This window comes from Paenibacillus sp. FSL L8-0638 (genome assembly GCF_038593075.1).
Lineage (GTDB): Bacteria > Bacillota > Bacilli > Paenibacillales > Paenibacillaceae > Paenibacillus > Paenibacillus polymyxa_D.
The window spans coordinates 4,038,364-4,153,706 of record NZ_CP151960.1; the positions used below are offsets into that span (position 1 = coordinate 4,038,364).

General features: G+C 44.2%; 103 protein-coding genes and 3 pseudogenes (2 of these 106 only partly in view). 17 read left to right on the forward strand and 89 right to left on the reverse strand.

The window, feature by feature from the left end:
* The 15 genes and pseudogenes from MKY35_RS18025 to MKY35_RS18095 all read right to left on the reverse strand — a co-directional run.
* Nucleotides 1–693: the 5' portion of a DUF262 domain-containing protein gene (locus MKY35_RS18025; protein ID WP_342444417.1), read on the reverse strand. The gene continues 600 nt to the left of window position 1, outside the view; the window shows 693 of its 1,293 coding nt (coding positions 1–693); the start codon lies at nt 691–693; the stop codon falls past the left edge of the window.
* Nucleotides 694–888: 195 nt separating this feature from the next.
* Entirely contained in the window at nt 889–1,599 is a 711-nt protein-coding gene (locus MKY35_RS18030) for a hypothetical protein (RefSeq protein WP_230493883.1), read from the reverse strand.
* Nucleotides 1,600–1,781: 182 nt separating this feature from the next.
* Nucleotides 1,782–2,981: a hypothetical protein gene (locus tag MKY35_RS18035; RefSeq protein ID WP_025679186.1), complete on the reverse strand. Its 1,200-nt coding sequence runs from the start codon at nt 2,979–2,981 to the stop codon at nt 1,782–1,784.
* A gap of 167 nt (nt 2,982–3,148) precedes the next feature.
* Complete coding sequence (locus tag MKY35_RS18040; protein ID WP_013372327.1) at nt 3,149–3,661, reverse strand: hypothetical protein; 513 nt, start codon at nt 3,659–3,661, stop codon at nt 3,149–3,151.
* 184 nt (nt 3,662–3,845) lie between these two features.
* The gene (locus MKY35_RS18045; RefSeq protein ID WP_013372328.1) at nt 3,846–4,601 is read right to left on the reverse strand and encodes a hypothetical protein; all 756 of its coding nucleotides are present in this window, start codon (nt 4,599–4,601) and stop codon (nt 3,846–3,848) included.
* Nucleotides 4,602–5,113: 512 nt separating this feature from the next.
* Nucleotides 5,114–6,070, reverse strand: coding sequence for a DUF2971 domain-containing protein (locus tag MKY35_RS18050; protein ID WP_013372329.1), 957 nt, complete (start codon nt 6,068–6,070; stop codon nt 5,114–5,116).
* A gap of 167 nt (nt 6,071–6,237) precedes the next feature.
* The gene (locus tag MKY35_RS18055) at nt 6,238–6,741 is read right to left on the reverse strand and encodes a hypothetical protein (RefSeq protein WP_342444418.1); all 504 of its coding nucleotides are present in this window, start codon (nt 6,739–6,741) and stop codon (nt 6,238–6,240) included.
* 137 nt (nt 6,742–6,878) lie between these two features.
* The gene (locus MKY35_RS18060; RefSeq protein ID WP_013372331.1) at nt 6,879–7,316 is read right to left on the reverse strand and encodes a tyrosine-type recombinase/integrase; all 438 of its coding nucleotides are present in this window, start codon (nt 7,314–7,316) and stop codon (nt 6,879–6,881) included.
* Between the two features lie 283 nt (nt 7,317–7,599).
* Nucleotides 7,600–9,663 (reverse strand): methyl-accepting chemotaxis protein, encoded by a 2,064-nt coding sequence (locus MKY35_RS18065; protein WP_342444419.1) that lies wholly within the window; start codon nt 9,661–9,663, stop codon nt 7,600–7,602.
* A 509-nt stretch (nt 9,664–10,172) separates the two neighbouring features.
* Nucleotides 10,173–10,413, reverse strand: a pseudogene (locus MKY35_RS18070) (iron-siderophore ABC transporter substrate-binding protein); the annotation flags it as partial.
* 170 nt (nt 10,414–10,583) lie between these two features.
* Nucleotides 10,584–11,597, reverse strand: coding sequence for a S8 family peptidase (locus MKY35_RS18075; protein ID WP_342444420.1), 1,014 nt, complete (start codon nt 11,595–11,597; stop codon nt 10,584–10,586).
* Between the two features lie 77 nt (nt 11,598–11,674).
* Nucleotides 11,675–12,928 (reverse strand): histidine phosphatase family protein, encoded by a 1,254-nt coding sequence (locus MKY35_RS18080; protein ID WP_342444421.1) that lies wholly within the window; start codon nt 12,926–12,928, stop codon nt 11,675–11,677.
* 59 nt (nt 12,929–12,987) lie between these two features.
* A complete protein-coding gene (locus MKY35_RS18085; protein WP_342444422.1) occupies nt 12,988–13,893 on the reverse strand; it encodes a hypothetical protein in 906 nt (301 codons plus the stop codon).
* 417 nt (nt 13,894–14,310) lie between these two features.
* Entirely contained in the window at nt 14,311–14,850 is a 540-nt protein-coding gene (locus MKY35_RS18090; protein ID WP_342444423.1) for a CueP family metal-binding protein, read from the reverse strand.
* 229 nt (nt 14,851–15,079) lie between these two features.
* Nucleotides 15,080–17,467, reverse strand: a complete 2,388-nt coding sequence (locus tag MKY35_RS18095) for a polyprenyl synthetase family protein (protein WP_342444424.1) — start codon at nt 17,465–17,467, stop codon at nt 15,080–15,082.
* A gap of 177 nt (nt 17,468–17,644) precedes the next feature.
* On the opposite strand from MKY35_RS18095, the gene MKY35_RS18100 reads away from it, so the two are divergent.
* Nucleotides 17,645–18,214: a TerD family protein gene (locus tag MKY35_RS18100; protein ID WP_342444425.1), complete on the forward strand. Its 570-nt coding sequence runs from the start codon at nt 17,645–17,647 to the stop codon at nt 18,212–18,214.
* Between the two features lie 43 nt (nt 18,215–18,257).
* Here the strand turns inward: MKY35_RS18100 and MKY35_RS18105 are convergent, their stop codons facing one another.
* From MKY35_RS18105 to MKY35_RS18120, 4 genes are all read right to left on the reverse strand, one after another.
* Nucleotides 18,258–19,178: a hypothetical protein gene (locus MKY35_RS18105; protein ID WP_342444426.1), complete on the reverse strand. Its 921-nt coding sequence runs from the start codon at nt 19,176–19,178 to the stop codon at nt 18,258–18,260.
* Nucleotides 19,179–19,391: 213 nt separating this feature from the next.
* Complete coding sequence (locus MKY35_RS18110; protein WP_342444427.1) at nt 19,392–20,333, reverse strand: ADP-ribosylglycohydrolase family protein; 942 nt, start codon at nt 20,331–20,333, stop codon at nt 19,392–19,394.
* A gap of 84 nt (nt 20,334–20,417) precedes the next feature.
* On the reverse strand, nt 20,418–21,506 hold the full coding sequence (locus tag MKY35_RS18115; RefSeq protein WP_342444428.1) for a hypothetical protein: 1,089 nt from the start codon (nt 21,504–21,506) through the stop codon (nt 20,418–20,420).
* Nucleotides 21,503–22,498, reverse strand: coding sequence for a hypothetical protein (locus tag MKY35_RS18120; protein WP_342444429.1), 996 nt, complete (start codon nt 22,496–22,498; stop codon nt 21,503–21,505). Before MKY35_RS18120 ends, MKY35_RS18115 begins: the two co-directional genes overlap by 4 nt.
* A gap of 182 nt (nt 22,499–22,680) precedes the next feature.
* On the opposite strand from MKY35_RS18120, the gene MKY35_RS18125 reads away from it, so the two are divergent.
* The 3 genes from MKY35_RS18125 to MKY35_RS18135 all read left to right on the forward strand — a co-directional run bounded on the left by MKY35_RS18125 (nt 22,681) and on the right by MKY35_RS18135 (nt 24,830).
* On the forward strand, nt 22,681–23,331 hold the full coding sequence (locus tag MKY35_RS18125; RefSeq protein WP_342444430.1) for a hypothetical protein: 651 nt from the start codon (nt 22,681–22,683) through the stop codon (nt 23,329–23,331).
* Nucleotides 23,332–23,365: 34 nt separating this feature from the next.
* Complete coding sequence (locus MKY35_RS18130; RefSeq protein WP_342444431.1) at nt 23,366–23,935, forward strand: DUF1697 domain-containing protein; 570 nt, start codon at nt 23,366–23,368, stop codon at nt 23,933–23,935.
* A gap of 304 nt (nt 23,936–24,239) precedes the next feature.
* Nucleotides 24,240–24,830 (forward strand): alpha/beta hydrolase, encoded by a 591-nt coding sequence (locus MKY35_RS18135; protein WP_342444432.1) that lies wholly within the window; start codon nt 24,240–24,242, stop codon nt 24,828–24,830.
* Nucleotides 24,831–24,885: 55 nt separating this feature from the next.
* On the opposite strand, the gene MKY35_RS18140 is transcribed toward MKY35_RS18135, so the two are convergent.
* The 10 genes from MKY35_RS18140 to MKY35_RS18185 form a co-directional block, all read right to left on the reverse strand.
* Nucleotides 24,886–27,678: an alpha-mannosidase gene (locus MKY35_RS18140; protein ID WP_342444433.1), complete on the reverse strand. Its 2,793-nt coding sequence runs from the start codon at nt 27,676–27,678 to the stop codon at nt 24,886–24,888.
* Nucleotides 27,679–27,716: 38 nt separating this feature from the next.
* Nucleotides 27,717–30,872 carry a beta-galactosidase gene (locus tag MKY35_RS18145; RefSeq protein WP_342444434.1) on the reverse strand — a complete coding sequence of 1,052 codons (3,156 nt, stop codon included), beginning with the start codon at nt 30,870–30,872 and terminating at the stop codon, nt 27,717–27,719.
* Nucleotides 30,869–32,188, reverse strand: coding sequence for a glycoside hydrolase family 125 protein (locus MKY35_RS18150; protein WP_342444435.1), 1,320 nt, complete (start codon nt 32,186–32,188; stop codon nt 30,869–30,871). Before MKY35_RS18150 ends, MKY35_RS18145 begins: the two co-directional genes overlap by 4 nt.
* Nucleotides 32,189–32,214: 26 nt before the next feature.
* Nucleotides 32,215–35,328: an alpha-mannosidase gene (locus tag MKY35_RS18155; RefSeq protein WP_342444436.1), complete on the reverse strand. Its 3,114-nt coding sequence runs from the start codon at nt 35,326–35,328 to the stop codon at nt 32,215–32,217.
* The gene (locus tag MKY35_RS18160) at nt 35,328–37,631 is read right to left on the reverse strand and encodes a glycoside hydrolase family 3 N-terminal domain-containing protein (protein ID WP_342446667.1); all 2,304 of its coding nucleotides are present in this window, start codon (nt 37,629–37,631) and stop codon (nt 35,328–35,330) included. The genes MKY35_RS18155 and MKY35_RS18160 overlap by 1 nt, the downstream gene beginning before the upstream one ends.
* Nucleotides 37,632–37,652: 21 nt before the next feature.
* The gene (locus tag MKY35_RS18165; protein ID WP_342444437.1) at nt 37,653–38,573 is read right to left on the reverse strand and encodes a carbohydrate ABC transporter permease; all 921 of its coding nucleotides are present in this window, start codon (nt 38,571–38,573) and stop codon (nt 37,653–37,655) included.
* Between the two features lie 23 nt (nt 38,574–38,596).
* Nucleotides 38,597–39,526, reverse strand: a complete 930-nt coding sequence (locus tag MKY35_RS18170; RefSeq protein WP_039274452.1) for an ABC transporter permease subunit — start codon at nt 39,524–39,526, stop codon at nt 38,597–38,599.
* Between the two features lie 111 nt (nt 39,527–39,637).
* Entirely contained in the window at nt 39,638–41,116 is a 1,479-nt protein-coding gene (locus MKY35_RS18175; RefSeq protein WP_342444438.1) for an ABC transporter substrate-binding protein, read from the reverse strand.
* Between the two features lie 153 nt (nt 41,117–41,269).
* Nucleotides 41,270–42,793: a response regulator transcription factor gene (locus MKY35_RS18180; RefSeq protein WP_342444439.1), complete on the reverse strand. Its 1,524-nt coding sequence runs from the start codon at nt 42,791–42,793 to the stop codon at nt 41,270–41,272.
* Nucleotides 42,786–44,630 (reverse strand): sensor histidine kinase, encoded by a 1,845-nt coding sequence (locus tag MKY35_RS18185; RefSeq protein WP_342444440.1) that lies wholly within the window; start codon nt 44,628–44,630, stop codon nt 42,786–42,788. Before MKY35_RS18185 ends, MKY35_RS18180 begins: the two co-directional genes overlap by 8 nt.
* A gap of 190 nt (nt 44,631–44,820) precedes the next feature.
* Between MKY35_RS18185 and MKY35_RS18190 the strand changes: the two genes are divergently transcribed.
* Nucleotides 44,821–47,568, forward strand: coding sequence for an endo-beta-N-acetylglucosaminidase (locus MKY35_RS18190; RefSeq protein ID WP_342444441.1), 2,748 nt, complete (start codon nt 44,821–44,823; stop codon nt 47,566–47,568).
* Between the two features lie 153 nt (nt 47,569–47,721).
* Here MKY35_RS18190 and MKY35_RS18195 read toward each other — a convergent pair whose 3' ends face one another.
* From MKY35_RS18195 to MKY35_RS18235, 9 genes are all read right to left on the reverse strand, one after another.
* On the reverse strand, nt 47,722–48,258 hold the full coding sequence (locus MKY35_RS18195) for an SMI1/KNR4 family protein (protein ID WP_039274445.1): 537 nt from the start codon (nt 48,256–48,258) through the stop codon (nt 47,722–47,724).
* A 52-nt stretch (nt 48,259–48,310) separates the two neighbouring features.
* Nucleotides 48,311–48,745 carry a hypothetical protein gene (locus MKY35_RS18200; RefSeq protein ID WP_039274443.1) on the reverse strand — a complete coding sequence of 145 codons (435 nt, stop codon included), beginning with the start codon at nt 48,743–48,745 and terminating at the stop codon, nt 48,311–48,313.
* A gap of 28 nt (nt 48,746–48,773) precedes the next feature.
* Nucleotides 48,774–49,433 carry a DUF2625 domain-containing protein gene (locus tag MKY35_RS18205; protein WP_342444442.1) on the reverse strand — a complete coding sequence of 220 codons (660 nt, stop codon included), beginning with the start codon at nt 49,431–49,433 and terminating at the stop codon, nt 48,774–48,776.
* 34 nt (nt 49,434–49,467) lie between these two features.
* Nucleotides 49,468–49,986: a hypothetical protein gene (locus MKY35_RS18210; RefSeq protein ID WP_342444443.1), complete on the reverse strand. Its 519-nt coding sequence runs from the start codon at nt 49,984–49,986 to the stop codon at nt 49,468–49,470.
* A gap of 30 nt (nt 49,987–50,016) precedes the next feature.
* The gene (locus MKY35_RS18215) at nt 50,017–51,177 is read right to left on the reverse strand and encodes an immunity 26/phosphotriesterase HocA family protein (RefSeq protein WP_342444444.1); all 1,161 of its coding nucleotides are present in this window, start codon (nt 51,175–51,177) and stop codon (nt 50,017–50,019) included.
* Nucleotides 51,178–51,261: 84 nt separating this feature from the next.
* Nucleotides 51,262–52,269, reverse strand: a complete 1,008-nt coding sequence (locus MKY35_RS18220) for a phosphotransferase (protein ID WP_342444445.1) — start codon at nt 52,267–52,269, stop codon at nt 51,262–51,264.
* Between the two features lie 93 nt (nt 52,270–52,362).
* Nucleotides 52,363–53,361: a helix-turn-helix domain-containing protein gene (locus MKY35_RS18225; RefSeq protein ID WP_342444446.1), complete on the reverse strand. Its 999-nt coding sequence runs from the start codon at nt 53,359–53,361 to the stop codon at nt 52,363–52,365.
* 28 nt (nt 53,362–53,389) lie between these two features.
* Nucleotides 53,390–54,583, reverse strand: a complete 1,194-nt coding sequence (locus MKY35_RS18230; RefSeq protein WP_013372350.1) for an MFS transporter — start codon at nt 54,581–54,583, stop codon at nt 53,390–53,392.
* Nucleotides 54,584–54,597: 14 nt separating this feature from the next.
* Nucleotides 54,598–57,360 (reverse strand): family 78 glycoside hydrolase catalytic domain, encoded by a 2,763-nt coding sequence (locus MKY35_RS18235; RefSeq protein WP_342444447.1) that lies wholly within the window; start codon nt 57,358–57,360, stop codon nt 54,598–54,600.
* A gap of 259 nt (nt 57,361–57,619) precedes the next feature.
* On the opposite strand from MKY35_RS18235, the gene MKY35_RS18240 reads away from it, so the two are divergent.
* Nucleotides 57,620–58,624: a hypothetical protein gene (locus MKY35_RS18240; RefSeq protein ID WP_342444448.1), complete on the forward strand. Its 1,005-nt coding sequence runs from the start codon at nt 57,620–57,622 to the stop codon at nt 58,622–58,624.
* Nucleotides 58,625–58,752: 128 nt separating this feature from the next.
* On the opposite strand, the gene MKY35_RS18245 is transcribed toward MKY35_RS18240, so the two are convergent.
* The 4 genes and pseudogenes from MKY35_RS18245 to MKY35_RS18260 all read right to left on the reverse strand — a co-directional run.
* Nucleotides 58,753–59,154 (reverse strand): hypothetical protein, encoded by a 402-nt coding sequence (locus tag MKY35_RS18245; RefSeq protein ID WP_342444449.1) that lies wholly within the window; start codon nt 59,152–59,154, stop codon nt 58,753–58,755.
* A gap of 22 nt (nt 59,155–59,176) precedes the next feature.
* Nucleotides 59,177–59,503, reverse strand: a complete 327-nt coding sequence (locus MKY35_RS18250; protein ID WP_342444450.1) for a hypothetical protein — start codon at nt 59,501–59,503, stop codon at nt 59,177–59,179.
* 94 nt (nt 59,504–59,597) lie between these two features.
* Nucleotides 59,598–59,795 carry a CbrC family protein gene (locus MKY35_RS18255; RefSeq protein ID WP_342444451.1) on the reverse strand — a complete coding sequence of 66 codons (198 nt, stop codon included), beginning with the start codon at nt 59,793–59,795 and terminating at the stop codon, nt 59,598–59,600.
* A gap of 26 nt (nt 59,796–59,821) precedes the next feature.
* Nucleotides 59,822–59,955: pseudogene (locus MKY35_RS18260) on the reverse strand (MFS transporter); the annotation flags it as partial.
* A 369-nt stretch (nt 59,956–60,324) separates the two neighbouring features.
* On the opposite strand from MKY35_RS18260, the gene MKY35_RS18265 reads away from it, so the two are divergent.
* Nucleotides 60,325–62,061 carry a methyl-accepting chemotaxis protein gene (locus MKY35_RS18265; protein ID WP_342444452.1) on the forward strand — a complete coding sequence of 579 codons (1,737 nt, stop codon included), beginning with the start codon at nt 60,325–60,327 and terminating at the stop codon, nt 62,059–62,061.
* Between the two features lie 301 nt (nt 62,062–62,362).
* Nucleotides 62,363–63,958 (forward strand): S-layer homology domain-containing protein, encoded by a 1,596-nt coding sequence (locus tag MKY35_RS18270; RefSeq protein WP_342444453.1) that lies wholly within the window; start codon nt 62,363–62,365, stop codon nt 63,956–63,958.
* Nucleotides 63,959–64,142: 184 nt separating this feature from the next.
* Here MKY35_RS18270 and MKY35_RS18275 read toward each other — a convergent pair whose 3' ends face one another.
* The 27 genes and pseudogenes from MKY35_RS18275 to MKY35_RS18405 all read right to left on the reverse strand — a co-directional run bounded on the left by MKY35_RS18275 (nt 64,143) and on the right by MKY35_RS18405 (nt 91,391).
* Nucleotides 64,143–64,538: a hypothetical protein gene (locus MKY35_RS18275; protein ID WP_029515498.1), complete on the reverse strand. Its 396-nt coding sequence runs from the start codon at nt 64,536–64,538 to the stop codon at nt 64,143–64,145.
* A gap of 42 nt (nt 64,539–64,580) precedes the next feature.
* Nucleotides 64,581–65,564, reverse strand: a complete 984-nt coding sequence (locus MKY35_RS18280) for a sensor domain-containing diguanylate cyclase (protein ID WP_342444454.1) — start codon at nt 65,562–65,564, stop codon at nt 64,581–64,583.
* 24 nt (nt 65,565–65,588) lie between these two features.
* Nucleotides 65,589–66,395, reverse strand: coding sequence for an alpha/beta hydrolase (locus tag MKY35_RS18285; protein WP_029515500.1), 807 nt, complete (start codon nt 66,393–66,395; stop codon nt 65,589–65,591).
* Nucleotides 66,396–66,481: 86 nt separating this feature from the next.
* Nucleotides 66,482–66,832, reverse strand: coding sequence for a hypothetical protein (locus MKY35_RS18290; RefSeq protein WP_029515501.1), 351 nt, complete (start codon nt 66,830–66,832; stop codon nt 66,482–66,484).
* A 13-nt stretch (nt 66,833–66,845) separates the two neighbouring features.
* A pseudogene (locus MKY35_RS18295) lies at nt 66,846–66,989 on the reverse strand (methyl-accepting chemotaxis protein); the annotation flags it as partial.
* Nucleotides 66,990–67,155: 166 nt separating this feature from the next.
* Nucleotides 67,156–68,613, reverse strand: a complete 1,458-nt coding sequence (locus MKY35_RS18300; RefSeq protein WP_342444455.1) for a 6-phospho-beta-glucosidase — start codon at nt 68,611–68,613, stop codon at nt 67,156–67,158.
* Between the two features lie 30 nt (nt 68,614–68,643).
* Nucleotides 68,644–70,557 (reverse strand): beta-glucoside-specific PTS transporter subunit IIABC, encoded by a 1,914-nt coding sequence (locus tag MKY35_RS18305; RefSeq protein ID WP_342444456.1) that lies wholly within the window; start codon nt 70,555–70,557, stop codon nt 68,644–68,646.
* A 107-nt stretch (nt 70,558–70,664) separates the two neighbouring features.
* The gene (locus tag MKY35_RS18310) at nt 70,665–71,498 is read right to left on the reverse strand and encodes a PRD domain-containing protein (protein ID WP_322252167.1); all 834 of its coding nucleotides are present in this window, start codon (nt 71,496–71,498) and stop codon (nt 70,665–70,667) included.
* 585 nt (nt 71,499–72,083) lie between these two features.
* Entirely contained in the window at nt 72,084–73,100 is a 1,017-nt protein-coding gene (gene moaA, locus MKY35_RS18315; RefSeq protein ID WP_342444457.1) for a GTP 3',8-cyclase MoaA, read from the reverse strand.
* A gap of 37 nt (nt 73,101–73,137) precedes the next feature.
* Nucleotides 73,138–73,371: a MoaD/ThiS family protein gene (locus tag MKY35_RS18320; protein ID WP_029515506.1), complete on the reverse strand. Its 234-nt coding sequence runs from the start codon at nt 73,369–73,371 to the stop codon at nt 73,138–73,140.
* Nucleotides 73,368–73,808 (reverse strand): molybdenum cofactor biosynthesis protein MoaE, encoded by a 441-nt coding sequence (locus MKY35_RS18325; protein WP_342444458.1) that lies wholly within the window; start codon nt 73,806–73,808, stop codon nt 73,368–73,370. Before MKY35_RS18325 ends, MKY35_RS18320 begins: the two co-directional genes overlap by 4 nt.
* Before the next feature lie 85 nt (nt 73,809–73,893).
* A complete protein-coding gene (locus tag MKY35_RS18330; RefSeq protein WP_029515508.1) occupies nt 73,894–74,913 on the reverse strand; it encodes a ThiF family adenylyltransferase in 1,020 nt (339 codons plus the stop codon).
* Nucleotides 74,906–76,060, reverse strand: coding sequence for a nitrate/nitrite transporter (locus tag MKY35_RS18335; RefSeq protein ID WP_342444459.1), 1,155 nt, complete (start codon nt 76,058–76,060; stop codon nt 74,906–74,908). The genes MKY35_RS18330 and MKY35_RS18335 overlap by 8 nt, the downstream gene beginning before the upstream one ends.
* A gap of 167 nt (nt 76,061–76,227) precedes the next feature.
* Nucleotides 76,228–76,773 carry a hemerythrin domain-containing protein gene (locus tag MKY35_RS18340; RefSeq protein ID WP_342444460.1) on the reverse strand — a complete coding sequence of 182 codons (546 nt, stop codon included), beginning with the start codon at nt 76,771–76,773 and terminating at the stop codon, nt 76,228–76,230.
* Between the two features lie 7 nt (nt 76,774–76,780).
* Nucleotides 76,781–77,428 (reverse strand): response regulator transcription factor, encoded by a 648-nt coding sequence (locus MKY35_RS18345; RefSeq protein ID WP_307347946.1) that lies wholly within the window; start codon nt 77,426–77,428, stop codon nt 76,781–76,783.
* Between the two features lie 7 nt (nt 77,429–77,435).
* Complete coding sequence (locus MKY35_RS18350; protein WP_342426760.1) at nt 77,436–78,500, reverse strand: sensor histidine kinase; 1,065 nt, start codon at nt 78,498–78,500, stop codon at nt 77,436–77,438.
* Complete coding sequence (locus MKY35_RS18355; protein WP_307347446.1) at nt 78,501–78,953, reverse strand: GAF domain-containing protein; 453 nt, start codon at nt 78,951–78,953, stop codon at nt 78,501–78,503.
* Between the two features lie 45 nt (nt 78,954–78,998).
* On the reverse strand, nt 78,999–79,682 hold the full coding sequence (gene narI / locus MKY35_RS18360) for a respiratory nitrate reductase subunit gamma (RefSeq protein ID WP_322252266.1): 684 nt from the start codon (nt 79,680–79,682) through the stop codon (nt 78,999–79,001).
* A complete protein-coding gene (gene narJ / locus MKY35_RS18365) occupies nt 79,682–80,248 on the reverse strand; it encodes a nitrate reductase molybdenum cofactor assembly chaperone (RefSeq protein WP_342446668.1) in 567 nt (188 codons plus the stop codon). Before narJ ends, narI begins: the two co-directional genes overlap by 1 nt.
* Complete coding sequence (gene narH, locus MKY35_RS18370) at nt 80,241–81,818, reverse strand: nitrate reductase subunit beta (RefSeq protein WP_028542275.1); 1,578 nt, start codon at nt 81,816–81,818, stop codon at nt 80,241–80,243. The genes narJ and narH overlap by 8 nt, the downstream gene beginning before the upstream one ends.
* A complete protein-coding gene (locus MKY35_RS18375) occupies nt 81,808–85,482 on the reverse strand; it encodes a nitrate reductase subunit alpha (RefSeq protein ID WP_342444461.1) in 3,675 nt (1,224 codons plus the stop codon). Before MKY35_RS18375 ends, narH begins: the two co-directional genes overlap by 11 nt.
* Nucleotides 85,483–85,680: 198 nt before the next feature.
* Nucleotides 85,681–86,358 (reverse strand): molybdate ABC transporter permease subunit, encoded by a 678-nt coding sequence (gene modB / locus MKY35_RS18380; protein ID WP_069010500.1) that lies wholly within the window; start codon nt 86,356–86,358, stop codon nt 85,681–85,683.
* Nucleotides 86,355–87,209, reverse strand: coding sequence for a molybdate ABC transporter substrate-binding protein (modA, locus tag MKY35_RS18385; protein WP_342444462.1), 855 nt, complete (start codon nt 87,207–87,209; stop codon nt 86,355–86,357). The genes modB and modA overlap by 4 nt, the downstream gene beginning before the upstream one ends.
* 29 nt (nt 87,210–87,238) lie before the next feature.
* Complete coding sequence (gene ric / locus MKY35_RS18390) at nt 87,239–87,958, reverse strand: iron-sulfur cluster repair di-iron protein (RefSeq protein WP_342444463.1); 720 nt, start codon at nt 87,956–87,958, stop codon at nt 87,239–87,241.
* 109 nt (nt 87,959–88,067) lie between these two features.
* Complete coding sequence (gene hemG, locus MKY35_RS18395) at nt 88,068–89,489, reverse strand: protoporphyrinogen oxidase (protein WP_208332668.1); 1,422 nt, start codon at nt 89,487–89,489, stop codon at nt 88,068–88,070.
* Entirely contained in the window at nt 89,473–90,588 is a 1,116-nt protein-coding gene (locus MKY35_RS18400; protein WP_069010498.1) for a TIGR04053 family radical SAM/SPASM domain-containing protein, read from the reverse strand. Before MKY35_RS18400 ends, hemG begins: the two co-directional genes overlap by 17 nt.
* A 14-nt stretch (nt 90,589–90,602) precedes the next feature.
* Nucleotides 90,603–91,391 (reverse strand): YwiC-like family protein, encoded by a 789-nt coding sequence (locus MKY35_RS18405; protein ID WP_342444464.1) that lies wholly within the window; start codon nt 91,389–91,391, stop codon nt 90,603–90,605.
* A 169-nt stretch (nt 91,392–91,560) separates the two neighbouring features.
* Between MKY35_RS18405 and MKY35_RS18410 the strand changes: the two genes are divergently transcribed.
* Nucleotides 91,561–91,983, forward strand: coding sequence for a hemerythrin domain-containing protein (locus MKY35_RS18410; RefSeq protein WP_029515522.1), 423 nt, complete (start codon nt 91,561–91,563; stop codon nt 91,981–91,983).
* Nucleotides 91,984–92,012: 29 nt separating this feature from the next.
* Here MKY35_RS18410 and MKY35_RS18415 read toward each other — a convergent pair whose 3' ends face one another.
* The 5 genes from MKY35_RS18415 to MKY35_RS18435 form a co-directional block, all read right to left on the reverse strand.
* Complete coding sequence (locus MKY35_RS18415; protein ID WP_342444465.1) at nt 92,013–92,810, reverse strand: hypothetical protein; 798 nt, start codon at nt 92,808–92,810, stop codon at nt 92,013–92,015.
* 78 nt (nt 92,811–92,888) lie between these two features.
* On the reverse strand, nt 92,889–93,356 hold the full coding sequence (locus MKY35_RS18420) for a hypothetical protein (RefSeq protein WP_340932829.1): 468 nt from the start codon (nt 93,354–93,356) through the stop codon (nt 92,889–92,891).
* Between the two features lie 52 nt (nt 93,357–93,408).
* On the reverse strand, nt 93,409–93,879 hold the full coding sequence (locus MKY35_RS18425) for a DUF6097 family protein (RefSeq protein WP_039274393.1): 471 nt from the start codon (nt 93,877–93,879) through the stop codon (nt 93,409–93,411).
* 100 nt (nt 93,880–93,979) lie between these two features.
* A complete protein-coding gene (locus MKY35_RS18430; RefSeq protein WP_342444466.1) occupies nt 93,980–94,681 on the reverse strand; it encodes a DUF1963 domain-containing protein in 702 nt (233 codons plus the stop codon).
* Nucleotides 94,682–94,701: 20 nt separating this feature from the next.
* The gene (locus MKY35_RS18435; RefSeq protein WP_341039753.1) at nt 94,702–95,628 is read right to left on the reverse strand and encodes a cell division protein ZipA C-terminal FtsZ-binding domain-containing protein; all 927 of its coding nucleotides are present in this window, start codon (nt 95,626–95,628) and stop codon (nt 94,702–94,704) included.
* Nucleotides 95,629–95,787: 159 nt separating this feature from the next.
* On the opposite strand from MKY35_RS18435, the gene MKY35_RS18440 reads away from it, so the two are divergent.
* From MKY35_RS18440 to MKY35_RS18455, 4 genes are all read left to right on the forward strand, one after another.
* Nucleotides 95,788–96,534, forward strand: a complete 747-nt coding sequence (locus MKY35_RS18440) for a hypothetical protein (RefSeq protein ID WP_342446669.1) — start codon at nt 95,788–95,790, stop codon at nt 96,532–96,534.
* Between the two features lie 269 nt (nt 96,535–96,803).
* A complete protein-coding gene (locus MKY35_RS18445; protein ID WP_342444467.1) occupies nt 96,804–97,889 on the forward strand; it encodes a WXG100 family type VII secretion target in 1,086 nt (361 codons plus the stop codon).
* 35 nt (nt 97,890–97,924) lie between these two features.
* On the forward strand, nt 97,925–98,761 hold the full coding sequence (locus MKY35_RS18450; protein ID WP_342444468.1) for a hypothetical protein: 837 nt from the start codon (nt 97,925–97,927) through the stop codon (nt 98,759–98,761).
* The gene (locus tag MKY35_RS18455) at nt 98,754–99,239 is read left to right on the forward strand and encodes a DUF5381 family protein (protein ID WP_029515531.1); all 486 of its coding nucleotides are present in this window, start codon (nt 98,754–98,756) and stop codon (nt 99,237–99,239) included. Before MKY35_RS18450 ends, MKY35_RS18455 begins: the two co-directional genes overlap by 8 nt.
* A gap of 18 nt (nt 99,240–99,257) precedes the next feature.
* Here the strand turns inward: MKY35_RS18455 and MKY35_RS18460 are convergent, their stop codons facing one another.
* The 3 genes from MKY35_RS18460 to MKY35_RS18470 all read right to left on the reverse strand — a co-directional run bounded on the left by MKY35_RS18460 (nt 99,258) and on the right by MKY35_RS18470 (nt 101,691).
* Nucleotides 99,258–99,623, reverse strand: a complete 366-nt coding sequence (locus tag MKY35_RS18460; protein WP_342444469.1) for a hypothetical protein — start codon at nt 99,621–99,623, stop codon at nt 99,258–99,260.
* On the reverse strand, nt 99,607–100,782 hold the full coding sequence (locus MKY35_RS18465) for an aminotransferase class I/II-fold pyridoxal phosphate-dependent enzyme (protein WP_342444470.1): 1,176 nt from the start codon (nt 100,780–100,782) through the stop codon (nt 99,607–99,609). The genes MKY35_RS18460 and MKY35_RS18465 overlap by 17 nt, the downstream gene beginning before the upstream one ends.
* A 69-nt stretch (nt 100,783–100,851) precedes the next feature.
* A complete protein-coding gene (locus MKY35_RS18470; RefSeq protein WP_342444471.1) occupies nt 100,852–101,691 on the reverse strand; it encodes a MetQ/NlpA family ABC transporter substrate-binding protein in 840 nt (279 codons plus the stop codon).
* 290 nt (nt 101,692–101,981) lie between these two features.
* Here MKY35_RS18470 and MKY35_RS18475 point away from each other — a divergent pair, with 290 nt between their 5' ends.
* Nucleotides 101,982–102,539, forward strand: a complete 558-nt coding sequence (locus tag MKY35_RS18475) for a YdhK family protein (protein WP_342425086.1) — start codon at nt 101,982–101,984, stop codon at nt 102,537–102,539.
* Nucleotides 102,540–102,622: 83 nt separating this feature from the next.
* On the opposite strand, the gene MKY35_RS18480 is transcribed toward MKY35_RS18475, so the two are convergent.
* The 5 genes from MKY35_RS18480 to MKY35_RS18500 form a co-directional block, all read right to left on the reverse strand.
* Nucleotides 102,623–104,506 (reverse strand): stalk domain-containing protein, encoded by a 1,884-nt coding sequence (locus tag MKY35_RS18480; RefSeq protein WP_342444472.1) that lies wholly within the window; start codon nt 104,504–104,506, stop codon nt 102,623–102,625.
* Nucleotides 104,507–104,665: 159 nt separating this feature from the next.
* Nucleotides 104,666–104,953 carry an antitoxin Xre/MbcA/ParS toxin-binding domain-containing protein gene (locus tag MKY35_RS18485; RefSeq protein ID WP_342444473.1) on the reverse strand — a complete coding sequence of 96 codons (288 nt, stop codon included), beginning with the start codon at nt 104,951–104,953 and terminating at the stop codon, nt 104,666–104,668.
* Nucleotides 104,954–104,966: 13 nt separating this feature from the next.
* On the reverse strand, nt 104,967–105,452 hold the full coding sequence (locus tag MKY35_RS18490; RefSeq protein WP_342444474.1) for a methylated-DNA--[protein]-cysteine S-methyltransferase: 486 nt from the start codon (nt 105,450–105,452) through the stop codon (nt 104,967–104,969).
* Nucleotides 105,453–105,477: 25 nt separating this feature from the next.
* Nucleotides 105,478–106,038, reverse strand: coding sequence for an Ada metal-binding domain-containing protein (locus MKY35_RS18495; RefSeq protein WP_039274368.1), 561 nt, complete (start codon nt 106,036–106,038; stop codon nt 105,478–105,480).
* A gap of 37 nt (nt 106,039–106,075) precedes the next feature.
* Nucleotides 106,076–106,864, reverse strand: a complete 789-nt coding sequence (locus MKY35_RS18500; protein WP_342444475.1) for an isocitrate lyase/phosphoenolpyruvate mutase family protein — start codon at nt 106,862–106,864, stop codon at nt 106,076–106,078.
* A 265-nt stretch (nt 106,865–107,129) separates the two neighbouring features.
* Between MKY35_RS18500 and MKY35_RS18505 the strand changes: the two genes are divergently transcribed.
* Entirely contained in the window at nt 107,130–108,134 is a 1,005-nt protein-coding gene (locus MKY35_RS18505) for a chitosanase (protein WP_029515540.1), read from the forward strand.
* Between the two features lie 227 nt (nt 108,135–108,361).
* Here the strand turns inward: MKY35_RS18505 and MKY35_RS18510 are convergent, their stop codons facing one another.
* A complete protein-coding gene (locus MKY35_RS18510) occupies nt 108,362–108,733 on the reverse strand; it encodes a hypothetical protein (protein WP_029515541.1) in 372 nt (123 codons plus the stop codon).
* A gap of 439 nt (nt 108,734–109,172) precedes the next feature.
* On the opposite strand from MKY35_RS18510, the gene MKY35_RS18515 reads away from it, so the two are divergent.
* Complete coding sequence (locus MKY35_RS18515) at nt 109,173–109,985, forward strand: GNAT family N-acetyltransferase (RefSeq protein ID WP_342444476.1); 813 nt, start codon at nt 109,173–109,175, stop codon at nt 109,983–109,985.
* A gap of 101 nt (nt 109,986–110,086) precedes the next feature.
* On the opposite strand, the gene MKY35_RS18520 is transcribed toward MKY35_RS18515, so the two are convergent.
* The 4 genes from MKY35_RS18520 to MKY35_RS18535 all read right to left on the reverse strand — a co-directional run bounded on the left by MKY35_RS18520 (nt 110,087) and on the right by MKY35_RS18535 (nt 112,906).
* Nucleotides 110,087–111,259 (reverse strand): MFS transporter, encoded by a 1,173-nt coding sequence (locus MKY35_RS18520; RefSeq protein WP_342444477.1) that lies wholly within the window; start codon nt 111,257–111,259, stop codon nt 110,087–110,089.
* A gap of 78 nt (nt 111,260–111,337) precedes the next feature.
* Nucleotides 111,338–111,616 carry a metalloregulator ArsR/SmtB family transcription factor gene (locus tag MKY35_RS18525; protein ID WP_342444478.1) on the reverse strand — a complete coding sequence of 93 codons (279 nt, stop codon included), beginning with the start codon at nt 111,614–111,616 and terminating at the stop codon, nt 111,338–111,340.
* A gap of 221 nt (nt 111,617–111,837) precedes the next feature.
* A complete protein-coding gene (locus MKY35_RS18530) occupies nt 111,838–112,575 on the reverse strand; it encodes an SDR family oxidoreductase (RefSeq protein WP_069010479.1) in 738 nt (245 codons plus the stop codon).
* Between the two features lie 49 nt (nt 112,576–112,624).
* Nucleotides 112,625–112,906: an Atu4866 domain-containing protein gene (locus MKY35_RS18535; protein ID WP_069010478.1), complete on the reverse strand. Its 282-nt coding sequence runs from the start codon at nt 112,904–112,906 to the stop codon at nt 112,625–112,627.
* A 200-nt stretch (nt 112,907–113,106) separates the two neighbouring features.
* Here MKY35_RS18535 and MKY35_RS18540 point away from each other — a divergent pair, with 200 nt between their 5' ends.
* Nucleotides 113,107–114,036: an AraC family transcriptional regulator gene (locus MKY35_RS18540; RefSeq protein ID WP_342444479.1), complete on the forward strand. Its 930-nt coding sequence runs from the start codon at nt 113,107–113,109 to the stop codon at nt 114,034–114,036.
* Nucleotides 114,037–114,176: 140 nt separating this feature from the next.
* Here the strand turns inward: MKY35_RS18540 and MKY35_RS18545 are convergent, their stop codons facing one another.
* Complete coding sequence (locus MKY35_RS18545; RefSeq protein ID WP_342444480.1) at nt 114,177–114,827, reverse strand: hypothetical protein; 651 nt, start codon at nt 114,825–114,827, stop codon at nt 114,177–114,179.
* A 118-nt stretch (nt 114,828–114,945) separates the two neighbouring features.
* Nucleotides 114,946–115,343, reverse strand: partial view of a LacI family DNA-binding transcriptional regulator gene (locus MKY35_RS18550; protein WP_039274347.1) — the end only. Its footprint extends 640 nt past the window's final position; 398 of the gene's 1,038 nt are visible here — the last part of the coding sequence; the start codon falls outside the window, past its right edge; it ends in the stop codon at nt 114,946–114,948.

Sequence of the window (115,343 nt, forward strand, 5' to 3'; positions counted from 1 at the left end):
ATTATGACCTTTACCACTTCTTACAATCGCCCTAGCTGCAAGACCATTTGCAGATGACCTTGCCTTAATTAGTTTTATTTCAGTGTCACTAATTGGGGTCCCCTGTTGATTTATACGAAAGAAAGATTCCTCTGCTTTTTGAGAATTACCTTCTACCCATTGTAATTGCAGCGCTAGCGATCCCAAACTTTTTGCAAGTTTATTTTTGGTTTCATCATTGGATGATTGTCGTACCAAGCCCTTTAACTCTTTATAACTACCAATAGTATTGTTTATTAATTCTCTAGTTTGATTAGCCGATTTTTTTTGTTCGAGAGGTATTTCATTATCAAAAAACTCTCTGGAAATCGTTCCATCCCCATAATCATCATTGATCCACGCAGCTAGAGCGCTGATTCTATGTGACCCATCAATTACGAATATATAATTCGATAAACTCTTCCATAAAATAATACTTGGTATTAATTCACCTTCAATAAAACTAAGGACTAATTGATGAATCTTTTGGGGGGTCCATTCATTTGTTTCTCTTTGAAAATCAGGTTTTTTTATTGCAGAAAAAAGGAACGAATTATAATCTAAATCAGTGACAGACATAGTTAAGATGTTTCGATTAACCGCTATGCCACTTTCATCTTTAATATCAAAATCTTCCCTCGGAATTAATGCATCAAGAATTACTTTACTGCTCATCTTGACCCTCCTAAATAAAGTTTAATTTTTTTTGGTATTTTCATTGCGCTGATTTCCTATAACGTTCTTGTATTCACGACTCAGCATATGCTGAGTGTCCGGCGAATGCCGGACCAAGGACGAATGTCCGCAGCGTGAATACTATGTTATAGGATGTCAGCACTTCTTTGCAAAACCTATAAAACTACTTATTATTTAAATTGAAGATTCAGGGTATTTTGATAGAAGCAATCTTTCTATTTCTTCAATCAACTCGCAGACTAGCCCGAAACTCTCAAGGCAATAATCATGCGTTAAATACGACTTATATGTAGTTTCATTTTCACCTCTATTGTGTACTGCTAAATCGTCTTTCAGTGAATGAGTAAATTGATTTCTGATTTGCCTTAATTGTTTAATCTCTTTCCAAAAGTCTTTTGGTAGATTAACATTCATATTGCACTCTCTACGTATAAAATCTATATATTTATTGATCACTGGTTTATTTTGAGACGACATAACAAATTCTCCCCCTATTTTATGGGCAAGTAAATCAACTATATTTTTCAAGGTGCTCTCAAGAATGATATAAAGCAAGGAGATTATCGATATATACAAGTATTCAGTAAAGTAATTCTCAATATTATAGTATGATTCTTCTTGAGCATGTCCCATCTCGGCACTAATAGGTTTTGAAAGACTTCTTTCTAAATATTTTTTTCTTGTCTCAATGAATCCTTCAATGAAATCTTTATTTATATTTAAGTAAAACAATAAAGAATTTATTCGATCTTGAAATACTGAAAGTTCAATTTCTGACGAATAAGTTTGATAAAACAATTCTTGTTCTATTACCATTCCATCTACCAATTTATAATCATTCTCACAAATAGAATCCAAAAAATCTAATTGATCTTGCTCGCTCATATTTTCGAAGTCTAGTGTTTGTTTCGACACCTCATCTACATACCTCATCAGCTTACCTCTTTTCAAAAAATTATTAAATTCACGCTGATTTCCTATAACGTTCCTGTATTCACGACCCAGCGCATGCTGGGTGTCCGACGTATGTCGGACCCAGGGCGTATGCCCGCAGCGTGAATATTATGTTAAGCGAAGTTCGATTTTTCTTGTTCAGATCTTTGTTTAATTATTTGTTTTATAGCTTGCTTGGCTTGTATTACTCGAATTCCACATTTTTTTGCTATTAGTTGATCTATATCTGCTGGTAGCTCCCCTTGTGGAAGCAACTCATCGATTTTCTTTAGCATAGAATAAGAAAACTTATAGTTCTTGTACTTAATTCGCTTTATACCTTCTTTAGTATTACATTTTATGATTTCTATTTGATTTCGTTCTTCACATTTTGTGAATTCATCAATTAAGCACTTCATTTGACTAGGGCTGCCACTCATTTTAATAGTATGAATCTTTTCTGAATTATCATAATGATATCTATAAATCACATCTTTGAGATATAAGATTTCTTCGTTGCAAAGAAAAGAGAAGCTTCTATCTAAAACTGGCACGTATTCAGTAGTTAGAGTTCTTAAAACAATTTCTACTGAAAATCTCGGATCTTTACTACTTATATTTTTATCTGTCTTTAATAATTTTTCACATGCACCATATATATATTCTGCAAATAGATTTATGCTTTCAAAAGACTCGACTATATATTTCTTTTCAACTGTAAGCTTGTAGCCTTCAAATTTATATTTTTTTCTATAAATATCATCCGTTTTTCCAATTCGATGAACTAAAATATTTCGTCTATCATGCATTTCTACGATTTTTTTCAGTTTGACCTCAGATAAATTAAAATCGATTTTAAATTTCTTTTTAAAATATTCGCTGACCTTTTGTATTCCTTGATTTTGTATTCTTCTACACTCACTATTAATAATATTTGTATGTAAGCTTGATAGAGAGTCAAAAGAAAGGATCTCCCCTTGGGAGTATTCAATACGTTCATTCGTTTGAAATAAATCTTTACGAGTAGCAAATAATTCTTTTATCAAATCCATAAAAAAATTCTCTAAAATCGAGATTAAACGTATGAAAATTGTCTCTCTCAAAACTTGTGGTAACTCTATTTTCATAAGCTGGTCAAATTCTTGCTTGTTTGAGGAGATAGTTACTCGGAAGTTGTTTCCTTGCTCATAATAGATAGGGTCATTTTCTTTAATAAAACCTGCTTCAATCCTCTCCGAATTCCTTAATTTATTTTGCCAATATGAATTCACAGAGCCTGCGTATAGCAATTCGATTTTATGCATTTCTTCTTTGAAATTTTCGTAGGCTTTCATAGCATTACTCCTAGTAAATTGAATTTTGCTTAACGTTCTTGTATTCAGGACGCTCGGCGAATGCCGAGTGTGTCCAGTTGCTTCTACTTCCCCGAAATTCCCCTGCTGGACCGAGGGCATATGCCCGATGCGTGAATATTATGTTATACGACGGTGAATTGAAACTACTATCTATAAAGATCTTTATACATTTCTAAGTTTTGAATCTCTTGCTCATATCTCTTATAAAGCTGATTTTCTTCATAGTCATTGAGATAACCTAGCATCTCATTCAAACTTTCTATTCTTATCATAACCGACATATCTGCCAGGGCATTTGAGTTTATTATTGTTCTACGGTACTTCTCTAATTCAAGAAATCTTTCAATTAATTCTTTGAACCCGCTTAGCGAATGTTCCTTAAAATCAAATTCTCTATTAAAGTCAATATTTTGAAGTTCATTTTTATAATCATTAATACCTTTTTGACGTATTAATCTTGATGAATCCGCAGCGCGTTGCTGTGGACCAAATCGAAACTGATTTCTCCACTGGATTATGGTATTTTTAGGTACATTAAGTATGCTACTGATTTCAGCTGGGATAAGATCTTTCTCAACACAATACTCATACATTATTTCTTTTAACTCTTTCCCCAGTTCCTTCTCCACTTGTAATTTATAATCATTGTTTGTCATCATATGAAACACTCCTCAAGAGTTATTCTACTCACTGTCGTATAACGTTACTGTATTCACGACCTAGCGCATGCTGGGTGTCCGGCGAATGCCGGACCCAGGACGAATGTCCGTAGTGTGAATATTATGTTAAGTGATGTTGATCATTTTTTGAGTTATTGAATCTTTTTATCAATAATGAGATTTATTAAAATGCCGATAATACTTGCGAAACAATAATTTTTTTAGTTTCTGAATCCAAATCCAATATCTTTCCATCAAGCCACTTATCAGACTCTAATTTCTCGCTGTGATACGGGCTGCTCTCCCAGTTCTTTTTGGTGTGCAAACTATTAAACTCAACAGCAAAGAACCCTTCCCTTGGTTCATTTAAAATTAACTCATCATAGAACCAACCAGAAATCTTTATCGAATTTAAATCCTTATAGTCTAGTTCAAAGTTAAATCCATAGTGAGTTTCATATCCTTCTTCGTCATATAAGTCATAGGCATTTGAAGATTTAAGCACTTGTACAAGTGGATCAGTAGATTTTAAGAAATACCAGACTATATCAACAAATTCCTTACATCTTTCTTTTTCGGGTGGATCTGCATCATTATGCTCAATGTCATTTCGAATAGTAAGTAAGCTTTTCATCAAATATGGTCTTACTAATCCAAAATCTTCGAGAATCTCTAAGTATCCTTTGTTTCTCCATGAAGGATGAATACTTCTAAGATTATAAGAACGTTCTATCAACTGTAGTCTATGATTTAGTGCTCTTTTTAAATTAGCAATCCCATCTCCTAATTCAAATTCTGTTGTTGCGTTATCTACTAAAGCTCTTGAGTATTCCCACATTTCATAAGGTCGTTCCCATTTATCATCTGGTAAAATAGTAGCCCATTGTGAATAATAGTCCCAATCAAAAATTGTTTTCGAAAGATATATAATGTTTTCCATCAGATGCTCCTCTACTCAATACAATAATGTCTTCTTAAGCTATAGATTTCTCAGCTTATATCTTCCTGCCAATTTCACTTAACGTTCCCATATTTGCGACGCTTGGCGTATGCCAAGTGTGTCCGGCTGTCTCTGCTTCCCCGGAATCCCTCTGCCGGACCGAGGGCGTATGCCCGATGCCTGAATATATTGTTATATGTTGTTAAATTGGCGGACTTCGGAGCATCTACTCCCAAATTTCAATCCCACTCTGCTTCCGCTTAGGAAGCATTCCTCGTCCGCTCTTCGCTCGTAACTTTCAATCCTTGATCCGCATAGGATCTACCTTCCGTTCTTTCCTGCTCTTATCTATCCTTGTTCTTCCAAGCCGAATTTAATGATCTTATAACGTTCCTGTATTCACGACCCGACGCATGTTGGGTGTCCGGCGGATGCCGGACCCAGGGCGTACGCCCGCAGCGTGAATATTATGTTAACTGATGTCAACGACTTCATGGTTAACTTACAAATCACTACCTATATGTGCTCTTGGATTTAATGATATTTATATCTGTTGCCTCGTACCCATAGTAGCTCAATATCTGGTAAATATCTCCCTCTTGTATATCTGATTTAGGGCCTATTATTATTTCGTTAATGATATTCTTCGCATACGCTTTAAAAGATAAGTCAAAAAACGATACAATTCTATTCCTATAAGCTTTAAATTGCAGGCCATTAGGAAATAGCACTGCCATATCGCCACTTAACAATGATTTATCTTCTACTTCATCATACCAATCTTCCCAGTTTGTATATTTATCTAATTCGTCATCAAAAACTATTCGCCATTCTGCCTCTTCCTTGAAAGAGGGATTTTTATATTTTATTGACTCTTGTATAAAGATCCTTGAAGATATTTCATGAAATACATCAATTGCGTAAGTTTCTCTAGAGAAAATTTTTTTTGTATCCCCCTCTGTAATTGCATGCAATACACTTTGTAATATATCTTTTGAATGCTTTCTAATCTTCTCAGAGGAGCTATTATTATTTTTCTCTGGGTACTCAACTTGTAATAACTTTAGACTCTCCTCTTTATTGATTAATGTTTTTAAAGAGTCAATACTAAATCCAATAGATAAGCCATAACCATCGTCTGCGTAACCTCTCCATTGGCTAAGTTTATCGCCTTCTTCAGAGAAACAAGCTACATAAAATAGTTCTTCACTTCTTTCTAACATTTTTTCTTTAATAGATTTAACAATGAGTTCCAAGGATGTGACTTCGTCTAGTCCGTAAATCAATTGTCCTCTAAAAAATGAATGTTCTTTATATTGACGAACTATTTCTTCTCCAATGTACTCAAACAACCATTTTGTTTCTTTATAGTCGTTTGATTTAGAAATATCCGACAATCTTATTGTTTTATTTTTTATAATGTTCAAAAATGTATCATTACTACAGTAGTGATATAATGAATTGCTCATTTAAAACACCTCATTTCGTTGATTTCAGTTAACGTCCCTGTATTCACGACCCAGCGCATGCTGGGTGTCCGACGACTGTCGGACCAAGGGCGCATGCTCGCAGCGTGAATATTATGTTATCTGAAGTGCCGTTCTTTACAGTATTCTTTTCCCTTCTTTAAACCATATTAGTTCAGTTTTTTTGATTTTTTCCATTCCAGTTTCGAATCAATAAATAAGCCCCAATCATATTCCAAATTATTGTATCTTTCTTTATCCGTATAACATTCTAATTTTTTAAAATCAAACCTTCTATCAAGTCTATTTGTCGATTTTTTAATCTCTATTACTAAATAGTTGTCGGTATTCTTTCCTCTCCGGTGGATCACTATATCTGGAAAAGTTGATAACCCCATATATTCTGTGTCGTCATCAACAATGTCTTTAATAAAATCCTTTTTGAGTCTTTTACATTCTGACTCTAGAACATAGATTCTTTTCTGTTTGTTCGCTTCGTCAACATTTCTATTGTATTCACAATCCACATTGTACTCTTGGAATTCTTCTTGAAGATATACCGCTAACTTATGTGCAATTGTTCTTTCATTTAAATCGTGACTTAACAAATGATGATCTTTTTCAAACAGCTTTGAAATAGCTATGTTAATTCCCTTTGTTATTGTTGGATTCATTTTATTACTCCATTTTTATGTTTTAGGCATTACAGATAACGTTTTATTTACGAACTTCCGAAAGAATACTCTCTTTGTCATATTCACGAACTTCGTGAATCCTGCACTTTTCTCCTTATTCCCGCACTTTCTGCGTTTCAATCCTCCAGCTCGCTCATCCGATCCAACGGACTTTGAATCCGCCCAATGTCCCGTCTGCTCACATGTGTACACCGCTCCGTCGTTCGCACACTCTGATGCCCTAGCAGTTCCTGAATATAGCGAAGATCAATCCCATTTTCCAGCAAGTGGGTCGCAAAGGAATGCCTTAGCGAATGGATACTCACCTGTTTGCGAATGCCCGCTTCAGCCAGCGCTTTTTCAAACACTTTCTGCGCTGAACGTTCCGTCAGGTGGCGGCCTTCCCTCTGCCCTGGAAACAGCCAGTCTGCTGGCTGCTCCCACCCTATATACTGCTCGACCACCGCAAAAGCCGCTTCGGATAGCAGCGTTTGCCGATCCTTCCTGCCCTTTCCCTGACGAACTTTCAGTACTTTCCGTTCACGGTCGCAGTCTTCAAGACGCAACCTCACCACTTCGCTTACCCGTCCAACCGTACGCCAATCGTTTTTTCATCCCGATAAAGTAGGTTTATCTTCATCTCACTTGCCTCCTTAGTATATCAGCCGTTCAAAAAATTGGAAATCTAATTTTACACAAAAAAAGGGACTTAAGATGGATATTCATCTTAAGTCCCTGATTCTTTCAGAGTGAATTATTGATCCATTAAGTCCAATTTTCATCATCATAAAGTGTCTTGCCTTTACTTGTCCAGTTCCTCCGTCACATCATCCCATAGCATCGCCGCCACCTACCATGTTACTCAACCTTAAACTGCTTTAATTCGTCTTGCAGCTTAGTGGACAATTGGTTTAATTGTTTGGATAGTTCAGCAACCTGTTCGAAGCTCTCCAATTGTTCCTGCGTGCTGGCGCTGACCTCTTCGGTTGAAGCGGAATTCTCCTCCGTGGTGGAAGAGATGATCTCCAGCGCCTGCAAAATCTCATCTTTGTGCTTGTGGACTTTGGAGGTGTTGGTGCTGATCTGGATCATTCGCAATTTCAAATCTTCCAAATCCTTGTTAATGCTAAAGAACACTTGCTTCGTGTCCTCTACCGATCTCGCATTTTCTTCTGCGATTTTCAGACCATGAACGGTATGCTCAACCGATACGCTGGTTTTTTCTTCGATGACACGGACCTTCTTGTAGATTTCCTGGGTTGCTAGCGCTGTCTGCTCAGCCAGCTTGCGAACCTCTCCGGCAACCACAGCAAACCCTTTGCCCTGTTCTCCGGCACGTGCAGCTTCAATGGAAGCATTGAGCGCCAGCAGGTTGGTCTGTGTTGCAATTTGGTTGACCGTATCCACAATGCCTGAAATCTCGTGACGGCTCAGATCGATATCCTGAATAATAGCCGACATCGCCTGTGTGGAATTATGATTTTCTTCCGCCCATCTGGATAGCTGATCTACTACTGCAAGCCCTTGTCCGCTTTGCTCAGCAGAGATTTGCACCATCGATTCGATGGCTTTGGCATCATTGGCAATTTCGTCAATTTGGCCGGATAAGGCTCCGGTTTTTTGTAAAATGTTATCCGTTTCGATAGATTGGTAGTTCGTTGCATTGGCAATTTCATTAATTGCTGTCGCCGTATCGTTCATCGTGATTGCGGTTCTGGAAGAAATGGATTGCAAATCATTTGATGATTGATTCAAGACTTGAGCTGAGCCGCCCACCATTTGGAGCATGCCTTGAATTTTTTGAACCATATTGTAAATTCCTTGAGAGATTTGCCCAATTTCATTGTTGGAATGCGTATCAAACTGAACAGTCAAATCTCCATTTTCAATCAGCTTGATTTTGGCAAGCAATTTCGGGATTGATCTCAACAGATAGCGGAGCGTTATATAACAAATCACAACCAGCAGAATGGTGGCTGCGGCAAAACCGCCAATAGTAATCCAGGTAAAGGCTTTTAATTCTGCGAGCGCCTCTTGTTCAGAAATAGTTACACCTACGGACCATCCCGTATCTTTACTGGTTGCATACCCGATATAACGACGTTCCCCATTATCATTAATGAGCTGTACTCCGGACTCACCAGCAATCATTTTCTTTCCGATCTCCCCAAGATCACCTGTGCTTTCGTTAATCTTTTCTTTCAGCACTTTATTTTGATCGGGGTGGTACAAAATATCACCTGTTTTGGATGCAAGCATCGAATAACCTGTGCTTCCAAGCGAATAGCTTTGCATAACGGCCGGGATGTCTTTGAAAGCAATATCGACTGCAGCAAATCCGATTAATTGGTTACTGCTATCCTTGATCGGATAGAAAATGCCCATGACCACATTCCCCGTATTGACGTCCTTATAGGGTTCTGAGTAGTACAAACCGTCTGCTTCAACAGCCGGCTTGAAGTACGGACGCGAATGGATATCAAAATCCGGTTTGGAAGCAGCACCATCATTCTGAAGAAAGAAGCCCTTACCAGATATGCCTGCAATCCAGGCGTCGGCAAAAGATGGTTCTTCCTTGACAATCGCTGCCAGAGTCGCTTTGGTTGCCTCAGCATATGGAGAAGTTTTCGCCATCTCTGCTGATTCGGTGGTTTCTATATATTGTCTAAATAAGGTGTTGGTCGACATTTGTTTGACTAGCGAGCCCTTTTCCTTAAATAACGCATCAAATTGACTGACGGTAGCCTGCGTCTTGGTCTGGAGCATGGCCTCTTGCTGCTTGACAAGCATGCTTTGCGTGCTAGCATACATGAACGTCCCCAAGGTTGCAAAGACGACAACGATAATAACTAACAAGACCATGGCCAATGTGTTCGCGATGCTGGATGATCTGAATACGCGCTTCTTCATATTTTGTGACATGCTGCCATCTCCCCGAGGAATATTGAGCGAAAAGCTCTTAGATAATATGTCGGAAGTTCGCAGCTGTTTTAATAGGTTTTTAGTATACACAATTTAAAGTTTTGCACGGGATCTAGGTGTCCATAGGTATACAGGAGATGCGGCGTATTTTCCAGGCTTGATTGCGTCGACGAGCAACTAAACTAGATTAGCTATGAAAAGAACCCTTTAGCCACGGGCGATGAAGAAAAAACTGGAAAATGAACAAAATGGGAACCCAACGAATAGAATACAAGAAAAGTCGTTCAGCGAGAAAAACTCCTATGAACGATTTTTTTCCTTAAAACCAATGTATGTATTTATCAACAGCTGCGGATCAGCTTGAGGCCATTAGTGGAGGAAGGATAGAGATCCAACGAGATGTTAGCCCCTCTATAAGTCTATACCAAAGCGTCGATGAGAGCGGTTAAACCGCCCATTCATGCTTTCTATGCGCAAGTTATAAACCAGACAAAATACTCAGCCCTAGCTCACTTCGTAATCGCCGCAACAATGTTGTTAACCCACGCTTTTGACGAGACAGGATCGCCAAACGTCCATGTCTTGCTATCCAACGCATAGATACGTTTCAAGCTTATCCGGCTTCCAAGCGTTAATCAGTCCGATCTTCGCCAGCATTCCAACGACAACCGAGTTATTCGAAAACATGCGCAGACTTGCCGCATTTTGATAAGTGAACGCCTGTGTCAAACTATAATGAAACTCCACTTGAACGCTCAATAGGAACGTATTCACTTTTCCTTTATCCTTCTAGCACAATGGCAGAGCCAGGTACTCTCCACAGGTAAGAAGCCTGGACAGGGTAAACCGCCGCGCATTGTGCTGACTAATCGCACAAGCGCGGCGATCTCAAAGTCTAGATGAACCGATCAACATTTCTATCAGCGAGTAGATACTGGTTCTCTTTTTATAGATTCACTTGACACCGATTCAGAGATTAAACATAAATTATCTAAGTTCAACATTCCATTTCCCACAAGCTTTGGATCTTCATCTCTAGAGTCTGTCCGCTTGATTAACTGGGCATATATTTCAGGCTCTGTAAAGACTCTGTCGAATTTTTTCTCACATAGATTAATCAAAATTGCAGCAGCACCCGCAACATGTGGACTAGCCATTGACGTTCCATCAAGCGTCGCATAACCACCTCCAGGCCAAGTAGATTGTATGGAAACACCTGGCGCAACCAGGTCTAATTCAAGGTTTGTGTTTGTGAAACAAGGAAACTTGCCATCCAATCCAACTGCGCCTACTTCCATAACTTCGGGATAAGCACCTGGATAACTCAACTCATCATGTCTTACACCACAGTCCCCTCCTAGACCACCTTCATTTCCCGCTGCACAAACAATAAGGATGTCATTCTCAACGGCTTCTTTTATTGCCTGATGCAGCGCAGGATTATCATCTGGTCCCCCAAGCGACATATTAATAACTCTGATTCTTTTACCATTTTTATTCCAGTTTATACAATATCGAATAGCATCTATAATATTCTGATTTGAAGCGCCAAACTCTTCAATCCCTTGTTCCATAAAACGTTGCATTACCTTTAACACAACAAGTTCCGCTTCAGGGGCAACTCCTATAACTCCAGAACCATTCTCAGATGCAGCAATCGTTCCCGCTACATGAGTTCCGTGGCCGCTATAATCTGTAACGTTATCAGTTCTGCCTTCCGATATTACAAAATTGTGCGTATCAATTATACGATTCTTTAAATCGGGATGGTTTACATCACAACCACTGTCAATAACAGCTATTACGACATTCTCTCCTTTGTGACCTTTCTTCCATAATTCAGGGGCCTTGATCATTTTAATCCCTTGTGGGATTTTGTCGGCTTGGTCGGCAGTGGATTCCACAGTAAAAGGTATTAATCGAAAGTCTGACATTGAAATTGGCTCCTTTTTGTGAAGTATAATTTTAAAATAAAGCTATGTTCTAACCTAACAATGTATTTATCAATCTTCTATTTTATAGCCACTTCGGAAACAGTACTGCTATACTTTATCAAGGCTTCCTGGAGCAAGTTTAGCACTTGTACTACTTTGTATCCTTTTCCCCTTCCTAAAGGTTTAAGCAATACCAGGTCTAGATAACCAAATTTCTCACTTGGGTTCAGCTGGTTATTAAAATGGTGATGGTGTGCTACAAATATTTGATTCAACCCTGCCTCAGGAGGTGTCTCTAACAACTGATCCAGATCTCTCTGTACCAGACGTGGCTCAATTTTTATATTTTGCTGGCTAAAAGCAATTTCTGCCGTTTGTCTCGCTCGGTTAATCGGACTCGTGCTGACCGGAAGCTGTATAGGGATTTTTTTTGACGTAAGCAGTTCACCCAGCCTCCAAGCCTGTTCCCGGCCTAGTGTACTTAACATGACATCATTATCATGTGTATTTTCAGGCTGTGCATGTCGAAAATAGAGATTGTATCCTCCCCGGCGAAGTAGTAGAAAAGGATCGGTCACAGAATCTTCAGCATGTAGCAATTTATTTAGCGCCCAGCCTGTTTTGGACATGCCTTGCTGTAGCGGCAATAAGTCTTGCTGTTGCAGCAACCTTTTCATTAAATCGTGACTGCTTTGCGCTGCTATGCTTCCTGTCGCCTCCGTTGTGATCTCCACAATGGAGCTACCAGCGACATTCCAAACCTCTGCGCTTTCCTGTATACCGCTCCATTCCCCTTTATATTTATGGGCTGTGATCGGGCCAAATACACTCGTTTGCGATAGCATTGTAGTGAAATTTAATTTGCCCCATTGTTCCCGTCGCAGCGGTTCCGGTGCATACTTCAGGAAAATATCCTTCCAATCATCGGGATGATTGAGTGCGGATATATTTACTTTCACCTCGTATGAAAGATTCAACGATTGATATTCTCCACTCCAATCGACTTCCTTGCTCAACAAAGGATCATTCAGATCAAAGCCTGATTCCTCTACTAACCGCACAGCTTGTTCTATATTATTGCTCTCGGAAAGTTCCATTCGCTTCTTGTAAGTGATTTCCCATTGATCTTTGCCATGCTTAAGACGTCCGCGCAAAATCCAGCCAGCATGGTACAAATCCAACTCAGGCGTATCCAAAAAGCGAATATCCAGCTGTTGATGTGCTGCCTGATCTAGATGCATAAGATCAACACGCAATTTATGCTCATCTGTCAGTAACTGATTACCATCTAAGAGAAATTTGATCTCATATTGCATTTCTGTTTGTTTCATAGCAGTTCTCCCTTTTCACATATCTCCAGAAGCTTGCAAAAAACTGAAAGTTTTAAGATTTATCCTACTGGAACTGCCTCTTTTATTACCGGAAAAAAAGTTCTTGCATCTTTCGCTCCATCTTGTGTTCGGAATACAGTGATATCAAGTTTCTCTCCATTAAGTTCAACCGGGATATGCTGCCTTCCGTCCAGAAATGCAACCGTACCAAGGGCGAGTAAACCTTCCGCACTTGTGCCAACAAAGAAACCTCCAATATCTTTAAAAAGCTTGGTTTTCTCACCTGATTCCTTCTTTTCTTCCAAAGTATATTTAATCGTTATAACTTCAGCCAGTTTGCTGGCTTCTATTTTATTTACTTCTACATGCTTGATGAATACAATGGAATCCTCTTTTCTCAATTGCACATAGGGACCATCGTTAATTAGATAATGATACCAGAAATGATGCCCTCCCAATTTTCTTCTTCTGCCGCCCTGTTCACCTAAGAACACATGTTCAAAATAAGAGGTGCTTTTTCCTAGGATTAATTTGAACCAAAGTGTTTTTAACATATCCATCCATTCTTCATCTGAACTGCCATCTGCAAGATGTCCGTTGGATTGGGCGTACTCCCTTGCAAGCTGCATGGGCTTAGTTCCAATTGCAAACTGTAGAAACTCATTGACTTCAGCCTGCTCCTCAGGGATGATATCTTCTTTCTTACCTTTTAGCCATTCATAGTTATCATGCAGTTTAATAAATAGATCGTAGGATTTTTGTTTATTTTGCGGAATGTGGGTTTCCTTAAATACGGAAATTTCATTTCTTTCACTTCCAGGGGTTGTAACTTGATCCGGGGTCGGGTCCATATCGACGATAACATAACCTTGTTCCGAATTCTTTTGATTGTCACTCAATCCTTTGATCAAAGGAAGTATACCGTTTTCCTTCATGTCTGCTTCCCAAATTTGTTGAAATATCATAATTTGTCCCTCCAAAATAGATTATTTTTGAACCTGTATCATCTTTTGTATGTATCGTTGTGTCTATGTATAAATATTAATGGTTAAAAAAACAAATTATGTTAATTCATTAATCAAATAGGAAATATTATTTTTGGAAGATGAAACATTGGTTTTACGTGCGGTCTATCAATATTTACGCAACATCATTTGGAGAGATAGATTTTTGGGGGATGAGCAAGAAAGGAGGAGTATAAGGCCGATCGTTGGTGATGCATTCAAAATGAGTGTTACATCAATTTTACTTTACTCAGGCCCACGCCAACATCTGCGCAGGCCTGATATCGTTATATTTTCCAAAAGTTAAGGACTTTTAGATCATTCTCAATCCCTTTCCTATACACAGGACTCCGATAACTGGAATTTGATTCACCTGCGTTAGCCTAGCTGCATCGTTGTGATACACGTATCGTTTTTCTCATATGTAGAGAATTCAGTTTCAGCCGTTTTACCTTCATGATTCACGCTAATGCGGTAGGTTTTATCCCTCGGTAGCCATAGATCAATAAAACCATTGGGTTGTGATTTCATGGCAGCATTCTCCATGATGACATTACCTTCGGAGTCGTGAACGGTCACATTGAATTCTCCGTTTTTTATTTCGCCTTGGCAGCCGGTTAGACTATGAGTTGCACAAGGGTGGGTCTCTTCTACATATGGCGCAATCGAAACAAAAAACTCGTTGTCAGGCAAATTATAAGTTATGGGTTGGGTATTGTCTCCATTAACAATTAACTGACTGGAATTAATGGAAGCGGATTGACCTGTTCCCTTGCCTGCGCTGAAATCATGCACCAATTGCTTGATATCTGTTGTCCCGAGCTTGTCCGTTCCTTCTTTCTGCATATTTCCTGCAATCAGGTACGTGCCCAATGCCGCAACAACCAACCCTGAAGCGACCAAGATTCCTTTTTTCATCTGGAGTTCATCTCCTTGTCCGTTTTTAAACATTATAATGTAGAACGCGCCGTAACGGACAAAATACGGTACTGAAGTCACCAGATATTCACATCTTTGCTTGTTTATCCAGACGTATCTGCGTTACATTAGATGATCACCAAAGAGGGGCAAGGAAGTATGAGCAACTCTACTGTCTCAACGTACAAACACCCCACCACTCCTATGGAGCTATGGGGCACAATTCTTTTTAACGATCCCGGTTCACAATATAATTCATTAAGTGCTTCAGAAAAGCGATATTGCGTGGCACCTCTTTTAATGCTTCCATGGCAAGGCAGTAGTGCTCCCACATTTCTTTACTGGCACCTTCGTAACCAAGGATGGACACGAAATTCGAATTATTGTTATCCGAATCCTGACCCACAGGTTTTCCAAGTAAGAGCGTGTCTCCTTCCACATCAAGCAAATCATCTTTAATCTGAAAAGCAATCCCCATATGATAGGCAAATTTCTGCAAAGCAGCAATCTCCAGCTCCTCGGCCTGTGCGAGCATGGCTGGCATAACGAGACAAGCCTCGAACGCCACTCCTGTTTTGTAAAAGCACATCATATTCAGCTGTTCCAATGTCAAAGCCTTTCCTTTGGAATCCAGATCCATCGCCTGCCCCATACACATATCCTCTGCCTTACGAGCCGAATATTGTATCAAGGCAAGTACAGTCTCAGCATTGAATTGGTTCAGTGACGATTGTTCCCCGATGGCCTTCTGGATCAGATACAGACCAGTTAATTCCGCAGTAGCGCTATTGTGCACCTGATGTAATGTCTGACGTCCTCTACGGGTAGACGCGTTATCCTGGGAAGGCAAATCATCAAAAATCAGGGAGGCTGTATGCATATATTCCAATGATCTTAGAAGAGGCACGATTGCCGAAGCGTCTAAACCATATTCATTCACACCCATGACCCAGGTCAATATAGGACGTATCCTTTTCCCATCCCCCTCAAGACTATAATTGGCAGCATCAATAAGCTGTTCTTTCATGGCCTCGATCCCATGAGGTTTGGTAATCTTCAATTGGTTATTAATCTGGTCACGGACTGTTTTGACCGTATTCATAAAGTCTTCTTTTTCCCTCGAATCGTTCTTCAAATGGGTAATCATCTGGTCCCGAAGCAGCTTATCCAAAAAATCTACATCCTCTGCTTTGCCCACCATCTTCTGGATGAGACGATTAAATTCCGGATTTCCGGATGCAAAAATCCCCATTATTTCATTGTACTTTTCTACACCTACCCGTTCTTTATAACGTTTGAGTCCATTTATTGCACGGTCCAGTATCACCTCGCGAGCCATAGCATCCGAGTCATATACGTTATGGATCAAATTCGAAATGACCGCCCAGTATAGTTCGAAGGGATTGATCAAATCCGATCTTTGATGATGATATTTTAAATAATAGGTATAGGGTGTTACCGCACCGTCCCTCATATCGTCGGCCATATCTGCAAAATCATCAGCAAGCTGGTTATAGATACCATAATAGAATGTTCGTTGCTCAAACCCTCCATCCTCAGGAGCACTAATCACGGAACGGACAATCAAACGGGAAGAAGCAGATTTTAAAATAACGGGTATATAAAGCTCTTCATTGGTGTAATTAGCTCGTGTTAGATCCTTATCCCGGTCGATATCTTGAGAATGAAAGAAAACATAGGACTGCTCGAAAAAGGTTTGCTGTGTGTCTGGCCGCTGATGTGCCTTAATATACTCAAAAGCATCCGAGAGCTCCGAATGGATATAGCGAATGAACTTCATATGATCGCCGGTCCAGTCGCCCAGTTCTGGCACAGATCCGGTAAGAAGCGCGGTACGTATCATATGGGAATATTGTTCTTTCTCTTGAACGGTCAACAGCTGAGAATCGAGAAGATCGTCAATAAAAGGATAGGTCAGCCCATAGGAATACCCAAGCCTGATGGCTTCATCCAGCCTGCGCGAACGTTCAACAGGTAACACGGCTTCGTCCATTTCTTCCATTACATGCAGAATAACCCCAATGATGATTTTAATCAGTTTGCGCTGGGCGTGCTCTGCATCCATTTCCTCAGGAATATGAGAAGATACAGAGTTAAGCTTGTTGATTAGCCAGATTACAGTAGTTTCGATCCCTTCCTTTTGAGACCACCGATACACCCCGGCTAAATTCATAAACTCCGCTTGATCTCTCCTGTTAGCACGGGTGGGTTGAAGCAAATATCTTTTTACGTCAGCAATGACGCGCTGAATCCGGGTCTGTGTGTCGGCAGAATCTAGAGCCTTGCCTAGATCCCTCATGTAAATATAAGAGACACTCCGCTTCAGATAATCATCCAATTTTCCTGTGTAACTCAGCCATTGAATATATCTGTAGTCATCCCGGGTATCCGGCTTTCCCTTATTCCGCGAAAAGAAGGATAACCATGAAGAAGAATGGATATGATTCCTTTTCCATATATGAATATCTTCTGTAAGATAAGTCACATAAGTTTTATCCTTGACCTGATTATAGAGTGATGCAAAATACTGAAGCGCCTTCTGTTCAGCCAACTGATATCCTGTATCGGCTTGAAATTTTTCATTCATATGATGCATTACCTCAACTTCTCATTTTGTTAAACATGGTTGCATTTCTCCCTGAGGGAACGAATTTGGATCATGTTTTTATCTTTATACGGAATAAAGTCTGTGAAGTTACGAATAGATTATATCCTTCTATATATATGCTACAATTTCAGAGTAGAACGAAAATAATGATAAGGAGGCATAACGTTGAGTATTAGTCTAGTTAAAGGACAGAAGGTAGACCTAACCAAAAATAATCCACACTTATCCGTGCTAAAAGTAGGGCTTGGATGGGACCCTATGAGGGGCAGAAACATGGATATTGATGCGTCAGCACTGCTTCTTAATGAGAACGGCAAGCTGACTCAGACGAAAAATCTAGTATATTTCGGAAATAAAAATAGCCCTTGCGGGGCCGTCGTACATAGTGGTGACAACTTAACAGGACATGGTGACGGTGATGATGAAGTCATTACCGTATCCCTCCAACAACTACCACCTGAAGTGCATAGAGTCGTATTTATAGTGAATATATTCCGCTTTTTCAGCTTTGGTAGACGTAAGGATTTCAGTATGGTGGACAATGCTTATATTCGAGTATTGGATACGTCGCAAGATGAAGAGATTCTCCGATACAACTTGACAGAGGACTATAAAGGGATGTGCAGCATCCGTGTAGGTGAAGTATACCGCTATGGAGGAGAGTGGAAATTCGGTGCTATTGGAGAAGGAAGCACCATTACCTCCCTGAATGATCTTGTCAAAACGTATGAATAAGTATTTTTGATGTTAAGGAAAAACCCACGTCTGACGTGGGTTTTTATGCTAACTCTTCAACAGCCACCTGATACAGCAGAGAACCTTCACGGAGCAGCAGACGGTCTTTTCTGAAATCCTGTTCGTGCGGCTGAAGGAACTCTTGCTCGTCATTTAAAAAGCGAATGTGTTGTCCTTTGCTCAAGCTGCCTGGCTTCACATTTTTTTTAAAAACATATTGTCCGTTCTTTCCATACCCGCCGTCGAACAAAAAGTGATACCCATCTGTAGCCATCCCAGAGCAGCCAGAAATGCTCGGATTCATAAACGTAATATTCGTACGATCGCTACCGGAAATGCACCCTAATGAAAAGTCTGAATAGTAATAAAACCAGATTTCCTGTTCGCTAACCACGTTCAAAGCATAGCAATCATGAATGTCTGCCGCTTGGTTCTCATATATTTTGTGTCCCTCTTTATTCCAGGCAACAAGGCCGGAGGACCCCACAGGCTCATTCCAACCATAATTCCCGAATATACCTTCATCAAAATAACTGGTCCAGATCGTACCTTCTTCTGTAACCTGAACACTCTGGATACCGTCTCCAAGCAGTAGTTCATTTATGGTACGGCCTTCATAATCAATGATTTTACCATTTAAATCGTATTGGCCGGTTCCATAATAATGACAACGCGCTCCGACGAGCAGTAGATGATGATGTAGAGGCTGTACATAATGATAGTTAAACTGCTGTCCCTCCACATACACTTCTTCAATATGATCGTCTATAATGAGTATCTTGTAAGTACGTCTCTCTTTAAGAGAGGCAGGCGGGAACATCCCCCGCACTCGTTCCGGGACTTTATCAATTAGCAAAATATACACGCGCCCATCAGGGCCAAATTGGGTTGAAACAATCTCAAACCCTTTAGTATATTTGGAAATATCGACAAATGAATGAAGCTGTTTATTTAGATGTGACAATGTAGTTCCTCCTCTGAAAGATCAGTAAAGTGAAGTATGATTTGTACTGGACTTCATTTTGTCATAACAACATGCTACTGAGGAGGGCGGAAGTATGGCGATATGGATAGTGATCCCAAGAGATGAGGCATCGGCAAAAATATTGGGAACAAAAAAAGCTGGGTTCTGCTTCATAAGAAAAGCAACCCAGCTTGATCTTTATAGATGTCCCTCTTAAAGTGTCTGGCCCTTGTCGGCCTTCTGCCATAAAGCCTCCGTCAGCTCATCAATAGTCTCCTTCATCGCCAGCTTCTCGAGCCAGTGACTCGGGATACCGCTTTGCCCGTAATAAGCTCCTGCAATTTGCCCATACACCGCCCCGGTCGTATCGGCGTCATCCCCCAGATTTACGGCCAGCAGTGCCCCCTCTTCAAACGAAGTCGAATGGTGAAATGCCCACAGCGCAGCCTCAAGGGAACGAATGACATAGCCGGTCCCCTGTATTTCGGGCGGCTCCTTATCCTTGTAAGATCCCTGAATGATTTCTTCAATGGCTGCCGAATAAGCTGGCTGTTCCTGCCGCCGCCACTTATAGCAGATGTCGGCTGATAACATGGATTCTTTGTCCGCTCCCCGCAGACCTGCCACAAGGATTGAAGCAAGCACAGCACAGGCCTCCACACTTTCGACTGCTCCATGGGTGGTTCGCGAGCTCAGCTCGGCGTACATCACTGCCTCTTCCGGACGGTTCGCATAGGCCATGGCAACAGGTGCAAGCCTCATAATCGAGCCATTACCAGCAGTCATGGGGTCAACGGCCCCACTATACGGCTCTCCAGTGGCCTCGAAGCGATGCAGTGCTGCTCTCGTCGCACCACCAATATCAAAGCACGTTCCCGTGCTACTCATATATCCCAGGTGGTACCAATTCGTGTAACGGCGCATTTGGTCTGCTGGATCAAAGCTATCTTTTTGCACCATACTCTCGGCTAAACAGAGCGCCATAGACGTATCGTCCGTCCACTGCCCCGCCTTCAACCCAAATACACCGCCGCCTACGATATCCGTTACAGGTTCAAATGTGCCTGGACTGCTAAATTCTACTGTGGTTCCCAAAGCATCACCCACAGCCAGCCCAACCAGGCATCCCAAAAAACGATCCTTGATCAGTGCCATTTTGATGTACACTCCTTTAATAATTGTTATAGCTAATGCATATATTTCCATATCACTGGAAGGAAGAAAATCTGGTAACGCCATTTATTCGTAGCTTAAGGCTGTACAACCGCTATCTGGATTTAATTCAACGAAAATTCCTGCCTCATGATGGTAAATAAGTGGAAATCGCTCCGTATCTACATATTCGCGCACACCGCTTGAAAGCCACCATACCTGAAGCGGAACCCCTTTCCCCCACAAGAATAATCGGTCGCCAGAAACGGCCATATCCGCTTGGGGATATGGGTAAATCCCGTATTCATCAGGCTTACAATTTAGAGGCGGGATCGCAGGAAACACACGTCGGTACCCTGGCTGAGTCATATCGAATAGGACAACCGCCGGTTCCACTCCTTCCTCTCCCCAATCTTCCTCCTCCAGTAAATCGGCATCCATCTGTCCCCAAACCGCCAATCTATCGGGTCCTGTCCAGCATACTGGCCCATCCCAATCTATGATTTGCCAAAGATGGCGAACTGACGGACCATTCTCCGATTCCCATGAGTTCAGCAGCCAATCCGATAAGGACCAAGTTCGGACTACTCCTAATGGAGCCCATACCCATCCCGTATCCGCAATCCACTTTCCCTCTGGAGAAGCCAGGAGCCTCCCATGAAAATAATCTAGATAATGCTCATCTTTGTTTTCGCTGTTATAAACTGGGGTAGGTCTTGCTGTCAAAAGCCTCCCCGTTTCTACATCCGTCAGATCCAGCCGATTCCATTCCGTCCCATGAACAAGGATACATGCACCGTCTTGATGTACAAAGGCCAGGGGAAACATACTTTTATCGTAGTGGTATTCGTCCCGTGATAATTGCATTTTTTCTTGAGCATGGACTAAATCATACACTGCCGCATGTCGGCCAAATCGATTGGAGATCGCCACGTACTTGCCGTCAGGACTGGTCACCATTTGGACAGGTTGCAGGGGATTAAAATCAGGAATACAAATATGTGTGCATAATTCTGCGCTGCCAGAGCGAAGTTCTAGTCTCCACAGTTCTGCCTGTGTGTTTAGTGCTAGCAGGGTTATGCTTCCCTGAGAGCCACCCTTTAGTGGATGAATGGCCGTAAGACGTCCGATAGTCTGTGGTAAATCGGGTAAAGAAACGTGATGAAATGGCATCATTTAACCCCTTTTAATCTGGATAAATAATAATTTATACCCGTATTTGCGAAGCTGGATTTATCGATAAAAAATCTGATTTCAAGCAATGCAGACAATACTTTCATAAAAACTCCCGGTTTTTTCTTGCAGAATAATTTAAGATATGTAATTTCGCTAGGATTACTTTTGAGAATAAAATAGGAGTAATTCATCAAGATCAAATGGGAGATGAACTGCTCTGTTGGAGATTGATGCTCATTGATACAGTCGATCAGCACCTCTAATACCCTATTTTTATTAGAGTTATAGGCTTGTATAAACATCGTTGCTTCTGCAAACGGCTTGTTGAAATCGTCATACGGAAAATCATATACATCATGACTGCCCAGGATGAAGCTGACCAACTGACCCTGCAAAATTTTTATTTTTCCTAGCGCTGCCCGGGTATCCATATCCATCTCATTTTTGTTAATATGCTCATGCAACATGTCAATTAGAATATGCATATCATACTGTTGTGCGTCTTCCATCCTGTACATCATCTTATTATTTTCAATCGTTAGACGATCATAAATGTCATCCCCTAAACCCAGTTCAAATAAGAGATGGTGAAGAAAAAATAGCCTGTCCTGAGTAAGCGAGAATTCATTCCCTCTCTCTGCTAGATGTGAAACTTGATATTGATAATAAAAACAACATAAGTTTTTTCGGCTATAAACAGCATCTTTATGTATATCAAAAACGTTAAAAATGAGTGCAAGCAATCGAATCAGACGTTCAGCATCCGCTAAGCTTAGAATGGGATGATCCATTTTTGTAAATAGCGACCTGTCAAATAAATCATGCCATCGCACTAAAGAAATATGACTCTGCTCATTTATATTCAGAGTTAATATTCTTAAATTTTGCTCTTGATCAGGATACGAATAAAATAGATATTCATGACTTAAATCAGAAATACGCTCATTAAAGAAGGCTCTTAATTTGTAATCGTATATTTTAGAAAAAGACATTTCTCTCCTCCTTGCAACATTATTTTCGAACTCCTATATTGTAAAATTAATCTGGATCGACTGGCAAGGCGGTATAAATACAGAAACATATGTTCTTCATTTCTATATTATGATATCTTTATGCTAGGAATGAAACGTTATGACGAAGGTCATAGCCTACGATTAGAAAGGAATGAACACCTATGAAACAGCTAAGCGAAGCTCTGACCCGGTTTGTACAACAACAAAACCTGTATAATGCAACCTACGGGCTGTTCCAAGACCACGACATCCAGCCCCGGACGGAGAACCTGACAGATTGCTGGGACAACCGCATACCTATATCCCCTGAGCTTGAGTACCTATATAGCCATTATGAAATGATCGATGCTAAGGCAGCGGGAACACACAAATTAAAAAATGCAGCCGTTGAAATCGGGGATGCTGCTGTTCTCTTTTTTGTCGCACCAGAACATTTATATCGCCAACAGCTGGGCTATCGCTTCATTACATCTGGAGAGCTTGTTCATGAGTCATCTTCGTGGCCCTCCCACCATGTTGTAATTGCCACGTTTAATGATGATCCAGTCATTGTCGATACTAGCGCACCTGCTTCCCCTGTATATGCTGCAATTGAAGGTGGCGCAGCGCAGCAAGTTGCTGACTCTTTAGCTAACTTCTTTACGGCTTTTTCCATCCTGATTGAAGGTGCCTGTACCTTTAAGGGAGAATTGATAGATGAAGATACATACGAAATCAAAGTAGCATATATCGAGCACGTAAAACCATTGCTACATCATTTGTTGGGCGAAAACCAAACCACGTATTTGCTGAATTACCTATCCTTTTGTTAGAAATCCTATTGGTTAAAGAGAGGTGGGGCTTTTTATGATCTATATCGCATTACTGCGGGGCATTAATGTGGGCGGCAATAACAAAATCGAGATGAAGAAGCTCAAGCAAACGTTTGAACATGCAGGTATGGGGCATGTGACAACTTACATTAATTCTGGAAACATTATTTTTTCCAGTCAGGAGCGGCCCAACCAGGAGCTATCACTCATACTGGAACAGGCGATTCTGGAGGATTTTAGCTTACCCATCCGCGTCATCGTCCGTAATATGAAGGAGATTCAGAGCATTATGGAGGCACTGCCGAATGAATGGTCTAATGATACACAGATGAAAAGTGATGTAATGTTCCTGTGGGATGAAATTAACGATATTTCCGTTCTGGACAAGCTTCCTTTGAAACCGAGTATTGGACATGTCATCTATACGACCGGGGCCATTCTGTTTTCTGTCAGCAAAGAACAAGTCACAAAAAGCGGGTTAACAAAATTAGTCGGCACCAAGCTGTATCAGCAAATGACGGTGCGGAATGTGAACACAGCACGGCAGATTTATAAGCTGATGCAAATGGCTGAACAGGAAGAGTTGCAGGATTTGGACGCATAACTGGATTACGAAAGCAATCTAGTAGAGTCTGCTCACTGCCCTCCATACAACAAAAATGAAGCAGATTACAAAACGTGATGCTATATATATCAGTAGAAAGCGTTTAAATTTATAAGTCAAATTCCAGTACTGCAAAAATAATGAATATAATAATAGGCACATTCATCCATCGACTTGCTACGTAAATCAACAATTTTAGGTACTCATAAGCATTGGATGTTTGGTAAACTAGAGAGGGATTTTTACATGAAGTGGGACACATATGCAAACTAAGATCTAAACACTGGATGATGGGGGAGAACGTATGGTGACAAATCTACAAAATCAAAAACAAGTATATATAATCCACGGATACACAGCTTCGCCAACAGATCATTGGTTTCCTTGGTTACAAGACAAATTACAGGAAGACGGGGTTTCGGTAAATATACTAGAAATGCCCAACTCGCAAGCACCCAAGCTTAATGAGTGGATTGAGCATCTACTACAAAATATTAAAGTTCTACATAAAGACACCTATTTTATTGGACATAGCTTGGGTTGTGTATCCATTTTAAGGTACCTGCAGCAAGTAAATATCCCGGAACCACTGGGTGGTGGAATTTTCGTTTCCGGTTTTGCTGACCCAGTGCCAAGCCTACCATCATTAGATGAGTTTACAAATGACCATTTGAGTTATCAGCAAATCATGGATTCACTAGGGGCACGTGTAGTTATAGCTTCAAAGGACGACGCAATTGTCCCCTTTGCACTTAGTAAGAAACTAGCGGAAGATATGCAGGCTGATTTCCACGAACTAGATCATGGGGGGCACTTTTTACAGAGTGACGGTTTTACTACCTTACCGATGGTACATCAAGTGTTAATTGAAATGATGAATGAGAAGCCCCGATGATAAGTTATTTCATCGGGGTTTATTATCATTTGCTTTGGTCTTCTTCTCTTTATTGTTAAGTCTTCATTTTTAAACCCAGTGTGATAATTTCATGCGGCTTTACAGACTGAAGTAACTCATTAGAAGAATCCATTACGATGTCTTCTCCTTGTTCTTCGAGGATATTACTTTTATAAAAATCGTACTGCCGCCGCCCGGGCTTGATAATTAGTTCGGCTATATTATGACTCATATTGTACCAGCGCAACAGTACATCCCCCGACAGCTCATTCATTTTCATAGAGGAAAAGGCAAGCTCCGTGCTTTGCCAATCAAACGGCGCATAATCTGGAGCAACTACACCCGCATGAATCCCAGTTTGTTTTACAATCCAAGGAATTTGGTATTGATAGGCTTCTGTATACGCGCCGGACTGAATACCGTCGCCATCATGTGGAATGATTTCCAGACGGGCGGTGTGCTCACCTAGGCACTGCGCTTCAGGTGTCGGGAACCATCCCCAATCACCCAGCTCGCCAACTGAGCGAAGCAGCGTTACTGCAATCGTGTTACGTCCATCACGCATGATTTCATATTCATTCAACCCGAGATTGGATACGGTCAGACCCGCCTGCTCCCCGCTTACATCCACAAACGCCTGCTGATGCTGTGTATTGCTTGGGTTTTCCCATTCAGGTGCAGGTTCATTGTCCCGGATTGCAATTTCAAACATGGAGTCCACCCGATGCTCAGCAGAAGCTATATCTGTTGGAAACAGAGCACGCAGTCGGTGATCCTTGGCTTGGTTGTTGAAGGTGGTTTCCATGGAAACACCCTTGCTGTTGCGAGATAAAGAAATGACGGTCCGTATCGTCAGCGGAACGGTCTGTCGGGAGCGCTGAGACTTGCGGTACGGATAATAAACCAGCTCTCGCTGCTCTTGCTCCAGCATTTCATCCGCAGAGGCCGGTATTTCCCAATGATGGATAATCTCCATGGATGCCAGATAAGGTGTATCTTCAAGCACACGGATGTCCGCGATCAAATCTTCGGTGGTCAGCGCCTGCTCTCTCTCGGGCTGTCTGAACATATACTCGTTGCCGATATCACCCACATTTTCATATACGCCAAGGTCTTTGTAGCTGCGGCCTGTACGCTTATCCGTCAGGGTAAAAGAGCCGTTATCCGCTATTTTGACGTGAAGCAGAGCATTTTCCATCCTTCGACTGCCATGAAAAAGGGAAGAGGAATCCGTCTCGACATTGCTTCTCAGCCAAGCATAGGTTTTTAAGCCTAGCAGGGGCACACGTTCAACCTCAAAGGTAAGGCGTACCCGACGAGACATGTAAGGCTGGCGGAATCGATCATCCGGCAAATCATAACCGAACTGTAGCCCGAGGTCCTCCACCTTGCATGCCACCGGACACCCTTCACTGTCCACCAGTACGCGTCCGGAAAGATCCACTTTCTTCGCCCGATGAGCAGCCTCCTCAAGCGTGTGTCCTTCATGGAAGTACACACGAACCACTTCGAGTTCTGCCGACACTATACCACTGCGTTCCCAGCCTGACGTATTAAAAATCACGAGCGGCAACGCATCTTCTCCAAAGCGACTGAAGCCCGTCGTATCCACTGCTTGCGCAATGACCTCTATGCTTTCATCCACAATGCTCTCGGCTACATGACGGCTCTTATCGAACCGGGTCACCATCTCACGGTGCACCTCGTCCACACTACAGCCGCAAATACTGTCATGTGGATGGTTCTGCATCAGTGTTTTCCAGGCATAGGTGAACAAATGATGAGGGTAAGCCTGCCCCAACAGATGCGCAAAGGTCGCAAGCGGCTCAGCCACTTTTTCCAGCATCACTTGTCCCAACTGGTTCATCTGTTTCAAATACACCCGGGCAGAAGCCGTATTTACCAGCGTTCCCCAGCCGTCTGTGCGCTGACTGCGAAACTCTCCCTTTACTGACGAGAGTTGCCTTTGGGAAGCCTGTTTCAGAGAAGTCAGATAATCGTTGAAATTGGAATGAACAAACTCGATATCTGGATAAAGCTTCTGTGCCGTACGGATGGCTTCTGGTAAATCAAGCTGTAAAGGCTGATGATCGCAACCGTTCATGAATAGCAGCTCGCCAGTTGATGCATATTTTTGCGCATCATCCAGTTTACGCTTCCAATAAACCTTGGCTTCCACCTCATCTACCGGAACCTCATTGCCATTGGAATACCAGTTGGCAAATAAAATACCGAGTACCTCCGAGCCGTCTGGCCCCGTCCATAACAGTTCCGAAAAGGAGGACTCGTAGCCTTTATCCGATACCGTATTGTTAAACCCTGTCGGCTTTACGCCCCTTCCAAAGAAAACATTCGTTATCCCCGACTGTTGCATGAACTGCGGAGTCTGCCCAGCCAGACCAAACGTATCGGGGAAGTATCCGATCTTGGACGGATTGCCGTAACGTTCGGCATCGCGGTGCCCAATCTGCATATTGCGTACATTGGCTTCGCCGCTGGTCAGAAAAGCATCCTGCAAAATGTACCAGGGTCCGATAAAAATACGACCATTGCGAATATGCTGCTCCAGCCGTTCCTTTTGCTCGGGCCGAACCTGTAGATAATCCTCCACAATGATCGTCTGCCCGTCCAGATAAAAGCTTTTATAATCCGGGTCCTGCTCCAGCTTATCCAGCAGAGAATCCATCAGGCTAATCAGGCGCATATGGTGCTTCTCATAAGGTAAATACCACTCCCGATCCCAGTGGGTATGTGAAATAATATGTGCTGTCGTCTTGCTCCCCGTGTATGTGTCTACTTCCCTGCTTATCGCTTGATTGTTGAATGATGCATCCCTTTGCTCGCTCATTGTATATCCCCTCACCGTATGTCTTGACCTGCCATTGTTCACTGCAGCACTTCAATAGTCACGTCCTCGGGACGATATACCGCTAGCAACTGACCCTCTCGATCCACAGCAAACAAGACAGATCGGCTCCTTGGCAACAGAAAAGCGTAGGATAATCCAGTCTCCTTATCCCGAACACGCACTTGGGTATCCCGGGAAAACTCCGATACGAAAATATACAGGCCCCCTTTCTCGAAATTCAGCTTACGTCCATATAGTCCCGGCTGATCGCCACCGTCTATCCACTCCAGTTCTCGCTCTACCCCGGCGGCAGTGAGGGCGTAGCGATAAAGCTCAGCTATCGGCTCATCCCTGCCATTCAACTCCAGTGGAAGCGGACTCCAGATCAAGCGTCCCTTGCCAAGCGGCAGGTTCACGACTTCATCCCCCATCGTTCCATCCGCTTCCGGTGACAGTTGTTCCTCCTTAGCGACCTCAGCAATTCGCCGCTGTCCGAATGAGACAGGGAAGGTTTTCCCCTCCAGACTCAGTACTTCCTCCCGTTGGACATTCCCCAGTATACGCTGCCCAATAATATCATCAACCCGGTCGGTCACTTTCCAGTAAGGATCAAGCCCCAACGGTCCGGTAACTAGTAAAGTCACCCCGAAGGATTGCACCATTTCCAGAAGATGTTCAAGCGATGTACTGTCGAAATTGTGCGCGCTGGGGATCATAATTAGTTTCGGTAACTGCTGCTTGAGCGATTCCAGATGATACTCGGAGACGGCACGGAACGGCTGCTTGAGATCATAGGACATCACCCGAGTAAGCCGTGTCGTGGCATCAAAGGCAAGTGATCGGTTGGAGAAATCATTGGAATACGGGAATACAACAGCCGTTTCCTCCAGCTTCCGGTCTGTAAACAGATCGCGAATATCATTCATAAAACGCCCAAAATCGTAAGATACCCCTGCTTCCGGCTTCTCGGTCCCATCCGCGCGCAACGCACCGATGTGCGATTCATTGGCATTATCCATATAAAAGTTCGTATTCCAGATCCAATGAATCGCACCCGCTCCGCCAGTCGAAAAGGCATACGCATACTTGCGCTCCAGCATGTCGCGCAGCTCCGCCTCTGAACGCTTGGCTCGACCATCCGGCGTCTCCACATACATCATTCCGGTTTCCTGCACAAGATTCGGTTTGTCTGGTGTTTTGGCGAAAATACCGTCCCACACCAAATGATCATTCAGCCACCATGAATGCACCGTTGTATAATCCACCACAGCCTCATAAAAAAACGGAGACGGCCGCTGAGCACCCAGTGCCTCGTCCTGACCTACAGTTACCAAATGTCCGGGACAAAGCTCCCGAATCGTAGTCGCCAATTGCTCGGCCCACAGATTGTGCATATCCATCGAAAACAGACAGTAATCCAGCCACTTAGCTCCCTTTTTGGCCTGATGCATATCCTGAACGTCGAAGTTTATCTCCTCCGGCTCGGGAATTGTGGCAGATGCAAAACAGGAAAGCTGCTGTGGCGTCATATTCCATGCTTCCTGCAAAGCCTCAATGCTGCCGTGCCGTTGCTTCAGCCATGTGCTGAACGCCTTCTGTTCCCATGAGTCCCTCGCAGAGCGTGGACCATCCGCGAAAATGCGCGACGGATCAAACATGGAAGGCTCGTTAATCAGATCCCAATCCACATGGGTCGTAGCCGTGTGACGGCTGACAATACTACGAATGAACCGCTTTTGTGCTTCCACGCTTTGCGGGTCGAGATAAGGGTTAACCCCTTCCCATGTTTCCGGTGTAAAAGAAAAGAACGTAAACGTCACCTGTAAGCCATGGTTTTTAGCTGTCAGCAGAAAAGCATCAATCGCACGAAGCACCTCTTCCGAGGCGTGTCCGTCTATCTGCATCATATTGCGATAAGCCGTCCATACCCCTGTACGAATCCAGTTGATGCCCGCTTTGGCCATCTGGGCCATATCCCGATCCCAAAGGGCTGCATTGGGCAAAAACAGAAACTTCCGTGCCACATCTGAGGTCATATAGGTCATACCAACAACAGGCAACGGACGCCCGTCCTTTATAAAATAATCCCGACTGCGCATGATGACCTGTCCTTCAGCCAGCAGTTTGGCATCCTGCCCCCAAAAACCCTGTCGCAATATGCGCACTTCACCATCCGATGATTCAGCTCTGCAAATGATCCGATACAGACCACTCAGGATGGAAAAGGCAAGGGGAATACGCACAAAGTTCTGTTCTCTGCCAACCTCAATCTGCAAGCGCTCGCTCCATACCTGCTGACTGTGATCATCCCATATTTGCTCCACCGTCAGGTCAAAGCTCCATATCTCATGATATCTGGTCGTGGCTCCTCCTCGCTGCAATCTTTGGGTTTGAAGTGTCAGTACGGCTCGTTCCCCAGGCTCATAAGCAGCATAGTTTGGTTTGATAGATAGCTCCGTCATCCCCTTGGCGCAAAAACGTGCCCATTGGGCAAGCAACTGCTCACCATCCTGTTCCCAAAAGGAAGCTATCAACGGCACGTGGACAAACATCCAGCGTGCTCCGGCAAACAGACCTCGGGCATGCTCCCATAGCACCACCGGGGCAGCGATATCCCGTCCGTCTGCACTGACACCTTTTAGCAAAGAATAAATTTGCGTATTCATTGGCCCGGCAGAGCCCATCTGGTGTGGCAGATCGCTGCTTTTGGTCGTATGTGGAACGAGGTTCCACGTATCTGTCACCTCAAACAGCGACTCCTGACCACACAACACAGGAATATCCTCTGATGCGACCAGCGAAGCCACCTTCGAGGCATCCACTCGCAGCACCTCATGAATATGCAGCTCCTGATGATATGCAGTCTGTTCAGTCTCAATCCACCAATCTCCATGCTCATCAGCAGGATCGCGGACCGGATGCTTAAAGGGTGCTCCCCCGACGTTAAGCAGCCCTCCTCCCCTGTGGAGAAATGCCACGATTTCGGTCCAGGCGGACTTGGGGAAGTACGGTGCATGCAGATTGACAAAGCAGCCGTTGTCCATATGCTTTAGCGTTTCAGCCAGTTCATCGGCACGTACGACCACCACGTCTGCAACTCCCTGAAATGCCTCGTCTGGCAACAGACTCCCTATAGCAGGAAAACCTTGCTCACTGAAAACAACGATGGATGGGCATACTGTGGATTTATTCATAACAACCCATCCTTCATAGCCTTATACACAAGCTGGGCAAACAGACTATTGGACCAAGCGAACCATTTTCGCGTAAAAACCGTAGGATCATCGGCATGAAAGCCTTCATGCATGTAGCCGGTGTCCCCATCTGTCGCTTCCAGCATCCGAATCATTTCCAGCCTCTCTTCTGCGGTCCTGGCCGTTAACCCTTGCATGGACAGGGCCATATGCCAGATGTAACCGGGCAGCGTGTGCGGACTTCCGATGCCTTTAGCCGCCTTGCCCTCAAAGTAAAACGGGTTTTCCTGACTTAAAGCGAAGCGTCTCGTATTTTGATAAATAGGATCGTCCGCTGTCGTATAGCCCAAATATGGAATGGACATCAACCCCGGCGTACCCGCGTCATCCATCAGGCAGTAGTTGCCAAATCCGTCCGTTTCATAAGCATATATAGGCCCGAATACCGGGTGGCGGTAAATGCCGTACAAGCGAATACCGTGCTCCACCTCAGCCTCCAGCTCCTTCAGCTCGTTCAGAAAGTCCATATCACGAAATACCCACTCCGCAAACTCCTGCATCTGCCGCAAAGCAACCACTGCAAACATATTACCGGGTATATTGTAATGGAAATCGCAAGCATCATCACTGGAACGGAAGCCTGACCAAATCATCCCTGTATAATTTACAGGCATACCGAGTCCCTGATTACGTAAGGAATCGGTAGAAATGCCGTTATTACGTGTAAACCGATACGCAGATTGTTCTTGGTGACGCTGTTCCGTTTTGAACACATCCACTATTTTACGCAGAGCCTCCTTGAATTTTGAATCAAAAATATCGGTAAGCTCCGTTTCCTTCCAGTACATGTAAGCCAGCCGAATGACAAAGCACAGCGAGTCGATCTCAAATTTTCGTTCCCACACCCATGGCGACATTTCCGTCTCATCGGCCGCATTCCAATGCCAGTCATTCGCTGTCTCATTGAACGCATTTGCATACGGGTCTATGAGGACATAATGGATATGGCGCTTAATCAGACCAGCAATGATACGCTGTAAATCAGCATCCTCCCTGGCTAACGGCACATAATGGATGACCTGCTCTACAGAATCCCGCAACCAAAGAGCCGGAATATCACCTGTAATGAGGAACGTTGTCCCATCATCCATTAGTTTGGTCGTCGTCTCCAGTGAATTTGGAAAACAATTTTTAAACAGCTTCAGCAGCTTCGGCCTATGAGCCAGGGCTTGCTCTGCTTCCTTAAATACGTCCTGAACAGCCTGCGGCATGTCAAGATCGGGCATCGGTATTTTGGGAAGTCTGAATTGTTCCAATAGCTTTTTCGCTCCTTTATCAATATCTATTGCAAGCGTATCGTTTTAATTTCATAAGGTGTAAAAGACAATGTGAGACAGCTGCCTTCCAGCTCCAGCGGCTGCACAGGTTCCTCCAACGCATTTGACACGTAGGCTGCATTGAAGGTGTAAGGCCAGGTCAGCTGGATCGTTTCTCGTCCCCCAGAAGATTCGTACAAACGAAGAATCGTCCCCAGTCCATCTTCGGCTGGCTTGATCGCATCTAGCACAACGTGACGGCTATCCAAGTTAATGAACGATCCACTGCTCAGCAGCACTCCGGTGCTGTGCTTTTGCTGTTGTATAACAGGCATATCATGGTTCAGCTCAGCCGCATGACGCAAGGTATGGGCGCTGCGCCAGTCTCCCACATGCGGATAGAGCGAATACGTAAAATCGTGCTCGCCCAGATCGGCATCTTTATCCGGCCATTTGGGTGCACGCAGTAGAGACAGACGGATGGTGCTGTCTTGAATGTCGTAGCCATATTTGCAATCATTGAGCAGACTTACGCCATACCCATGTTCGGAAACATCCGCAAATCGGTGTCCACATACTTCATACTGCGCCTGCTCCCAGCTCGTATTCCGATGGGTCGGCCGCTCCAAAGCACCAAAAGGAATTTCATATGTCGCCTTATCCGTAACCACATCTACAGGAAAGCCAACTTTCAGCAGCTTGTGCGCTTCATTCCAGCTCACATGCGTCTTGAAATCAATTCGCCGCTCATGATGATAAAAGATCATATCCTGTGTCATTTCAGATTGATGGATTCGCCATCGGAAGCGCAGCACATCCTTTGTTTTCCCTTGGAGTACTACTTGTTTTTCCAGCAACTCGGCTACTCCTGCTACCTGTTCCTCATATCGGTCATCCAAATCCCATGCATCCCACAGCGTCGGACGGTCATGGAAAAAATAAAAACGGTTTGCCCGTTCCCCTTGCTTCAAAATTTCACGGTTTGCCGCTTTATCCAGCAGACGAATCATTTCGCCCCGTTCGTTAAATTGCACCTTATAAAATGCTGTCTCCCAGATATCCCCTAGCGATCCAGATATCACAGCTGTTTGCGGCTGCTCACCTGTTTGAGCCTGTTCTCGCTCCAGCCAAATCGTTTTGTAGCCCAGTGCAGGAATGTCTGGAATACGCACCGAAATGCCGCCTTCCTCCACATCGGTATCTAGCCGCTCGGCTTCATCATTAGCGTAGTGGTAGGCATACCATCCCTGTGCCGATTCCGTAGCGATATGGATCACGGCACTACGGCTCCAGCCCAGGCTGTTAAACACAAGATACGGCATTCCTGTCCTTGATCCTTCCGTGTTCACTTGAGCCGCCAGCGTCGTAATTCCCTGTTGAAGCCCGACATATCCCCATTCGAATATCTGCTGATACTCCTTATCCGAAGTGCCATAAACCTCAGTAATCGCAGAGCCAGGGATAATATCGTGGAACTGATTCAACAAAATCAGCTTCCAGCCCTCATGCAATGCCGAGTAGATTTCCTGCACCTGCTTCGGCTCCAGCTGTGGTAATGCCAGCGTGCTCCACAGTTCTGCCTCGCGGTAGACTCCCTCCGCTTTCCGGTTATTGCGTTTGTTGCGAGCGTGGGTCGTGTAGGTTCCCCGGTGCAACTCAAGGTACAAGTCACCATGCCATTGGGGAAGCTTCGGATGCGCCTCATCTATACCTGCAAAAAACTGTCCAGCCGTGCTGAACTGACTCCCAGGCAGTCCCACCATTAGCGGAGAACGCTCTATATATTCCAGCATTTCACGCGTAACTCCACCGCCGCCGTCTCCATGCCCATAGAGCAACATGTGCTCAGGATGAGCCGATTTTTCACGATAGGACTGCCAATGGTCATGAATGTCCTGTGGCCGTGTATTTTCATTTACGCCATGATTAAGGTAAGACAACATTGAAGTACCATCTATGCCCACCCAGTGGAACAAATCGTAAGGAAACACATTCGTATCATTCCAGCCGAGCTTGGTCGTCATAAAATAGTCTATCTTCCCATGCTTTAAAATCTGCGGCAGGGACGCACAGTAGCCGAACGTATCCGGCAGCCATTCAATATGAGAGGATTTGCCGAATTCCTGTTGGTAAAAACGCTGACCATACAGCATTTGGCGGATGAGTGATTCGCCACTGGGCAGGTTCAAATCAGGCTCTACCCACATCCCCCCAACCAGCTCCCACCGTCCTTCGGCGACTCTTGCTTTGACCCGTTCATACAGCTCTGGATCATTTTCCTTTACAAAAGAGAACAGCAAAGGCTGGCTCTGCGCATATTGATAGGCCGGGTATTCATTCATCAGCGCATCCACCGTTGAGAAGGTTCGGCTTGTTTTCCGTACGGTCTCGCGCATCGGCCACAGCCAGGCAATGTCAATGTGCGACTGTCCTACCATGTGCTCCAAACCTTGCGCATTTCCGCCGATCTCCTGAACCTGACGAATCAGCTCCTTTTCTGTGGCTAAGATCGCTCCCCCTGCTCGAATGGCGTCTTTCTCCAGATTCGCAAAGCAATCCATCACCCCATACAGAGCTTTCAGCAGGCGTATTCTGCGGATATCGCCCTCAGGCAGCAGTAGAGCGGCTTCGCTAATAACGGTAATGGTATACATCAGGCTCTGCACGGGCTTATTGGGCCGTACAAGATAGCTTGTAATAGAAGAAATCGGAGGTTGAATGACAGCCTGCCGATTGAGCGGATCAACGGGTTCGGGTACAGGATCAAACAGCTCAATCTCCAATTCAGGTGAAGACCCGATGAGCTCTGGATTAAGCGTGACATAGGTATGATTGCGATCAAGCCCGTGATAGGAAACACCATTGACCCGCAACAATCCTTCTCCCCCGGACTCAAACACCAATCCAAAAGGCTCTCTCAACCACGTTGTCGGTACATCCAGCCGTGTTCGAAAAAAATAAGTCGTCCCCTGACTGCTGGGGAATCGCTTGAGATCCAGTCCTTCTGATAAAGGTACGGCGTCTTCGTATTGACCAGGTGTTTGGTAAGTGGAGCGTGTAATGTTCCAGCTCTGCAAATCCAGCTTCTCCAGCCATTGGCATTCCGACAATTCCCGAATTAGGCGTTTGATACGTTCCATTATTCATCCTCCCGTACGCTCAACTCGGCACACAGGGTATCTTTGGAGTGCCTGCCTACTTGAATAGAAAATCGTCCTGCCTCAACGACTGGCTGTAGATCAATCCCTATATATTGCAGCTTGTCGGAGCCTACAACAAACTCCACTGTTCGTGTTTCTCCTGGCTTTAATACAAGCTTGCAAAAACCCTTGAGTTCCCTGATTGGACGGGTCACCGAGCTCACCGTGTCCGAGATATACAGCTGTACCACTTCAGCCCCTTCCCGTTCGCCCGTGTTGGTTACATCGACTGTAACCGTAACGGATTCGCCCGCTCGGATCGAATTGGCGCTTAATGTAAGCCTTTCATAGCTAAACGTCGTGTAGCTAAGGCCGTATCCAAACGGATAGCGCGGCTCGACATCGTCCTCCAGATACCGTTTGCCCCGGGAACGTTTGCCATTGTAATATACCGGCAACTGCCCGACATGCTTAGGGATGGATAGGGTCAAACGTCCCGAAGGATTTACGTCCCCAAATAAAATATCCGCGATTGCATGTCCCCCCTCCTGACCGGGATACCATGCTTCCACAATGGCGTGTGCGTGCTTCTCCACCCATGGCTCAGCAATCGGTCGCCCGTTCATATAAACGACGACCAGTTTCTTGCCAAGACTGTAGACTTCCTGCATGAGTTGGAGCTGTACGCCCGCAAGCTCCAATGTCATCCGGTCGATGCCTTCGCCGCATTCCATGTCGTTCCAATCGTGATCCGATACCTTCGATGCGCCGGTTTTCAGATCAATCGTTCCTTCCCCGAAATCGCGGGCGCTGGACCCTCCAACCACCATCACCACTGTATCGGCCTCAGCCGCACATGCCAGTGCGTTTTCGAATCCTTCCCGGGATTCTCCCTTGATCCGGCAGCCAGGTGCATACAGAACGCTGTCCTGATGCTTGCTTAATTTGCTACGGATGCCATCAAGTACAGTTACCACACGGGATCTCTGCTGCGGTGATGTATAATCGCCCAACTGATTGTAGATCTGATCCGCATTCGGGCCGATGACCGCAATACGCTTGGAGGTTTTCGGCAGGGGAAGCGTTCTATTGATGTTTTTAAGTAACACGATCCCTTCGGTCGCAAGCTGACGAGCCAATCGAATATGCTCCTCCCGACCAATTACCTGCTCCGCTCGTTCTGTATCCACATACGGTTTGTCAAACAGACCTAGCCTGAATTTTAACGTGAGCACCCTGCGAACCGCCCGATCCAGCACGCTCATCTCCAGCTTGCCAGCATGAACCGCCTTGACCAGATGACTTCCGAACATTTCCCCGGACATTTCCATATCAATCCCTGCGCGAATCGCCTGCACAGCGGCTTCCGATCCATCCTCGGCCACATCATGTCCGCTCGCCAACATTTCAATCGCGCCACAATCTGTAATGATCAGACCGTCGAATCCCCACGCCTGACGAAGAATATCGTCCAATAGCTCAGCGTTCACTGTACACGGTACACCGTCGATTTCGTTATAGGCTGGCATAACAGATTGCGCCCCTGCTTCCACCGCTTTTTGGAATGGATACAGATCGACCTCCAAAAGCTCACGCCAGCCCATATGCACAGGTCCGGCATTACGTCCGCCTTCCGAGCTGCCATAGCCTGCAAAATGCTTTAATGTGGCAGCTACGCTATGTTCGCTGAGTAAGCTTTCCCCCTGAAGTCCCTCCACTGCGGCAACAGCAAATTCGCCGATGAGATAAGGGTCTTCGCCAAAGCATTCCTCCGTGCGTCCCCAGCGCGGATCACGCACAACATCAAGCACGGGCGAGTACGTGACCGCCCCTCCTTGAGCGCGGGTTTCACTCGCAACCGCGCGGCACATATTGCGGTACAGATCGACATTCCATGTGCTACCGATGGACAGCGGAACCGGAAACACAGTGCCGTCAATCGCCATATGTCCATGAGAGCATTCCTCGCCGATCAGTATGGGGATACCCAGCCGGGAATGCTCTACCGCATAGCGTTGGATCAAGTTCACAGCCTCCGCCCCTTGCTTGGCAGATAAGCCATTCTCCAAGGTCACCCCGGTCCACGGATCAGCGCGAAGCACCCCGTATAAGGAACCGATTCCCCCATTTTGCACCTGCTGCTTGAAATCATGATGTAGGGACAATTCCCCGTCTGTGTGCTCATACACTTGCCAGCCAAAAGGCTGCACAAGCTGTCCCACCTTTTCCTCTATTGTCATCAAACCGATTAAGTGCTCTACCCGTTCTTCGATTGGTTTGCTTTTATCTTTATAAATCAACATGTTCATGTCTCTCCTCCCCTGTTATTCCTTCACAGCCCCAACCGTAAGTCCTTGCACAAAATAACGCTGAAAAAAAGGATAAGCGAATATAATAGGCAGCGTCGCCAGCACCACCATCGCCATCCGCGAAGTGTCCTGCGGAATGGATTGAAGCGCAGCCATACTCATAGAGCTGTTTTGCGAATTTTGCTGGATGAACTGAATGCTGGATTCAATCCGCATCAGCATGGACTGAAGCGGCACCAGATTGGGATTGTCAATATACAACAGGGCATTAAACCAGTCATTCCAGTAACCAAGCGTGCTGAATAAGCCAATAGTCGCAAGTCCCGGTAGAGAGAGTGGAAGCACGATTTTTAAAAAGGTGTAAAACTCGCCGGCCCCATCTATTTTGGCTGATTCGACGATGGCATCTGGCACGCTGGTGCTATAGAATGTGCGCAGGATCATAATATAAAAGGCATTCATAGCCAGCGGTAAAATCAAAGCCCAAATCGTATCCTTGAGCCCGAGCAATTGGGAAACGACCATATAGGTCGGGATCATTCCGCCATTAAAGAGCATGGTTAAAATCGCAAAAATGGAAAAGAATCTCCGGTAACGGAAGCTCTTTCGTGAAATGGCATATGCATATAATGAAATCAGAATGAGACTGATCACCGTACCGATGACCGTTACAGCAATCGTCACCCCATAGGAGCGCAGTAGCGTATCACTGGTACGAAATATGAAACGATAAGCCTCCAGACTCCATTGGGCCGGAAGTAACCGATATCCGTCCCGCGCCAGCGTTTTCTCATCAGTTAAGGAAATAATGACGACGAACAAAAAAGGAAATACACATAAGAACGCGAACACCCCTGCTACCCCATTCAGAACAACATTCCAGCCCCGTGAAATATGATGGAAATCTCGTTTTTTTCTTTCTTTTCCGGAAGCCATAGTCCACACCCCTTTCCCCTTTTTTAAAACAAAGCGCTATCTTTATCTATTTTTCGCACAACATAATTGGATAGGATGACGAGAACGAAGCCAACCACCGACTGATATAAACCTGCGGCTGTGCTCATCCCAATTTCCCCTGTCGTTTTCAACCCGCGATATACATAGGTGTCGATGACGTTCGTTACCGAATATAAGGTGCCAGAGTCTCTTGGAACCTGATAGAACAAACCAAAATCCGCATAAAAAATCCGACCAACCGCAAGCAGCGTCATTATGATAATGATCGGCGAGAGCAAAGGGAGCGTCACATTACGAATTTGCTGCCACTTGCTGGCTCCATCTATCATGGCTGCTTCGTACAAGGATTTATCGATCCCCAAAATCGAAGCCAGATAAACCACACTGTTATAGCCAATCGCCTTCCATAGACTGACCAGTATCAAGATATACGGCCAATAAGTGGCCTCCGAATACCACTGAATCGGCTCGATGCCAAACCCTGCGAGAATTTGATTCAGCATTCCCCGATCCATGCTCAGGAAGCTGAATGCAAAGTAACCCACGATGACCCATGATAGAAAATATGGGAGAAACATGCCTGTCTGGTACAGCTTCGCCAACCGTTTATTAATCAGCTCGGAGAGCAGAATAGCCATAGCTACTGAAAAAACAAGTCCAAGAATAATAAAGACCAGGTTATACAAAAGGGTATTGCGCGTGATGACATAGGCATCATTGTTATTGAACAGAAACTTGAAGTTATCCCACCCCACCCACCTGCTCGTATAAATACTGGCCCAGAATCCTTCCCTGTTAAAACGATATTGCTTGAAAGCAGCCACTGTCCCGACCAGCGGCAGATACGAAAAGAAGAAGAACCAGATAGCGCCGGGCAGCACCATGAACAGCATAACTTTGTTTCTAATCACATTTCTGAAAAATGCGGCCATAGGTATCCCCTCCCAATCTGTAATGAGAAAAGCAACAAAAATAGCTATTGGAAAAAGACCGGGCGTAACTTACACCCGCCCGATCTCGCTTATATTTCACGACCTAAAGTATTATTTGCTATTTTGTGCCTTCCAGGCATCAAGCTGGGATTGCGCTTCCGCCATCACCTTATCCAGCCCAGCCTGCTTGAATTTCTCAATCACTTTCGGGAGATTCGTTTCCGGGTCCAGCGTGCCTGTCATCAGCGAAGCCCAAAATTGCTCTTTGACGTTCTGAACCGCTGCCATCTCCGTAGATACTTTACTGCTGTCAAAGTTGAAGCTCAGGATTGGAGAGTTTTTGCCTTCCGAGTTGAACTTCTTGAATTGCTCCCATTTGTCAGCGGGATCATTCGGATTCAGATACAGCAGCATATTGTTGCCGAGTGAATACGAAGGCATGTCATAGTTTTTGGAATCAGCCAGATTTTCGATGTACTGGCCGTCTGTTTTCTTGTAATGCACTCCTTCAATACCAGAGTCAACCATATTACGTAATACCGGATCTGTATTCAGCAGGTTCAGGAACTGCATCGCCTTTTCAGGGTTTGCCGAGTTAGCCGAAATCGCCATAATGGAACCCTGAACTGACGTATTGGTCACAATGGGGTCACTGGCAGGTGTCGATATCACCGGATAGCCGTAACTTGCAGACCATAAATTATCGGCTAGCGGTTGAGTTTGCGCACGATCCAGAAACCAGTTTCCGGACGTTGTCAAATCATTGGTCGAGCCTGTAGTTGCAGCTTCCGGTGATACGTATCCGGCCTTGTAATATTTATGCATCGTCGTCAGCGCCTGCTTCATTTCAGGCGTTTCCAAGATGTTTACGATCTTATAATCCGTAGTATCCAGTTTGACAGCCATCGGCAGGTTTTGAATGATATAGTCATAGGGAACATAGGGAACATAGTTTTTGTCCATGCCGAATGCCGTTACGCCGGGCTCGTTTTCTTTAATCGTTTTGAGCATAGGCTCCAGGCTATCCAGCGAGCGGACCTTGGAAAGGTCCAGCTTGTATTGGGTCAGCAATTTTTTATTGAACCGCCATACCTCTTGCTGTGGAAGCTCCTTGTTGGCAGGAATACCATAATGATGTCCATCCACCTTGGAGCCTTCCAGAAACGCAGGATCAATCGTCTTTTTAAGATCCTGACCGTACTTGTCAAGCAAGTCGTCCAGTTCCATGAATGCGCCTTTTCTGGCATTTTGTACATAATCAAAGCCACCGGAAGCCGTAAATACAATATCCATTGGCTCTCCCGAAGCCACATTCACCTGCATTTTTTGCGGGTAGTCGCCCCAATCAACCATTTTCATTTTGATCGTGGCGTTTATTTTCTTTTGGGTATACTTGCTAACCTCTTCCATCACCCAATCTACATCTTTTTGAGGTGTACCAATGGTATACCAGATCAGTTCTACCGGCTTTTCCGCTCCCTCATTCGTCGTTTCTCCGCCACCGCTGCTTCCTCCACAAGCACTGAGAATGAGCGTCAACACCATACACATCACCACAACAAACGAGTAGCTTCTTTTGCTTTTACCCATGTATGATCCTCCCTTATGAAATGGAATCTGACCCTGTCGTTTCATTCATTTCTGTTTAACTACGTTAACCTTAACTAATGTAAGCACTTTCATAAAGAAGATAAACTTAATAAACCAAGGTACAAATTAAAGAAATCCATACACACCTGGTATTTATCCCAATCCTTTATAATCGGTTGGAGAAATGCCCACATATTTTCTGAACTGCTTATAAAAATATCCCGTCTCCCAATATCCCACATTCCGCGCAATTTCGTTTACCTTGAGATTGGTGTTTTTAAGCTGCTCCTTGGCTTTTTCAATTCGGTATTGATTGATATATTCAGCAAAGGTTTCGCCTGTTTCCTTATGAAACAATTGACCGAGATAAACGGGATGAAGGTGGTACTGGTATCCTAATATTTTTAATGATAGCTCCTTGGCATAATGAACATGGATATAGGACAGCACCTGACTTACGATAGGGTTTTTCATATCTTGCAGTAGTGAATTCACTGTCTCTGTCGCCACATGCTGAAGCGCGCTCACTAGCTCTGCCAATGTCGTACAACATTTTATCTGGTGAAGCCCCTGCTGAAACCGGTCCGACTCATTGGAATGCTTTATACTCTCCAGCTCCATCTTAAACCGGATCACCAGCTCCAGCGCCATATTCCGCAATTCATCCGGGGTAACCCTTTCAAGATGCTGGATTTGCTCAAAATCACTCTGAATCCGTGCGGTAAGTGCATCTAGGTCTCTTGCTATAATCAGCTTCGCATAATCCTTCCATTCGATGGAACAAGTCTCGCCAGCATTTCCCTCGCCCCCCTCTAGCATCGTATAGTCAATGATCCGGCGGTCATCATATATCACAAAATATTCCAGTGATTTTTTAGCTTCATTATAGCTGCGTGGAGCAGCAGCTAGCGAACCGGCGCTGCCTATCCCGATATAAACTGTTTCTTCCCCGTCCGTCGACCACTGAACAGAAAAATCCTCCAACAGCGTAATCAAATCCTGTCTGCCCTCATCATAATTCGGTAGTGCGGCAATGATTACACTATCCGCATCAACATCGTGAAACAATGTTAAATCGGGCTGGTGCTGAATGTACTGCCTTAACTGTTGATGCACTCCTACCGAATCTCCCTCCGTCCGTAACACGGCTACCGCCATGAAGGGAATATTTAACGAAAAACCTATCAATTCAGCACGTTCCTGGAATTCTGTAGGCGCAATCTGCCCTGTCAGCCAACGGTACAACGTATTTTCCTTGAGAACCTGCACTCCGAACGTCTCATATCGTTGATCCATCCGGAACCTGTCCAGCTTCTCCGTTGTATTGCATAAAGTGGATTCTAGTTCCTCCACATTAATCGGCTTCAGAAGATAATTTTCGATGCCCAGCTTCATGCCTTCCTTCAAGTAATCAAATTCATTAAATCCGCTCAAAATAATCACCTTCAAGTCAGCATGCAGCTTCCTCGCCTCACGAATCAGCCTGAGACCATTCATTGTTGGCATGGAAATGTCCGTAATGAGTACGTCCACGGGTCTGGAGGCCAGCGCTTCCAGTGCCAAAGATCCATTTTCTGCATGTCCGACAACTTCTAGCCCAAAAGAGGTCCAGTTCACAATATCGTATAACCCCTCAATGATAAAAGGCTCATCGTCTACAATAAATACTTTATACATATATGGCATCCATCCCTTCACTGTTGGGGCAACGTACCCGAATCGTCGTTCCCTCACCGCTACGGCTCTCCAGTTCAATCCCGTAATCGGCTCCGTGTAAGAAACGAAGTCGGGTGTGCACACTGCGTAGTCCAAACATTTGTCCGTTTTCCTCCTGGCGTTCCAGTTCCTCCAAAATCTCTTTCAAACGCTCCCCTTCAATGCCCTTCCCATTGTCACGGATCTCAACTAGCAGAACCTCCCCTGTTTCCCGCACATCAATGGTCAGCACATTATCATTCCGGTCGCTTTGGATACCGTGAACAATATAATTCTCAATGATGGGTTGAAGCATCAGCTTCATGACAGAGCGGGTATACAACTCGGGGTCAACTGTAATCGTGTAATTGAACCTTTCCTTGTAGCGTATTCTGAACAACTCAAGATATAATCTGCAAGCCTCCAATTCATCTTTAATCGTGTATATTTTTTTCTGCTGAACCAGGCTTTTGAACAACACCGATAAGCTATAGATCATTTCCCCTACATCCTTGGCTCCCTGGGAAATGGCCCTCATACGTATCACTTCAAGCGTGTTATACAAAAAATGTGGATGAATACGTGCCTGCAAGGCAACCAGCTCCGTTTGCTTTTGCTTGATCTCTGCTTTATACACCCGTTCAATATATAGATTAAGTTCGTCCAGCATATCGTTGAAGCTTCGAGAGATTTGTCCCAGTTCATCCCCTCGGAGGTCTTGGATGCGAGCTGTGAGGTCACCATTTTTCACCTGACGAGTGAATTTAATAATTCGATTCGTTCGTTTAGCGAAGTTAATGACAAAAAAGGCAGGAAACAGCACAGCAAACAGAATACAAACCACACTGATTGTCAAAATCGTATTACGGATACCCCGGTACGATTCCGCCATTTCCTCATTAGGGACAGCGCCAATCACGACATACCCTTCATCCGGAGAAATCAGCTTGTTAATATACATATTTTGCTTCGCCTGAATGATCCCGGCATCGGAATCCACATCGTCATATAGTGATCGGGTCACTTCGACATAAGGGTACGTTTTTCCGTAATAGTTATTCCTTGAATCGAACAGAACGGTTCCATTGGTGGACAGAACGATAATTTCTCCCTTCAGGTTGTTCCCGTAGCTGGCAAGTGCATTGGAGATACTTTTGGAATTTAGAAATACTAGAAGCTGACCGGTATTTTTGAGTGTTTGCTTATTGTTAATGGGGACTTGTAACGAATATAACGAGGGGCTCCACTGATCGACCGCCTTCCGAATCCAGTAATTCGGAGCAGAGACGCTTTTGCTTTCGGCAGCCATCACGTCCGGTACAAAGGAACGCGCTGCATGCACCGGGAATTGCTTGAATTGCTTGTTCTCATTGAAAGTGGACAGATATTGCTGGTCGGCACTGTACAAAATCAAATTGCTGATATCACTATTTTCATCCAACCAGTTTTTAAAATAGGTGAGTACATCTGTTGAATAATCATGACTCTCCATGTACATTTCGTCCATGCGGTGCTGTACATATTCGGAATACGCGTGGTCCATAAAAAAGGAAACATTCATCGAGAGAGCCTCATTCCGGTACATATCTCGCACCATGTTCTGGACGGATTCATGCCGTAGATGGATATAACGGTCAACACTTTCCATAGCTGCTTTCTGGGTATCCAGTTCCCGCCGAACCATAGATTGCGAAATGGATACATACGTGACATATGCAATTGTAATTATGGACAAAATCGCAATACAGGAGAACAACACTAGTATCCTCAGAAACATGTTGTTTTTAAAATAAGCAGTGTATCTAGTACCCCTTTTCATGGTATAAGCCCTCCGGAATCGTTGATGCGTAAATAAAGTATACCATGTCCTTCGCAGGAGATAAGTAAGCGCATTCATAAAAAACGCGATTTTCTTTAATTTAAACGCTATATCTTTAATTTATCCTCTATGTGAAAACCGTTTTATTGATTATCTTTAGGGGGATAAATACTCGTTAGGGGGATGAGCTATGAAACGTAACAAGGTTCACAAGTTCGCTTTAAAATGGGCTGCTTTGGTTTTGACTTCTATCCTGTTAAGTCAAGCCCTCTCTCCATCCGTATATGCAGGTGATACCCTCCCGTATGAAGGAGAAAGCGCCAAAGGGCCGAATCAGCCTTATCAGCATGGATACGCCAGCTCACATATTTTGGACTGGACTCCTACCCAAGATGTCTATGGAGATATGCTTCGCGCCCGTGTCCCACTGCAACAACGAAACAGCCATTTTGCAGCCACACAGGCTCAGCCTGCTTTAAGCCCTGACACACAAATGTTTACACTCAGCGGCGATTATGGAAACGCTTTTTTCGATAGCTATCCTTATACCAATAAATTCAGTCAATACTTGTTTAACTATTGGCAGTATACCGACTATTACGGCTACTGGCATGGCATGCCTACCGCCCATGTCCCCGAAGAATTATACGATCCCCAAAAGGATTGGACGGAAAAATGGTTCGAGTTCGGCATTCTGAACATTCCAAATCCGGGTTATACGAATGCGGCGCACAAAAACGGTGTTCTCTCCATCGCCTGTATTTTTTTCTCGGATAATGACCGTGGACCGCAAACGTATAAGCAAATGCTCGTGCAGGATGCTCAGGGCGGATTTCCGGTAGCCAAAAAATTGATTGAAATGGCGAAATATTATGGCTATGACGGCTACTTCATTAACCAGGAGGAAGCCTCAAAAGGCGTAGCTAAGGAGGACATCCCGCGTTACAAGCAGTTTATGAAATACTTGCGGGATCAGAGCATGTATGTGCAATGGTACGACTCCACGGTAAACGAAACCGGTAAAATCGCTTATCAAAATGAGTTTAATGCTGTGAATAGTCCTTTTGTCAAAGACAAGCAATACGGACAGGTATCCGATTCTATTTTTCTGAATTATTGGTGGGACAAAGCGAAGCTAAAAAGCTCCCGCGACCATGCCAAGCAATTGGGTCTAGACCCTCTTAAAACCGTTTTTGCCGGTATTGAGGGCGGGAACGGTGACTTCGGCAGATGGAAGCAAAAATACGATCTTCGTCTGAATATCGGTGATAGCGGGCAGCCGATGAACAGTATCGCAACGTTGGGAGCAGATTTCACACATAATGCGCTAGATGAAGAGTTTGGTGGGCAGGATACCAATCGCAGAGCTGACAATGCATATCAATGGATGACCTTTATCCGCGACCGTGTCTGGTGGTCTGGTCCAAATCAGAATCCCGTCCGTGCACAAAGAAACTCAAGTGTAGATTTGTCTGATGTAAAAGCTTCGGGCGCAAACTGGGACGGTATCGCGGCATATATCGCCGAACGTTCTGTCATCCGTGGCCCCCATTTTAATACCAGCTTCAATACCGGGCATGGCTTGCAGTATGTGGTGAATGGAGCCATCTCCAATTCGAAGGAATGGTCCAACATTAATATTCAAGATATCCCTGTGACTTGGCAATGGTGGCTCGATACCAAAGGTAAACCGCTCTCGGTTGACTACGACTATGGCCCGAATTACACCAAAGGTACTCGGTTTACCTATCAGCCTGTGGGCGCCTATCAGGGTGGCAGCTCCCTCGTCGTTAACGGAGAGCTGAATTCAGATAACTTTTTACGCCTGTATAAAACCGATCTGTCGGTAAATAAGAATTCAAACTTGTCCATCACGTACAATAAGCCTTCCTCCGATGACAGCTCTGTGCTGAGTATCGGACTTATTTTCAAAGATAACCCCGGCCAAGTCGTAAAAGTCAGCATCCCTAACTCTGGTAAACAAACCACGGGCTGGGTAAGCCACAATTTGGATTTGAGTGCCTATACAGGAAAAAAGATTGCAGCTTTCGGTTTATCTTTTGATAACGCGAATAAAACAATCAAAAACTATCAGATGAATATCGGTCAAATCAAGATAACGGGCGGTTCTGCCCTAAAACCAGCTGCGCCAACGGGATTCAAAATCACCAAGGCTCTGACCGATACGAACGAAATGCTCGTAACCTGGGACCTTGAGGATTACTCCAAAGTTAAACAATACAATCTGTATGAGAACGGTTCCTATATCGGCGGAATTTATGACTCAACCTACTATATTAAATCTCTAAACCATAAAACTGGTGAATTAATGCTTACTGCTGTTGGGGCTGATGGAACGGAAAGCGAACCGGCTCGATTAAGCTACGATCTGAATGCTGCCGTCCGTCACATTAAGGTGGAGACGAAAGAAAACGGGGATGCCACAGTAACGTGGAAAAATCCCTCTAAAGCAGACGGAACGGTTAAATTGACCTTAATCACCGACTATACGGACACCGTATTCCAGAAAACCATTACGGCGGACAATGGCGCTGAAACGGCTACGTTTACCGATCTGCCCACAAATGGTGATCGCTACACCCTACGTATCGCCATCGGCAATCATGAACCTGTAGCCTATACCGGGCAGCTCGCAGACACGATGATAGAGCCTTATGCAAAAGAGAATGTGACAGTCACAGGATCAACCTATACGCTTGCTCTACCCACCTTGAAGGACTGGCACTATTTATATGTATACGAAAACGATGTGCCCAAACTATTTGGTGTAACTTATGTATCAAAAAAGTTTCCTTACATTGTCCGGGGAAGAACAAAATTAAGTGAACTCACTTTTACCCCTACCTCTCGTACCAGCTCGCTAAAGATCGTGCTTGAAGATTACGCTGGCAATCAGGCCACCACATATGTAAGGTAGCTTTGTGCAAGAATTCCATGGCCGTCGATTCGTTGTTCGAACAACTAGCTCAAATTCAGCTATAGGGACATACCCATACGGCACAATAGCGAGAAGGCCCCAATTCAATAGACTTCTCGCTATTGCTATATATTGGGCAGAATCATGCAGGTATCAATACAATGCCCATTTTTCCGTGCATAGCTCCATAAAAGATCGAGCAACCTGTTCACATTCGTCATACCCCAAGCTACCAGAATGAGCAAAAAGAATGGGATATTCATTGTTTCTTTTTTCCTCTCTCATATCAAACATATAGTGGTTTCCGCTACCATCCATCGCAAACGACACGGCACCCGGCATATACTCTGGCAGCTCGTAGGCGAGGTTCATTTCTCTCAAATCTTCAGTATTGAAAAACTGGAAATAACGTTCTCCATTCTGAAATTCACCGCCATTAGAATATTTCAGCAATTCTATGTAACTATCAGGAAATTGTCCTTGGGGCAAATGCCAGCTAACAGGATCTAGCGGTTTATATTGATCATAAAATGGAGACGACTTTGGAAAAGGGTTCACTTGTCTTTGTTGGATTTCGTGAATTTCCTGCTCCGATAGCTTGATGTTCCATGTGCTCAAAAAATTCGCGATTTGTTCACCAGTTGCTTCCGGACATTTTATAAATTGATGTTCAAAGTGAATACTCCACATAATAACCACCCTCCTACCTTGACGTCTCTAAAAGTTTTTTTTGCTACCTTTTTCAACCTTTTCCATCTTTTCTAACCCATTCAGCCACACTTTCATGAGGTTGAAGGTTCTCACGTTTATAGTAAAAAACGGTCTTGAGCTCGTAATCCAAGCTTTCCGCAGCAATGAAAAATCGGGTACCAAACGTTTGATCCTCCATACAAATCACAGGCCCCTCAAGAAATCCGTAAGAGACAGTTTTTAACATTTCCAATTCCTTGTCATTAGCCAGTCTAAAGCATTCAATTGAAAATACACCACCCGGACAGGAAAGAAACGAGACCTCGTAAAATGTAATCTCTATGTTGTGATAATAGCTAAAGTCAAAGCTCCCTGCTAGTACCAGCTTAGGGCGACTTGTATAATCATAAATGTAGTAATGGTCAATGTTATTTTGAGAAAGTATTTCATTCAGCTGCATCAGTTTGGATTGAATGGAATGATTCATGATTTTATGTCCCCCTCCCCACTCGCGGCTATTCCCGATCCGTCACCGCCTGCCACGCTTCTGTTAGTGCTATAGGTGATTTGTGGCTGGTCTCTCCGCCACCTTCCTGAGTCCATAGCGGCGGATAATAAGCAAATACCTCTCCTGGCTGAAGTTGCTCCATATCCGACTGCCAACCATTCCAACGGAATGTCTGGTAGAACAAGCCCAAATCTCCCTCAGCCAACCAGCTCAAGAAACCGGAATAGGCCAGCTCAGTGGATTCCCACTCCAATGCATCCGGTGCAAAATAGTAGATATGACCGCTACGTCCGAATTTCCCTGTATCCAGTCCAAAAAATCCGCCTGCTGCATCATAGGCCACCATCAGCATTCCTTCAAGCGCAGGAACACTTTCCGGTTCTTGAAGCCCGTTCCATGAGGTCAAGCTACCGTAAATTTCAGGCCCACCTGCACCCAGTAAGGTGATCCATCCGTGATCAAATATGATCCCTCCTGTTTCATAGGCAACCGTTCCCAAGTACGATTTGGTGCTCACTTGCAAACGGTAGAGCGAATCTCCCCTAACAGATTCCGATTCTGCCGGTACAATGCGATATGGATTATTCCCTTCTTGCAGAATGTTTCTGACCTCTTCCCATGCATGGTTGTCCTGATCCATTAGCTCATCAACCGTTAACGTATGCATATCCATTCTCCTTCCTGTATTCCGTATCTATCTTTCAACCTGTGAACTGATTTTCGAAAACCTGCGTTTGCTCTAAAATCACCCACTGATTCAGCTCGTCGTAGCCTTGGACAATCGCCGTGATCTCATGCCTCGGATACATCCACTCGGATGGGGCCTTTTCCGCATATGAATGGGTTTCTGCCAATCCGACTGCATTGTGCTGGAAAATATGAATTAGTGTTCCGTGTGGAAAAAAGGCTTCAATATATCCAGTTACCTTAGTCCCAACCAGCAGTGCGGTTTTGACTTGATGCCATTCCTTGTTGGAGGTGTGAAGATTGCTGGACCAGATTTCTTCAAACTCTTTTTTTGTAATTTTTGTATAATAGGGCTCTGTATCATCAATCGCTTTCTCTGCTAACAAGAAATGATATTGCTCGTGCTTACGATTAGAAGCAATAAAAGTACCGTCATCTTGGATCACAATTTGCCGATAGGCTACGCCGTCTGAGTCTATTTCAAAATACCAGGTTCCCATGCCTGGTTCCGGACAATCTTTAAGATATTTCATTCGTACCTCCTAAAAGGATGTATAACCGTGTCATTTCATCTTTCTTTTTCCGCTATAAGTCCTTGTCAAATATGCGAGATATTCCGAACGCGTCAGTCCTCCTGTTTGGCGATTGAACTCATCGTACGAAATGTCTTCCGGGAATCCGAATTCGGCCAGTGCTTTTCGGCGCTCTTCCCGATACAACGGGTTATCCAGCGTGTGGTGCCACTCCCGCTCTTCCCAAGGACCAAAACAGTCTGCAATGACACCTGAATATACACCGTTATTTAACAATTCGCGCGAAGACTTGAACACTGTCTTTTCTTCCGGTTTGGAACTTGTGCCCGTTCCCCAGGACAGTCTATATATTCTTTCTTTACTGCTATCTATGCTACTGCCGTAACCAATCGGAAACACAATATCCTCTTCCGCCAACGCTTTATGCCCTATCCGCTCGTAGGACCCTCGCATAAAGGAATCATCCATGACAATCCAGGTTGTATCAGATAACGGGGCGGCCGTGATGGATTCCAAAGTTATTGAACGGTCACGACTTGTACACAAATACGGACGTACGAACAAAGGCATTGTCATGACACTATTCCATATGCTCTCCTTTGCAAACAACTGATCCTTTTGCATTTGGCGCAAATCTCCGACGACCAGTACATAGCCATCTGTAAAAAGGTCTATTTCCACGCGGAAGATGTCTCCCGGAATGGTTTTATAACGCAGGTTTTTCATATGCTTCAATCGTTCCAGCTTACGATCATAGTCGTTAGGCACAAGCGACGGGTAACGTTGAAGCCAATCGATGATCTCTTCTTTACTATGTAAATGCTCACATCCAGTGATGGGCAATCTCACGCCAGTTTTGCTATTCACAGCAGTAACATAACTAATATTACGATCTCTTCGAATGCCTGCTGAAAAGGACACACCTTCTGCTATGATGCTCGAAACACTTGTATAATTCAGTTTTTTCTCTTTGCCACGAGCCGTTTTAGGCAGAACAAATGCCCGATCACGAGTAAAAATCTCTACATCAGCTTCTCCATAAGCATCCTCTTTGGAAGAAATTCGCTTGCGAATAACATCTCCATCCATACAAATAAAATATCCTTCTTTAATTTCTACTACGTCCCAATGTTCTTCCAGCGTCTCCAGCCCAAAATAGGGTCGTAACGCGTTCGTTAACCAACTATTCATCTGCTCCTCCTGTTCCGAGTACAATTCAGTAGACTTCATTTCTGTTATTCCAGAAATTATAACATAACACGGCATGTAGCTCGTTTATTCATACATTGTTCTAGCTTGGACCAACTCCTCCTGAATCCAGCTACTGCTGGTAGACAGTTGGAGCAAGTCGGCCGCAATCTGTTTAACCTGTTCTTGCAGCACGTGTGGCTGATCTGTTCCTTCCAGAAAGCGACTCATAAAATGAAGAAAAACGTCTACCTTCCTAAGCAGCATTAACACAGGCAAAGCATCAATCTCAGAGTGACTCAAACGAACCTGGCGGCTGAAGCCCCGGCAAAACTCACGAACAGCTGTCGTTTCCTCCGGTTGTCCCAAAAATCCTGATAAAATGACCGCCGGATCCATGACCCGAACGTCCAGCGTACAAAATTCAAAATCAAGCAGTGCAGCCACCTGACTAGGGTCAGAATCCTTTACCAACAAATTGGAAGCGTTCAAATCTCCATGTACAAGCTGATGCGGCAACTCTTCCAATGCATGAAGTGAATCTATAATCTCTTCATATACTTTTCCTATCAAACGCAGCTCCTCATGTAAATCTTTTAGAGGCTCCGGCGGGTTTAAACAAAAGCCTTGGATTACTTCCCGGTTACATAATGGATAGGATTGCTGCAAAGCATAATACGGCCGATAGACTGGAGTCATATCAAGATTGAGTGTTTCAAGTGCAGCAGATAATTCGCCAGCAGCCTCGCCAAAAGAATGGGCAAAGCTAGGATCCTGCTCCGATGGGGATGTGCCTTCTATGTATTCGAACAGACACACATATTTGCCACTATCCTTCTCAACCTGTGCAAGTGTCTCTCCCGTAATCGTTCGGATTGGCATTGGAACCCTGAATGATAGAGAATGCCTGCTCAGTTCCTGCAAAACCGCATGCTCAAATTCGATTTTGTTCCGATCCCTGTGTGTATCGTAGATGCGCAGTACCCCACTTCGCCCACCGCTCTTAACAAAATACGTCGTATTATTCCAACCTCCGGTTCGTCTCTGTATTGTCCCGTCCCACTCCGGCCAGTGCCGTCTTAATACCGCTTCCAAAATGTATCCTCCCTATTAAACATCCGCTTATGAATTTGCCGATATTATAACAAATATAGACGCCCATTAGAATTGGACGTCCTTGTGTATCCTTCATTTCCTCATTTGTTTGTTTCGGATATTCTGCGGGGTGGCACCATACGCTGTTTTAAATTTTTTATAGAAAAAACTCATGCTGTTATATCCGACCTGCTTAAAGATCATTTCGAATGGCAGGTTGGTATTGACTACCAAAGAATAGGCCGCATTAAGTTTAATGTTGGCAATAAGCTGCGTGTAAGTAAGACCGGTTACTTTTTTCAACTTATTACTTAAATACGTACTATTGTAATTAAAATGAGTAGATAATTGCTGGAGGCTTAAATGCTGATAATGCTCTTCCATGTAATTCAGAATAGAAGTAATATTACTTTCCTGCTGGTTTAAGTGAATATTATGCTCGCTTTCCAATACACGGACCAATTCCCCAAATACAATGGGCAAATAAGCCTTGACCAGCTCCATTGAATCCTCTTGCCTGGAAAAATATTCGATCAAGATTCTACTCAATATATATTGAAGGTTTTCATTATGCTGTGACTCAAAAATAATAAAGTGATTATGATGCTGATGCTGGAGGACTGAATTGGCAAGAAACTCGCCGATCAAACTTTTTTTCTTAGATAGCCGCTGTAGAAATAGGGATGAAATCGTTTCTCTTTGCAGGAGGATATTAATCAGTATATCGTTTTCTCCCAAAGGTGCGATGCTGTGCGGTACATCCTTATCGAGGACACACACTTGGCCTTCACAAAGCTCAATTTCTTTACCTGCTATGATTTGGTTGCACTTACCTGAGTAAACATAGTTTAACTCAATAAATTCATGCATGTGCTCCAGCATCGGAGCAAACCTGTTGTGCTTGCTAATATAAATATCATGTTCTCCGAAGAAAAATAAAGCAGGCATTCGATACATATTCTGATTTATATCAAAAAATCGCTCATTTTCCGATTCTTTGGAGAGATCATTAATCACTTGATTGTTTTGCTGTTGTAAAAGCTCAATTTCAGTTTTACTTCTCAGCAACTGATCCAGCTCATGAAGGTTCATAAACACAGACTCCTCCTTCAGACTCCCATTAACTGTGAACTGCCGTCTGTGTTTTGCTTCCCTTTCCTCTAATAGCGATTCCCAGACAGAGGAGCGCAGCAATCATAAATACAATCGCAGAGACGAGAAAGGAAAATGAGGCAGTTTCATTCCCAGACAACACCCCAACTAACTTGATAACATAAGGCGAAGCAAACGCTCCCAAATTGGAGCCTACCATTGCAATCGAAATAGATATCGTCTCACTGCCTTTAGGTACGATTTTAGTTAGTATCGTAAAAATATAAGGAATAAACAGCGCAAAGCTAAAGCCAATGATCAGCATGGCAACCGTAACCATGGTCACATTCTGAGCAAACCACAGCAGGACAAAACCTGTCGCTGTTAATAAACTGGAGATAAAAGGTGCGTAATTTCTGAACCATTTATATATTCTACCGAACAAGAAGCCTGCAATCATAGTTGATAAGGAGAACAGCGTCAAAGCGGTCCCTAAAAACCCTGCGTTAGGCATACTCTTTTCAGCAATCATAATACCTGTTTTGGTATACACAATCATGATAAAGGTCATAAACAGGAAAAGTGCAGCCCCTAATCCAAGTACAGGTAGGGACATTCCCCCGCTCTTGTGGCCCGTTCCTGTCGTGCTCGCTGTAGGCTCCTCACGCTCTGGTTCAGGAATGATAAAAAAGAACAACAGTGCGATAGGAATAGTGATCGCATAGCACAAAAAAGCAAACGGCCAGTCGATTAGGGCAAGCTGTCCTGCCACAAAGGTAGCCAAGCTGCTTCCGAGCCCTTGTACAGCGCTTTGAAAGCCTACCAATTGAGCACGTTCGTCCCCTTCAAAAAAATCACTAATTAAACTGACAGCCAGCGAATTGAACATCCCCAGACCTGCACCTAGCACCAAACGCAACGCGAGAATCCATGTAATGTTCGTAGTGAGCATAGGAAGTATTCCGCCGATGACCACGAGCAAAAGTCCTAGCAGGACTGTATTTTTTTTACCCAAGCGGGAAGAGATCGGGCCACTCAACAGCACAAACAGCATCATCGAGAAAGATGGGATTGTAACTATGCTTTCAATCAGTGAACTGGAGACTCCCGGTAATTGGTTCAGCATCATCGGGATGATAGCTGAAATAGCACTCGCTGATGTCAGGACTAAGGAAATGGACAACAATGCTGTTTTAAACCATATTTTGTTTTTAATATTCATCAAGCTTCTCACCTCTAGTCTATGTTATTTAGCCTCTGGTTGTATTTGTACTGGAACGTATACTGTCCAGATCCGACGGTAAACGTCAATTCATGATCTCCACTCAGTTGGAAAATCGCCTGTTCTCCGGGAGAACCTGATTTCCCGGCCAGCTCTTGTGGCACATTACCAGGCGGATACTGAATCGACGGGTATTGCTTAGTAATGGTCTGTTGTAATGCATCTGGCTCTAGAACGCCCGGAAGCGTAATCTCAGCTGTCGTATTATGTGGTACGTGAACCGTCATCCGCATTTCTTCATTCACGATTTCCCAATGGACAGCAACCTCACCATAAGGTGTCTCCAGCTTGCCATGGGCCGAAGTAAGATTAACAGGCGGTTTGGGTGCTAACCGTGACTTTTTGTAGCCCGCTTCAAGCACATCGATTCCAGCAATATTTTGGTACATAAAGTCTCCAACTGAACCGTACGAATAGTGATTGAACGAGTTCATATCGGTGCTCCAGAACGAGCCGTCCACTTTGATACTGTCCCAATGCTCCCACATGGTCGTTGCTCCCCGTTCAACCTGATAGAGCCAAGAAGGATAATCTTTCTGAAATAAAATTTTATAAGCTATATCTGTATAGCCATTGTCGGATAAAACCAGGCATAGATAGGGTGTGCCTACAAAGCCAGTATCCAGATGCATATCATTTTTTTCTATCAGCCGTACGAGCTCCTGAACCACTTGCTTTTTATATTTTTCTGGTACCAATCCGAAGTGCAAAGCCACAACCTGTGCAGTCTGGGTATTAGAAGTCAGTTTGCCAGCGTCATCAAAATAACGGTTTACAAAAGCGCTTCTAATCCCCTCATGCAAGCTTTGATAGGTGTTGTAATCGGTATACCGATTCAGCAGTTTGGCCGTCTGCGCCAAGATATGAGTCGAATACGCAAAGTATGCAGTCGCTACCAGCATTCCATCGGTCGCTCCAAAATAGCTTCCTTCCTCGCTATCCAGCGCCAGCCAGTCTCCCAGCTGCAAACCAGTATCCCACAGATGTTCCTCGGTCCCCTGGGCACGAATATAATCGACCCATGCTTTCATACTGTCATACTGCTGAGCTAGAATTTGCTTATCTCCATAACATTGATAGATCGTCCACGGACATATAACTGCTGCATCTCCCCATGCGGCTGTCGTTTGGTCCATATTGTCTGCAAAGGTTCCTTTAAGGACATCCGGCACGACAAAAGGCACAGCCCCATTCTCCAGCTGGTTGTAAGCCAAATCTTTCAGCCACTTTCGAAAGAAGGAAGCACTATTCATATTGAAGCTGGCCGTTCTGGCAAAAATCTGTGCATCGCCGGTCCAGCCTAATCGCTCATCACGCTGCGGGCAATCGGTCGGTACATCCAGGAAGTTCCCCTTTTGTCCCCATACAATATTGTGCTGGAGTTGGTTCAGCTTTGGATCGGATGTCTCGAACAAGCCAATTGTCGCCATGTCTGAATGCAAAACAACGCCTGTAAAATCTTCAATGGCTACGCCAGCCGGAAAGCCCTCAAGCTTCACATACTGGAAGCCTTGAAAAGTGAAATGCGGCCTAAATATCTCCGCCCCCTTGCCGCTGCAAATGTACGTAATCTGCTGCGCTGCATCACGAATATTATCTCGGTAAAAGTTCCCTTGCTGATCCAGTACTTCACCATGAACCAGATTCAGAACCGTACCTTCGGGGGCTTCCACTTTAAATTCCAGCCAGCCTACCATATTTTGACCCAAGTTAAGTACTAGTTCGCCTTTAGGAGTCCAAATCAGTTCAACAGGCTTTAATCGGTTCATTACACGGACAGACTCGTTCTCCTGAGCAACCAGATGACTTAACGGAAACGGGACGACCTGCATCATTTTCCGTTCGTTCAAGAAGCGATGTTCGGCTGCCTGCTGCTCCAGTCGAGCATCATAGATTTCACCGTTATAAATATCTGACATCAAAATGGCACAGCTCGTTTCCTCCCAGGAAGAATCAGAGCAAATGAGTTCTGAACGGCCATCTTCATAGCTAATCTTCATTTGAAATAGCAAAGCATTCGTGTTCCCGTAGGTATCCTTGCGCTTTTGCCAGCCTAGATAGCCGCTGTACCAGCCTTCTCCCACCGTTGCTGTGATGCGGTTATGTTGTTCTCGAACGGTAGAAGTCACATCATAGGCTTGCACCTGAACACGATCGTTATAATCTGTCCATCCCGGGGTAAAGTAGGCATCGCCTACTCTTTGTCCATTGAGCTCCAGCTCATACAGACCAAGGCTTGTGGCATAAATGACTGCTTTTTTCACTTTTCCCTCAACTGAAAAACACTTGGAAGCAGCAAAAGGGGCTCTTGTCTGAAACTTTTCATGGATGCTTCGCTCCTGCACTGTAATCCATTGTGCCTTCCAGTCCTGCTCATGAAGCAGCCCCATTTCCCAAAAGCCAATCTCACTCCATTCCGATTCCTCGGGTTCGGTGTCACCCGCTCCCTGAGCCCATACTTTTACCCGGTAATAATATCTTTGTCCTGATTCGAGTGGAGGACCTTCATAGGGAAACAAAATGGATTGTTCCGAATAGGAAAAATGATTCCAGAGCAGCGATTCAAAAACAGGATTTATGGATACCTGCAATTGGAAGCGTTTTTGGAAAACATATATGTTGTCAGATTCAATTTGCCAACTTAATCGAGGCTTTAGACAACCCAGTCCAATCGGATTGTTTACATCTTCACATCTAAGCGCTTTCACTTTTAGCATCTTATGTCCTCCCTGAGATCTTCTTTTGTGTTTCTATACTCAAATTAAAACGCTTCCATTAGTTGTGCGCAATGTTGTATCCCTGCATGTTGTATGCTTGATTTACAGGTGTTGAATGTCCATCCCTCATATCGAATCTTAAAATGGGTCTATTAGAAAAATATGTACGTGTGACAGCACAGTACTCAAAAGGAAACTCTTGTTTTTGTTACATATGGATTGTAGTATTAAGCCGATCAGTGAAAGGAGAATTACAGTAATGGAAACGAACTACAAAAAGCTGCTGGATCAGATGATGGCACCCTATGATAAAATGCTGCAGAGTCTAATAAGTGATCACGCCGATTTTTCGAAGGTTGACTATTTGGAGCAACACAGTGAGGAATATGGAAAAAGTGATGCCAATTATACCAATCGCTTGAAGGTACTTTTGGCTATGTATAATCGTGAGGATCGAGATTCCCCGCATTACGAACCGATTGTGAGAAGGCTGCTCGTTAATGAGATTATAGATAGGGAAACGAACAGTTTTCAGGGGATTGGAGATGCTCTGCATTATGCCGTTTTTTTACTGCAAAAGTATGAGCGTGAACAGGACCAAATTTTGTTCCAGCAGGCCAAGAAAGCCAATTTCGATACATACGCCGGGTTTGATCCTGAGTTGATTTTGGAAACATATTTGTTCAGCAAAGATACAGCTGATCTTGAAGATTGCATCAATATCGCGAGTGAACTCGGGGAAGATGTATACCTATCATTATTTATTGATTTGTGGATCAGAGAGCAGACGGATTGGGACAAAGAAAATTTGCGGACACTCGTTTATCATGAGAGATGGCGCAACCATCCAGAAGGTGAAATTGAAGCCCTCAAAAAGCTGGCTGAAATGGAGAAAATAGAAGAAAATTCTAGTAACTACTGTTCTACTGCATCCAGCTTGGCAGAAAAGCTCATTGAAACAGGACGATGGGATGAAGCTTGGGAAACGATGGCAACCATCATTCCGCTTATTACTAAGGAAAAAGAATGGTTCCTGTACGGACTTGGCCGCAATATAATTACAGCCTGTATCCACATCATCATGCATTTTGGAGCAAAAAGCCGACAGGCTACTTCGTTATGGCAAACGATAAAAGGGGGTCTTCAACCTGCCGCTAACAATATGGGGACCATTCAATATCAGCTTGCTGTATCTGTCAGCAAATTTATGGGTGATACCAAATTGGAGCAAAAGTTACTCAGGATTCGGAAGCAACGTCAATAATCCAGTTGCCATAAGGAGCCTGTCGCATGCAATGTAAAGAACGAGGCATTTGACCCAGCAGCTCGCTTTCCAATTGCCCCTCGAAGCGAGGGGCAGCGAAAATACGGATTGCAGTGCATTGCCTTCCTCTACAGATTTCCGGTCACGATAATACCATCTGCTTGCTTCAAATGCGCTCTGACCCATGCTGTAAAGGAATCGATAAATATGCGTAATTCTGGCTCCTTGGCAGGCCAAGCATCCAATTCTGTTAATATTTCATGCCATACCGACTCTGGAATCGGATTATCCCAGCAGGCATCAAAAGCCTCATACATTTCTCCCGTATCAGGATCGACAAGTGGATATTTGGACTTTAACGCAGACAACACGATATCAAAGTCATCTGCGTAGATGAAGATCATCTCCTCCAGCTTTGGCTCATCTGTATCCCCATAGCGCAGCGGTTCAAAAGTATACCCAATATTGGCTCGTGGACCGCCATAGCGATAGATTAGTGTCTGAATCTCTGTTTTTCCCTTCTTAGTCAACCTCTCTTACTCCCCTCTTCGGCTACAACTCGAACCAATCCGCAGCGCATTTCTCTTCTTCCAGTGTCCTACACATTCCTTCCCTCAACCTCATCGCATCTCCGCCGCCGATATGAAATAGACAATAGATATAAGGTTCATCATCTTCTAACCCTTCAATATTCCTTGCCTCTTCCACTGAAACCTGGAGCGCTTCAGGCCAATCAGAATTATTCTGAAGCAGAACAAAGCCATCCTCATCCCTTTGCATCCGATATCCCTCAATCCTAGGCAATGCTTCAGCTAAGCGTTCCATTAGCGCTTTAATATCCTTAACATCTGCGACCTTAATTCCATACTCCCAACCCATCTGCATTCCTCCAATTTTATGAACTCCTCCTTAATTAGAACCACCCCTAAATTGGGTTTCACCTTCTCATTCACCTCAGGAAATTCACTTGGATTCAGTCATAGTCCGCATATAAGAGGTATTCCATACAATGCCTGCACTGAAATAAATAACCCCGAAACGATCCGTCACGTTCCATGCTTTCTCGTATTCGACTCTTAGCCTCTTTTTCATTATACAAAGCCAAAATAGGCATAAACATCAGGTTGACATCATTTTCTATCCCTCTACTGACAAGCTCCTTCCAGCCCACAAAATCTATAAAAACACAGTAGTCATAATAATAGCCTTACCACTTCCACGATCTTCTCCTTCCGTTACATCCCCCATATCTTGGGACGATGACAATACCGCCGGGTTAAAGCCCCAATTAAGCCGCGTGTAACAATCAGCAGGACTAACAGCAGCCAGCCTTCAGGACATATAAGATGGGCTTAATTCTATGGTCCAATGGACGCCCTTGATTGTAGTGACCTTGACGCATAGTTCACCTGGGAGGCGTAACATGATACGAAGTTTAGACGGTTGGAAAGATATTATCTTTCCCGGAAAGGGAAGCTTCTGAAAGGGGCGGTCTCTTTTTATAAAGGTCGCTCTTTCTTTGTAAAACGAACCCCATCGGTCTCTTTATCGCTGACTAGATTAAAGGGCTTAATTTCCTGACGTGTTATTACGATATATGATGTACAGTCTTTTTACCTTTAGTAACTAGCGCAGTTGTGGGTTGAGTCTGTATATCGATGTCAGGGGGAAATACAGTGAAAACAAAGATAGGATCAATCATGAAGGTGAGATCATTAAGAACGAAGTTAACCATAATGTGCTTAATTATTTTAATTGTACCCACATTCGTGATTGGAATCAGTTCTTATTTTGTTTCCAAGAATGAAATGAATGAATCAGGCAAAGTGGCACTTAAAAATAGTGTGCAAATGGTAATTGGTATGATTAGTTTCCTCAATGGGCAAGTCGAAGCCGGTAATTTAACATTGGAGGAAGCACAGGAAAAACTTCGTATCGAGCTGCTCGGTGTAAAAGATGCTAATAACAAAAGACCGGTAAAGATTAAATATACTGTAGGTAAAACAGGTTATCCGTGGGCAGTCAATCAAGATGCCGTTGCAGTGATGAACCCTTCAAATGAAGGCCAGGGTTTAATAAATGCCGTTTCGGAAGACGGTGTGCATGTGGGAAAAGAGTTTGTAGAAGTCGGTACAAACGGCGGGGGATTCGTCACTTATAAATGGGCTTTACCTGGTACAGATCAAGTGGAGACGAAAATTTCTTATGTTGAAAGGGATCCTTATTGGGGATGGATCATCGGTTCTGGAGCATATTTTAACGAATTTAACAGCGGAGCGACCAAAGTCCTTTATATTGTCCTGATTATTACGACTTCTGCGGTTATTCTGGGAGCAATTATCGTAAGCTTTGTTTCGGGACGTTTTACGAAGCCTATTATCATGATTGCAAAGCGGCTTAACGCAGTTGCAGACGGTGATTTAACAGTCGAAGAAGTCAAAATTCATTCAAAGGATGAGATCGGCGAGCTTGCACAGGACTTCAATCATATGATTAAAAATATTAGATTTCTGATCGGTGAGGTAAACCTGTCCACAAAGCAGGTCGCTGCTTCCTCGAAAGAATTGACCCTTGGAGCAGAGCACACGGGGCAGGCAACGGAGCACATCACCATCGCAATTCAAGAATCGGCGGCTGGTGCGAAGGAGCAGCAACTAATGCTCCAGAAGACAACCAGCTCGCTTGAGGAAATTTCAATAGGTATGCAGCGGATCACGGACAGCTCCTTGACCATTGCTGAATCGTCTGCAGACGCGATGGAAATGGCGAGCCTTGGCGGTACTGCTGTACAACATACGGTGAAGCAAATGGACTTGATTAACCATTCCGTCAATGAAACCGATGCGGTTATGAGAATGCTGGATGAACGCACTCAACAGATCGACACAATGCTGCATGCCATTACGGATATCGCACAGCAGACCAACCTGCTTGCCTTAAATGCTTCGATTGAGGCTGCTCGTGCAGGCGAGGAAGGCCGCGGTTTCTCCGTAGTTGCTGCAGAGGTGAGAAAGCTGGCCGAACAATCGAACCAGTCTTCCGGGCAAATTTCCGGGTTGATTCAGAATATGCGCAAAGATATGGAGCATTCGCTTAAGACCATGGAACGCGTAAAACAGGATGTCGACTCTGGTATTAAAATTGCCAATGAGACAGAGCAGCAGTTTAACAAAATTGTGACATCCACCAATCATATCGCGCAGCAAACAGAAGAGCTCGCAAGCATCACGCAGCAAATAACCGCAAGTGTCCAAGAAATTTCGGCGGGCGGAGAGAACGTATCAAGTCTGGCGCTTCAAGCGGCGGACAACTCGCAGAATATTGCAGCGTCTGCAGAAGAGCAGCTGGCTTCGATGCAGCAGATCACCAGTCTGGCCACGACCTTGTCGGATATGTCACAAAAGTTACAGGATCTAACGGTCAAATTTAAATATTAACGGAATAAATCTTTCCAAAATATTACGCTAAACTGTCATTCATATTATGAGGTCAACCAGTTCTTTTGGGTTGACCCTTTTTGCATTTGTTCTGAGAAATTACTGAAAAGGCTCGCAAATCGTGATCCCCTTCTAGCGATGGGAATTGGGCACGGTTTTTGTCGATTGGTTCAGAATTGGTTCAGAGGCATTTAGTATAGTAAATCAGTAGTGTAAGAAAGAAAAATTATATTAGTAGGTTAGTCATCATGGAGGATCTTAGTAAGTTCATCGTGACACCGGAAATTTATGGAGGAAGTTTATGCGTAAAATCAAGTCTTTTTGTTTATCTTATCTTGCTGTTATCGTCTTATTAGGGACCTGGACATGGAGTTTTTCCGAGAGTGCTGTGTATGCAACCTCCTCACCAGTACCAAGTGTAACGGATGCGGTGTATGCTACTGAAACCACGGTAAAGAGTTGGACAAATCCTTCTAAACAAGGTCAATCCGTAACGTTTAGCATCAAAACCATCTCAACCCCACAAATTACGAAAGATTTAACCGGCTCGGTTATCCTTATGGACGGTACGGATATATTAGATACGCTGACGATGAGGCCAAATGGCATTGCGAATGGATATGCCACTGCGACCTACACCACAAGCGATTTAAGTGTGGGAAGTCATCCGATTACAGCTATTTATAGTGGGGATGCTCGATTTGCTCCCAGCACATCTGAGCCATACATTCAGGTCGTAAATGCATCTACACCTACGACTACACCTTCACTGAGACCTACAGTAACTACAGTACTGAGTTTGCCGAATCCGTCTAGTCACGGCCAAGAAGTAAGGTTTAGCGTGAGGACAACTTCGAACCCACAAACTTCGGGCGATTTAACCGGAACGGTCATCCTTATGGACGGCACGAATATATTAGGTACGCTGACGATGGAGCCAGTGGGCATTTCGAATGGTTATGCCAATGCATACTACACTACAAGCAACTTAAGTGTGGGAAGCCACCCGATTACTGCTATATACAGTGGAGATGTTCGATTCGCGCCGAGTACCTCTGAAGCGTATATACAGGTTGTAAACGGAGATGCAGGCACTGGTGGTACTGGAAGTACGAGCGGAACCGGTGCTACTACTGGTAACGACAGCAGCAGTAGTAATAAAAAAGATAAGAAGGATAACGCGGATAGCAGTGATTCATCTTTTTCCAGTGAAACAACCACATCTTCATCACCATCGGTTTCAACAACGGATGTACCGACTCTGGAAATCATGCCCGTAGAGCAATCCGAGGTTGCGCATGAAAAATATATAACGGGTTATCAGGATGGTACATTCCGACCTGACCAGTCCATTACACGAGCCGAAACCGCCGCGATGATGGCTAGAATCATGAAGTTGGAGACAAAAGAAGGCTCAACCACATACAAAGATGTACCTAACATGTATTGGGCAAAGGATTCGATTATAGCACTTACGACACAGCACCTGATGAATGGATATGCAGACGGAACATTTCGACCAGAGCAACCCATTACCCGTGCAGAAATGGCAGCAATACTCGCATCCTGGAAGCAGCTTAAAGGAACGCAAACCGCAGCGTCTCCCTATACCGATATCGAAAAGCATTGGGCAAGAGATTCCATTGTAGCGCTAGCTAGTGCGGGATGGATTACCAGTTATAACGACAGCAGCTTCCAACCCAATCAATATATAACAAGAGTAGAAACCGTTACAATTTTGAACACCATCTTAAAACGAGGACCCCTGGAAGGAACGACTCAGGTTACATGGAAGGATGTACCAGCAGATTACTGGGCATTCAAAAATATTGAAGAAGCATCTCGTACCCATACTTCAACCATCAATTCAGAGGGTACAGAAACTTTCGTGAAATAAGCACCAAATAAAAAGCTGGCATCCTTTCTATAACAGGGTTCCAGCTTTTTTTCACAAGCGTCCACTTCAAATGTTTTCATTCATTTGATGCTTCGAATGAGAATCGTTATCAATAATAGCAGCTGAATTTAAATGGTTTGACCAGTGCTATTGGAGTAAGCTGTGGAGATATTCGAGGAATCTATTAATCCCAATCCATATAAAACGTTGCTTTCAATTTCCCCTTTTCACATGCTGGGCAACTCAAATGAACAGGCACATTGTTTTCAATGTGTTCCTGCTCCATAACACTCGCGCATCTAGGACAAGCATAAGAGATTTTATACTGTGATGAGTCCGATATCATCTCAATAAACAGTTCATTGCGGATGGCCTGACAGACCGGACATACATATATCGCGTCATAAGCATCATATCTCGTCGAAGGGTTGCCTATGAATTCCCCAATACGTCGTTTAAGGACAGTATCCTGTACAAACGAAGCAATGGATTCCAAACTCATATATAATAAACCAAACCCCACAAATATGTTCTTAGTATAAGCACAGGTATCACAGTCCAGCTTGTACGCTTCCCCCATGTTTATCCTCCCCAACTCTTCATGCGGTTATTGAAGCCTCATTTATCTCTTTACGAGACTTGCTGCATGCGTGACCCGGTTTCTCCCGCCACTCTTGGAAGCATACAGTGCCAAATCCGCTTGATGAACTATCGATTGTTCCGTATCCTCTTGCGTAACCGTTGCCACCCCAATACTCACTGTAATAGCATATTCTCCCCAATCCATCGAGGCCGTCATGGAACGATATTTTTCTGCCGTACGAATGGCTTCCTCTTGATCGTTGCCCGGAAGAATAATGACAAACTCCTCGCCACCATAACGAGCGACAATGTCCCTGTCCCGCGACATAGATTGCAGTAATTCTGCCAGATTCGTAAGCACCAGATCGCCCACCGGATGACCATAAGTATCGTTAATACTTTTGAAACGATCAATATCAATGATCAGCAGCGAGAAAGGTGCTCCAGTCCCTTGAAAAGAGGCTAGACTGACTAATAATTGATCTTGAAAATATCTTCTATTTTTAAGCCCGGTTAACGGGTCGGTTGACGCCATCGTTTCTAGCTGGAGATTGATTCGCACCAATTCCTGCTGTTTGATTTCATATTCTGCGTGCAACTGTTCAAGCTTCTGGTTTGCTTCATTCGTCGCCTGATATAATTCCTGAAGCTTGGTTTTGGTCTGTAGTATATCTTTTTCATGTTCAATTCGCTTACGCATCATTAGCACTACACAATCAATAACCGTTTCTCCGTTTCGTTCCTGACGAACCCCGTTCAGAAGTACAGGCACATCCTGTCGGTCACTTGTCCGAAACGAAAAGTACATCTCATCGACACGCCCGTACAACTGAATATAGGGATAAAAATAAGTATGAAAAAATAGCTTGTTCGTAACAGACATTGTTGTTTCAATCGGCCGTCCGAGCAATTCATTACGGTCATACAGAAGCATGTCCAATAACGTTTGATTTACAGATTGAATGATCCCGGCATCCGATATTGAAAAGTAACCACAAGGAGCTTTATCTAATTGAATATCCATTAAATGACTGCCTTTCTTTCGATATTACACACTAGCTAAATATTCTTTGATTAAATCGCTCGTTTCTCCTGGTTGGCTTAAATGAGGATAATGCCCCTTTGCTCTCATCTGCTGAAGTCTGCTATTTCTAAGATGGGTATGCAAATAATCCCCTACCTCAATCGGAGCAATACTATCATCTGAGCACTGGAGAATAAGTGTAGGAACCGAAGCATGCTGAAGATCAACACGGCAATCTGAAAAAAATGTAACCTCTGCGAATTGCCGTGCAATATGAGGATCTCTTGAACAAAATGCCTTTTCCAATTCTTCGGTTAAGTCCCCTCGCTCGGGATTCTGCATAGCAATGGGCGCCATGTAACTAGCCCAGCCAATAAAGTTCATTTGCATCATATCCAGTAATTCATCAATATCACTCTTATCGAAGCCCCCATAATAAGAAGGCAGGTCATTCACATAGCGTGGAGAAGGACCGAGCATGACAATGCGTTCAAAATATTGAGGGCTGCGGATCGATGCGAGCATTCCGATCATGCTGCTAACGGAGTGTCCGACGAATATGGTATTTCTTAAGTCTAACGCTTCCATAATATCCAGCACATCCTGGGCATACCCTTGCAAGTCACTGTATTTTTTCGAATCATAATACTTTATTTGAGAATCTCCCGAACCAACATAATCAAATAAGACGATTTGGTAGTTGTCGATAAAGCTAGGGACGATATAACGCCACATATCCTGGTCGCATCCAAAGCCGTGAGCAAACACAATCGTCTGGCTACCTGTGCCTAGCACTTTTATATTATTACGTAGGAGAATATCAACGGTCATTGTGAATCACCTCTCTGAGGTAGTATCTGTTCTATGGCTTCTCTTCCCTATTATATCGGAAAAGATTTGATTATGGATAATGACTCTCATTCATAAATCCAGCGTTCAATGATCCCTTTTACCTTGTGCACATGTTGCTGTGATAAGGAACAAATAATAACCAATTCGTTTTTCCCATTTGTATCTAACCAATAGTGAACGTCATCCTCTTCATTAACCGTTTCTTGAATGATTCTGATGGATTTATGACTTATTTTTGATTTAGCCGAAAAAATGGGGTTCATATCCATGACTTTCTGACCATTAGAAAAGGATGTGTTGTAATAAGGAATCACCCAGTTCTCCTTATCCTGATCTTGTACTACATTTAGAAATACACGCACCCAATAATCCTCTAGTTCTGTGTAACTCTGTTCATTCAACTCATTCAAATTCATACATGTAACCACCCATCTTATACACTGGTTGTCTGACGGCTTGCAAGGATTGTTCAATACGCCCTGTTGCTTCCTTGGTGCCCGTAGACATTTTGCGGATTTCTGTAGCGACAACCCCAAAACCTGCTCCTGCGTCACCCACCCGAGCAGCTTCAATCCAGCATTTAATCCAAGCAGGTAATATGTATCCACTTCCTCAAATTTTGATATCAGCCCTACCCTCTATTTCGTCATTTTCACCCCATGTATTTAGTGAAGCAGCGCGTACCGATTAAAATTGGCACGCGCTGATGGTATGACTTTTATGAAACAGGTACTAAGATTTAATCCAGCTGCTCTCCATTGGTTTCGATCACATTCTTATACCAATAAAAGCTCTTCTTTCTGGATCTGGCAAGTGTCCCTTTGCCTTCATTATCCTTATCGACGTATATAAACCCATAACGCTTTTTCATTTCTCCGGTTCCCGCACTGACCAGATCAATACATCCCCATGGCGTATACCCTATTAGGTCCACTCCATCAGCAATTGCTTCTTTCATTTGCTCAATGTGTTGCTTCAGGTAATCAATTCGATAATCATCGTGAATGGAGCCATCTTCTTCCACTGTATCTACGGCGCCAAGACCATTTTCAACAACCATTAACGGGATTTCATATCGGTTATAAATATTATTGAGGGACCATCTCAATCCCTGTGGATCGATCTGCCAATCCCAGGCACTTGCTTTTAAATGAGGATTCTTTAAGCCCATAGATAAATTCCCTCCCACCTTCTCCTGGTTAGGATCGGCACTGACACAAGTAGAAGAATAATAGCTGAAAGTATAGAAATCTACGCAGCCTTCTTTTAAGATGTCCTCATCTCCTTCTTGCATTGTGATCTGAATATTATGATCTCTAAAATAGCGTTTGGCAAATCCCGGATAAGCTCCTCTTACTTGGACATCTGAGCATAGGAAATTACTTAAGTTATCCTTTTGTTGAGCCAGCAGAATATCATCAGGATGACATGTAAGTGGGTAGGAACACATATAAGCAATCATACAACCGATTTTAAAGTCCTTGTTGATTTCATGACCCAGCTTTACAGCCTTTGCACTGGCAATAAATTGATGATGCAACGCCTGATACAGAACCTGCTCATCCTTCACTGTAGCATGGGCTAGCTCTCCATTCCCCTCCGGCATCATAGCTCCAGCCATGAATGCTCCAAATGACAAGGTTAAAATATTGATTTCATTAAAGGTTAACCAGTATTTTACGACATTTTTGTATCTGTTAAAAAGCACTTCACAATATCTCACATAAAAATCTACGACTCTGCGATCTGACCAACCATTATATTTTTGGGTCAAATGAAACGGTGCTTCATAATGTGAGATTGTAACCAAAGGCTCAATATTGTACTTTTTCAATTCTGCGAATACACGATCATAGAACTGCAAGCCTTGCTCATTCGGCTCTGCATCATCTCCGTTAGGAAATATTCTTGACCACGCAATGGACATCCTAAAGACCTTGAATCCCATCTCTGCAAATAAGCGGATATCCTCTTGATAGCGGTGGAAAAAATCAATAGCCTCGTGACTCGGGTAGTTCACTCCTTCTTCCAGCATAGGTGTAATTCTTCGGGAAGTCGTATGCGTTCCAGCCGTAATTACATCAGCAGTGCTTAAGCCTTTACCTTCTTCATTATATCCACCTTCAAATTGGTTGGCAGCCGTTGCACCTCCCCATAAAAATCCTTGTGGAAATTCCAATGTAGTTGTATTTTTCATTGTTTAATTCCTCCTCAACATTAATTAGGATTAGACTACGACGGTCAATAAGTCCTCTTGATACTCAATTGCCTTTTTCTCTGTTTCAATGACATCCAGGTAATTCGTAGTATTGGCAACGATAACAGGTGTGGTCAAAACATAACCAGCCTCTTTTATAGCTTCCATATCAAACTCCATAAGCAGCTCGCCTTTTTTAACAGCATCCCCCTGTTTTACTTTAGGATAAAAATGTTTGCCTTTTAATTTGACCGTATCTTTGCCTACATGGATGAGGACTTCAACACCGTGATCACTTGTAATTCCAATCGCATGACCTGACGAAAATAATGATGTTAATACACCATCTACAGGTGAAACAACCTTACCTTCAGAAGGTTCAATGGCAATCCCTTTACCCAGAGCACCTGTCGAAAAGGCTTCATCTGTTACTTCAGATAAAGACTTCACTTCACCTTTTAATGGACTCATCACCGTCTCTTGTTTTACTAAAACTTCTCCTTTAGCTGCTCCCGAGGTGTTATCTTCCTTTTTAGCTTCTTTCACTTCATCATCTTTAAATCCGCCAAAGAACATAAGCAAGAAGCCTAATACAAAGCTTACCAGGATACCGATAACAGCCCCATAAAATCCACTGTCTATTCCTGACGGACTGATATAGCTCGGGATCGCGAAAATGCCTAAGCCGCCAATGATATAGCCTTTCGTTCCCATCATGCCTATAATACCGCCGCCTACTGCAGATGCTATGCAGCTTAAAATAAATGGTTTCTTACGTGGTAATGTAATCCCGTAAATCGCTGGTTCTGTCACACCAAAAATTCCGGAGATGACAGCTGGAATGGAAAGTGATCTCAGTTTTACATTTTTGGTTTTAAACAAAATTGCCAGTACGACGCCCGTCTGAGCAAAGGAAGCTCCCAGCGTAGCAGCAAGAATCGGATCGAATTTAAGCACGGCTAAGTTGTTCATAGCGATAGGAACAAGTCCCCAGTGTAATCCAAAGATAACAAACACTTGCCAGAAAGCGCCCATGATTATGCCTTCAATAATTGGACTTAAGTTATACACAAAGAGGGTTGCTGCCCCAAGTAGTTGACCTGCCCAAGTCGAGAGAGGTCCAATCACAATCAATGCTAAGGGTACAATAACTAACAATGTGAAAAACGGAACCAAAAATGTTCTCACTACGCTAGGGATTACCTTTTTAAAGAAGTTTTCTATTTTTGAGCCTACATAGGTGGATATGATAATCGGAAGAACGGTTGACGCATAACTCATCAGAATGACCGGAATGCCTAAGAAGGTGATATATACCGGTGACTCAAATATAGTACCGCTAAATAGAGTGTATAGTGGTTTGCCCGAGGCTGTTATCGTGCTAAATGTGGGGTACACAAGCGATGCACCTATAGCCATACCTATGAAAATATTGGCATTGAACTTTTTAGCTGATGTATACCCCAGGAAAATAGGAAAGAAGTAAAACAAACAATCACCTAAAGCATTGAGAATTTGATAGGTACCCGATGTAGTGGTCAGCCAGCCCAAAGCTACAAATAGGGCAGTGAAGCCCTTAATCATACCTGTGGCACTTAAGACACCTAACGTGGGTGTAAATACACCTGAAATAGTATCAATGAATCTATTGAACAAACTCATTTTTTCACCTGATGCTTCTTCTGAATCTCCTGTCTGAAAACCACCCATAGCAGTAACATCAGCATAAACCTCAGGTACATGGTTACCTATAACAACCTGATATTGCCCGCCACTCTTTACCACAGTGACAACACCATCCATATTTTTCAAAACCTCTGTATTGGCTTTACTTTCATCTTTTAGTTTGAAGCGCAAGCGTGTAATACAATGAGTTAGACTATTCACATTTTCTTTGCCGCCGACATTTCTAATGATGTCTTTTGCTAATGTCTCATACTTCATTGTAATTTCCCCTTTAATTGTATTTATAAAAAAAGGCGAAACCAAAATAGATCAAATTCGATCTAGGTTGGTTTCGCCTGCATTACCAGTAACAATCCAAGAGTTATTCAATTTTGTCTTTGGGTCACACGCTGAATATGAATCGTGATATACAGCTTTTCCTCATCTGACAATACCATATCCAAGTATTTCTCAATCTTCAGCATGCAGCCATAAGCCTTTTTGTACTTTGCTTTCACTTGCCTCCATAAAAAATCGTCTTCCAGTTCTACTTTTTCTTTTTTATTTAATCGCTGAAAGAAGAATCTTAAATGTGTAATAAATCGCTCATAACTGATCGAGTGTTCATCTATGGTGGTATTATAAGAGTATTTAATAATATTCAAGATGTCGTGTATTTTTTGAGTTTGCTGAGCAACATCTGCTACCTTGTTGTAGGAGCTGTTTACTTGAGCATTGATTAAATGAAGAGCAATATTACCTGCTTCATCTTCTGACAATCGTTTGCCTGTTTCGTCTTCAATAAACTCCAGTGCTTTTAAGCCAACCGCAAATTCTTTGGGATAAAATTTTTTGATCTCCCAAATTAACGGATTTGCATTTTTAAACCCTTCATCAAACATTTTAAATGCATTGTTCATGTGATCCGTAAGCGAAACATATATATAATCGCTCAATTGTACTTCTAATATGCTTTTTCCATATTCAATGATGTCATAGCATAATGAAACATATTCTGATGGAACATCCTCTAACAATAACTTAAATTTCTCTGAAGCATCTTTATGTTTAAGCACAAAGACCTTTTCAATTAGATGCTCTTCTACTTGTTCGCCTGCACTCTTTTTAAATGCAATACCACGACCCATAACAACAAATTCATCTCTTTTTTGATCTTTGGCTATTATGGCATTGTTATTAAAGATCTTCGTTATGATCATCTAACTGCCCCCCTTATCCCATCAAATTTAAAAAAGGATTTAGATGCTGGGCGAAATTTCAGATAGGTCACAAGACGGTAATAGCCGATCAAACCCTCGTCGTAAATCAAATTCAAATATATTGATTTACAATTTCGTGTTATGAAAACGCATTCATAATAAGAGACAAAGCCTTACGTTTTCCCTGAATGATCTTGAGTGCTCCCAAACCGATCTGATATTCCGTTCTGAAAATGGATATAGTCGGTTAACCACGTCCCATGACATCATTTTTCGGATGTCGATTCGTTGGTCGACGTCATCATCTTTGTTGTTCAGCACTTGTAAGGCTTTATATCACTCACCTTTCTGCGTTATGGCTGGGCAGTTTTTCATATCATGCAGGATATCGCAAAGCATGTATTCTAAAAAGAAAAGGCAAAACCCAACACATGGAAATTAAATTCCATGCCTCGGGTTTTGCCTTTTCAGTAACAATCCCAAAATCATAATAACATCGAATTTAAGTTTTGCCAACAAAAATGTTTGCGCTTTCTTTTTCGGAGCAACCACATCAAATACAACACACTATCATGGTATAAAATGTCAGCCGCCAATGTAGGACATGTTAATCTTTTTTTTGTTGTTGGCTGTCTGCTCCGTACGTTCATCGGAATACCGATCTGTGCGTTGTTCCCATACTGAAGTAATCACATCGAGCAGTTCCTGGTCATTCGCCCCGTTGCGAAGCATCTGGCGTAAATCAAATCCGCCTGAAGCAAACAAACATGTATAAAACTTGCCATCGCACGATAAGCGGGCACGTGTACAAGACGAACAAAACGATTCAGAAACCGAAGTAATAAAACCAATCTGTGCGTCGCTGTCTTTATAACGGTAACGTTTTGCCACTTCTCCAAAGTAATCCCGATCCATCGGCTCCAGCTCGTACGCATTCTTAAGTCGTTCAACAATTTGTTTTTTGGTTAGTACCTTTTTGAAGCTCCATCCGTTGTCATTCCCTACATCCATAAACTCGATAAAGCGAAGGGTTATTCCCTGCTCCTTAAAATAAGCGGCCATCGGCAAAATCTCCGAGTCATTAACGCCTTTTTGAACGACCATATTGACCTTGATTTCAAAGCCGATTTCTCTTGCATATTCGATCTGCTTCAAAATAAAATCAGGCTTAATCCCCCGCCCATTCAACCGCCCAAACAGCTCGGGGTCCAGAGCGTCCAGACTGACATTAAGCCGTCGTAGCCCCGCGTCATAGAGAGGCTTAGCCTGCTGTCCTAGCAGCACACCGTTGGTGGTCAAGCCGATATCTTCCACTCCGTCAATGGACAGGATTTGGGAGACCAGGTCGGGTAGATTCCTGCGCATTAATGGTTCGCCGCCCGTGAGTCGGATCTTTTTTACACCCAGGGATACAAAGAGCTTCGTTAGCCGGTGTATCTCTTCAAACGACAGACATTCATTTTGGGGAAGAAAGGCGTAATCGTCACCGAATATTTCTTTGGGCATGCAATAGGAACAGCGGAAATTGCAGCGGTCCGTAACCGATATACGCAGGTCACGAATCGGCCGCTGCAACGTGTCCTTCAGTGGATGAAAATTCATACGCCCCCTCCTTTCTAGTTGTTTAGCATCGTTATTATTAGCCACCGCTGACTGGGGGAATGAAGGCTGCAATGTCTCCATCCTGTAATACATCCGTAGACAACGCATACTCCTCGTTTATCGCAATTCGCACAGACTCGATCGGCATATCTGGATATTGATCTGTTATCCAATTGGATAAATCGCCTACCGTTTGGCCCGCCAAATCTGCCAATTCTTCTGTTTTTCCCGTCACCTCACGGAGTCCCGCAAAGTAGTACAGCTTAATCATGACTGATCTCCCCCCGGCTTTTTCTTTTGATCTCCGACCCACTGCGTTCCATCTTCCCAAATCTCCCGTTTCCAAATGGGAACTATTTCTTTGATTCGTTCGATCGCATATTCATTCGCCTCATACGCATCCGAACGATGAGGTGAAGAAACGGCAATGACAACGGCAATATCACCGATTTGAAGCTCGCCAATGCGGTGCGCGATTGCCACTCGTGTCCCTTCCCATTTCTGTTCGATTTCGCGACCAATCTCTGTGAGTTTTTTTTGGGCCATAGGGACATAGGCCTCATAAGCAAGGTATAAGGTCCGTACGCCTTGAGTCCATTCTCGTACGTGCCCTGTAAAAATAGTCACCGCTCCTGCTTCCGGCCTTAGGACATAATCCGCATAAGCCTGCGGGATAATGGGCTCCGTCACGATTTCAAATACACTCATCTTTTCCACCTTCCAGCCCCCGGACAATCCACTCTCCGGTGACAGACTCTTTTAAATATTTCTGCTTTTTGTATCTATATCTTATTTAACCGAACAGCTGATGATATAGTTTTTGACCGTTTGCAACACTCCGTACACCGTGTATGAGAAGCCTTCCGTTTTTGAATAAAATCATTCGATGCTTAAAAGCATAAAATTCAACGAAATAAGGGGTTCTTTTTACACGATCTGCTATAAGCCTGCCCATTTTTTCTGCATCATCGAGCGTGATCGGACGTTGTGGGTCTGGAAGAACCTGTACCACGTTCCGTCCGCACAGAGCAGCATACGCCGAGCGACGTGATGCTGTCAGTGCAGGAAACGTAGGATGTTCTCCACAGGTTGGACAATCTTGGTTACGGATGCGGGAAATCCCTATGTCCATCTGCGTGTTCTCCCATAAATCAAATAGATGAACCTTGCGACGCATCTTATCACGTCCGCCGCTCAGCCACTTCATGGCTTCTGCACATTGGAGGGCGGCTGTCACCTGGACTGCGGGTGAGATGATTCCAGCCGTATCGCAGGTCTGATTGATCGCAGGCAGCGATGGCAGAAGGCAGCGTAAACAAGCTGACTCGCCCGGCACGAATGGAAAAACAACGCCTGTGCTTCCAACACAGGCTCCATAAATCCATGGAATTCCTGCCTTCAGTGCAGCATCGTTGATCAGCAGACGAGTTTCGAAATTGTCCGTAGCATCCATCAGCAATATACTCTTGCTGGCAAGTTCTAGAACAAGCTCAGCATCTAAATTATCGAGATATGTGTGCAAGCGCACGTCTTCTCGTATGGCTTTCAGCCTTTTTTCGGCTGCCATAACCTTGGGCTGCATTTCCGCGGCGTCCTGCTCCGTGAACAGCTGCTGACGTTGCAGATTCGACATCTCTACGTAATCCCTGTCAACAAGATGAAGCTCCCCAACGCCCGCTCTTACCAGTGTTTCGGCGATGGCGGAACCCAGTGCCCCGCAACCGATAATGGTGACGACAGCAGCGGATAGATTACGCTGCCCTTCGCCACCAATGGGTCTAAATAAGATCTGTCTGGAATAACGCTCATTCATTAGATTGTGTCCCTTGATAATACAGCCATATGACGAGGATCAGGCTAGCCAGCGCCACTTGGGAGAGCAGCATGAATCCAATGGAGTAATGGCCAGTAGCGGCATGAATCGTCGACAACAAGATCGGAGGGAAAAAGCCACCGAGACCGCCCATCATGGATACAATTCCGTTAACTATACCTGCTTGTTTATTAAAATAAAATGGAACTAGCTTGAAGATGACGCCGTTCCCCACTCCAGCACATACAGCGATCGCCAAGCAGCCTACTGTATAAAGGGTGATCCCTGGTGAAAAAGCCAAAAGAATCGCAGCGACCGTATAAACAGAGAACGTGCCTACCAGCAGGAACAGTGGCTGAAACCGATCCGCCAGCCAGCCACCGATGGGGCGGAAGAAAGTGGCAATCGCAATAAAGCCTGCTGTACGCATCCCTGCATCCACTTTGGTCAGTTCAAAATTTGATACCAGGAAATTCGGCAAGTACACCGTGAACGCTACAAATGAGCCGAATGTAATAAAATAAAAGAGCGAGAAAAACCAAAGCTTCTCATTTTTATAAACCCCTTTGATCTGCTCCATAATGGGCGTCTTCACTTTAGCTTCATGACGGTCCCCAAAGAAGAAATTCAAAACGATAAAAACAAGCAGCAGAATGAGATACAGCTTCACTGTAGAGGCCCAGCCAATTTGAGTAGCCACAATAGGGGCCGAGAAGGTAGTGACGGCTGTTCCCAAGTTTCCTATGCCATACATTCCATTTACAAACCCATGCTTTTCCTTTGGATAATACTTCGGCAGCGAAGTCACCCCAACCGAGAACACAGCTCCTCCAATCCCAAGGAACAAGCCACCGATAATTAAATCCGTCATCGTAGAAGCTTCACTGATATAGTAGACGGGAAACAAAAGTAAAATAAAGCTAACAAGAAAAACGATTCTTGCTCCGAAGATGTTGGCATAATAACCAAGCGGGATGCGCAGAATCGAACCAAGCACGACCGGAATCGCCGTGACCATGGCCAATTTTCCGGGCGGAATAGCAATATCCTCCGTAATGAACGGCATAAGCGAAGAAATGATAACCCATACCATGAATCCAAGAATCAAGTTCAATGTTTGTAACGGCAACTGCATTTTTCTAATCATTTAACTCACCTTTTCAACGTTTTTTCTGTCGAATTATTAAATTGAATTTTCTGTCCCCATTGTAGCCGCTAGCCGATCTGTTCGAATATAGGGGACTCCCCTTTACCCGACAGGGGACTCCCTGAAAATATAAAAAAGCCGCTTCTATAGGAAGCGGCTTGGTCAATTCAAGAGATAAGTGTATTTAATTTGTCACATAACTTGGTCAGATCATTCCGATTGATCTGTTGCTCTGCCATAGGAAAAAGTACGGTTTCTTCTTTTATAAAATGTACAGTCAGCACTTCAAAGGCCTCTCCCGCGTTCTTGGCTGCCTCCTGAATGTCATCAAGGGTGAGCAAACTCAAATCGCCCTCCGTCTGATGAAGAAAATGACCGATATAGCCTTCTATTTCACGATGCTCCTCCTGTATACCGACGAGCGGCCCCTGTTCAAAACCAATGTAGGTTCCTAGTAGAGAAAAGAAGTGTTCTTCTTCCTTTTCAGTATGTTTCTTGAGGGGTACCCTAAAATCAATAATCTGCATTCTCAGCTTTTCCAGTTGCTTGCGGCCTTCTTCCAAATCTAGTACTCTGTTCTGCTCAAACCACAATACAATGGCATGCCATTCATCCATCAGATAGGTTAGATATCGATGCTCATTTTCAAGAATGCGCATGGCAGGTTTGGAAAAGCGCAGTTTCTCATTTTCCAGCACGCGGATTTCCTCCATTCATCGGCTAAAAATCCAGCATTTTTTTCTTTAATGCATATTGGACCAGTTCAGGCCGGCTTCTTAAATTCAGTTTTTCCATGATTTTCGCTTTATTTGCTTCCACCGTCTTGACAGAGATGAACAGCTTTTCCGCAACTTCCTTGTTACCGTAACCTTTTGCGACCAGAGGCAGAATCTCCAGTTCCCGCTTGGACAGGATCTCATACGGATCTTCTGATTGTGACGTCGTATCTTTCTTGATGAACTCACGAACGAGAGAAGTGGCCATTTTAGGATGGATATAAGTCCCACCCCCATAAATGGTTCGTATGGCAAGCAATAGCTCCTCATCTGGAGCATTTTTCAAAACGTATCCTGAAGCACCATTCTTTAAAATATGAAAAAGATATTCTTCATCGTCATGCATGGTCAGAATCAGAATTTTAGTATCAGGATGGTCCTCTTTAATCTTGCCTGTGGCAATCAATCCACTCTCGCCTGGGGGCATGCTAAGGTCCATGATCAGAATATCTGGACGATATTTAGCTACCATTGTATACGCTTCAATGCCGTCTGCAGCCGTTCCGACAACCTCCATATCCGATTGGAAGTTCAAAATCATGGAAAATCCGCTTCGTACAATTGCATGGTCATCCGCTAACACAATTTTGATCACGTCTTTATTCCTCCTCATGTCCAATCGGAATTTTTAGAAATACTTTGGTGCCCTGACCCACATTCGAAAGGACGCCAAAACTTCCGCCTACCAGCTCTGCTCGCTCCTGCATGCCATATAAGCCAAGTCCCGTTCCAATAGGATTGCTCCCCTTTTCAAAGCCAACCCCATCGTCCTCTACAGTCAAACGAAGCGTATGATCATGCTCAGACAAAGAAACTTTAACCAAGTCTACCTGGGCATACTTCAAGGCATTGAGAACAGCCTCTTGGCAGACGCGGTAAATGACCGTTTCCTTTTCACTTCCGTATCGCTTTTGGGGAAGATCCGACACAAATTCAACCACAAGACCAAAGCTTTGCTCAACCCTCTTGAAATGAGAACGAAAGGCCGCTTCAAGCCCAAAATCATCAAGTGTGGCGGGACGTAGTTCCACAGACAGGTTACGAATATCATCCAGCAACCGCGTCATGGATGCTTCGGTCTGCTTCATGTTTTTGATAAGCTGTTCATCATTTGTCATGTATTTTAACACCCGTAGTTCAACAACCGCGCTCATCAATTCCTGGGCGACGCTGTCGTGCAGTTCCCTGGAAAGCCGTTTACGCTCATTTTCTTGCGCTTCAATGACATGCTTCATCATTTTGTTTTGATACAATTTCTCCTGCGTCTGAAATTGCGGAGTCAAGTCCCTCAACATCAACACCCGTGTTCCATGTTCAGAATCAATGGTGTGAAAAGAAGCGGCATAGGGAAGCATTCCGTTGCTCTTTGTTTCCAGATATACCTGAAAAGAAGCGAAATCCTTGGATTCTGGCATATTGAAATAACAATCAAGACAGGTACGGGGCTCCGTTTCGCTTGTATAGCCCCTGCATGTTCCACACAAAGCTTTTTCCTTCCCTTCATAGAGTTGAATGAGAACGTCATCACTCACAATCTCCTCAGCTGCCGGGTTCATAGCTAGGGTGTTCCCTTGCCCATCAAAAAAGAAAATGGCTTCCGTACTGTTCTCAAACAACTTCACCATTAGCGCATTCAAAGAGCCAGTCCCTACAGATAATGTCAATTACATCACTTCCTTCCCGTTCAACTCACCAATTCCCCTATGCGCCAAAGCTTCCAAATCACGCAGCATGGCTTCGGTCATCAGCTCTTCTTCCCGAAATCCACCAAGCAGTACGCCCGCGACGCGAGCATCATTCCATAGGGGAACAGCCCCGAGACTCTTGAGCTTCTCGGATTGAACGATCGGATAGTTAAACAGGTTGTCTGCCCCCACATATTGATAAACAGATGGAATGAAAACGGATTTCCCGGTTTTAAACACGATTCCTGCTATGCCCTTACCGGATTGCAGCACAATCCGTTTAAAGCGATCATTTAAATTACCGGCTGCATTTTTCCATTTAATTACGTATTGATATTCGGCCGGTTCAACCAGAGCAAGCGCCATGAAATCATAACCGAAATGTTCGCGTATTCGCTCAAGCTCCCTTTGATAATCCATCCTATTATTCATCGCTCTCTCCTAATAGAATTAGGAAAGAAGGCAGAGCCCGCTTTCCTAATTCGATTTATGTCTTCTGTAAAGGATATAACTTCTGCGCACATAATTCAACGGAACACTCCACACATGTACAAGCCGGGTAAACGGCCAGAATGCAAAAATAGCAAAGCCCATAAGGATATGAAGCCTGAAAGACATCGGTACATCTCTCATCAGTGTCGGATCAACACGGAATATGAATAAACCGCGGAACCAGACCGAGATCGTCTCCCGATAATCGAATTCCGGCTGTACTGCATTCGTCACGAGAGTCGCGAACATCCCCATGCATACAATGGCCAAAAGCAATACGTTTACTATCAAATCAGACGCCGTACTTAAATGGCGCACATTGCGTATTGTAAATCGACGAGAGGTAAGAATCAACATACCGAGGAACGTCATCGCTCCAAATATTCCACCAATATAAACTGCTCCAATATGATATAGATGATCGTTTACACCCAGTGCATGCATCCAGGTTTTTGGTATGCCCAGACCGGATACATGACCCATAATAACCGGGATAATACCCAGGTGGAATAAGAGACTTCCGATCATCAATTGTTTCTTTTCAATAAACTCACTTGATTTCGCTGTCCAATTGAACTGATCATTTCTGTAGCGGAAAATATGCCCTACAATAAAGACGACCACACACATATAAGGGAAAATAACCCATAAAAACTGCTCTAGCATCATCATTGCGCAGCTGCCTCCTGTTCTACGCATGCTTTAAGCGTTTCGCGCAGTCCCTTGACCAGATGAAAATACGGGCTTTTCATTTTCTCCAGCGCTTTAAGTAAATGATATGTGCCGTCTTCCAGGATCGCGATTGGCATGCGGAAGTTTTCTGTCGTCTTCGGATCTTGCGACCATTCGGCGGCATACAGAAATTCACACATGAGCGGAAGGTAATCTGGTAGCTCACCATCTGGCATTTCAAGACCATACATCTCGTATAGCACCTTTAACTTGACCAACATTTGTCCCCGTTCTTTTGCATCTTCGAATTTGAAGTAAGTCATATATAGTGCACAATTTTTTTGAAAATCAAAGGTTTCTGTATACATTTCCTGAATCTCTTCCATACTGAACTCTTGCATAAGGGACCAGTAGGTGTTCGCATACGTATATGCCGGATGGTTTGGATCAAACGATGCTTCCAGAAAAGCCGGATGAAAATCCAGCTTTTCCGGGTACATGAGTTGTTGGGCGAAAAACCCGAATGATGGCTTGCATTCATACAGCTTCGCTACATTAATCACGCCAAATACCCCCGTAGAAGTTTTCTTCATACATTTCTTTGCCCGTTTTCAAAGGCTCTTCCATCCCCATTGAACTTGCCATACTACAGCCGTCACATCCAGAGCCTGAACCCATATTTCCCATGGTATCGCCGTAACCCGCAGACCCTTGAGCCCGGTACGGATTCGAATATCCTTCTTTATGCGACGTTGGAATGACGAAACGATCCTCATACTTGGCAATCGCCAGAAGCCGATACATCTGCTCAGTCTGCCGAGGTGTCATGCCAATGCGCTCAAGACGGCTTTCATCAAAAGATTGTCCTGTGGATTGAGCACGCATATAAGAGCGCATCATAGCCATTCTTTGCAAGGATTCCTTCACGGTTTGGGTGTCGCCCGCCGTCAGCATATTGGCAAGGTACTGAATAGGGGTACGCATTTCTTCGATAGCCGGAAAAATCATATCGGGATTCTCAATCGAGTCTTTCCCTTCAAAGTAATTCATGATCGGGCTAAGTGGTGGAACATACCAGACCATAGGTAATGTGCGATATTCCGGATGAAGCGGGAATGCCAGCTTGTGCTCAATGGCAAGCTTGTAGACCGGCGAGTTCTGCGCTGCTTCAATCCAGTCCTCCGAGATGCCGTCTTTTCTCGCTTGAGCGATCACTGCCGGATCACTAGGATCCATGAACAGGTCACACTGCGCCTTATAAAGCTCTTTCTCGTCCTGCGTAGAAGCGGCCTCAAGCACCCGATCCGCGTCATACAGCATAACACCGAGGTAGCGAATTCGTCCTGTACATGTCTCGGAGCAGACTGTCGGCAGGCCTGCTTCCACACGTGGGAAACAGAAGGTACATTTTTCCGCTTTGTTCGTCTGCCAGTTAAAGTACACTTTTTTGTATGGGCAGCCCGTCATGCAATACCGCCAGCCGCGACATGCTTCCTGATCCACGAGCACAATTCCGTCCTCGTCCCGTTTGTACATAGCACCTGAAGGACAGGACGCGACACAGCTCGGATTTAAACAATGTTCGCAAAGCCGTGGGAGATAAACCATGAACGACTTCTCAAAGTTAAATTTAATCTCTTCTTCGATTTTCTGAATATTTGGATCAAGCGGACCGGTTACATGCGCACCCGCCAGGTCATCTTCCCAGTTTGGACCCCACTCCAAATCCATTTTTTCACCCGTTACCGCAGAGTGCGCGCGTGCCACAGGTGAATGCTTCTGTTCGCCAGCGTTGGTCAGTTGCTCGTAATTGTAAGTCCAGGGCTCATAATAATCTTTCATTTCCGGCATGTCTGGATTGTAAAAAATCTTACCCAGTGCTATCTTGGACAGCTTGTTGCCTGACTTCAATTCCAATTTCCCTTTGCGGAGCTGCCAGCCGCCTTTATATAATTCCTGATCTTCCCAGCGCTTCGGATAACCGATACCGGGTTTAGTCTCCACATTGTTAAACCACATATATTCCGCACCTTTGCGGTTCGTCCAGGTTGTTTTACATGTCACGCTGCACGTATGGCAGCCAATACATTTATCCAGGTTCATGACCATGGCAATTTGAGCTTTAATCTTCAAGCCAGTTAACCTCCTTCATTTTACGTACCGCAACGTACACATCACGCTGGTTGCCGATTGGACCATAATAGTTGAATCCATAACTAAGCTGAGCATATCCACCGACCATCTGGGTTGGTTTAAGATGAATTCTTGTTGGTGCGTTATGACTACCGCCGCGTGTATCCGTGATTTCAGAGCCTGGCACTTGAATGTGCTTATCCTGAGCATGGTACATGAACATAGTCCCTCTTGGCATCCGATGGCTGACAACGGCCCGGGCGGTTACGACGCCATTACGGTTGTATACCTCTACCCAGTCATTGTCAGCAAGATCGTGCGCCTCTGCGTCTTCATTGTTGATCCATACGGTAGGACCTCCACGAAACAGCGTAAGCATGTGCTGGTTATCCTGGTAGGTGGAGTGAATATTCCATTTACCGTGCGGTGTCAGATAGCGAAGCACGAGTGAATCTTGTCCGCCTTTTATTTCCCGATCCCGAGGACCGAACACCATCGGTGGCAACGTCGGTTTGTAGATCGGCAATGATTCTCCAAATTGTTGGAAAATCTCATGATCAATATAGAAATGCTGTCTTCCCGTCAAAGTACGAAACGGAACGAGACGTTCAATATTCGTTGTAAATGGTGAATAGCGGCGTCCCTTCTTGTTCGATCCAGTGAATACTGGTGTCGGTATAACTTCCCGTGGCTGTGCCGTTATACTTTGGAAAGTGATCCTTTCCGCTGCCCGATCAGCCGAGATGTCTTTAAGTTCAACACCGTGGAGCTCTTCTGCCTGCTCATAAGCCTTTTGCGACACCCGTCCATTAGTCGCGGATGAAAGATGAAGAATTGCATTGGCCACTTGGCGAGCTGTCTGGATTTTTGGCAGTCCGTCTTTAATGGACTCATCGTAATAAACTCCGTTCAACTTTTTCATTTCCTCATATTCTTCTGCTACGGAGAAGCTGACGCCATGCGCACCTGCTTTCCCAGTAGTCAAATTCGGACCGAGTGAGATAAATTTATCGTGAATTTTAGTATAGTCACGTTCGATGATGCTGAAATTTGGCATGGTTTTACCCGGGGTCGCTTCAATCTCACCCTTCGTCCAATCCTTTACAAGACCCATCGGCTGTGAAATTTCACCCACACTGTCGTGTGCGAGCGGCGCGGTCACAAGGTCTTTATATATACCTGGCAGGTACTCTTTCGCCATATTAGAAAAGACTTCGGAAAGCTGGCGGTAAATATCCCAGTCCGCACGGGATTCCCACAGTGGATTAACGGCCGGATTAAACGGGTGTACGAAAGGATGCATATCGGTGGACGACAAATCCGTTTTCTCGTACCAGGTTGCCGCCGGAAGCACGATATCCGCGTACAATGGGGTTGTCGTCATCCGGAAATCAAGTGCAACCATCAGATCAAGCTTTCCTTCCACATCTTCTCTCCAGACGATTTCCTCCGGTTTCTGCTCCTCGTTCGGCCGAGCAAGCAGGGCATCGGATGCTCCGAGTAAATGTTTCATGAAATACTCTTGTCCCTTCGCCGAACTGGAAATCAGATTGGATCGCCAAACAAAGAGTGAACGCGGGAAGTTCTCGGCTGCCCCAGGATCTTCTACAGCGAAGCGTGTCTTACGTGATTTAATCTCTTCCACAGAATGTTTAATGATGTCCTCGTTGGACTTTTTGCCTAATTGCGCTGCCTCTTCGGCGAACAACAGACTATTTTTATTAAACTGTGGATAAGAAGGCAGCCAACCCAGACGCGCTGCGAGCACGTTGTAGTCTGCTGGATGTCTGTAACTGACATCCCCGCCAGTCGGTGACTTCAAGGTGTCTGTTCCACTTTCTTCGTAACGCCACTGCTCTGTTGCAAAGTAGAAAAACGATGTAGCATTTTGCTGTCGAGCCGCCCCTTGCCAGTCTTTTGCAAAGGCAATCGTTGACCAGCCTTCGATTGGACGGAGCTTTTCTTGACCCACATAATGCGCCCAGCCTCCACCGTTTACACCTTGGGAAGCCGTCAACACAACAAGATTCAAGATGGACCGATAGATCGTGTCACTATTGAACCAGTGATTGATACCTGCACCCATAATAATCATGGAGCGCCCTTTGGTATCGATAGCATTTTGGGCAAATTCCCGAGCAATCTGTACCACAACAGACGCCTTCACACCTGTGATCTTCTCCTGCCAGGCAGGGGTATAATGCGAAGCTTCGTCGTAATAATTCTTGGCGTTATGAGAGCTGTCATTGCGTGCGACACCGTACTGGCTCATCATCAAATCGTACACGGTTGCTACGTAACGTTCCGAGCCATCTGCCAAGCGTACTTTTTTAGCCGGAATTACACGTTTGAATGTTCCATTACCCGCGTTATCAAAGTAAGGAAATACGATTTCTTCCCATTGCTCGCCATGACCTTCCACAGAGAGTGCAGGCTCAACTTTTGTTCCGTCTTCCCGCTCCAGAATCAGGTTCCATTTCTTATCCTGCTCCCAGCGCTGTCCCATCGTACCGTTCGGAACCAGCATTTCCCCCGCTGCTTCGTCATATATGACTGGCTTCCAGTCCGCATGCTGCGAAGCATCTCCAAGGTCACTCGCCCGTAGGAAACGTCCACCTTTCCAGGCTCCCTCGTGCGGATCAAGCAGAATCATAAACGGCATATCTGTATATTGTTTGGCATAGTTAATGAACATCGGTTCTTGGCGCTCTTTGTAAAACTCATCCAGAATAACATGTGTCATAGCCTGGGCTACAGCAGCATCTGTACCCGGATGTGGTGCAAGCCAGTTGTCAGCGAACTTCACATTCTCCGCCAAGTCGGGAGCCACTGATACAACTTTTGTCCCCTTATAACGTACTTCCGTCATAAAATGAGCGTCTGGCGTCCGGGTAAGTGGTACATTCGATCCCCACATGATCAGGTAACCCGCATTGTACCAATCAGAAGATTCCGGTACATCCGTCTGCTCACCCCAAATTTGAGGAGATGAAGGCGGAAGATCGGCATACCAGTCATAGAAACTCAACATCTGTCCACCAAGAAGCGAAATGAATCTGGCTCCTGAAGCGTAGCTTATCATTGACATCGCCGGTATTGGCGTAAAGCCCGCGATCCGGTCAGGACCATACTTACGAATGGTATAGATGAGTTGCGCCGAGATCAGACGCAGGACATCGTCCCAAGCGACACGGACATGACCGCCTTTTCCGCGAGCTGCTTTGTAGAGCTTGGCTTTCTCCGGATCTTCCACAATGCTTGCCCATGCTTCCACCGGATTGGCATGTTCCTGGATGGCAGCCTGCCAAAGCCGCAACAGCTTACCGCGCATATAAGGGTATTTCACACGTAATGGACTGTATTCATACCAGGAAAATGTAGCGCCACGCGGGCATCCTCGCGGTTCAAATTCTGGCATATCTACACCGCAGGAAGGATAATCGATCTGTTGATTTTCCCAGGTAATGATGCCGTTTTTCACAAAAACCTTCCAACTACAGGAACCCGTGCAGTTCACTCCGTGAGTCGTCCGAACCACTTTGTCGTGAGACCAACGCTGTCGGTACACGTTTTCCCATTCTCTATTTTTTTCCTCAAGGATTGACCAATTTCCCGAATAGCTTTCGATCGGTTTAAAAAAGTTGAGGTTGTATTTTTTTTTCATCGATGACCAACACTCCTTTTTAGAATAAATCATCCCAACGCAAGTTCCATGGGAAGGTTCATTCGCTTACTCTCATTATGTAATTCATTCATCGCTGTTCCCATTAGGGAATGTCCTATAGCGCTACAGGAAATCCCTCGTTCTATCGAAAGATACAAAAAAGCCTCCCTCTGCTAAAGGGAAGCTTATATGAAGAGATTAATTGTTCTTTTGGCCCGTTAACAGGAGCATGATAAAAGAAATGAGTATGATAGAGCACGTCCAGGCCCAGGCCATAGGAAGATGCCCAGAATCCACCGCAATATAAATGGCCGTCGGAATCGTTTGTGTTTTACCCGGAATATTTCCGGCAATCATCAACGTAGCACCAAATTCGCCCAGGCCGCGGGCAAAACCGAGTATAAAGGCAGCTTTAAAAGAAGGGAAAATTAAAGGAAAGGTGATATACCGGAAAACCTGCCATTCACTTGCACCCATCGAACGTCCCGCGTTTTCCAAGTCCTGGTCAACAGAAGACAATCCCATTTTCAGTGTCCGATAAACAAGAGGAAAAGCCACTACCACCGCTGCTATAACCCCAGCCCACCACGAGAATATAATAGGTTCTCCAAACCATTGCTCCACAAAACGTCCGAACCCGCTTTTTCGTCCTAGTAATATTAGTAGTAAAAAACCAACAACCGTCGGTGGGAGTACCAAGGGCAGCATAAGCACAGTTTCAACAACCGTTTTCCCTTTAAATAAACCTAACCGTGACATGGACCATGCCACAAGCAAGCCTAATATGATTACTAGAACGCTGGATAACAGTGCAACCTGCAACGATAAGCGGATAGGAGGCCAATATTCATTCCAATCTATATCTTGCATGCTCACTTCGGTAGGGTAAATCCATACTTAGCCATAATATTCAGAGATTCTTGTGATTGTAGGTATGCATAAAAGTCTTCGGCTTCTTGAATGTGCTTTGAACCTTTGATAATCCCGATTGGATACTCAACAGGTGAATAGGTTTTGGAATCCACCGCAAAGGCGATTTTTGCCTTTTGTGAAGTTAATGCATCTGTTTTATATACAAATCCGACATCAGCATTCCCAGTTTCCACATATTGCAGCACTTGTCTAACGTCTTTTGCTTGAACCAGCTTGCTCTGTAACGTGTCCCAAAGCTTCGCTTTCGTCAGCGCTTCCTGTGCGTAGTTGCCTGCAGGAACACTTTCAGGAATTCCGATCGCAACTTTCTTCACTTCTCTTTTTGTTAAATCGGTTACACTCGCAATGTTCATCGTCCCATCTGCTGGGATAACCGCGACCAATTCATTCGTCAGCCATGTTTTTTGTTTATTACTCTCTATTAACTGCTGATCTACGAGAGACTTCAAGTTTTTCTTCGAAGCGGACAGAAACAAATCCGACGGCGCTCCTTGCTCAATTTGTTTTTCCAACGCACCAGAGCCACCGAAGTTAAAATTCAATTGGATGCCTGTATGGGTTAATTCGTATGAATGCTGAATTTCTTTGAGCGCATCCGTTAAACTTGCAGCTGCGGATATGGTAAGCTCAACAGTTTCAGCCTTTTTCGAAGAATCCTGGCTGGAGGCCTCGTTGTTCTGGGCCGTGCTGCTACCATTTGAAGCTGATTGTTGCCCCGCACCGCACCCTGAAAGTAATAAAATGATGGAAATAACCAAAACGAAAACAGTGCTACTTTTAATTAATTTATGCAATTGGTTCGGCTCCTCATGTTAGTTCATCATTAATTAATGGGTTTCGCTATTAGCTGTGCCTGTTTCGTACGTTCGATCAATGTACAATTTTCAAGAAGAATATGATTGAAAATATCTGCTTCCAGGTCTTCTAACCGTTTCAATACGAGTCGGTGCGTACCACAAGCTTCCTGCATCGGCTCAAAGCCGTTTGTGATCAAGCGCATTTCCTTCAGGAATTCCACCACCGTTTGATGTTCGTTTTGCAACTTGGACAAAATTGGATTTAACTCATCTGCTCGTTCCATTGTTGATTCTTGTAAAAATGCTTCAATCATCGGAAACACAAGGTCCTCCTCATATTGAATATGTTCCGATATTTCCTGTTTAAGCAAGGTGAACAGTTCATTAACTCGCTTTAGATGCGGATAACGTTCGCCATGAACCCGCGTTAGTTTGGTTACATACGGCGTTAACGATGATAGTTCTTCCCGAAGTTTCGTATGATACTCATTTTGAATATAGGCGATTAGTTCTTTTGGTTCGAGTGAAGGAGGTTGCATTTGCTTATGCTGTGCCTGCTTTTCTTCCACTTCATGTATCTGCGTCAGCAGTTCACCAGCGTGGAGACCTTGATTGGCTGCTGCTTCACGGAGTGATATTTTCCCTCCACAGCAGAAATCAATCCTCAGTTTGCGGAACAGATCTCCCGTTTTGGGTACTGCTTTCACAATGTCCGCCACCCATGTTTCTTCCGTTAACTGGCTCATCTTCCATTCCTCCATCTTACTTCGATTTTATACTTAACTTTCATTCTACGTCTCCCTTAAAGCTGAACCAATCAGGGGGTTCCCTCTTTCATTCGTGGAAAGAGCCTGATTATAAAAAATCAGAAAGCAACTGTTCAGCCGCTTCTTTCCCTTGAGCGATGCAATCTGGAATTCCAACGCCCCCATAGCCGGCACCACATAGAAAAACACCCGGTAAATCCTGTGCGAAGTCCTGTCTGATCTTCGCCATATGCTCTTTGTGTCCAATCGGATATTGCGGCATTGATCGATCACACCTACTGACTTCGGTGAATTCCGGTTCCGCTTCCAGGCCCATTAAATCTTTCAAATCTTTACGCGCGGCATCCACAAGTTGATCGTCTGTCATCTGAATCCACTCCTGTGCACCTGCATGTCCAATGTAGGTCCGTAAAAGCGTATATCCTTCAGGAGCAGTATGGCTCCACTTCGTCGAAGACCAAGTACATGCCGTAATCTTTTTGCCTTCTTTGCGGGGTACTAAAAATCCCGTTCCCTCAAAATTAAGATTAAGATCTGTGTTTTTATAAGCAAGAGCAATATTGGCTACGGAAACATAGTGAATCTTGTGTAACCAGCTAGCGCTTGCAACGCCGGAAAATAATGTAGCCGCTTCAAAAGCTGGAACAGCGCAAATCACCGCATCCGCATCTATTTTTTGCCCATGTTCTAAAATGACCTGATAACCGCTTTCTTTCCTTACTTCAACTACACCTTGCCCCATAACAAAACGTACGGTATCCAGCCTTTCCTTTAGCCGCTCCACGATCGAAGATAATCCTAGCCGATAAGAAAGAAACATACTTTTCTTAGCGATATCCGGCAGGTTGTCTTGTACTGCTGGCTTTCTCCCCGCCCCTTTAGACATACCCTTAATCAGACTTCCATGCTTTTGTTCCATTAGTTTAAATTGAGGGAAGGTTGACATGAGGCTCAGGGAATGTGTATCCCCAGCGTAAATTCCAGACAGCAGAGGTTCCGTAATCTGGTCCAGAACTTCTTTGCCGAGACGCCGTTTGATAAAATCACCTAGAGATTCGTCTGCATCACCTTTCTTTGCCGGAATGATTAAATCCAGGGCTGCCCGTGCTTTTCCCAGCGGAGAAATAAGTCCTGTCCGAATGAAGGGAGTGAGCTTTGTTGGAATGCCCAGAATGAAGCCCATCGGCATCGTATGAAGTTTACCCTTATGCAAAATGCTAGCAGATTTGGCTTTCGGGTTTGTCGATACCAGCTCTGCTTCCAGCCCCAACTCCATAGTCAAATCCAATATTGCCGTCTTTCTGGCCAAGAAAGCATCCGGTCCTTTTTCGATCATAAAATCGTTTTGGCGAACGGTTTGCAGCTTTCCTCCTAGACGTTCACTTTTCTCCACCAGTGTAATCTCCACTTCAAGTTGCCGATCCTCAGCCAGCTTTTTCACATAAAAGGCAGCACTTAAACCGCTTATTCCTCCACCGAGAATAACGACTTTTTTAGAACTTTTCTTCATGAAAACACTTTTCCTCTCCAACCCCGGGTATATAAGCGCAATAAGGGTCACTCTCCAAATAGTCTCCTGTTATTGCAAAAGCCCTTGCTCTGGAGCCCCCACAGACAGCCTTGAATTCACAGACTCCACATTTACCTTTAAGTAGGGACTTATCTCTAAGATTCATCATGATCGGAGAGTTGCGATAAATGTCTGCCAAGCTATCCTTTCGTACATTCCCGCACATAAGAGGCAGGAAACCACTAGGGTATACTTCGCCGATATGACTAATAAAAACAAATCCATCTCCGTCATTTACGCCTTTAGGAGCACGTCCTAAAACATCTGCCCTCTTTTGTCCGTCTGCTACACTGTTCTCACCTGCACTGTGCTTTTGCTGCAGCACGACCCTCCGGTAGTGAGGAGCTTCTGTAGCCTTCACTCCGTACGGCATCTGTTGCTGTATTTGATACAACCATTTCATTACGGCTTCATGCTCATCAGGAGTAATCATATCTTTCTCCATGCCACGTCCAGTTGGAACAAGGAAAAATAAACTCCATAACACGGCCTGCATTTCCTTTACTCTTTCTGCAATTTGCTCCAGATCATGAAGATTGTACCGGGATACCGTAGTGTTCACTTGAATAGGGATGTTCAGTTCCTTTAAATAACCAATTCCTCGCATGGTCGTATCGTAAGAACCCGCTGTACCCCGAAAATGATCGTGAATCTCGGCACATGAACCGTCCAGACTAAATGCCCACCGCGATAATCCAACTTGCTTTGCTTTTTCTACCGCTGTTCGTGTCACTTTAGGAGTGGCACTGGGGGTCATTGAAACCGACAGATTTTTCTCTTCAATTGCATATTGAGCCAGTTCAAACAGATCAGGACGCATTAAAGGATCTCCGCCTGTGAATACAAGCAACGGATGATTCATTTCAGCGATTTGATCTATTAGCTTCTTACCTTCTTCTAGTGTCAGTTGGCGAGGATCAGGTTTGTACTGAGCTTCCGCTCTACAGTGAAGGCACTTTAAAGCACAAGCTCGTGTAACCTCCCAGATGACTATAAACGGGTCAGTATGATAATCACGCGGCGTTTTTAAAGATATCATTGATGTCTCTCCTTTTAGAAATATAAAAACAACACAAAAACATAGAGCATCATTGAAAATCCAATTTCCGCCATGCCAACTTGTTTTGCCTTTAATCCGAGTTTAGGAAGCCATATGGCTCTTATCAAAAAAATTAAAAAAGGAACAAACAGAAATAACTTTAACCAAATGGCAAACAACAAAATCACCACATGATAGATAACGGAAGCATAATGGTAACGTATATTTTTTCTTTCACGAATGATCGTTTTGACATACAAAGCAGTTCCGGTAAAGTAAAGCACCAAAAGCAAGAATAGCTCTGTTGCTACCCTCCAATCCTCTCCTCCCCCCATATAAATAACGGGATATATAAAAGAACAAAAGAGTAGAATTGCAACAATGTCATTGAGTAAAACACGTTCATTTTTCGTTCTCGCAAAATAAATATTAGCCATAAAAAAGAGCAATAAAAGAACTCCATACCAGATCAAGGCAGGCTCAAACCATATCAGTGAAATTAACAAAGGAAGTAATATCACTCCGTATACAACGGCGGGTTTGCGGTATCTTTCACTGCTGCCTGTTTTGATCCATTGGAGGACAGGAAAACTGAATAAGTAGATAAAAAACCAGCACACAAATAGGGGTATATGAATGAGATCCCCTCGAGAAGCAGCTAAACCGAATAAAAATGGAAGAATGAGCATAGCCCAGGCTCCATGTTGATTGGGTATGTATCTGCTCATCCCCCTCAAACCCTTGATCCTTTTTTCACAATCTTTTTTATGTCTGTTATTTCGGTTAATCGATTCATCATCCATTCCCCCAAGATTGAGTTTTATCTTCTAACTTCATTCTAAGTATTATATGAAATTGAACCAATTAGGGAGTTCCCTTTTCCTTAGAGGGGAAAATCCTAACCGGAAAAATAACGCTATTTTCTTATGCTATACTGTACTAAAAAAGGGAACAAAGAAAGGATGAACTGTTATGGGAGGACCTTCTTTACGTCAACTGCATGCTCATCATGCCATTCATCAAGGCGGGCTATCTGGCGCTTTAGATAAGACGAGAGAAGTAGAGGAATTACTCGAAGCAAAAGAATTCCAGGTGGCGCGCCAGGCTGCCGACCACTTGATCGAATATTGGGAAACCCGCATTCTCAGCCATGCTGATGCAGAAGAGGAAGGATTCTATCAGGAAATGGTCGAGAAAAAACCAGAACTGCAGGAGGCTGTCGTCAAACTTACACGAGATCATGATCTGCTCCGAATCATTGTAAAAGAGCTCAAAGCCGGGATCCGTGAAGAAGGGCTTACGCCTGAAGTTCTTCAACAGTTCCACGCGCTTCTGGTTGTCAATGCCATTCATAGTCGGGAAGAAGAACGTTTATTGTTTGAGCAACCGTCATAATCAAGATGTGGCATGACGATTCACATTCTCTATAAAAACGTACCAAAGAAATAGTCCAACGCCTCTTGTGAGTATCCGTCATCTCCTTGCCAGGCTGCTACGGAATAAAAATCATGATTGCCGTGCTGTCGTTTACGAGGCGTGTCCTGTGGGACCAGCAGTCCGGCATATCCCCACACCTCCATGACAACATCACGCTCGTTTTTGCTGGATGGAAACACATCCTTCCAGCGCTTTTCCAATTGACGTGCACTGCTTTGAGCATCACAGTTCTGAACAGCTTCGAGCATGTTATGGAGTATAGCTAGATCCTCATCGGAAACCTGAACATCCTCTTCTTGACTGAACAATTCAAGGTCCATCCAGCAATACAGAAGGTGGTTCAGACGAATACCGCCCCATTTGATTCGTTCAAAATTTAGTACATTCAAATCTTTATTGACGTATTCCTTATCGGACATCAATTTATTAAAATTACAATCCCCACAGCTACTGTAATTGGGCAGGACGACATGCCGCTCCCCATAGGTGTGCAAAGGAAGCCCTGCGGTTAATGCCCAACTCGATAAGGCGCTTCGTAAATGAACCTTTTTCGTGGAAAGACTATGCAAAAATGCTGCTGCCACTCGTTCTTTTGTAGCCTTTTGCTGGTGCAGCTCATGCAGCCTGTTTATAATCTCGTTATGTGTAATGGTGATCGGATCGAACATCAAGCCCTTACTTTTGGCATATTCAAAATCCTCACCCGAAAAAGATCCCCGCTCCTGCTTCCAGCCGCTAGAGGACCAGAATGTGTTCATCAGTATTTTTTTCGCCTTTTTATCCACAACATATCTCCCTTACTCATCCAACACCCTCACCTCCAGCACAAAGCGCAGGGTTGTCGTGTATTTTATGTAAGATCACTATTCATCTTTATACTTAAAAGCAATGGCCGTATTTCCCGACCGGGGGTCAAAATAAGAAGAGATTTTCCCCCAGTTCAGTTCATATTCCATATAGGGGTAAGGCTTTGTTTGACGATAGCTTGGCTTTACGGACAAATGTTGCTGTAACAAACGATCATGCTCCCTTTGCCGCTTTCTCTCCCCTTCCTCAGACCAATTATCCCACGAAGTTGGAAATTCATTGCCCTGGAGCGAAATCTCCACGACAACTAGGCTGGTATCCTTAAAGCATACAGACACAAAAAAATGCCGACGCAGCAAAGAAAGCTGATCGAAATGATACCAGATATACTCATTTCCTAGCTTTCTTACAGAATGAAAATATTTCGAATACCAGTCGGCCTCTAACAACTGATCTTCCGTTAACGATGAGTAAATCGCACGCTCACCATCGACCTGAATGATTCCCGATTCCCAGTCATTCATTGCTGCCACTCCTTCAGCTATTATGCCAATCTCCTACAGTTGCTCTCTGCCCTTATTTGTCCACATGATTGAAAATGGCCTGCCAAGCCCGATCTAGCACGCGCGTATGTAATTGTTTGGCATAAACAGTTCTAACGATGGCGAGAACGATCACACCCACGAATACAACACTGAGCAAAGTAATAGAGGGAACCCAATAGTCAAACATGGCATTCGCCAGCACTTGCAGCAAATGTCGTTCGGGTTGTAAATATTCCATTGCCGCAACGATGCCTGCTGCCAGCAATATGATCACAGATATGATCATAAGTATTACATTGATTACTTTGTATTTAGCAAGCCCTCGCTGAAAAACGCGAGTTCCCGTATATTGCTCCAGCACGATGATCTGCTTGTGAAAATCATGTTCTACCTGCTCTACAGGCAGATCGTGCTCCTGAATAAATGCATGAGCTTTCTTCAGTTCGGATTGAATAAATAAACTACTCTGGATAGCAGATCCCAGCTGACCTAAAACATTCATATCTTTTCACTCCACTTCAATAGTATCTAACTTACGAGTATATAGGGTCATACCGAACATGGCAATGTATGGAAGACAGACTGCTCTCTAAATGAGCCTATTAGTAAAAATCAAAGTAGCCCCGCCAGACTCCGTCATTCTGATGCTTGGCAAAATAAAAGCTGCCTCCATCCACAATATTCAATTGGGCTTTGGCATCCGAAGCAATCTGAAATACAAATTCATAGCCCTCGCCAAAGTCAATGCCCGATTGAATAAAGCTGGGATAGCCACCGATTTTGTGAACCGCATATATTTCCTCTACGATGTCCTCAAAATAGTCGGGTTCCTCCTTGTCCATTTGGTTAATGGCATCGCCGTATTCCTCAGGGATGTCATCACGGTCCCAGACCGGATAATCATTCTCTTTGAGTTCAGGGAACAGCGGAAATGCTTTGATTTGCATAAATGACGGACCAAAATCTTTTTCGACCAAATCCTCTACCGACGTATACTCACGAATACACATATACCCTTCCATGTCCTCATGATCCAGTACATCGGGAGACAGGAAGACTGTCAACAGCTTGATGCTACGCATAGCTTCAGGGACAAAGGGCAAGGCCGGCAAATACAATTGCATGATCGGAGCCATAGCATTCCCCTGTACATCAATGGGTCGTTCCTCCGTTGGCAAAGCCACTGTAACTCTACCAATCCAGCTTTGTTCAAGGGAATCCGACGGTCTACGACCCCCTGTATGAAAAATAGTAGCTTTACGTTTTAGAATCGATCTTAGCTTTTCAATAGCGTTGCTGGACAACGAAATCACTCCTTTCTAATCTAGAATAGAAACAGAACAACATCCTCGCCTGCTTTAAATCCAAACTCTCTTAGTCGATCTTCCATCTCTTGAATCTGATGTAGATAATCTTCCGGCACAGCTGGCAGACCCTGTTCATTCACTAATGTCCCGCCGAGTCTGGTGCGTGCATATTCGGCACTTTTCCACATCGCCTCAAACACCGTTTGCGGCTGCGCGGTTCGCACCCCATCCATACTAAAAATTAAATCTGCAAAGCGCTCCTCTGCGAGTGTACTCAACCAAAAAAAGCCAGGCTCGGTTCCCGTATGTACGCTAAATAGTTCATCATAACCTCCCGTCCCGTGATGGTGTGCATGGAAAATGTCCATATCTCCCCACTCCATTCCGAGACTCAGCATGACATCCCAGATATCCGCTCCACGGTAAGATTGGCCTTGATCCGCTACTAGCCTAAGCATGACAGCGTGTTCCCTTTCACCTTCCTGATCTGTAAATGCTTTAAGTTTTTCCGCTTTTGCACGTGCATGGGCAGCATCCTCTCGAGGAAGCACATGAACAGTTCCCTTCTCCTGAAAACGCGCTGGCAGTGTGTTCATAAAGTCTGCAACCTTGGCTTCATCCAAACAAACTTGCATCTCTACATTATCGAATATATCTATACAAACACAAATTTTATCAAAATGGCATTCGCCTGCTGGTCTGCGCCCCACACTAGTCCACACCTGTAAATCATGAACATGCCCATACACGATATATCCTTTGAGCAATTGCAAAATATCCTCATCTGACAACGTAAAACCACTAAATTCCACATCAATCAGCCAATAGATATTAGCATCAGGCTCCACTTGATGGATTCCTTTTATGGTCTTGACAGGCTCATGTTCCAACTCCACGGCAAGGATGCTCGATACATCCTCACTCCCATGTTCGGGTAAATTCATGAATCTCTCTCCTAACTAGCTGTTTTCACTTTACAGTTTCCTATAATTCTCAATATATATTAAACTATAAATCACCAAGCACAAAATAGTATAAAAACGGTGCTGGGTTGTTGAACTTAACTTTTAGAAATTCAAAGCTTCGAAAGGGGAGAACTCATGATGCAAAAACTTTGGCAAAAAGGCAAGGCTCTATCACTGCCTATTATGGTGTCCGCATCGCTGATATCTGGAGCGCTGTCTGTAAGTCCACCTGCGGCGAATGCGGCTGCAACCAAGGAATTGCTTCAGCTATCCGGTCAGACTACTTACTATGGAGAGGTCGAGAATGGGCAGCCTAACGGACGTGGTACGATCAAATGGAGCGAATATAAGCAGTATTCGGGTGATTTTGTGAATGGCAAGCGATCAGGTACCGGAAAATATACAAATCAATACACGGATGCAGATGGACAGAATCATAAAGTCGTATACAACGGAACATGGAGCAATGACACGATGAGCGGCAAGGGTACGCAGACTGAAAAAGTGACGCAAACGGATCAAACCGTACGTTCGAACGAGATCCAGGTAGGTACTTTTCAGAACAATGGATTACAGAACGGCTACCAAGTGATCCACGCTGTGGCCGATCCAGACTACAGCTTCACTTATAAAAATAGCAATGAAATAATAAATATCTTGCACAGTAATCAAGATCTGGTCCAAAGGTGGCAAAAAGGAGACCTCTTCTCCGTAATTTATAAAAATGGCTCTGTCCAAAAGGAATACTCCATGTTCCCTGAAGAGACTGCTACCAAAGAACGCCAAAGACAAGCGTCCATTAAGTATCTCAAAGGAATGACTGCCAAGGTCACTCCTCACTTGCAGCAGTTTGAAAAGCTGTCCAAGCAGATTCCGCTAAAATAATTAAACCGACGCGAAATATGTATTAGTCTCTACGCAAGAAGGCCTCTCTTTCTAATGGAAAGCTCCATTTGAAAAGAGTGGCTTTTTTCGTTTCGTTATGAATGACTATAAGAACTTCGGATCATACACCTCCTACTATTCTCCCTTATGCACCCTCATGAACTCATACAAATGACTTATTTTTCACTAAAACCCCCTCCTTTTTTTGCTAACCCCCACTGGATTCACTAAAATATAAGTAATTATTTTAATCATCCGAGGTGGACATCATGGCTAAAATTATGGTTCCTCCTGAGAAACTAGAAGCGGTTTCCAGGCAGTTCGCACAGGCACGTGAGCTGGGGGCACAAATTTGCGGACAACTGTCACAGCATATTCAGATGTTGGAAAATAGCTGGGCAGGAACAACACAGCAGCGCTTTTATCAGGATTTTCATAAAGCGCGTGGACAAATGGATGCTTTCACTCAAACTGTCAGTTCTGTCAGCACAGAGCTGCGTTCCATTGCAGTAAAATTCAAGGAAACAGACACCCAAGCAGACACGGGGATTACTAAAGGAGATCACAACGGACAGATCAGCAACAGCGAAGGGGCAACTTCCGGGAAAAAAGGACCCGATCCAGCAGATATAGCCATTAACAGCCTGTCAGAGGCCAACAAATGGCGCGGGCAACTAGGATTTGCCGGAACAGCGATCTATAGCGGTCTGGCTTCCACACTTGTGCTCACCAAAACAGTAGAATTCAAGAGAAGTCTGAAGAATCCCACTCGAGCGGTTATACATAATGCGGCATGGGTGAAAGGCAAGGGTAACAATGCTTTTATGCGTAATTTAGGCAAAAGCCTAAACCGCCAATTCGCCAAACCGGGTATTGTGATGAAGGGTTTAAAGGGCTTCGATCGTTTAGCTGGAAAGCTTCAAATGGGTAAGCTCGGCCTCGGATTCAACAAAGCCAACAGCTTTCCTCAGTGGACACGGAACGTCATCGCCGGGGTGGAAAAAGGACGTTACGGCATAGCCACCCGCCAAATTCCCGGTATGATTGCCAAAAAGCTCTACCCTATTAATGCCACCATGAATATTGTGGGCGAGGGTATCAGTCTGGCTGGAAAATGGAAAAGCGGGAAGCTTACCGGAACGGATGTAGCTGTATCTGCTTCTAACGTAGCGATTAAAACCGCCGCAACTTATGGCGGCGCTGTCGTTTTGGGGTCCATAGGCGGTGCTATCGGTGGTCCGGTCGGCGCAGCCGTCGGGGCATACGTCGGCGGTACAGTGGGAAGCTGGGCAGGCGGAAAAGTCGCCAAATTTGCGGAAAAAGGGATACGCTGGGCCAGCAAATTATTTAAATAATATACACACCTAACAGATGGAGAAGGAGCCTGACTATGGACAAACAAACGGTAATTTTAACGCTTGAGGAACTAGGCTTTGCCTTGACCGCATTGGGCGCAGAAGATATGGCTTCTGGTCTGCTCCAATCTTATTACGGGGAACTAACCGAAGATCGCTGGGAACTACTTTTTCATGCCGCAACGCATAGCCTGATATCCAAGGGTTTGATGGAACAACGGGATGACGAGCAACAACAGCTCGAATTTGATGCGTTCATTGTTGAAATTTTAGCTCATCTGGTACAAAGTCGTCAGATGCTACGTGGCTTTAAGGAGCAACAAGATAAGCAAAATACGTTAACGATACACCATGGAAATGAACGTTTTCTGTATCATTTCTCCAGTAACAATGAACTCCATTTCTTTCGCTGGTCTTCCCCAGAAGACTGGCATCACGACATTGATCAACTGTTCGGCCTGTCTGCTCCGAACTTCAATGCGCACAGCCGATACGTCGATCTGACCGAAGAACAGTGGAATGAGTTAACCTCCTCCAACTTCACCATGCAGCAAATGACAACGTGGAAGCTTCATCAGTCGGCTCAACAAATGATACAAGACTGGCGGGAGGATTTTGATCGTAATCAGTGTAGCCTTGATAATTTGAGCCAAATGGTATACACGGATACGGATGAAAATGGTCCTTCTGTTACAAATCTGCTATTTGTTCTTAAAGGAATGAATGATATGTGGATTGTAAGAAATACAGAACTGGATATGCAGGCCACTCCATGTCTGCGAATTGAAAGTGTGACCGAAGCTGACTGGAGAGAACGAATAACTTATTTCATTCAGGCGTTTGTTCCCGACGAGGCGGTATTCCGTGGATAAAATTGTATATCGAAGATCTTTGGCATTTTGGAAAGCCATGGGCAGCTTGATGTTTGTGCTTATTTGTCTGTTTTTGCTGCTGCTCATTTTTATCGACGAAGATATCTCAGCTCTACAAATCTTCTTCTTTATTACGTCCGCCATTGTCGGACTTCCTTTTTTCGGTAGCTATCTCGTGGTTTGTTTGAGCAGAACGCTTCGTAAGGATACCTACCTGTTCATCTTTGACGAGCACAGCATTTCAGATGGTATTCGAACTGTCCCGTGGGCTGCAATCACTAAAGTCGAATTCGAAGGGGCCTCCATCCGCAAATGGCTGCGCCCTCGCTTTCCCGCCTTTATTTTTCATCTGAATGACCACAGCACCTGGGAAGTCAGTACAGACTATGTGTTGAACGATATGGAGCTGAACCAAGCCGGGAAACAACTTCGAACTCTCATTAACCAGCATGGCAAGTCGAAGAAAAAACGTTCCTGAATAGTGCCATTGAATATATCAAAGCTTGTCTCTATCATATGCGGCTACAAGAGCCACAACCAATGCGGCCGAATTGGCCGCAACCAAAAATGGAACACCAAACTGGCTACGGATAAAATGGGCGCGCTCAGCCTGGGAGATAAAGGAGTCTGCCGTCGTAATCAAACCCTTGACGATCTTCCCCTCAATCCTGGTCTCCGCCAGCGCTTCTGTCGCAAAAACAAGCAGCGCTGGATCGAGCCCACCCGCAGACCCGGTATTAATGACAAGCTCTGGGCTAAAACGCTCAATCAGCAGGGCCGTAGTCGAGGCTACGTTCGCTTTGCCAATTCCTGATTGCAGCAAAATAACTTCCTTGTATTCCGGCTTATACTTGAAAAACACCCGTCGCTGCGATGCGCTGCACCGCCTCCAGCAGCCTTTCCTCACTGTTTACCAGACTGACCCGCACATAAGAAGCTCCTGCACGACCAAAGCCTTCTCCAGGAGCGACCGCAACATGCGCCTCGTCCAATAAAAAGTCTGCAAAGGAAGCCGATGTATGCCCCTCCGGCACCTTGAACCAGGCAAAAAAAGACCCTTGGGGAGCAGCTACATCCCAGCCAATACCTCGTAACGCTGCAATGAGAACATTACGGCGCCGCTCATATAACTTCGCGAGCTCCTGTACTGGCTCCTGGGTGCCCAGCAATGCGACAGCTCCCGCATCCTGTACCGCGCCAAAAACAGTGCTGTAGGCATGCGTATGATAATGCTTGAGCGCACCAATAACGGACGCATTTCCAACCGCAAATCCGAAGCGCCATCCAGCCATGTTATACGTTTTGGAAGCTGTATACGTCTCGACGCCATACTCCTTGCCGCCGGGGATTTGCAATAAACTAATCGGCTTATGCCCGTCAAATCCAAGAGCACCGTAAGCAAAATCATTCATAACTGGAAACTGATACCGAGCGGCATAATCCAGCGTCTTCGTCAGAAAGTCTGCAGTAGCTACGGCTCCAGTCGGATTGTTCGGATAATTAATCATGAGCAATTTGACCTGCTCTGCGATTTCCTCCGGCACGGTTGTATAATCAGGCAAGAAACCAAGCTTCTCATCAAGCGGAATCGTATGAATATGGGCTCTTGCCAGCGCAGCAGCGGAATAATATTGGGGATATGCCGGATCGGTGGTCAATAACCAATCACCGGGATTCAGCAGCGCCTGTGGAATCCCCATTACGCCTATGGCTGAGCCGTTGAATATGGCAATCTCCCGGTCAGGATCCAGCTCCACCTGATACTCCCGTTTATAGAACGCGGCGACAGCCTCCAGCGTGCTTTTTTTTCCATGAAAAGGCGGATAGCCCTGATTGATCGGTTGATCAACCGCTTCCTTCAAAGCGCTGATAATATGCGCCGGTGTTGGCTGATCCGGGTTGCCGGCTGCCAGATTAATTACATCTATTCCTTTACTTTTATACAGATTCACTTTGTCATCTATTGCGCTAAAATAGTTGTCAGGCAGAGCCTTGACGAGATCAGAGGATGAAAAAATCACGTTCATATCCACCTTCTATCCATAAGATACAGGCTGACAACGTCAGCCCGCAGAAGATAATGCCCCATATTATTTGAAATAGCTTGGCAACTTGTAGCCTTCATAATCAGGGTTCGAATGGATGTACTTTTGGAATTCATCTGAATGATATCCTTCAATAATGTCTTTGACGAAGGGCTTATCCTTGTTCTTGCTGTCCACAGCGACCACGTTCGTGAACGGATCTGTCATATTTTCAAGCTTTAATGCCGAGGTCAGCTTTATTCCATTCGATACAGCAAAGTTCCCTTGTATAGCCGCAAAATCAACATCCTTCAGTACACGTGGCCCCTGTGCCGGATCGGTAGCAACAAATTGCAGATGATGCGGATTAGAGGTGATGTCGTTCACCGAGGTTTGCAATGGATCGATATTGTCCTTTAACGTAATCCAGCCTACTTCCTTCAAAATATTCAGCGCACGCAGCATATTGACTGGCTCGTTGGGCAGGTTGATTTGGGCTCCCTCACTGATTTCGTCAAGGCTGGTATGCTTGCTGGAGTACAATCCCATCGGAGGAGTCGGAACCTGTACAGCACCAATCAGATCAATATTCTCCCGCTTATTCATAGAATCCAGGTAAAGCGAATGCTGAAACACATTAGCATCAATATCCCCCTTAGCCACGGCTACATTGGGCTGAACACCGTCTGTAAACTCTTTATATGTAATCTTATAGCCTTTCTTCTCCAAATATGGAGCCACACCATTCTTAAACTGATCGCTATATGGACCAGGATTAAAGCTGATATGCAGTGTTTTCTTTTCTTCACCCGCAGCGTTGCCCGACGTATTGTTGCTGCCGCAGCCTGAAATAAAAAGCACGACTGCTCCCAGCAGCAATATAAATGAAATCCATGGTTTCTTCATTTGATGTCTCCCCCTGCTCCTTGATATCATCTACTTTTGGTGAGTTAGAATGTTTACAGTCGCTCAAAATACCAAGTAACTTGATGCGTTTTATAGATATTACAATGATTTTTTATTCACTGTCAACAACATTTAATTACGTATCTTCTGCATAACAAATAAGGGATCACAACAGGCGATCCCCTTGTAGGCAAAAACACTTCACAAGTTTGTAATATTATTCCGTTTCAATCATACCCCCTAGGGGTATAATTGAATATGAAAATAAAACCCTAAAGGAGCTATTAAATATGAGAATGCAATGGGCTTTGCTCGCTGGTACAGTCATGATGATTTTGAGTGGGTGCGGGAACAGTAACGCGCCGAACCAGGAGCATACGGCAAACAGCAGTCAACAGCACGACACATCGGAGATGAACCATTCCACTTCCAGTGAGCTTCCTGTCGGATTAAAAGAAGCTGAAAATCCAGCCTTCAAAGTTGGTAGTCAAGCGACTATACGAGCTGACCATATGGCCGGCATGAATGGGGCTACGGCCACGATTGCGGGTGCTTATACGACTACTGCTTATACAGTCTCCTATACACCAACCACTGGAGGAGAAAAAGTGAATAATCATAAGTGGGTTATTCATGAAGAGATTAAGGATGCAAGTAGTGAGCCCTATGCACCGGGCACAGAGGTTATCCTTGCAGCAGATCATATGAAGGGGATGGATGGGGCTAAGGCTACCATTGATTCCGCCGAGCCAACGACCGTATATATGGTAGACTACACGCCGACTACAGGAGGAGAGCCTGTCAAAAATCATAAATGGGTGACGGAGAGTGAGCTTTCAGCCCATTAGAACTCTTTCATCACAGGTCGCTTGTGATAACAAAAGGGAGCCTGGCATCGGCTCCCTTTATGCGCCTTTATTTGAGGACAAACCTACTTCGCCAAATTCAGCTTGGCCTCCTTGATATCATACAAAGTCCCTTCGTTGGAATCTACAAGCTTTTTCATTTGTTTGTTGGCTAGTCCATTTGCAGGCACGATTGCATTAAAAATAACATCATTTTTCTGTAATTGCTCGTTGATTTCATCTACTGAAAAACGGGCTTTACCCAGGGCTGTATTCTTATCATGAACTGGTGCATCTGTAATGAATATGATTGTTTTGGAATTGGAATTTTTGGGAAATTTACTTATAGCTAACTGAATAGCCTCTAATCCCGATTCCTTCAAATCCCCGCCAGCGGAAGGGCGCAGCATGTTCAAGTTACCTTTTAACTTATTTTTATCGGTCGTAAACTCCAAAAATTCTAAATCTTTATCTGCCTTCAGATTGATATCCCGAAATGCAACGACAGCAAAATGAGAACCTGCTGGAACGGAATCAACAAAGCCTTTCACCTTCTGTCTCACATAATCCAGCGTCCCTGTCATACTACTCGTAACATCTATGACGAACACAATATCCGTAGATTTGGAGAAGGTGGTGGATATCTTTTTCAGAATCGTTGGATTGGATTGTGATACGGAAGCATCTTCATTTTCCTCCATTAATTGTTCACTTTCGCTGGTTGTCAAAACCTGCGGTGGAGCAAGGAAAATCACAACGCTCTGAGCTGCAATATTCCATTTTACCTTCGCACCCAGCGCCTCACTTACAAAGCGAATAGGAACCATTACTTTGCCGTTAATGAGTCTTGGCGCCGCATTGAGACGCACTAATTTTCCGTTGATATAGGCATCCCTGGAGCCTACAGTTAACTTGATCGTTGTATTTCCTTTGGTTGCAGTAACGGTCTTGGTAGCTCCATCCCACTTCACTTTCGCCCCAAGCGCCTCAAAAACGGCACGAAATGGCACCAACATACTTCCGCTAATAGAGGTCGCAGGCTGCTCATATTGTTGCAGTTTACCGTCTATAAACACCTCAACCTGCTGAGCCTTGTTATTATTTATAGGAACAAATTGGGGTACAGACGCTGCCGAATTTCCCGACTGATCGATCATTTTGATATAAAAGTAATATCCACCTGTAGATAAATTCAGGTTACTCAAAGGGTAGCTAAACGTTGTTTCCGGATCGAACTGAATCCGTTTAATTAATTGAGCATCCGCATTTTTGACCATAACATATGAAGTGTACGTGGGTTGAATATTTTTCATCTTCAAACGAACTGAAAATGATGTACTTGAAGAGTTGATTGTAAATGTACCCGGAAAATTTTCTCCAGATGGGATAGACAAAGGGATTTCCGGTGACTCATCAACCGCTTGGTCCACTTTAGGCTCCTCGATCGGCTGGGTTACTTGCGGTTCAATTACTTTCGGTTCATCCACAGGTTGAGCAACTTTGGGTTCACTGGGAGTGGGAATCTCTTTTATATTGGTCTCCACCTCAGGCTGCGTTACTTTCGGCTCCTCCGCAAGTGGAGTTACTGTAGATTCATCGACTGACTGCACAGTTCCTTTCATAGTTATAGCTATAGGAAGTTCTATATGATTTTCTGATCCTGGCCCAGGTGCTGGTCGTGAATCCGCAATCGTAATTGTGGAGTTGGCATAATCGATCGTAAAGTCACCAGAAGGAATTTCAATGTTGTTGCTATACAGACGAATTGGTGTATCAGGCTTAATCGTAAACGGAAGATCAAATTTAAACACTCTGTTTACTCCATTACCATCATCAAGGATAAGCTTAAGCTTATCTCCATCTTTGAATACTGTCGAATTGGCAGCCTGAACACTTTCTGTGCACAAAGTGATCAACCCTACAAATATCGTTAAAAACGAAAGTAGGAACATCATTTTTTTGAGCTTCATTCTTATTTCCCCTTTTAAATCTATATTCTTGTCGGTAAATCATAGCATAGGGTTAGATGAAGTTCATTCCATCTGATTACAGTTATGGATATAGGAACTCACTTTTTCCATCATTCGCGCTCTGTTCAATGTTCATATGTATCTCCTTGGTCCGCTTCTTCAACGTGGCATACGTAATATAGCCGCCTTCAGTGCTTTAGTCCCTTCTTCGCTTTTCAAATAATCCGACGGTGTTTCGTTGCCGAGTGCGGGAACTTTTCGATCCATCCAAATCAGCAAATACTCCCCCATATCGGGCAGCAGCACAATCTGAATCTCCTTGGGAATTTTACTTTTGGCCACTTTTGCTCTTATAGCCGGATCTACCTGTGCATACCGCTCCTGATAGACCTGAACCATATTTGTCCAGTTCTCCGGCTTAAACTCTTTCAAATATATGTCTCTCATCTACGAACCCTCCTTAGGACCTCAGACAACGCTTCTCATGCTGGAGCAACCATTCTTTTCTCCATAGCCCTCCTGCATAGCCCGTTAGTTTCTGATTGGAACCGATAATTCGGTGACATGGAATCACAATGCTCAGCTTATCTTTTCCATTAGCACTGCCTACGGCTCGGATCGCTTTTTCATTTCCAATAGCAAGAGCAATATCTTTATAAGCTGCCGTTTTACCGTACCCCACGGACACCAGCGCATTCCATACTTTTTGCTGAAAATCCGTACCTTCAAAGGCATAAGGAAACGTAAACTCAAAGCGCTCACCTTTAAAATACTCGTCAAGCTGGGTAGTGCATTCCGCTAATACTTGGATTGGAACCTCTTCTATAGCCCTCGTTAAGGGCTCATTCCGATTAGAGAACATAATAGAATAGACAGCCTCATTTGTGCCCTGTATCTCTATCTCTCCAATCGGCGATACATACTTCATTACGTATAGTTCGCTCATAAAAGGATACAACCTCCTTCCTTTTCTATTCCCTACTCAACTTTCTATACTCACTAGGAGAACAATGGTTCAAGCTACGAAACGCCTTATAGAAATGGGAGGGACTTTGGAAGCCCGTCTCATAGCAAATCTCAAGATTCGTAAGATTTGTACTTTTAAGAAGATAGGCTGCCTTATCTACTCTTATTTTTTCCAAATACGTGCGCGGGGTTTCGGCGGTTTCCTGTTTAAAGATCCGATCCAAGTAAAAGGAGCTTATTCCGATATGGTCCGCAATATCCTGCAATACAAGTTTTTCCTTGTAATGATTAACCAAAAAGGTTACCACATTCTGCACAAGTCTGATATACGGCGAATGGTCTGTATGGGGCTGGCATCTTTTGCAAGCACGAAAACCCGCCTTTTCCACTTTGTCCAAATCAAAGTAAAACTCCACATTTATTTTCTTCGGCTTTTTGGATCGACAGGAAGGTCGGCAGTATATGCGGGTTGTTTTCACAGCGGTAAAAAACAACCCGTCATACTTACGATCACACGCTATAATTTTCTCCCACATTTCTTCAAAAGAAAGACTAAGGTTAGCCATGATCGAATGCTCTGTCCTTTCTATAGTTCATATTCATCTAGCTCAAGGATTTTGCAAAATCCTCATATAAATGTGATGTATCTTGTAGCTCTATCAACTGTTCTGCATTCTTTTGCAAAGCAACTATTATCTTATCAGAAAATGCATTTCCAAAGCTAAACCGTTTAACTCCTAACTGCTGAAGCTGGTGGACATTCGTCAGACCCGGCAGGGATAAAACATTAAGCGGAGCATGTATATGAAACACAACTTCCCTGATCTCTTCATCACGCTTTAATCCTGGAACAAAAATTCCGCTCGCACCACTATCCACATACGCTTTGGCCCGCTCTATGGTCTCTGAAAGTGGAGCATTCATCTGCAAATATGTATCCGTTCTTGCGTTTATAAAAAACGCTTGAAACCCACGCACATCCAAGGCCGCTCTAATTTTGGACAATAGGTTACTGTGCAGACCCACTTCTCGAAGTCCCTTTTGCATTTTCAAAGAATCCTCAATATTAATCCCTGTAACTCCCACATCGGCTACCCTTAAAACATGCTCAACAATCGTTGCCGTGTCCTCTCCATATCCTGCTTCAATATCTGCTGACACTGGAATCTGAACATGCTCAACAATCGTCCGAATAATACTTACGTGCTGGTCAAAATCAATAAGCTCTCCATCTGAAAATCCAAACGTATTGGCAATCCCCCAACTCGTCGTACCTATCGCCTTAAAACCTGCTTTCTCCAGAGCCACCGCAGATGGCAGATCCCAGGCGTTCCCTAAAAATAAAAGTTCCTCTGATGTGTGAAGTGCATGAAACTGATGAATTTTGTTCATAAATATAGCCTCCTGATATGTGATGTAACTCATTTTATCAAGAGGCTATCTTTGTTTCGTCCTCATTCTTGCACTTATGGTCTGTAGGAATCTAGGAACAACTAGGTCCATTTATTCACATATAAATCATAATTTTTGAAAAAAACGGTTATTTAAGCTCTATTCAATCCTATGCTTCTTATCTATACTCTTGCTAAATCCATTCGAGTTAGATGGAAATCTACGCTTTTAGCCTTTCACAATTACATTTTATAGGAGGAGTTATATGTATAAAATAAAGTTCCTTATGATCTTGCTAAGCTTTACTGTAGTCGCTTCTTTCTCTAGCTTGTCCGGCTCTTCACCTAGCAAGGCTTTTGCTGAAGAGAATGGGACTCCGGTGCAGAAAACGATCGATTTAAATGAGGGCTTCGACAACTCAAATGAAGCTAGTATACAGCCATTATCCCTTACCAGCGAAGAAGCTACTAGCCAAGCAGCGGTTACAGCTATTGACCATGATGCTAATTTCTCACCTTCAACACTTCAGTTCCTGAAGGCTAATACAGGACTCGACGGTGAGCAGTGGGATAATATTATGAAGCTAGTGAACAAACCAGAGCAAGATTCTTTGAAATGGACTGAATTCTATGGCTATGCTGAAGATATCGGCGATAATCGTGGGTACACCATTGGTATCTTTGGAGCAACAACAGGCGGTTCAAATGATACGGGACCAGATGGCCCGTACTTATTTAAAGCTTTTGATGCTGCTAGTGGAGCTAGCAACCCTTCCATTGCAGGTGGATTAACACGTGCTGGTCTAAAGGGGAAAATGAATGGTTCGATTCTAAAACTCAGCGATAGCGATAGTGTAATCAAGAAGAAGATCAACGCTCTCCAAAACAATGAAGCTTGGAGAGAAGCCATGTGGCGTACGTTCTATGACACCTATATCGAATATAGTGTACAGCAAGCACATAAACGCGGATTTAATACTGCTCTAACGATTGGATCATTTGTCGACACAGCACTCAATCAAGGCGCTACCGGTGATTCAGGTAGTCTTGAAGGAATCCTCTCACGTTCAGGCAGTAGTACGAATGAGAAGAATTTCATGACTAGCTTCTATGCTAAGCGTACATTGGTTGTCGATACCAACGATTATAACCAACCTCCCAATGGTAAGAATCGTGTGAAACAATGGAGTTCTCTCTTAGCTTCTGGCGAAACAGATCTTAAGAACGCAGATGCAGCCGTGATCAAAGCAACGAATTGGGAACTGAAGTAAATACAATATACGTCATTAGGAGGGCATATCGTATGTCCTCCTTTATTTATTTTCATAAATATTGAGTTGGTGTTGACTACTAACAAGGTCCCATTTTCCCAAACAGTTCCTCTCATCATTCAAATATGTGGGTCGCGTGTGCAAATAGAGAGACTGTCCCAAAAGCCCGAAAGTTGCAAGCTCCTGAAACAGTCTTGTAAAATGGTTATGAAGTCGAAATAAGGCCGTTAGATGATTCGGTAGCCAGATGGAAGTCTACCGCTACTGCGGATATTACGGATTTGTTGCAACGTCAAACGTTGATTGGTAGAGATAATAGATTCCACATCATTCCCGCGAATCAGATCATCCAGGTCGGCGATGCTGCGATTGCCTCTAAACACACGGAAGTTACCTCTAAACCGCGTGCCTGTAAAGAGTACCAGTGTAGCATTGCTGCTGGTAGAAAAGAAACGCAGACTTTCGATGCCGTCGAGAATGTTATCGGTATTACGAATGCCTAGGTTTCCTCTGAATACTCTCCTGGAACCCCGAAAATTTTCTTCGTTGTAAACTGTAAGACGTGGATACGTTTGAGATACATATGCTTTGTTGTCCATGTTGTAATTCCTCCTTTCAACTTATCTTATGCCTCACCATCCGATTGGCGCGGGCCTCGCAGCATCCATCTAAAAATGGTTATGTGATTGAATAGAGCGATGCAGACTTGAAAAAGGAACATATGTTCTGTATAATCTAGCTTAGCAATTTGGAAAATCCTGAACTAACGGAGATGCGGACATGGACGATAAATTTATTGAGGAACTACGTGAAATTAGCAGAAACGACAAGCGAAGATCCGAATTTCTTATTAAGGGTATGAAGGAAACACTTCAGGAAAGAAAAGAAAAAAACTTTATCGAAAGATGGATTTGGCGACAAAAAAATAAGAAGCGTATAGCGCGGAAGTTTAAATCCTAGTAGATATAACAACTGAATCTTCATAGCTTCATAGCACTTTACAAGTGCTTAGGTCACAGCTCATTAGGAGGCAGAGTCATGATTGAGCAACTAGTCCCAAACGACGATATATTAAATCAAAATCTATTTTTGGCTGATGAAGTTCGATACCATTTGATCCATCGAATTTGTGAGTCAGAAGGATCAACATGCCTCAAAACGTCCGATAAAAATATGGTCTTTGCTCAATCACCCGGATATAAGGCCTGGTTATGGATCTCACAACAAATCACAGATAATCATAAATTGACCTATATAGAAGAACTCTTACGTTATTTAAAAGGAACCACCCTATCAGGTGTATGTGGTGATGCCGAAACAGTCGAGAAGTTCGCAAATGCTTACGCACAACGTCGTCATGCTGCTCAGGTACATACCCATATGGTCATGGAATCTTATTTCTGTCCTAAATATAAAAAGCCCTCGGGCGTTGAGGGAATGATCCGACAATCCATCCCAGAGGATGTACAATTAGTTGCCCAGTTTCTAGCTGGTTTTTCAGAAGAAGCTTTAGGTAGTTTTATTGATCCGGTTAGTCAAATATCGGTTGCGGAGAAGACCATCGGGACAGGAAATTTGTATCTTTGGATTGTAAATAACATGCCTGTGTCCATGGCTAATATTGCTCACCGCTCGTCGAGACATGCTCGCATTAATGCTGTGTATACCCCGCCTAATTTACGAAAGAAAGGTTTTGCCAGCGGAATGGTATCCGAGCTATGTTCGATTTTGGAAAATGAGCATTTAGTACCCATGCTATATGCAGATTTAAAAAATTCGGTTTCCAATCAAGTTTATAAAAATATCGGCTTTAAGGAAGCCGGCAAAATCACTGATATTACGTTTGAATAAGTCCTCCTACTGCAAGAGAGCATATTATTGTTCATTCAAAATCAAAGAAGGCCACAATGTCACCTTCATCACTGGGCCTCCTTTTCACTTATCTATAAGCTTTACTCCGTAACACCCAATTCCGTGTGGACTGAGGATCTTCGTGAAAGTAAATATACAGCCACAATAGCTATAACGACCCCTGCTGCTCCAAACCAGGTGATGGAAGCCAGCGAAACCTGACCAACAACTACACCACCGATCCCGGCTCCGGCCGCCATGGCAAGCTGCATCGTAGACTGATTGAGACTCAGCATCACACCGGAAGATTCAGGCACAAGAGTGACCAAGTTATATTGTTGAGTAGGTCCAGTTGTCCAGGCAGCGAACGACCAAAGGATCAATAAAGCAAATACTGCGATCAGGGAATGAGCGGCGACAGGAAGTAAAAGCAAGGAAAAGACATGCAACACCATGCCCCCGAATAATGTAAAGGAAATACCCTTTTTATCTGCGCTGTATCCACCGATTTTCGACCCGATCAGGCTGGCAATCCCGAAGGCAAGTAATACTGAGCTTAGCATATTATCCCCTACACCTGATACATTCAGCAAGTACGGTGAAATGTAAGTATACGCGAGGAAATATCCCCCTCCCCAAAAGAAGGTAATCGCCAATCCCAAAGCAACTTCAGGCTTCTTCAGAAGAGCAAATTGCTGTAGTAAGGGAATCGGTTGATCTCCTTTTAAGCGAGGGATTGTCATAGCGATAACGATCAAAGCAATAATCCCTGTCAAAGCGATGCCGAGAAATACGGTTTTCCAGCCATATGCAGAAGATATCATTCTTCCAAGCGGCACCCCGATAATCAGCGAGGCTGTAAAACCCATAGTAACCGTAGCAATAGAACTGGCCTGCTTGCCGGCTGGAGCAATCTTCGCAGCAATGCTCAGTGCTGTAACCACAACCATCCCCGCCCCGAGGGCCATAAGAATACGTGCGGCGATAAACATTCCAAAACCCGGCAGAATAAAGGAGAGGGCATTAGCTACTACAAATAATCCGAGCGAACTCAGGAGCAGCTTGCGTCTGTCCCATTTAGCGGTTACTGCCATCAGAATCGGCGTGCCAATCGCGTAAGCAAGAGAAAAGACTGTAATCAACTGTCCCGCTGCGGACACCGTAATCCCCATGGTTGTCGCAATCTGATCCAAAATGCCTGAGATAATGTATTCGGATGTGCCTACCAAAAAACTAACAATGGCCAAAATATACACTTTCCACGTGCTCTGCATTTTTAAATAACGCCTCTTTTCTCTTAATATTTTATATTTTTATATTTTTACAAATATCGAAATTAAGACTAAAAAAATTTATGTTATCAGGAACGGGGCATATTTCTGTGCTGCTTCCACATCCAAGCTGTAATAAATAAACGTCCCCTCTTTACGGAACGTGAGCAGTCCAGACTCTGCCATTTGCTTCAGATGGTGCGATAGCGTTGAAATAGCTACACTGTTCAGCTTCTCGCCCAGCACAGAGCAGCATTGGCCACTTTCCTCTTTTAGCAGAAGTGCTATCTTGAGACGAGTTGGTTCTCCAAGTGCTTTATATATTTTTACAGCTTGTTGCATTTCCGTTGTGTCTTTCACCCTGTTCGGCTCCCTTCTGTTCCAGTCTTAATTTCGATGTTTGTCGAAATAAAGTTATCACAAACATTTGTAAAAGTAAACCCGTTTATTCTAAAGACACTGCCTTTTTACACTCTGTGGTGTGAATGATGGTCTTTCTCATTATAAATAATCCCCCATCCATAAAAGGAAGGAGGAAAAAATGATCTGAGTGTAAAGGGAGAATCATGGATGCCATAGCATTAATTCGGGCTTGCCGTGGGTCTGACAATAATTTCATTAACATCTACATCCGCTGGCTGCTCCATGGCATACAGAATGGAACGGGCTATGGCATCAGGTGAAATCGAAATACGACGGTACTCTTTCATTCCTTGCCGGGCCTCTTCATCTGAAATACTGTCAGCAAGCTCAGATTCAGTTACTCCCGGCGATACCAGCGTCACGCGAATATCTCCCCCCACCTCCAAGCGCAATCCTTCAGAGATCGCCCGAACCGCATACTTTGTAGCGCAATACACCGCTGCAGTTGGGGTTACACTATACGCGCCAATAGAGGCGATATTGATAAACTGACCAAATCCTTGCTTTTTCATAATCGGAAGCCCTGCCGCAATCCCATGCAAAACGCCTCGTATATTTACATCAATCATGCGATCCCATTCCTCTACCTTCAGGGCCTCTAATTTTGAAAGAGGCATCACTCCCGCATTGTTCAAAATGACATCCACACGCCCAAATGTTTTTTCCGCGTAGTTAATGAACGCTTCCATCTGGTCCCTCTTCGTCACATCCAGTTGCTGATAATCAGCCGATTCACCTTTAGAACGAATCTCGGATGTCAGAGCCTCCAGTCTCTCTGTGCGTCTGGCCCCTAATATCACATGAGCCCCATGGCGAGCAAGTAAACGGGCAGTAGCTTCACCGATCCCACTGCTTGCCCCCGTAATAGCTACGACTTTCCCTTTAATATCCAACATGCTTACTCCTCCTCTAGTTTAAAATGTCACTGAAAAAAGATAAAATAGATTACTTTTTCTCTTCCCTGTAAAAAACCATCCCTGCATGATACAAGACACCATCTTTGAATTCACCATCTGCCGTAAATCCAGTGTCGTCCACATACTCGATATAGTCATCTTCTACGATGATATAGCTTCCTGTATAGGCACTTTGCCTCTGACCACGTGCTTCATCATAACGACCATTAGGCAAGAGTTCCTGACGGATATTTCCGTCTTCAGTTACCCACATCCCTATATAGGGATGCTGCGAAGCGTGTACACTTTTTTCCGTTTTTTTGCTCTCCATGACTATTTCACTCCTTTGCATTTTTATTTTTTTCTCATTTGCTCATTAGGTGTTGTATCTGCATCTTATTATGAGAGGAATGTCCATCGAGCTGGTAGAAGAATCAGAGCAAATTATTGCCTAATCCTCCAAAGACCCTTAATATGTAATAAACTACTGAAAATGAAAACGGGCTACGTTGAAAGAAGGGATGTGTCAAGATGGGGGCAACCAAAATAGAGGGTTCTACCATGGAAAAACAAGCCGAATTGGCAAGGCTTATAGAACGATTTTCAAATCAGGACGGAGTTCTCACTACAGCCATACCTTCGCTTCACTTCGTCCGAAGTTCAAATACAACCGTTCCGGTACATCAAATCCATGAACCTGCCTTATGTATTGTGGCACAAGGCAGAAAAGTCGTGATGCTCGCAGAGGAAAGCTACCATTACGGCACATCCGACTACCTTGTTGTGTCGGTGGATTTGCCGATCTCGGGGCAGGTCATCCAAGCGTCATCAGAAGCTCCTTATTTGTGCCTCCGGCTCAATTTTGATCCGCATCAGGTTTTGGACCTGATCAAGGAATCTGCTTTTCCCACAAGCCCCATGCCTGATTCCAGACGAGGCTTGTATGTAAGTCAAACCAACTCTCTACTGCTGGATGCCGTGGTAAGGCTAGTGCATCTTTTGGAAAACCCGCAAGATGTTCCGGTGCTGGCTCCATTAGTCATTCGTGAGATACTGTATAGGATTTTACAGGGGAATCAGGGGGAATCCTTAAAACAACTGGTCATGGCCGGCAGCCATTCCAACCGGATTGCAGAAGTCATAAAGCGGATTAAGCAGGATTATGATAAGCCGTTGCGTATTGAGGAATTGTCCAAACTAGCGAATATGAGTCCTTCGTCACTACATCGACATTTTAAAGAGGTTACGGCTATGAGCCCCATGCAATATCAAAAACAATTACGTCTACAAGAGTCCCGCCGCCTGTTGTTATCCGAATCAGCGGATGCGGCAGATGTCGGTTTTCAGGTAGGTTACGAGAGTCCCTCACAATTCAGCCGCGAATACGCCCGCTTGTTCGGTCTGCCTCCAATTAGTGATATCAAACGCTTGCGCTCGGATCAGGATCACCAGACCACTTGAGCACGTTGTTAGATGAACATATGAAACCAATGGTCCTACTAACGCTTATCCCATCATAGATGGCAGGATGTAAAAAAACAGCACAAACAGCCGCTCCTCCGGTAGAGACGCGGCTGTTCAATATTTCCTCTATGCATGCATCAATACGGATTATCCAGCTTGACGAACAAAGCTCCAATGACATCCTTCTCTGCCGTAGTAAGCTTTTGTCCTGCCTGCCATTGTTGAATCTCTTTCTTGACTTCCTTGGGTTCTCTATAGCTGAGAGCATACCCGATGCTTCCTATACCTTGTGTGCGGTTAGTTTTATCCATATTTGCCAATGCTCGAGTCATCGCAGTTCTGTCTCTTGTAAACAAATCTCCCATAAGGGCAGCATAGCTTTCGCTTACAGCTCCATCCAAACCTTCAGAAGCTCGGATCACATTTGGAAAACTTTTCGATGGAATAAAAGCTCGCTGCCTATACAAATATTCGATAATTTCCAGGCTTTGATGTTCATTGTTTTCGTTCATCTTTCCCCATTGGATTCCTGCTAAATGGTCCGTTATATGACGTACTTTTGCTTTATCACTGAGGGAAGAATCCTTATAAGAGGACAGCACAAGCTCCTCTTTACTTTGCTGGGTATGCTGCGTATCGGCTGCAGTTTGCTTGGACTCCCCATGGTTTGCTCCGGACGGCGCCACAGTTTCAGCATCTTGTCCCACTGGATGGGGAGTACACCCTATGGTTACAGCCAGCATTAGTGCAGTACAAGCTGCAGAAACGAAACCATTACCTTTTAACATGAATCCACTCTCCTGTCTGAACAAACAATGGTCGTTATAATTGCCCAAAATCCACTCCTATCTTGCTACGCCTGCAACCGTTCATCCAACTAACAATAGGAAGATTCCATCTAAACTTCTACACGTCACGTCCCACCGTAGGCTTACGGATCACAGAAACGCTCGATTCCCTCACGATCAGACGAGGCTCGAATTGCACACGCTCATAATCCCCAGGTGTCTGTTCCTGAATCCGCTTGAGCAGCAGCTCCGCAGCCAATCGTGCCACCTCTTCCCCCATGATGGAAACTGAGCTGATCTGAGGAGTCGTTACCATAGCCCACAGATTGTTATCAATACCAACTACAGCAACCTCATCCGGCACTTTTACGCCCAAATCCTTAAATCGATTGACGATCCCTATCGCCACCATATCATTAACCGCATAAATAGCATCCGGCATATGTTTCAAGCTGTAAAAATAATCGGCAGCACGCAGCCCTGTCTCAAAGGAGAAATCATCGCCAAAATAAACGA

Excerpts from the sequence above, each read along its gene's own strand:
- MKY35_RS18510 (WP_029515541.1), bottom strand. The coding sequence starts at position 108,733 with ATGGACAACAAAGCATATGTATCTCAAACGTATCCACGTCTTACAGTT.
- MKY35_RS18215 (WP_342444444.1), bottom strand. The coding sequence starts at position 51,177 with ATGAATAGTTGGTTAACGAACGCGTTACGACCCTATTTTGGGCTGGAG.
- MKY35_RS18120 (WP_342444429.1), bottom strand. The coding sequence starts at position 22,498 with ATGTCTTTTTCTAAAATATACGATTACAAATTAAGAGCCTTCTTTAAT.
- MKY35_RS18305 (WP_342444456.1), bottom strand. The coding sequence starts at position 70,557 with ATGAAGTATGAGACATTAGCAAAAGACATCATTAGAAATGTCGGCGGC.
- MKY35_RS18355 (WP_307347446.1), bottom strand. The coding sequence starts at position 78,953 with ATGAATAATAGGATGGATTATCAAAGGGAGCTTGAGCGAATACGCGAA.
- MKY35_RS18285 (WP_029515500.1), bottom strand. The coding sequence starts at position 66,395 with ATGACCGTTGATATTCTCCTACGTAATAATATAAAAGTGCTAGGCACA.
- MKY35_RS18475 (WP_342425086.1), top strand. The coding sequence starts at position 101,982 with ATGAGAATGCAATGGGCTTTGCTCGCTGGTACAGTCATGATGATTTTG.
- MKY35_RS18085 (WP_342444422.1), bottom strand. The coding sequence starts at position 13,893 with ATGATATTTCAACAAATTTGGGAAGCAGACATGAAGGAAAACGGTATA.
- MKY35_RS18535 (WP_069010478.1), bottom strand. The coding sequence starts at position 112,906 with ATGGAGAGCAAAAAAACGGAAAAAAGTGTACACGCTTCGCAGCATCCC.
- narI (WP_322252266.1), bottom strand. The coding sequence starts at position 79,682 with ATGATGCTAGAGCAGTTTTTATGGGTTATTTTCCCTTATATGTGTGTG.
- MKY35_RS18405 (WP_342444464.1), bottom strand. The coding sequence starts at position 91,391 with ATGGATGATGAATCGATTAACCGAAATAACAGACATAAAAAAGATTGT.
- MKY35_RS18450 (WP_342444468.1), top strand. The coding sequence starts at position 97,925 with ATGGACAAACAAACGGTAATTTTAACGCTTGAGGAACTAGGCTTTGCC.
- MKY35_RS18320 (WP_029515506.1), bottom strand. The coding sequence starts at position 73,371 with ATGATTAAGCTGTACTACTTTGCGGGACTCCGTGAGGTGACGGGAAAA.
- MKY35_RS18310 (WP_322252167.1), bottom strand. The coding sequence starts at position 71,498 with ATGATCATAACGAAGATCTTTAATAACAATGCCATAATAGCCAAAGAT.
- MKY35_RS18030 (WP_230493883.1), bottom strand. The coding sequence starts at position 1,599 with ATGAGCGAGCAAGATCAATTAGATTTTTTGGATTCTATTTGTGAGAAT.
- MKY35_RS18235 (WP_342444447.1), bottom strand. The coding sequence starts at position 57,360 with ATGCTAAAAGTGAAAGCGCTTAGATGTGAAGATGTAAACAATCCGATT.
- MKY35_RS18490 (WP_342444474.1), bottom strand. The coding sequence starts at position 105,452 with ATGAGCGAACTATACGTAATGAAGTATGTATCGCCGATTGGAGAGATA.
- MKY35_RS18470 (WP_342444471.1), bottom strand. The coding sequence starts at position 101,691 with ATGAAGAAACCATGGATTTCATTTATATTGCTGCTGGGAGCAGTCGTG.
- MKY35_RS18230 (WP_013372350.1), bottom strand. The coding sequence starts at position 54,583 with ATGAATATTAAAAACAAAATATGGTTTAAAACAGCATTGTTGTCCATT.
- MKY35_RS18545 (WP_342444480.1), bottom strand. The coding sequence starts at position 114,827 with ATGTTAAAAGGTAATGGTTTCGTTTCTGCAGCTTGTACTGCACTAATG.
- MKY35_RS18065 (WP_342444419.1), bottom strand. The coding sequence starts at position 9,663 with ATGTCACAAAATATGAAGAAGCGCGTATTCAGATCATCCAGCATCGCG.
- MKY35_RS18425 (WP_039274393.1), bottom strand. The coding sequence starts at position 93,879 with ATGAATGTTTTAGGTCAGCTGGGATCTGCTATCCAGAGTAGTTTATTT.
- MKY35_RS18040 (WP_013372327.1), bottom strand. The coding sequence starts at position 3,661 with ATGATGACAAACAATGATTATAAATTACAAGTGGAGAAGGAACTGGGG.
- MKY35_RS18095 (WP_342444424.1), bottom strand. The coding sequence starts at position 17,467 with ATGCATCATATGAATGAAAAATTTCAAGCCGATACAGGATATCAGTTG.
- MKY35_RS18340 (WP_342444460.1), bottom strand. The coding sequence starts at position 76,773 with ATGGAGGAAATCCGCGTGCTGGAAAATGAGAAACTGCGCTTTTCCAAA.
- MKY35_RS18155 (WP_342444436.1), bottom strand. The coding sequence starts at position 35,328 with ATGGAACGTATCAAACGCCTAATTCGGGAATTGTCGGAATGCCAATGG.
- MKY35_RS18495 (WP_039274368.1), bottom strand. The coding sequence starts at position 106,038 with ATGGCTAACCTTAGTCTTTCTTTTGAAGAAATGTGGGAGAAAATTATA.
- MKY35_RS18420 (WP_340932829.1), bottom strand. The coding sequence starts at position 93,356 with ATGAATGACTGGGAATCGGGAATCATTCAGGTCGATGGTGAGCGTGCG.
- MKY35_RS18300 (WP_342444455.1), bottom strand. The coding sequence starts at position 68,613 with ATGAAAAATACAACTACATTGGAATTTCCACAAGGATTTTTATGGGGA.
- MKY35_RS18375 (WP_342444461.1), bottom strand. The coding sequence starts at position 85,482 with ATGAAAAAAAAATACAACCTCAACTTTTTTAAACCGATCGAAAGCTAT.
- MKY35_RS18270 (WP_342444453.1), top strand. The coding sequence starts at position 62,363 with ATGCGTAAAATCAAGTCTTTTTGTTTATCTTATCTTGCTGTTATCGTC.
- MKY35_RS18275 (WP_029515498.1), bottom strand. The coding sequence starts at position 64,538 with ATGGGGGAAGCGTACAAGCTGGACTGTGATACCTGTGCTTATACTAAG.
- MKY35_RS18075 (WP_342444420.1), bottom strand. The coding sequence starts at position 11,597 with ATGTCAGACTTTCGATTAATACCTTTTACTGTGGAATCCACTGCCGAC.
- MKY35_RS18125 (WP_342444430.1), top strand. The coding sequence starts at position 22,681 with ATGAAACAGCTAAGCGAAGCTCTGACCCGGTTTGTACAACAACAAAAC.
- MKY35_RS18210 (WP_342444443.1), bottom strand. The coding sequence starts at position 49,986 with ATGAAATATCTTAAAGATTGTCCGGAACCAGGCATGGGAACCTGGTAT.
- MKY35_RS18290 (WP_029515501.1), bottom strand. The coding sequence starts at position 66,832 with ATGAATTTGAATGAGTTGAATGAACAGAGTTACACAGAACTAGAGGAT.
- MKY35_RS18335 (WP_342444459.1), bottom strand. The coding sequence starts at position 76,060 with ATGATTAGAAAAATGCAGTTGCCGTTACAAACATTGAACTTGATTCTT.
- MKY35_RS18505 (WP_029515540.1), top strand. The coding sequence starts at position 107,130 with ATGTATAAAATAAAGTTCCTTATGATCTTGCTAAGCTTTACTGTAGTC.
- MKY35_RS18225 (WP_342444446.1), bottom strand. The coding sequence starts at position 53,361 with ATGAACCTTCATGAGCTGGATCAGTTGCTGAGAAGTAAAACTGAAATT.
- MKY35_RS18035 (WP_025679186.1), bottom strand. The coding sequence starts at position 2,981 with ATGAAAGCCTACGAAAATTTCAAAGAAGAAATGCATAAAATCGAATTG.
- MKY35_RS18160 (WP_342446667.1), bottom strand. The coding sequence starts at position 37,631 with ATGTTGATTTATAAAGATAAAAGCAAACCAATCGAAGAACGGGTAGAG.
- MKY35_RS18540 (WP_342444479.1), top strand. The coding sequence starts at position 113,107 with ATGGGGGCAACCAAAATAGAGGGTTCTACCATGGAAAAACAAGCCGAA.
- MKY35_RS18445 (WP_342444467.1), top strand. The coding sequence starts at position 96,804 with ATGGCTAAAATTATGGTTCCTCCTGAGAAACTAGAAGCGGTTTCCAGG.
- MKY35_RS18250 (WP_342444450.1), bottom strand. The coding sequence starts at position 59,503 with ATGGGTTGGGAGTATGGAATTAAGGTCGCAGATGTTAAGGATATTAAA.
- MKY35_RS18240 (WP_342444448.1), top strand. The coding sequence starts at position 57,620 with ATGGAAACGAACTACAAAAAGCTGCTGGATCAGATGATGGCACCCTAT.
- MKY35_RS18280 (WP_342444454.1), bottom strand. The coding sequence starts at position 65,564 with ATGGATATTCAATTAGATAAAGCTCCTTGTGGTTACTTTTCAATATCG.
- MKY35_RS18135 (WP_342444432.1), top strand. The coding sequence starts at position 24,240 with ATGGTGACAAATCTACAAAATCAAAAACAAGTATATATAATCCACGGA.
- MKY35_RS18080 (WP_342444421.1), bottom strand. The coding sequence starts at position 12,928 with ATGAAACAAACAGAAATGCAATATGAGATCAAATTTCTCTTAGATGGT.
- MKY35_RS18440 (WP_342446669.1), top strand. The coding sequence starts at position 95,788 with ATGCAAAAACTTTGGCAAAAAGGCAAGGCTCTATCACTGCCTATTATG.
- MKY35_RS18175 (WP_342444438.1), bottom strand. The coding sequence starts at position 41,116 with ATGGGTAAAAGCAAAAGAAGCTACTCGTTTGTTGTGGTGATGTGTATG.
- ric (WP_342444463.1), bottom strand. The coding sequence starts at position 87,958 with ATGAGCCAGTTAACGGAAGAAACATGGGTGGCGGACATTGTGAAAGCA.
- MKY35_RS18140 (WP_342444433.1), bottom strand. The coding sequence starts at position 27,678 with ATGAGCGAGCAAAGGGATGCATCATTCAACAATCAAGCGATAAGCAGG.
- MKY35_RS18045 (WP_013372328.1), bottom strand. The coding sequence starts at position 4,601 with ATGGAAAACATTATATATCTTTCGAAAACAATTTTTGATTGGGACTAT.
- MKY35_RS18170 (WP_039274452.1), bottom strand. The coding sequence starts at position 39,526 with ATGGCCGCATTTTTCAGAAATGTGATTAGAAACAAAGTTATGCTGTTC.
- MKY35_RS18130 (WP_342444431.1), top strand. The coding sequence starts at position 23,366 with ATGATCTATATCGCATTACTGCGGGGCATTAATGTGGGCGGCAATAAC.
- MKY35_RS18205 (WP_342444442.1), bottom strand. The coding sequence starts at position 49,433 with ATGCATACGTTAACGGTTGATGAGCTAATGGATCAGGACAACCATGCA.
- MKY35_RS18190 (WP_342444441.1), top strand. The coding sequence starts at position 44,821 with ATGAAACGTAACAAGGTTCACAAGTTCGCTTTAAAATGGGCTGCTTTG.
- hemG (WP_208332668.1), bottom strand. The coding sequence starts at position 89,489 with ATGAAGAAAAGTTCTAAAAAAGTCGTTATTCTCGGTGGAGGAATAAGC.
- MKY35_RS18180 (WP_342444439.1), bottom strand. The coding sequence starts at position 42,793 with ATGTATAAAGTATTTATTGTAGACGATGAGCCTTTTATCATTGAGGGG.
- MKY35_RS18165 (WP_342444437.1), bottom strand. The coding sequence starts at position 38,573 with ATGGCTTCCGGAAAAGAAAGAAAAAAACGAGATTTCCATCATATTTCA.
- MKY35_RS18400 (WP_069010498.1), bottom strand. The coding sequence starts at position 90,588 with ATGATATCTTTAAAAACGCCGCGTGATTATCATACTGACCCGTTTATA.
- MKY35_RS18500 (WP_342444475.1), bottom strand. The coding sequence starts at position 106,864 with ATGAACAAAATTCATCAGTTTCATGCACTTCACACATCAGAGGAACTT.
- MKY35_RS18330 (WP_029515508.1), bottom strand. The coding sequence starts at position 74,913 with ATGAATGAGCGTTATTCCAGACAGATCTTATTTAGACCCATTGGTGGC.
- MKY35_RS18115 (WP_342444428.1), bottom strand. The coding sequence starts at position 21,506 with ATGATGCCATTTCATCACGTTTCTTTACCCGATTTACCACAGACTATC.
- MKY35_RS18485 (WP_342444473.1), bottom strand. The coding sequence starts at position 104,953 with ATGAGAGACATATATTTGAAAGAGTTTAAGCCGGAGAACTGGACAAAT.
- MKY35_RS18410 (WP_029515522.1), top strand. The coding sequence starts at position 91,561 with ATGGGAGGACCTTCTTTACGTCAACTGCATGCTCATCATGCCATTCAT.
- MKY35_RS18480 (WP_342444472.1), bottom strand. The coding sequence starts at position 104,506 with ATGAAGCTCAAAAAAATGATGTTCCTACTTTCGTTTTTAACGATATTT.
- MKY35_RS18090 (WP_342444423.1), bottom strand. The coding sequence starts at position 14,850 with ATGAAAAAAGGAATCTTGGTCGCTTCAGGGTTGGTTGTTGCGGCATTG.
- MKY35_RS18520 (WP_342444477.1), bottom strand. The coding sequence starts at position 111,259 with ATGCAGAGCACGTGGAAAGTGTATATTTTGGCCATTGTTAGTTTTTTG.
- MKY35_RS18050 (WP_013372329.1), bottom strand. The coding sequence starts at position 6,070 with ATGAGCAATTCATTATATCACTACTGTAGTAATGATACATTTTTGAAC.
- MKY35_RS18325 (WP_342444458.1), bottom strand. The coding sequence starts at position 73,808 with ATGAGTGTATTTGAAATCGTGACGGAGCCCATTATCCCGCAGGCTTAT.
- MKY35_RS18055 (WP_342444418.1), bottom strand. The coding sequence starts at position 6,741 with ATGAATCCAACAATAACAAAGGGAATTAACATAGCTATTTCAAAGCTG.
- moaA (WP_342444457.1), bottom strand. The coding sequence starts at position 73,100 with ATGAATTTTCATCCACTGAAGGACACGTTGCAGCGGCCGATTCGTGAC.
- MKY35_RS18195 (WP_039274445.1), bottom strand. The coding sequence starts at position 48,258 with ATGTGGAGTATTCACTTTGAACATCAATTTATAAAATGTCCGGAAGCA.
- MKY35_RS18185 (WP_342444440.1), bottom strand. The coding sequence starts at position 44,630 with ATGAAAAGGGGTACTAGATACACTGCTTATTTTAAAAACAACATGTTT.
- MKY35_RS18515 (WP_342444476.1), top strand. The coding sequence starts at position 109,173 with ATGATTGAGCAACTAGTCCCAAACGACGATATATTAAATCAAAATCTA.
- MKY35_RS18200 (WP_039274443.1), bottom strand. The coding sequence starts at position 48,745 with ATGAATCATTCCATTCAATCCAAACTGATGCAGCTGAATGAAATACTT.
- MKY35_RS18530 (WP_069010479.1), bottom strand. The coding sequence starts at position 112,575 with ATGTTGGATATTAAAGGGAAAGTCGTAGCTATTACGGGGGCAAGCAGT.
- MKY35_RS18110 (WP_342444427.1), bottom strand. The coding sequence starts at position 20,333 with ATGGCACTGATCAAGGATCGTTTTTTGGGATGCCTGGTTGGGCTGGCT.
- MKY35_RS18265 (WP_342444452.1), top strand. The coding sequence starts at position 60,325 with ATGAAGGTGAGATCATTAAGAACGAAGTTAACCATAATGTGCTTAATT.
- MKY35_RS18435 (WP_341039753.1), bottom strand. The coding sequence starts at position 95,628 with ATGAATTTACCCGAACATGGGAGTGAGGATGTATCGAGCATCCTTGCC.
- MKY35_RS18145 (WP_342444434.1), bottom strand. The coding sequence starts at position 30,872 with ATGAATAAATCCACAGTATGCCCATCCATCGTTGTTTTCAGTGAGCAA.